At 59.6% G+C, this 113,337-nt stretch carries 103 protein-coding genes and 12 tRNA genes (2 of these 115 cut by a window edge); 47 read left to right on the top strand and 68 right to left on the bottom strand.

Annotation, left to right across the window (positions count from 1 at the left end; translation table 11 throughout):
• Together cysD and cysG are read right to left on the bottom strand one after the other, a co-directional pair.
• Positions 1–751, bottom strand: the 5' portion of a protein-coding gene (cysD, locus tag I6L34_RS07245) for a sulfate adenylyltransferase subunit CysD (protein WP_201942886.1). Its footprint begins 158 nt before the window's first position; 751 of the gene's 909 nt are visible here — the first part of the coding sequence; the start codon lies at positions 749–751; its stop codon lies beyond the left edge, outside the window.
• Positions 752–847: 96 nt separating this feature from the next.
• Positions 848–2,296, bottom strand: coding sequence for a siroheme synthase CysG (gene cysG, locus I6L34_RS07250; RefSeq protein WP_216956353.1), 1,449 nt, complete (start codon positions 2,294–2,296; stop codon positions 848–850).
• A gap of 197 nt (positions 2,297–2,493) precedes the next feature.
• On the opposite strand from cysG, the gene I6L34_RS07255 reads away from it, so the two are divergent.
• Both I6L34_RS07255 and I6L34_RS07260 read left to right on the top strand, forming a co-directional pair.
• Complete coding sequence (locus tag I6L34_RS07255) at positions 2,494–3,417, top strand: SPFH domain-containing protein (protein WP_005335703.1); 924 nt, start codon at positions 2,494–2,496, stop codon at positions 3,415–3,417.
• Complete coding sequence (locus tag I6L34_RS07260; RefSeq protein WP_005354718.1) at positions 3,414–3,869, top strand: NfeD family protein; 456 nt, start codon at positions 3,414–3,416, stop codon at positions 3,867–3,869. The genes I6L34_RS07255 and I6L34_RS07260 overlap by 4 nt, the downstream gene beginning before the upstream one ends.
• A gap of 69 nt (positions 3,870–3,938) precedes the next feature.
• Here I6L34_RS07260 and I6L34_RS07265 read toward each other — a convergent pair whose 3' ends face one another.
• Positions 3,939–6,044, bottom strand: a complete 2,106-nt coding sequence (locus tag I6L34_RS07265; RefSeq protein ID WP_216956356.1) for a methyl-accepting chemotaxis protein — start codon at positions 6,042–6,044, stop codon at positions 3,939–3,941.
• A gap of 140 nt (positions 6,045–6,184) precedes the next feature.
• Here I6L34_RS07265 and nadA point away from each other — a divergent pair, with 140 nt between their 5' ends.
• Entirely contained in the window at positions 6,185–7,258 is a 1,074-nt protein-coding gene (gene nadA, locus I6L34_RS07270; RefSeq protein ID WP_167574208.1) for a quinolinate synthase NadA, read from the top strand.
• A 70-nt stretch (positions 7,259–7,328) separates the two neighbouring features.
• Here nadA and I6L34_RS07275 read toward each other — a convergent pair whose 3' ends face one another.
• Entirely contained in the window at positions 7,329–8,195 is an 867-nt protein-coding gene (locus I6L34_RS07275; protein ID WP_216956359.1) for a D-hexose-6-phosphate mutarotase, read from the bottom strand.
• A gap of 86 nt (positions 8,196–8,281) precedes the next feature.
• On the bottom strand, positions 8,282–9,277 hold the full coding sequence (gene gap / locus I6L34_RS07280; protein ID WP_005335708.1) for a type I glyceraldehyde-3-phosphate dehydrogenase: 996 nt from the start codon (positions 9,275–9,277) through the stop codon (positions 8,282–8,284).
• A gap of 348 nt (positions 9,278–9,625) precedes the next feature.
• Between gap and malQ the strand changes: the two genes are divergently transcribed.
• The 4 genes from malQ to msrB all read left to right on the top strand — a co-directional run bounded on the left by malQ (position 9,626) and on the right by msrB (position 16,686).
• Complete coding sequence (malQ, locus tag I6L34_RS07285; RefSeq protein ID WP_075114627.1) at positions 9,626–11,815, top strand: 4-alpha-glucanotransferase; 2,190 nt, start codon at positions 9,626–9,628, stop codon at positions 11,813–11,815.
• An 82-nt stretch (positions 11,816–11,897) separates the two neighbouring features.
• Positions 11,898–14,075, top strand: a complete 2,178-nt coding sequence (gene glgB / locus I6L34_RS07290) for a 1,4-alpha-glucan branching protein GlgB (RefSeq protein ID WP_058059677.1) — start codon at positions 11,898–11,900, stop codon at positions 14,073–14,075.
• Complete coding sequence (gene glgX, locus I6L34_RS07295; RefSeq protein ID WP_058056596.1) at positions 14,075–16,231, top strand: glycogen debranching protein GlgX; 2,157 nt, start codon at positions 14,075–14,077, stop codon at positions 16,229–16,231. The genes glgB and glgX overlap by 1 nt, the downstream gene beginning before the upstream one ends.
• A gap of 68 nt (positions 16,232–16,299) precedes the next feature.
• The gene (gene msrB / locus I6L34_RS07300) at positions 16,300–16,686 is read left to right on the top strand and encodes a peptide-methionine (R)-S-oxide reductase MsrB (protein ID WP_005354730.1); all 387 of its coding nucleotides are present in this window, start codon (positions 16,300–16,302) and stop codon (positions 16,684–16,686) included.
• Positions 16,687–16,761: 75 nt separating this feature from the next.
• On the opposite strand, the gene chrA is transcribed toward msrB, so the two are convergent.
• The gene (gene chrA, locus I6L34_RS07305; protein WP_128815817.1) at positions 16,762–17,913 is read right to left on the bottom strand and encodes a chromate efflux transporter; all 1,152 of its coding nucleotides are present in this window, start codon (positions 17,911–17,913) and stop codon (positions 16,762–16,764) included.
• Positions 17,914–17,986: 73 nt separating this feature from the next.
• Positions 17,987–18,442, bottom strand: a complete 456-nt coding sequence (locus I6L34_RS07310) for an NUDIX hydrolase (RefSeq protein ID WP_216956362.1) — start codon at positions 18,440–18,442, stop codon at positions 17,987–17,989.
• A 206-nt stretch (positions 18,443–18,648) separates the two neighbouring features.
• On the opposite strand from I6L34_RS07310, the gene I6L34_RS07315 reads away from it, so the two are divergent.
• A complete protein-coding gene (locus I6L34_RS07315; RefSeq protein WP_005335715.1) occupies positions 18,649–18,876 on the top strand; it encodes a hypothetical protein in 228 nt (75 codons plus the stop codon).
• 145 nt (positions 18,877–19,021) lie between these two features.
• Positions 19,022–19,339 carry a hypothetical protein gene (locus I6L34_RS07320; protein WP_005343224.1) on the top strand — a complete coding sequence of 106 codons (318 nt, stop codon included), beginning with the start codon at positions 19,022–19,024 and terminating at the stop codon, positions 19,337–19,339.
• Between the two features lie 130 nt (positions 19,340–19,469).
• Here I6L34_RS07320 and I6L34_RS07325 read toward each other — a convergent pair whose 3' ends face one another.
• Together I6L34_RS07325 and I6L34_RS07330 are read right to left on the bottom strand one after the other, a co-directional pair.
• Entirely contained in the window at positions 19,470–19,946 is a 477-nt protein-coding gene (locus I6L34_RS07325; RefSeq protein WP_005304871.1) for an Lrp/AsnC family transcriptional regulator, read from the bottom strand.
• 318 nt (positions 19,947–20,264) lie between these two features.
• The gene (locus I6L34_RS07330) at positions 20,265–20,888 is read right to left on the bottom strand and encodes a metalloregulator ArsR/SmtB family transcription factor (RefSeq protein ID WP_041210258.1); all 624 of its coding nucleotides are present in this window, start codon (positions 20,886–20,888) and stop codon (positions 20,265–20,267) included.
• 106 nt (positions 20,889–20,994) lie between these two features.
• Between I6L34_RS07330 and I6L34_RS07335 the strand changes: the two genes are divergently transcribed.
• Complete coding sequence (locus tag I6L34_RS07335) at positions 20,995–22,224, top strand: MFS transporter (protein WP_216956365.1); 1,230 nt, start codon at positions 20,995–20,997, stop codon at positions 22,222–22,224.
• Positions 22,225–22,334: 110 nt separating this feature from the next.
• Positions 22,335–23,153, top strand: a complete 819-nt coding sequence (locus tag I6L34_RS07340; protein WP_216956369.1) for a Cof-type HAD-IIB family hydrolase — start codon at positions 22,335–22,337, stop codon at positions 23,151–23,153.
• 51 nt (positions 23,154–23,204) lie between these two features.
• On the opposite strand, the gene I6L34_RS07345 is transcribed toward I6L34_RS07340, so the two are convergent.
• Positions 23,205–23,768 carry a DUF2799 domain-containing protein gene (locus I6L34_RS07345; RefSeq protein ID WP_005362971.1) on the bottom strand — a complete coding sequence of 188 codons (564 nt, stop codon included), beginning with the start codon at positions 23,766–23,768 and terminating at the stop codon, positions 23,205–23,207.
• A 206-nt stretch (positions 23,769–23,974) separates the two neighbouring features.
• On the opposite strand from I6L34_RS07345, the gene I6L34_RS07350 reads away from it, so the two are divergent.
• Both I6L34_RS07350 and I6L34_RS07355 read left to right on the top strand, forming a co-directional pair.
• On the top strand, positions 23,975–24,814 hold the full coding sequence (locus I6L34_RS07350) for an isopenicillin N synthase family oxygenase (RefSeq protein WP_076492465.1): 840 nt from the start codon (positions 23,975–23,977) through the stop codon (positions 24,812–24,814).
• A gap of 211 nt (positions 24,815–25,025) precedes the next feature.
• Complete coding sequence (locus I6L34_RS07355) at positions 25,026–26,339, top strand: sodium-dependent transporter (RefSeq protein WP_058059680.1); 1,314 nt, start codon at positions 25,026–25,028, stop codon at positions 26,337–26,339.
• Positions 26,340–26,342: 3 nt separating this feature from the next.
• On the opposite strand, the gene I6L34_RS07360 is transcribed toward I6L34_RS07355, so the two are convergent.
• Complete coding sequence (locus I6L34_RS07360) at positions 26,343–27,062, bottom strand: ABC transporter substrate-binding protein (RefSeq protein ID WP_058059681.1); 720 nt, start codon at positions 27,060–27,062, stop codon at positions 26,343–26,345.
• Between the two features lie 432 nt (positions 27,063–27,494).
• Here I6L34_RS07360 and I6L34_RS07365 point away from each other — a divergent pair, with 432 nt between their 5' ends.
• Positions 27,495–28,808, top strand: coding sequence for a sodium-dependent transporter (locus I6L34_RS07365; protein WP_058056587.1), 1,314 nt, complete (start codon positions 27,495–27,497; stop codon positions 28,806–28,808).
• A 306-nt stretch (positions 28,809–29,114) separates the two neighbouring features.
• Here the strand turns inward: I6L34_RS07365 and I6L34_RS07370 are convergent.
• The 25 genes from I6L34_RS07370 to ruvA form a co-directional block, all read right to left on the bottom strand.
• Positions 29,115–29,190, bottom strand: a tRNA-Val gene (locus tag I6L34_RS07370).
• Between the two features lie 17 nt (positions 29,191–29,207).
• Positions 29,208–29,283: transfer RNA gene (locus I6L34_RS07375), tRNA-Lys, on the bottom strand.
• A gap of 36 nt (positions 29,284–29,319) precedes the next feature.
• Positions 29,320–29,395, bottom strand: a tRNA-Val gene (locus I6L34_RS07380).
• A gap of 17 nt (positions 29,396–29,412) precedes the next feature.
• A tRNA-Lys gene (locus I6L34_RS07385) sits at positions 29,413–29,488 on the bottom strand.
• Between the two features lie 23 nt (positions 29,489–29,511).
• Positions 29,512–29,587: transfer RNA gene (locus tag I6L34_RS07390), tRNA-Val, on the bottom strand.
• Positions 29,588–29,603: 16 nt separating this feature from the next.
• Positions 29,604–29,679: transfer RNA gene (locus tag I6L34_RS07395), tRNA-Lys, on the bottom strand.
• 24 nt (positions 29,680–29,703) lie between these two features.
• A tRNA-Val gene (locus I6L34_RS07400) sits at positions 29,704–29,779 on the bottom strand.
• 16 nt (positions 29,780–29,795) lie between these two features.
• Positions 29,796–29,871: transfer RNA gene (locus tag I6L34_RS07405), tRNA-Lys, on the bottom strand.
• Between the two features lie 25 nt (positions 29,872–29,896).
• A tRNA-Val gene (locus tag I6L34_RS07410) sits at positions 29,897–29,972 on the bottom strand.
• Between the two features lie 16 nt (positions 29,973–29,988).
• Positions 29,989–30,064 (bottom strand) — tRNA-Lys (locus I6L34_RS07415).
• 23 nt (positions 30,065–30,087) lie between these two features.
• Positions 30,088–30,163, bottom strand: a tRNA-Val gene (locus I6L34_RS07420).
• A gap of 31 nt (positions 30,164–30,194) precedes the next feature.
• A tRNA-Lys gene (locus I6L34_RS07425) sits at positions 30,195–30,270 on the bottom strand.
• A gap of 174 nt (positions 30,271–30,444) precedes the next feature.
• Positions 30,445–31,245, bottom strand: coding sequence for a tol-pal system protein YbgF (gene ybgF / locus I6L34_RS07430; RefSeq protein WP_058056440.1), 801 nt, complete (start codon positions 31,243–31,245; stop codon positions 30,445–30,447).
• 158 nt (positions 31,246–31,403) lie between these two features.
• On the bottom strand, positions 31,404–31,928 hold the full coding sequence (gene pal, locus I6L34_RS07435; RefSeq protein WP_005304908.1) for a peptidoglycan-associated lipoprotein Pal: 525 nt from the start codon (positions 31,926–31,928) through the stop codon (positions 31,404–31,406).
• Positions 31,929–31,977: 49 nt separating this feature from the next.
• Positions 31,978–33,303, bottom strand: a complete 1,326-nt coding sequence (gene tolB, locus I6L34_RS07440) for a Tol-Pal system beta propeller repeat protein TolB (protein ID WP_005335728.1) — start codon at positions 33,301–33,303, stop codon at positions 31,978–31,980.
• A gap of 95 nt (positions 33,304–33,398) precedes the next feature.
• Positions 33,399–34,532: a cell envelope integrity protein TolA gene (gene tolA, locus I6L34_RS07445; protein ID WP_216956372.1), complete on the bottom strand. Its 1,134-nt coding sequence runs from the start codon at positions 34,530–34,532 to the stop codon at positions 33,399–33,401.
• Positions 34,533–34,537: 5 nt separating this feature from the next.
• A complete protein-coding gene (gene tolR, locus I6L34_RS07450; RefSeq protein WP_005335733.1) occupies positions 34,538–34,984 on the bottom strand; it encodes a protein TolR in 447 nt (148 codons plus the stop codon).
• Positions 34,984–35,673, bottom strand: coding sequence for a protein TolQ (gene tolQ / locus I6L34_RS07455; RefSeq protein ID WP_005335735.1), 690 nt, complete (start codon positions 35,671–35,673; stop codon positions 34,984–34,986). Before tolQ ends, tolR begins: the two co-directional genes overlap by 1 nt.
• A complete protein-coding gene (gene ybgC, locus I6L34_RS07460) occupies positions 35,663–36,070 on the bottom strand; it encodes a tol-pal system-associated acyl-CoA thioesterase (protein ID WP_005335737.1) in 408 nt (135 codons plus the stop codon). The genes tolQ and ybgC overlap by 11 nt, the downstream gene beginning before the upstream one ends.
• A gap of 105 nt (positions 36,071–36,175) precedes the next feature.
• The gene (locus I6L34_RS07465; RefSeq protein WP_041202810.1) at positions 36,176–36,487 is read right to left on the bottom strand and encodes a cyd operon YbgE family protein; all 312 of its coding nucleotides are present in this window, start codon (positions 36,485–36,487) and stop codon (positions 36,176–36,178) included.
• Complete coding sequence (gene cydX, locus I6L34_RS07470) at positions 36,474–36,590, bottom strand: cytochrome bd-I oxidase subunit CydX (RefSeq protein ID WP_005304933.1); 117 nt, start codon at positions 36,588–36,590, stop codon at positions 36,474–36,476. The genes I6L34_RS07465 and cydX overlap by 14 nt, the downstream gene beginning before the upstream one ends.
• 14 nt (positions 36,591–36,604) lie before the next feature.
• Positions 36,605–37,741 carry a cytochrome d ubiquinol oxidase subunit II gene (gene cydB, locus I6L34_RS07475; RefSeq protein WP_005335741.1) on the bottom strand — a complete coding sequence of 379 codons (1,137 nt, stop codon included), beginning with the start codon at positions 37,739–37,741 and terminating at the stop codon, positions 36,605–36,607.
• Between the two features lie 11 nt (positions 37,742–37,752).
• Positions 37,753–39,309 carry a cytochrome ubiquinol oxidase subunit I gene (locus I6L34_RS07480; RefSeq protein WP_005335743.1) on the bottom strand — a complete coding sequence of 519 codons (1,557 nt, stop codon included), beginning with the start codon at positions 39,307–39,309 and terminating at the stop codon, positions 37,753–37,755.
• 934 nt (positions 39,310–40,243) lie between these two features.
• The gene (gene ruvB, locus I6L34_RS07485; protein WP_005335744.1) at positions 40,244–41,254 is read right to left on the bottom strand and encodes a Holliday junction branch migration DNA helicase RuvB; all 1,011 of its coding nucleotides are present in this window, start codon (positions 41,252–41,254) and stop codon (positions 40,244–40,246) included.
• An 8-nt stretch (positions 41,255–41,262) separates the two neighbouring features.
• Complete coding sequence (gene ruvA, locus I6L34_RS07490; RefSeq protein WP_005335746.1) at positions 41,263–41,877, bottom strand: Holliday junction branch migration protein RuvA; 615 nt, start codon at positions 41,875–41,877, stop codon at positions 41,263–41,265.
• A 260-nt stretch (positions 41,878–42,137) separates the two neighbouring features.
• Between ruvA and I6L34_RS07495 the strand changes: the two genes are divergently transcribed.
• Positions 42,138–44,147, top strand: a complete 2,010-nt coding sequence (locus I6L34_RS07495) for a methyl-accepting chemotaxis protein (protein WP_058056444.1) — start codon at positions 42,138–42,140, stop codon at positions 44,145–44,147.
• 81 nt (positions 44,148–44,228) lie between these two features.
• Here I6L34_RS07495 and lysE read toward each other — a convergent pair whose 3' ends face one another.
• On the bottom strand, positions 44,229–44,837 hold the full coding sequence (gene lysE / locus I6L34_RS07500; protein ID WP_058056519.1) for an L-lysine exporter: 609 nt from the start codon (positions 44,835–44,837) through the stop codon (positions 44,229–44,231).
• 196 nt (positions 44,838–45,033) lie between these two features.
• Entirely contained in the window at positions 45,034–45,810 is a 777-nt protein-coding gene (locus I6L34_RS07505) for a LuxR family transcriptional regulator (RefSeq protein WP_019445709.1), read from the bottom strand.
• Between the two features lie 62 nt (positions 45,811–45,872).
• Here I6L34_RS07505 and I6L34_RS07510 point away from each other — a divergent pair, with 62 nt between their 5' ends.
• The 6 genes from I6L34_RS07510 (at position 45,873) to I6L34_RS07535 (ending at position 53,415) form a co-directional block, all read left to right on the top strand.
• The gene (locus tag I6L34_RS07510) at positions 45,873–46,511 is read left to right on the top strand and encodes an acyl-homoserine-lactone synthase (RefSeq protein WP_021231751.1); all 639 of its coding nucleotides are present in this window, start codon (positions 45,873–45,875) and stop codon (positions 46,509–46,511) included.
• Between the two features lie 209 nt (positions 46,512–46,720).
• Complete coding sequence (locus I6L34_RS07515) at positions 46,721–47,620, top strand: LysR family transcriptional regulator ArgP (protein WP_216956377.1); 900 nt, start codon at positions 46,721–46,723, stop codon at positions 47,618–47,620.
• A 99-nt stretch (positions 47,621–47,719) separates the two neighbouring features.
• Entirely contained in the window at positions 47,720–49,756 is a 2,037-nt protein-coding gene (locus I6L34_RS07520; RefSeq protein WP_216956380.1) for an exoribonuclease II, read from the top strand.
• Between the two features lie 254 nt (positions 49,757–50,010).
• The gene (locus I6L34_RS07525; RefSeq protein ID WP_139733554.1) at positions 50,011–51,651 is read left to right on the top strand and encodes a sensor domain-containing diguanylate cyclase; all 1,641 of its coding nucleotides are present in this window, start codon (positions 50,011–50,013) and stop codon (positions 51,649–51,651) included.
• A gap of 4 nt (positions 51,652–51,655) precedes the next feature.
• The gene (locus tag I6L34_RS07530) at positions 51,656–52,759 is read left to right on the top strand and encodes an EAL and HDOD domain-containing protein (protein ID WP_139429741.1); all 1,104 of its coding nucleotides are present in this window, start codon (positions 51,656–51,658) and stop codon (positions 52,757–52,759) included.
• Positions 52,760–52,824: 65 nt separating this feature from the next.
• Positions 52,825–53,415 (top strand): HAD family phosphatase, encoded by a 591-nt coding sequence (locus tag I6L34_RS07535; protein ID WP_216956383.1) that lies wholly within the window; start codon positions 52,825–52,827, stop codon positions 53,413–53,415.
• 132 nt (positions 53,416–53,547) lie between these two features.
• On the opposite strand, the gene hfq is transcribed toward I6L34_RS07535, so the two are convergent.
• Complete coding sequence (hfq, locus tag I6L34_RS07540) at positions 53,548–53,907, bottom strand: RNA chaperone Hfq (protein ID WP_005335772.1); 360 nt, start codon at positions 53,905–53,907, stop codon at positions 53,548–53,550.
• Between the two features lie 176 nt (positions 53,908–54,083).
• Here hfq and I6L34_RS07545 point away from each other — a divergent pair, with 176 nt between their 5' ends.
• Genes I6L34_RS07545 through I6L34_RS07555 form a run of 3 tightly spaced genes read left to right on the top strand, consistent with a single transcriptional unit; the run spans position 54,084 to position 57,563 of the window.
• The gene (locus tag I6L34_RS07545; protein WP_040066978.1) at positions 54,084–55,355 is read left to right on the top strand and encodes a paraquat-inducible protein A; all 1,272 of its coding nucleotides are present in this window, start codon (positions 54,084–54,086) and stop codon (positions 55,353–55,355) included.
• On the top strand, positions 55,348–56,997 hold the full coding sequence (pqiB, locus tag I6L34_RS07550) for an intermembrane transport protein PqiB (protein WP_005335774.1): 1,650 nt from the start codon (positions 55,348–55,350) through the stop codon (positions 56,995–56,997). The genes I6L34_RS07545 and pqiB overlap by 8 nt, the downstream gene beginning before the upstream one ends.
• The gene (locus tag I6L34_RS07555) at positions 56,994–57,563 is read left to right on the top strand and encodes a membrane integrity-associated transporter subunit PqiC (protein ID WP_005335775.1); all 570 of its coding nucleotides are present in this window, start codon (positions 56,994–56,996) and stop codon (positions 57,561–57,563) included. The genes pqiB and I6L34_RS07555 overlap by 4 nt, the downstream gene beginning before the upstream one ends.
• Positions 57,564–57,642: 79 nt before the next feature.
• On the opposite strand, the gene rlmD is transcribed toward I6L34_RS07555, so the two are convergent.
• Positions 57,643–58,995: a 23S rRNA (uracil(1939)-C(5))-methyltransferase RlmD gene (gene rlmD, locus I6L34_RS07560; RefSeq protein WP_216956387.1), complete on the bottom strand. Its 1,353-nt coding sequence runs from the start codon at positions 58,993–58,995 to the stop codon at positions 57,643–57,645.
• 274 nt (positions 58,996–59,269) lie between these two features.
• Between rlmD and I6L34_RS07565 the strand changes: the two genes are divergently transcribed.
• Positions 59,270–60,994 (top strand): proline--tRNA ligase, encoded by a 1,725-nt coding sequence (locus I6L34_RS07565; protein WP_216956389.1) that lies wholly within the window; start codon positions 59,270–59,272, stop codon positions 60,992–60,994.
• A gap of 93 nt (positions 60,995–61,087) precedes the next feature.
• On the opposite strand, the gene I6L34_RS07570 is transcribed toward I6L34_RS07565, so the two are convergent.
• The 3 genes from I6L34_RS07570 to I6L34_RS07580 form a co-directional block, all read right to left on the bottom strand.
• On the bottom strand, positions 61,088–61,768 hold the full coding sequence (locus I6L34_RS07570; RefSeq protein ID WP_216956392.1) for an SDR family oxidoreductase: 681 nt from the start codon (positions 61,766–61,768) through the stop codon (positions 61,088–61,090).
• A 31-nt stretch (positions 61,769–61,799) separates the two neighbouring features.
• On the bottom strand, positions 61,800–62,432 hold the full coding sequence (locus I6L34_RS07575; protein ID WP_005335781.1) for a TIGR04219 family outer membrane beta-barrel protein: 633 nt from the start codon (positions 62,430–62,432) through the stop codon (positions 61,800–61,802).
• Positions 62,433–62,527: 95 nt separating this feature from the next.
• Positions 62,528–62,977 (bottom strand): copper chaperone PCu(A)C, encoded by a 450-nt coding sequence (locus tag I6L34_RS07580; protein ID WP_058059691.1) that lies wholly within the window; start codon positions 62,975–62,977, stop codon positions 62,528–62,530.
• A gap of 90 nt (positions 62,978–63,067) precedes the next feature.
• On the opposite strand from I6L34_RS07580, the gene I6L34_RS07585 reads away from it, so the two are divergent.
• Positions 63,068–63,817 carry an enoyl-CoA hydratase-related protein gene (locus tag I6L34_RS07585; protein ID WP_075116000.1) on the top strand — a complete coding sequence of 250 codons (750 nt, stop codon included), beginning with the start codon at positions 63,068–63,070 and terminating at the stop codon, positions 63,815–63,817.
• Positions 63,818–63,834: 17 nt separating this feature from the next.
• Here the strand turns inward: I6L34_RS07585 and I6L34_RS07590 are convergent, their stop codons facing one another.
• A complete protein-coding gene (locus I6L34_RS07590) occupies positions 63,835–64,263 on the bottom strand; it encodes a DUF2753 family protein (RefSeq protein ID WP_005335785.1) in 429 nt (142 codons plus the stop codon).
• Between the two features lie 284 nt (positions 64,264–64,547).
• On the opposite strand from I6L34_RS07590, the gene I6L34_RS07595 reads away from it, so the two are divergent.
• The gene (locus I6L34_RS07595; protein ID WP_216956395.1) at positions 64,548–65,207 is read left to right on the top strand and encodes a CatB-related O-acetyltransferase; all 660 of its coding nucleotides are present in this window, start codon (positions 64,548–64,550) and stop codon (positions 65,205–65,207) included.
• A gap of 94 nt (positions 65,208–65,301) precedes the next feature.
• Here the strand turns inward: I6L34_RS07595 and I6L34_RS07600 are convergent, their stop codons facing one another.
• Entirely contained in the window at positions 65,302–66,009 is a 708-nt protein-coding gene (locus I6L34_RS07600) for a ParB-like protein (RefSeq protein ID WP_139461962.1), read from the bottom strand.
• A 184-nt stretch (positions 66,010–66,193) separates the two neighbouring features.
• On the opposite strand from I6L34_RS07600, the gene I6L34_RS07605 reads away from it, so the two are divergent.
• The 3 genes from I6L34_RS07605 to I6L34_RS07615 all read left to right on the top strand — a co-directional run bounded on the left by I6L34_RS07605 (position 66,194) and on the right by I6L34_RS07615 (position 69,913).
• A complete protein-coding gene (locus tag I6L34_RS07605) occupies positions 66,194–67,798 on the top strand; it encodes an ABC transporter substrate-binding protein (RefSeq protein WP_216956398.1) in 1,605 nt (534 codons plus the stop codon).
• Between the two features lie 118 nt (positions 67,799–67,916).
• Entirely contained in the window at positions 67,917–68,216 is a 300-nt protein-coding gene (locus tag I6L34_RS07610; RefSeq protein WP_216956401.1) for a hypothetical protein, read from the top strand.
• Positions 68,217–68,353: 137 nt separating this feature from the next.
• Positions 68,354–69,913, top strand: a complete 1,560-nt coding sequence (locus tag I6L34_RS07615) for a PAS domain-containing methyl-accepting chemotaxis protein (RefSeq protein WP_216956404.1) — start codon at positions 68,354–68,356, stop codon at positions 69,911–69,913.
• A 69-nt stretch (positions 69,914–69,982) separates the two neighbouring features.
• Here the strand turns inward: I6L34_RS07615 and dusA are convergent, their stop codons facing one another.
• Complete coding sequence (gene dusA / locus I6L34_RS07620; RefSeq protein WP_058056460.1) at positions 69,983–70,969, bottom strand: tRNA dihydrouridine(20/20a) synthase DusA; 987 nt, start codon at positions 70,967–70,969, stop codon at positions 69,983–69,985.
• A gap of 137 nt (positions 70,970–71,106) precedes the next feature.
• Between dusA and zur the strand changes: the two genes are divergently transcribed.
• From zur to I6L34_RS07635, 3 genes are read left to right on the top strand one after another with little or no spacing between them, the layout of a single operon-like run.
• A complete protein-coding gene (gene zur / locus I6L34_RS07625; RefSeq protein ID WP_005335805.1) occupies positions 71,107–71,565 on the top strand; it encodes a zinc uptake transcriptional repressor Zur in 459 nt (152 codons plus the stop codon).
• Positions 71,555–72,016, top strand: a complete 462-nt coding sequence (locus I6L34_RS07630) for a chemotaxis protein CheX (RefSeq protein ID WP_005343179.1) — start codon at positions 71,555–71,557, stop codon at positions 72,014–72,016. Before zur ends, I6L34_RS07630 begins: the two co-directional genes overlap by 11 nt.
• Before the next feature lie 4 nt (positions 72,017–72,020).
• Complete coding sequence (locus I6L34_RS07635; RefSeq protein WP_005335809.1) at positions 72,021–72,251, top strand: hypothetical protein; 231 nt, start codon at positions 72,021–72,023, stop codon at positions 72,249–72,251.
• Positions 72,252–72,324: 73 nt separating this feature from the next.
• Here the strand turns inward: I6L34_RS07635 and brnQ (I6L34_RS07640) are convergent, their stop codons facing one another.
• The 3 genes from brnQ (I6L34_RS07640) to I6L34_RS07650 all read right to left on the bottom strand — a co-directional run bounded on the left by brnQ (I6L34_RS07640) (position 72,325) and on the right by I6L34_RS07650 (position 76,257).
• The gene (brnQ, locus tag I6L34_RS07640) at positions 72,325–73,602 is read right to left on the bottom strand and encodes a branched-chain amino acid transport system II carrier protein (RefSeq protein WP_058056461.1); all 1,278 of its coding nucleotides are present in this window, start codon (positions 73,600–73,602) and stop codon (positions 72,325–72,327) included.
• Positions 73,603–74,050: 448 nt separating this feature from the next.
• Positions 74,051–75,310: a branched-chain amino acid transport system II carrier protein gene (gene brnQ, locus I6L34_RS07645; protein ID WP_254202964.1), complete on the bottom strand. Its 1,260-nt coding sequence runs from the start codon at positions 75,308–75,310 to the stop codon at positions 74,051–74,053.
• 236 nt (positions 75,311–75,546) lie between these two features.
• Complete coding sequence (locus I6L34_RS07650) at positions 75,547–76,257, bottom strand: tRNA1(Val) (adenine(37)-N6)-methyltransferase (protein WP_216956410.1); 711 nt, start codon at positions 76,255–76,257, stop codon at positions 75,547–75,549.
• Positions 76,258–76,376: 119 nt separating this feature from the next.
• Between I6L34_RS07650 and srmB the strand changes: the two genes are divergently transcribed.
• Positions 76,377–77,600 (top strand): ATP-dependent RNA helicase SrmB, encoded by a 1,224-nt coding sequence (gene srmB / locus I6L34_RS07655; RefSeq protein ID WP_005335816.1) that lies wholly within the window; start codon positions 76,377–76,379, stop codon positions 77,598–77,600.
• 72 nt (positions 77,601–77,672) lie between these two features.
• Here srmB and I6L34_RS07660 read toward each other — a convergent pair whose 3' ends face one another.
• The 4 genes from I6L34_RS07660 to rnr form a co-directional block, all read right to left on the bottom strand.
• Positions 77,673–78,128, bottom strand: coding sequence for a GNAT family N-acetyltransferase (locus tag I6L34_RS07660; RefSeq protein ID WP_058056464.1), 456 nt, complete (start codon positions 78,126–78,128; stop codon positions 77,673–77,675).
• A 189-nt stretch (positions 78,129–78,317) separates the two neighbouring features.
• Positions 78,318–78,890, bottom strand: coding sequence for a Crp/Fnr family transcriptional regulator (locus I6L34_RS07665; RefSeq protein ID WP_058056465.1), 573 nt, complete (start codon positions 78,888–78,890; stop codon positions 78,318–78,320).
• Positions 78,891–78,892: 2 nt separating this feature from the next.
• Positions 78,893–79,642 carry a 23S rRNA (guanosine(2251)-2'-O)-methyltransferase RlmB gene (rlmB, locus tag I6L34_RS07670; RefSeq protein WP_042052449.1) on the bottom strand — a complete coding sequence of 250 codons (750 nt, stop codon included), beginning with the start codon at positions 79,640–79,642 and terminating at the stop codon, positions 78,893–78,895.
• The gene (rnr, locus tag I6L34_RS07675) at positions 79,639–82,032 is read right to left on the bottom strand and encodes a ribonuclease R (protein ID WP_075115992.1); all 2,394 of its coding nucleotides are present in this window, start codon (positions 82,030–82,032) and stop codon (positions 79,639–79,641) included. The genes rlmB and rnr overlap by 4 nt, the downstream gene beginning before the upstream one ends.
• Before the next feature lie 134 nt (positions 82,033–82,166).
• Between rnr and I6L34_RS07680 the strand changes: the two genes are divergently transcribed.
• Positions 82,167–83,189, top strand: coding sequence for a GGDEF domain-containing protein (locus tag I6L34_RS07680; RefSeq protein WP_019445736.1), 1,023 nt, complete (start codon positions 82,167–82,169; stop codon positions 83,187–83,189).
• A gap of 131 nt (positions 83,190–83,320) precedes the next feature.
• Here the strand turns inward: I6L34_RS07680 and ompA are convergent, their stop codons facing one another.
• Complete coding sequence (gene ompA / locus I6L34_RS07685) at positions 83,321–84,358, bottom strand: porin OmpA (RefSeq protein WP_005363030.1); 1,038 nt, start codon at positions 84,356–84,358, stop codon at positions 83,321–83,323.
• A gap of 265 nt (positions 84,359–84,623) precedes the next feature.
• Positions 84,624–85,661: an SGNH/GDSL hydrolase family protein gene (locus tag I6L34_RS07690; RefSeq protein WP_047434505.1), complete on the bottom strand. Its 1,038-nt coding sequence runs from the start codon at positions 85,659–85,661 to the stop codon at positions 84,624–84,626.
• A gap of 251 nt (positions 85,662–85,912) precedes the next feature.
• Between I6L34_RS07690 and I6L34_RS07695 the strand changes: the two genes are divergently transcribed.
• Positions 85,913–86,299 carry a YgiW/YdeI family stress tolerance OB fold protein gene (locus I6L34_RS07695; protein ID WP_005335826.1) on the top strand — a complete coding sequence of 129 codons (387 nt, stop codon included), beginning with the start codon at positions 85,913–85,915 and terminating at the stop codon, positions 86,297–86,299.
• A gap of 85 nt (positions 86,300–86,384) precedes the next feature.
• Here I6L34_RS07695 and mltC read toward each other — a convergent pair whose 3' ends face one another.
• The 3 genes from mltC to mutY all read right to left on the bottom strand — a co-directional run bounded on the left by mltC (position 86,385) and on the right by mutY (position 88,939).
• Positions 86,385–87,488, bottom strand: a complete 1,104-nt coding sequence (mltC, locus tag I6L34_RS07700) for a membrane-bound lytic murein transglycosylase MltC (protein ID WP_005354839.1) — start codon at positions 87,486–87,488, stop codon at positions 86,385–86,387.
• Between the two features lie 117 nt (positions 87,489–87,605).
• The gene (locus I6L34_RS07705) at positions 87,606–87,878 is read right to left on the bottom strand and encodes an oxidative damage protection protein (protein WP_058056466.1); all 273 of its coding nucleotides are present in this window, start codon (positions 87,876–87,878) and stop codon (positions 87,606–87,608) included.
• A gap of 8 nt (positions 87,879–87,886) precedes the next feature.
• Entirely contained in the window at positions 87,887–88,939 is a 1,053-nt protein-coding gene (gene mutY / locus I6L34_RS07710; protein WP_058059705.1) for an A/G-specific adenine glycosylase, read from the bottom strand.
• Positions 88,940–89,176: 237 nt separating this feature from the next.
• On the opposite strand from mutY, the gene I6L34_RS07715 reads away from it, so the two are divergent.
• Positions 89,177–90,415, top strand: coding sequence for a multifunctional CCA addition/repair protein (locus I6L34_RS07715; RefSeq protein ID WP_058056468.1), 1,239 nt, complete (start codon positions 89,177–89,179; stop codon positions 90,413–90,415).
• Between the two features lie 119 nt (positions 90,416–90,534).
• Here the strand turns inward: I6L34_RS07715 and I6L34_RS07720 are convergent, their stop codons facing one another.
• Positions 90,535–92,133, bottom strand: coding sequence for a BCCT family transporter (locus I6L34_RS07720; protein ID WP_005335834.1), 1,599 nt, complete (start codon positions 92,131–92,133; stop codon positions 90,535–90,537).
• A gap of 9 nt (positions 92,134–92,142) precedes the next feature.
• Positions 92,143–92,670 (bottom strand): hypothetical protein, encoded by a 528-nt coding sequence (locus I6L34_RS07725; protein WP_005335836.1) that lies wholly within the window; start codon positions 92,668–92,670, stop codon positions 92,143–92,145.
• 163 nt (positions 92,671–92,833) lie between these two features.
• Here I6L34_RS07725 and I6L34_RS07730 point away from each other — a divergent pair, with 163 nt between their 5' ends.
• Positions 92,834–93,313, top strand: coding sequence for a MarR family winged helix-turn-helix transcriptional regulator (locus tag I6L34_RS07730; protein WP_058059707.1), 480 nt, complete (start codon positions 92,834–92,836; stop codon positions 93,311–93,313).
• Positions 93,314–93,435: 122 nt separating this feature from the next.
• Here I6L34_RS07730 and I6L34_RS07735 read toward each other — a convergent pair whose 3' ends face one another.
• From I6L34_RS07735 to I6L34_RS07745, 3 genes are all read right to left on the bottom strand, one after another.
• The gene (locus tag I6L34_RS07735; RefSeq protein ID WP_058059708.1) at positions 93,436–94,569 is read right to left on the bottom strand and encodes a glycerate kinase; all 1,134 of its coding nucleotides are present in this window, start codon (positions 94,567–94,569) and stop codon (positions 93,436–93,438) included.
• Between the two features lie 9 nt (positions 94,570–94,578).
• The gene (locus I6L34_RS07740) at positions 94,579–95,841 is read right to left on the bottom strand and encodes a GntP family permease (RefSeq protein ID WP_058059709.1); all 1,263 of its coding nucleotides are present in this window, start codon (positions 95,839–95,841) and stop codon (positions 94,579–94,581) included.
• A gap of 118 nt (positions 95,842–95,959) precedes the next feature.
• Positions 95,960–97,075 carry a sugar diacid recognition domain-containing protein gene (locus I6L34_RS07745; RefSeq protein ID WP_058056473.1) on the bottom strand — a complete coding sequence of 372 codons (1,116 nt, stop codon included), beginning with the start codon at positions 97,073–97,075 and terminating at the stop codon, positions 95,960–95,962.
• Positions 97,076–97,284: 209 nt separating this feature from the next.
• On the opposite strand from I6L34_RS07745, the gene I6L34_RS07750 reads away from it, so the two are divergent.
• Together I6L34_RS07750 and I6L34_RS07755 are read left to right on the top strand one after the other, a co-directional pair.
• Positions 97,285–97,659, top strand: coding sequence for a YacL family protein (locus I6L34_RS07750; RefSeq protein WP_031227767.1), 375 nt, complete (start codon positions 97,285–97,287; stop codon positions 97,657–97,659).
• Between the two features lie 66 nt (positions 97,660–97,725).
• Positions 97,726–98,022, top strand: a complete 297-nt coding sequence (locus I6L34_RS07755; protein ID WP_005340323.1) for a hypothetical protein — start codon at positions 97,726–97,728, stop codon at positions 98,020–98,022.
• A 68-nt stretch (positions 98,023–98,090) separates the two neighbouring features.
• Here I6L34_RS07755 and I6L34_RS07760 read toward each other — a convergent pair whose 3' ends face one another.
• The gene (locus tag I6L34_RS07760) at positions 98,091–98,828 is read right to left on the bottom strand and encodes an ABC transporter substrate-binding protein (RefSeq protein WP_005357922.1); all 738 of its coding nucleotides are present in this window, start codon (positions 98,826–98,828) and stop codon (positions 98,091–98,093) included.
• A 120-nt stretch (positions 98,829–98,948) separates the two neighbouring features.
• On the opposite strand from I6L34_RS07760, the gene I6L34_RS07765 reads away from it, so the two are divergent.
• From I6L34_RS07765 to I6L34_RS07775, 3 genes are all read left to right on the top strand, one after another.
• On the top strand, positions 98,949–99,779 hold the full coding sequence (locus tag I6L34_RS07765) for a CPBP family intramembrane glutamic endopeptidase (RefSeq protein ID WP_216956412.1): 831 nt from the start codon (positions 98,949–98,951) through the stop codon (positions 99,777–99,779).
• 207 nt (positions 99,780–99,986) lie between these two features.
• Positions 99,987–101,303 carry a sphingomyelin phosphodiesterase gene (locus I6L34_RS07770; RefSeq protein WP_058056475.1) on the top strand — a complete coding sequence of 439 codons (1,317 nt, stop codon included), beginning with the start codon at positions 99,987–99,989 and terminating at the stop codon, positions 101,301–101,303.
• The gene (locus tag I6L34_RS07775; protein WP_058056476.1) at positions 101,300–102,085 is read left to right on the top strand and encodes a hypothetical protein; all 786 of its coding nucleotides are present in this window, start codon (positions 101,300–101,302) and stop codon (positions 102,083–102,085) included. Before I6L34_RS07770 ends, I6L34_RS07775 begins: the two co-directional genes overlap by 4 nt.
• Before the next feature lie 2 nt (positions 102,086–102,087).
• Here the strand turns inward: I6L34_RS07775 and I6L34_RS07780 are convergent, their stop codons facing one another.
• Entirely contained in the window at positions 102,088–103,308 is a 1,221-nt protein-coding gene (locus I6L34_RS07780; RefSeq protein ID WP_216956414.1) for a DEAD/DEAH box helicase, read from the bottom strand.
• A gap of 144 nt (positions 103,309–103,452) precedes the next feature.
• Here I6L34_RS07780 and I6L34_RS07785 point away from each other — a divergent pair, with 144 nt between their 5' ends.
• Entirely contained in the window at positions 103,453–104,280 is an 828-nt protein-coding gene (locus I6L34_RS07785; RefSeq protein ID WP_158110501.1) for a transporter substrate-binding domain-containing protein, read from the top strand.
• Positions 104,281–104,338: 58 nt separating this feature from the next.
• Here I6L34_RS07785 and tpx read toward each other — a convergent pair whose 3' ends face one another.
• Positions 104,339–104,839 carry a thiol peroxidase gene (gene tpx / locus I6L34_RS07790; RefSeq protein WP_005341463.1) on the bottom strand — a complete coding sequence of 167 codons (501 nt, stop codon included), beginning with the start codon at positions 104,837–104,839 and terminating at the stop codon, positions 104,339–104,341.
• Between the two features lie 184 nt (positions 104,840–105,023).
• On the opposite strand from tpx, the gene I6L34_RS07795 reads away from it, so the two are divergent.
• A complete protein-coding gene (locus I6L34_RS07795; RefSeq protein ID WP_058056479.1) occupies positions 105,024–107,471 on the top strand; it encodes a zinc/cadmium/mercury/lead-transporting ATPase in 2,448 nt (815 codons plus the stop codon).
• Positions 107,472–107,682: 211 nt separating this feature from the next.
• On the opposite strand, the gene pulA is transcribed toward I6L34_RS07795, so the two are convergent.
• Complete coding sequence (gene pulA, locus I6L34_RS07800; RefSeq protein ID WP_254202943.1) at positions 107,683–111,357, bottom strand: pullulanase-type alpha-1,6-glucosidase; 3,675 nt, start codon at positions 111,355–111,357, stop codon at positions 107,683–107,685.
• Positions 111,358–111,619: 262 nt separating this feature from the next.
• Between pulA and I6L34_RS07805 the strand changes: the two genes are divergently transcribed.
• Positions 111,620–112,033, top strand: a complete 414-nt coding sequence (locus tag I6L34_RS07805) for a hypothetical protein (RefSeq protein WP_216956421.1) — start codon at positions 111,620–111,622, stop codon at positions 112,031–112,033.
• Positions 112,034–112,079: 46 nt separating this feature from the next.
• Here I6L34_RS07805 and dmeF read toward each other — a convergent pair whose 3' ends face one another.
• Complete coding sequence (gene dmeF / locus I6L34_RS07810) at positions 112,080–113,045, bottom strand: CDF family Co(II)/Ni(II) efflux transporter DmeF (RefSeq protein ID WP_181269258.1); 966 nt, start codon at positions 113,043–113,045, stop codon at positions 112,080–112,082.
• Between the two features lie 71 nt (positions 113,046–113,116).
• On the opposite strand from dmeF, the gene I6L34_RS07815 reads away from it, so the two are divergent.
• Positions 113,117–113,337, top strand: the 5' portion of a protein-coding gene (locus tag I6L34_RS07815) for a metal/formaldehyde-sensitive transcriptional repressor (protein WP_216956424.1). 55 nt of this gene lie beyond the right edge of the window; the window shows 221 of its 276 coding nt (coding positions 1–221); it begins with the start codon at positions 113,117–113,119; its stop codon lies off the right edge, out of view.

Here is a 113,337-nt window from a genome sequence, read left to right on the forward strand (position 1 = left end):
AGCCGAGGGTACGGAAACGCACCAGCTCCTGCTTTACCTCATCCTCGGCGGTCAGCGGCATGCGATCGTCATCCACCATGATCTTGATGCCGTTGCGCTCCACCACCGGACGGTAAGCGGCGAAGTAGAGCGGCACTATGTCGATTTTTTCCAGATAGATGTATTGCCAGATATCCAGCTCGGTCCAGTTGGAGAGCGGGAACACCCGGATGCTCTCCCCCTTGTTGACCTGGCTGTTGTAGACCCGCCACAGCTCCGGACGCTGGTTCTTCGGATCCCAGCGGTGAGACTTGTCACGGAAGGAGTAGACCCGCTCCTTGGCGCGGGACTTCTCCTCGTCGCGACGGGCGCCACCGAAGGCGGCGTCGAAGCCGTATTTGTTGAGCGCCTGCTTGAGCCCCTCGGTCTTCATGATGTCGGTGTGCTTGCCGCTGCCGTGCACGAAGGGGTTGATGCCCATGGCGAGGCCATCCGGGTTCTTGTGGACGATCAGATCCAGCCCGTACTTTTTGGCGGTCTCGTCGCGGAACTTGATCATCTCCTTGAACTTCCAGTCGGTATCGACGTGGAGCAAGGGGAACGGGATCTTGCCCGGATAGAAGGCCTTGCGGGCCAGATGCAGCATGACGGAGGAGTCCTTGCCGATGGAGTACATCATCACCGGGTTTTCAAATTCGGCAGCCACCTCGCGGATGATATGGATGCTCTCGGCTTCCAGCTGCTGCAAGTGCGTCAATCTTTCACGGTCCATGTTGGTCCTCGGGTCATTGCTTATGCGCCTGCTCGGGGCGCTGGGTGGTTCAGTGCACGGCCGCACCAGCAGCCGCATCAAATATCTCTTTCTCGGTCAGGCCAGCTGCACCAGCTTGAGGTCGCAGCCATCGAGATCCGGGTTAGCGCGCTGCTGCTCGCCGCTTTTTTCTCCGCTCTTTTCTCCAAACCAGGCGAGCCGCTCACGCAGGGCAACCACTTCGCCGATGACGATAAGCGACGGGCTCACCGCCTGTTTGGCCAGCTCGGCCAAGTCGGCCAGCGTGCCGGTCAGCACCCGCTGACGGGATGTGGTGCCGCGCTCGATGATGGCGATGGGGGTGGCTTGGCTTCGGCCGTGTTCCACCAGCTGCTGCTGGATATGCTCGGAGCGCATCAGCCCCATGTAGATGACCAGGGTCTGACTGGTGGCGGCGAGCTGCTGCCAGTCGGGCTCCTTGCCATCGATCTGGCAGTGGCCGGTAATAAAGACGGCGCTCTGGGCGTAATCACGGTGAGTGAGCGGAATACCGGCATAGGCGGTAGCACCGGCAGCAGCCGTGATGCCGGGCACCACCGAGAAGGGGATGCCTTCATCGGCCAGCACTTCCAGCTCCTCGCCACCACGGCCAAACATGAAGGGATCGCCCCCTTTAAGTCGCACCACCCGATTGCCCGCCTTGGCGTACTCCACCAGCAGGCGATTGGTCTCCTCCTGCGGCACGCTGTGGGCGCCCGCCTTCTTGCCGACCGACACCAGAGTGGCATCGCGGCGCACCAGATCGAGGATCTCGGCGGAGACCAGCTGGTCGTAGAGCACCACTTCAGCCTGTTGAATTTGTTGCAGCGCCTTGAGGGTCAAGAGGCCCGGATCCCCGGGACCCGCGCCGACCAAGACCACTTCGCCCACTTCGCTTTTCGCCTGATCGAGGCCATCGCTCAGCCACTGCTCGGCTCCTTGCCAATCCTCTTTTTCAATCAGGCTGGCGAGGGTGTTGGAGGCAAAGGCGCGCTCCCAGAAGCGGCGGCGATCGGAAATCGAGGAGAGCACCCGCTTGGCCTTATCACGGACCCGGCCGGAGAGCTCGGTCAGCCCACCAAGATGGCGTGGCAGCAGGCTCTCCAGCCGCTCACGCAACAGGCGCACCAGCACCGGCGCCTTGCCACCGCTGGAGACCGCCACCATCAGCGGCGAGCGATCGATGATCGAGGGGAAGATAAAGCTGGAGCGTTTGGGGTCATCCACCACGTTGACGAACAGACCCTGCTGGTTGGCACTTTGATAAACGAGGGCGTTGACTTCGAGGTTGTCGGTCGCCGCCACTACCAAAATCTGGCCTGCCAGATGGGCCGGAGTGAAGCGCTCGGCCAGATGGGTGAAACGACCGGTGAATTCCGCAAATTCCGGTTCAAGCTCCGGGGAGACCAAGGTCAGCCGGGCACCGGCTGCCAGCAGCAGGCGCGCCTTGCGCAGGGCAACCTCGCCCCCGCCCACCAGCAGTACCGGGCGGCCTTCCAACTTGGCAAACATAGGTAAATAATCCATTTCGGCCCATCCCTCGGAACACGACTAATATGGGGCGACTATAGGCAGGGCAGCTTATCCCTCAAAATAATAAAAAATGCTTTTTAATGCGTTTTGGTAATTAGCAAAGCCAATTCGTGACAAAGGCGTACGAAGTCACTTGTGGTACCTGACGCCAGACCATAGGCTAGGGACTGTGTTTCATAAGGAGCTAAATGATGAATGAATCATTGATTGTGCTAGGGATTTTCGTGTTCCTGGTGCTCGCCACCCTGAGCGCGGGCATCAAGATAGTGCCCCAGGGCTACAACTGGACGGTGGAGCGCTTCGGCCGCTACACCCGAACCCTGACCCCGGGTCTCAACCTGCTGATCCCCTACGTGGATAGGGTCGGCCACAAGATCATCATGATGGAGCAAGTGCTGGATATCCCGGCACAAGAGGTGATCTCCCGCGACAACGCCAATGTCACCATCGACGCCATCAGCTTTGTGCAGGTGGTGGATGCCCGCAAAGCGGGTTATGAGGTCAACGATCTCACCAGCGCCATCCGCAATCTCACCATGACCAATATGCGCACCGTGCTCGGCGCCATGGAGCTGGACGAGATGCTCTCCCAGCGCGACACCATCAATGAGAAACTGTTGCGCACCATGGATGCCGCCACCGCCCCCTGGGGTATCAAGGTGACCCGCATCGAGATTAAAGATGTGCGCCCGCCGCTGGCACTGGTCGAGGCGATGAACGCCCAGATGAAGGCCGAGCGCCAGAAGCGGGCCGAGGTACTGGAAGCCGAAGGGGTGCGCCAGTCCAAGATCCTGAAAGCGGAAGGGGAGAAGCAGTCCCAGATCCTCAAAGCCGAGGGTGAGCGTCAGGCCGCCTTCCTCGCCGCCGAAGCGCGGGAGCGGGCTGCCGAGGCAGAAGCCAAGGCGACTCATATGGTCTCCCAGGCAATTGCGGAAGGAGACCTGCAGGCCATCAACTACTTCGTAGCTCAGAAGTACACCGAGGCACTGGCCCGCATCGGTGAAGGCCCCAACAGCAAGATCATCATGATGCCGCTGGAAGCGGGCAGCCTGATTGGCTCGGTGGCTGGCATGGCCGAGCTGTTCAACAAAGATGGCAAGGGCAGCAAGTCATGACTGCCCTGTTAGAGGGGCTGACCCACTGGCACTGGCTGGGGCTCGGCTTCATTCTGCTGGCCATCGAGGTGCTCGGCTCGGTGGGCTTTTTGCTCTGGACCGGCATCGCCGCGCTGGAAGTGGGGCTACTGCTGCTGATCTGGCCCTTTGGCTGGCAGGCGCAGTTGCTGCTGTTTGCGGTGCAATCCCTGCTCACCACTTGGGCCTGGTGGCGCTGGCAGCACCAGCGTGACAACTCGGGTCAGGATGCCGCCAGCACCATCAACGAGCGGATGCAGAGCTATATGGGCCGCGAGCTGACCCTGCTGGATGATGTCGCCCAAGGCACCAGCCGGGTACATCTGGACGACACGGTCTGGACGGTGCGCTGCGACGAGTCGCTGCCTGCGGGCAGCAAGGTCAGGGTGGTGGGGGCTGACTCACACATCCTGCTGGTTGAACCCCGCAACTGACGCAACTCTGCCATCGAGTGATAAAAAAGCCCGCGATCGCTCGCGGGCTTTTGTCTCTCTGGCAACAACTCAGGTACGCAGCCGATCGAGCTGACTGGCCAGCGCCGTGGCCGCTTGCTCCAGCGCCTCGCTCAGTTGATGGCTGGAGCTGGCCTCCTGCCCAATCACGTTGGCGGTATCACCAATCCGCATCAAATTCTTGTTGATATCGTCACTGACGGCGCTCTGCTGCTCGGCGGCGGTGGCGACCTGACTGATGTGGTCGTGGATCTGCTGGATCTGGGCCACCACCCGATTGAGCGCCTCGAACGCCTGCTCGGTGCCCTGCACCGTGGTGGTGGAGCGCTCGATGCCGGTATTCATCAGACGCTGACTGCTGCTCACCTCGGTCTGCAGGCTACCAATCAGCTGGCCGATCTCGTCGGTCGATTCACGAGTCTTGTTGGCCAGCGCCCGCACCTCGTCTGCCACCACCGCAAAGCCGCGGCCCATGTCCCCTGCCCGTGCTGCCTCGATGGCGGCGTTGAGGGCCAGCAGATTGGTCTGCTCGGCAATGGCGCGGATCACATCGAGGATCCGGCTGATATTGGTGCTGCGCTGGGCCACCAGCGCCACCGCCTTGTCCGCCTCATGCATATCGCCGACCAGAGTATGGATCTCGTTGCGGGCATTGCTGAGGGTCTGCTGGGCGGTATTGATGTGGTGGGTCGCCGCTTCCGACTCCTGCGCCGCCTGCTCGGCATAACCCGCCACGCTGACTGCCGTGGTGCTCATCTGATGCATGGCGCTTACCACGCTCTCCAGCTCCAGATTCTGCTCGTCCAGACTGTTGCGCATGGTGTCGGCGGTATGTTTCATCTCCCGCGCCTGCTGGTAGACCTGCTGGCCAATCCCCTTGCTCATTTGCACCATGCCCCGCAGCTTGCCGAGGAAGGCATTGAGCTGAGAACCCAGATCGATCAGCTCCTGATGGGTGTCGATCTCCATCTGCTGGGTCAGGTCACCCTCGTTGCTGGAGAGATGACCCACATGGCGGCTGATAAGAGAAAGCGGCGCAGTAATGGTCTGGATAAACCAGACCAGCAGCCCCAGCACCAGCAGGGTGATACCGCCCATGGCGATGATCTGCTGCCGCTGGCCATCCACCAGCAGGGCGCCCAGTTCATTGCTGATGGCGTGCGCCTTGCCGAGCGCCAGCGCCTTGGGCACCTTGATCATCAACCACCACTGGGTATTGGCTGCTTCAACCCGAATGGGCTGATGAAGAATGAAGTCACTGTCGCTGCTGACCGGCCGACCGTCAGGCAGGGTCAGGCCCACCTCCTTGAGTGGACGGCCCAGCTTGTCGGCATAGCGGTTGCTGCCCACAATCAGCCCCATCTTGCTGACCAGGGTCACATCCGCCTTGTTGTCATAGAGGCTCTTGCCAAGGTTTTCAGCCAGTTGCTGGAAGATGGGCAGGTTCATATCCACCCCGGCCAGCCCGACAAACTTGCCGTCACGCAGCACGGGCACCGTCAGACTGGTCATCAGCATCTTGTTGCCCGGGCTGATTTCGTAGAGGTAGGGCTCCATCAGGCAGGGCTGGCGGGTATCGCGACCACAGAGATACCACTCGCTGTTGCGAATGCCGAACTCGTTGAGGGAGGTATCAAACTTGGCCTCACTGGCGGCGGCGTCCACCGCTTGCTGAGCGACTGCCCCTCCCTGATCCTTGGTGAAATAGACCTCCAGACTCCCCTTTCCTGCCACCGAGTGGCTGGCTCCGCCCAGCCAGTTGCCATCTTCGCCATCATAGCCATCCGGTTCAAACTGGGCATAAATGGAGCTGATCCCGCTCGCCTGCTGCAGGCTGCTGCCGAGCAGAGACTCCACTTGGGGTCGCGACAAGCGCAGTTCCGGTTTGGTCATACCGGCTTCAATCTGGGCGGTCACGGTCAGGGGGATCTGATAGGAGTTCTGCATCAGCGAGGCAATCTGGATGGCATAGCGCTCTGCCTGATACTGCAAGCTGCGGGAGACCTCCTCTTCCAGTGCATCGCTGGTCTGGGTCATCACCATGTTGCGAAGGGAACTGAAAGAGGCCGATTGCAGCAGGGTCATGGCCAGCCCGGTCAGCAGAAACAGCCCCATGGTAAGGCACAACAACTTGAACTTGAGGGAACGTTGCTTCATGCGACAACTCCTTATGGCAGAATAACAACGAATTACTTGAGTATATTCGCCCACTTGCGCTTCACCCGATTTGTTGATGGGTTTGTGGCAGGCTTCTGGTTATAATTTTTGCCTTCCCGAGCGTTGATGGAACAGTCGCAATGAGCAATGCACTGAGCAGTGTCCCGCCGGTAGTCGCGATGGACTACCCCTTTCCGGCCAAACCTCTTCCCCTGAGTGCCGAGCAGAGAATGACCTTGACCACAGAAATCAAGGCGCTGCTCAAGGAGCGCAAAGCGGTACTGGTTGCCCACTACTACACGGATCCCGAGATCCAGGCGCTGGCCGAAGCCACCGGCGGTTTCGTCGGTGACTCGCTGGAGATGGCCCGCTTTGGCCGCGATCACGAGGCGCAAACCCTGATCGTCGCCGGGGTGCGCTTTATGGGGGAAACCTCCAAGATCCTGAGCCCCCACAAGCGGGTGCTGATGCCGACTCTGGAGGCCGAATGCTCCCTAGATCTGGGCTGTCCCATCGAACAGTTCTCCGCCTTCTGCGATGCCAATCCCGACCATACCGTGGTGGTCTATGCCAATACCTCGGCTGCGGTCAAAGCACGGGCTGACTGGGTGGTGACCTCCAGCATTGCACTGGAAATCGTCGAACACCTCGACAGTCTGGGTCACAAGATCATCTGGGGCCCGGATCGCCATCTGGGTGCCTATATCGAGAAGAAAACCGGGGCGCAGATGCTGCGCTGGCAGGGCCACTGCATCGTCCACGACGAGTTCAAGGCCCGTGCCCTGCGCGAGCTGAAAGAGCAGAATCCGGACGCCGCCGTGCTGGTTCATCCGGAATCCCCCGCCTCGGTGATCGAGCTGGCCGATGCGGTGGGATCCACCAGTCAGCTGATCAAGGCGGCCAAGGAGCTGCCCCAGCAGAAGCTGATCGTGGCGACCGATCGGGGCATCTTCTACAAGATGCAGCAGGCTTGTCCGGAGAAAGAGATGGTGGAAGCCCCGACCGGTGGCGATGGCGCTACCTGCCGCAGCTGCGCCCACTGCCCCTGGATGGCGATGAACGGTCTGGTGGCGATCAAGGAGGCCCTCACCGATGGTGCCGAACGCCACGAGATCCATGTCGATGAAGCGCTGCGGGTAAAGGCCCTCATTCCGCTCGACCGGATGCTCAATTTCGCCGCCGAACTCAAGCTCAAGACTCAGGGCAACGCCTGATTGCCGCCGTCACGAGATGCAAAGAGGGCTCCCGCGGGAGCCCTCTTTATTTATCTGAACCTAATCCAACTCAGATGATTACGGTGGAGAGGCTGTGCTCTTCATCCGGCGCAACGGTCACCCCAGCGTCGCCGGCAATGGCAGCTTCGACGCAGAGCATGGTGCGATAGCCATCGTCGCTCATGTCGGCCATGGCGGTGGCCCCTTCCAGCCATGGGGTCCAGACCACCACGCTGTCGTGGTTGCCACTGACCACCCGTGTCTCGCGCTCACCATCCTGCACTCTCACCAGCGCCTCTGGCTGCCAGTAGACCCGATCCAGCGGCCCGCTCAGGGTCAATGCCCCCTGCTGCTTGGCATCCTGTCCGGTCAGCTTGTCGGCATAGGGCTCGCCCAGGCCGGTGACACTCACAGCCTCCGGCGCACTGATTTGCAAATAGGTGTGCAGCGCACCGCTATAAGTCAGCGGCTGGCTACCGGTGTTGCGAGTGGTCAGCACCAGCGAAAGCTCTTTGCCCACCAGCACGTCCATTTCCAGCTCGAAGGCGTGATCCCACAGGGCACGGGTCGCATCGCTATCGCGCAGGGAGAGATGAACAAGCGTGCCGTCAGCGTGATCTGAGACCCCGTCCAGCATCCAGAGGGTGGTACGGGCAAAACCGTGGGAGGGCTTGCCGCTACCGACGCGGGCGGGCGCCGGACCAAACCAGGGCCAGCAGATCGGGATACCACCGCGAACAGGCTTGCTGCCATCCAGCACCGCCTTGTCGCTCAGCCAGATGGAGGCTGGCTCGCCATGACGCTGATAGCTCAGCACATGGGCGCCAAACAGGCTGATTTCTGCCTTGGCATAGTCGTTGTTGATGGTGAGAACCGGCAGACCGGCCGCATTGTTGGCAAGCTTGCAATTGGCTGTCAGGGGACGAATGGATTGCATGTGGACTCCTGTCATCAGGGGAAACCGAAAAACAAAAAGGCGGCCAATGGCCGCCTTTTTCAAGCTACGCGATTGCGCATCCCAAATTACTTGGAGATGTGAGCGATCAGGTCCAGAACTTTGCTGGAGTAGCCCATTTCGTTGTCGTACCAGGATACAACTTTAACGAATTTGTCGTTCAGCTGGATACCAGCCTTGGCGTCGAATACGGAGGTCTGACGCTCACCCAGGAAGTCGGTAGATACAACTTCGTCTTCGGTGTAGCCCAGAACGCCTTTCATAGCGCCTTCGGAAGCAGCTTTCATCGCTTCGCAGATTTCTGCGTAGGTGGCAGCTTTCTTCAGGTTAACGGTCAGGTCAACAACAGACACGTCCGGAGTCGGAACACGGAAAGCCATACCGGTCAGCAGGCCTTTCAGTTCCGGAATAACTACGCCAACAGCTTTGGCAGCACCGGTAGAGGACGGGATGATGTTCTGAGCCGCACCGCGGCCACCGCGCCAGTCTTTGGCAGACGGACCATCAACGGTCTTCTGGGTAGCAGTGGTAGCGTGAACGGTGGTCATCAGGCCAGACTCGATACCGAAGGTATCGTTCAGAACCTTGGCGATCGGTGCCAGGCAGTTGGTGGTGCAGGAAGCGTTGGAAACGATGTCCTGGCCAGCGTAGGTAGAGTCGTTAACACCCATTACGAACATCGGGGTAGCGTCTTTGGACGGGCCAGTCAGAACAACTTTCTTGGCACCAGCAGCGATGTGCTTGCGAGCAGTCTCGTCGGTCAGGAACAGACCGGTAGCTTCAGCAACAACGTCAACACCGATTTCGCCCCACTTCAGGTTGGCCGGGTCACGCTCAGCGGTAACACGTACGGTTTTGCCGTTTACAACCAGGTTGCCGTCTTTAACTTCAACGGTACCGTTGAAACGACCGTGAGTTGAATCGTACTTCAGCATGTAAGCCATGTAGTCAACATCGATCAGGTCGTTGATACCAACAACTTCGATGTCTGCACGCTCGCAAGCCAGACGGAATACGAAACGACCGATACGGCCAAAACCGTTAATACCTACTTTGATAGTCATATTTAGTTACCTAACTGTTCAGTAGTCAAAGAAAATTCCGCTTGTAAATTTACTAGAACTCTCCGGTGAGTCAACCAACATTCTGTCTGAAATTGCGCTATATCATGAAAAACTGTGAAATTAATTTTCTGTTTATGTAACTGATTACCACGTTTTGACGAAAAAAGTGCCAGATCGTGGCATCGCGCAGATATCAACAATAGTGCCTACTCGGTCACACAACCATTCACAGAGATATGTAAAAATGTGCGCGGTTTAGCATGGCCCATAGAGCCACTGTTCAAGTACCACCCCATAAAAATCAAACAAAATAGTATAGATAGAATCCACAGCGGGAATTCTCAAACTATGACCACCCTGATTGAACAGCTGGCTGCCGCAAAAGGTATCGCCAGCGAGTATGTCGATGCCTGGGGCCACCCGGCCCAGGTATCAGAAGAGAGCAAGGCCGCCATGCTGGGCGCCATGGGCTACCGCGTCGATGACGAGGCCGCACTGGTGCAGCAGCTGGAAGAGGAGCATCGCCAGCACTGGCTGCGGGCGCTGGATCCTGTGATGGTGGTTCGCACCGGCGACGCCGTTACCCTTGAGGTTCGCCTCCCCATCGAATTCGTCAACGACGCCCTCACCTGGCAGCTTCATCAGGAGCAGGGTGCTGTGCTGTCCGGTCAATTCACCCCCATCGAGGGTGAGCTGGTCGGCGTGGCCGAATTTGAAGAGATGGAGTGCCAGGCCTATCGCGTCACGCTGGAGATGGCCCCGGAGCTGGGTTATCACCAGCTGGTGTTGCTGGAAGAGGGCAATGACGAACCGCTGGCCACCATGCGCCTCATCGTCGCCCCCAAGGCCTGCTACAAACAGGCGCCGATTGCCGATGGCCGCAAGGTATGGGGTCCGAGCGTGCAGCTCTACTGCCTGCGCAGCCGCCACAACTGGGGTATCGGTGATTTCAGCGATCTGGGCCAGCTGGTCGAGAAAGCGGCCGCCTGGGGTGCCCACTTCGTCGGCCTCAACCCTATCCACGCCCTCTATCCGGCCAATCCCGAGAGCGCCAGTCCCTACAGCCCCTCTTCCCGTCGCTGGCTCAACGTGGCCTATATCAATGTGGAAGCGGTGCCCGAATTCCAGCAGAGCGATCGCCTGAAGGCGGAAGTGGCAAGCCCTGCCTTTCAGCAACATCTGGCCGATCTGCGCGCCAAGGAGAACGTCGATTACACCGGCGTGATCCAGACCAAACTCGGCATGCTGCGTCAGGTGTTCGACGAAGCCAGCCTTGGCGCCGAGCGTCAGGCCGCCTTTGATGCCTTCGTGGCCGCCGGTGGCGACAGCCTGCAACAGCAGGCAGCATTTGATGCCCTGCAGGCCCACTTCTATGCCAAAGGCGAAAATGCCTGGGGCTGGCCGGTATGGCCGCAGGAGCTGCGCGATTACCACAACCCTGCCGTTGCCGCCTGGATGGCCGCGCACCCGCAAGATGTCAACTTCTACCTCTATCTGCAGTTCCTGGCCGACGAGCAGCTGGCGCAAGCCGATGCCCGTGCCAAGGCTGCCGGCATGGTGATGGGTATCTACCGGGATCTGGCGGTGGGCGTCTCCGAAGGCTCCACCGAGATCTGGGCCAACCAGGATCTCTACTGCCCGAAAGCTTCGGTCGGTGCGCCGCCCGATATCCTCGGCCCGCTAGGTCAGAACTGGGGCCTGCCCCCGATGAACCCGAACAAGCTGTTTGAAGCGGCCTATCAGCCGATGGTGGACTTGTTCCGTGCCAACATGCGCTCCTGTGGCGCACTGCGTATCGACCACGTGATGGCCTTGCTGCGCCTGTGGTGGGTACCGCCCGGAGCGTCCGCCGCCAAGGGCGCCTACATCTACTATCCGGTCAACGATCTGCTGGGCATTCTGGCCCTCGAATCCCACCGCAATCAGTGCCTGCTGATCGGCGAGGATCTGGGCACCGTGCCGGAGGGGATCGACGTGACCCTGAAAGAGAACGGCGTCCACTCCTACAAGGTGTTCTTCTTCGAGCGCTCCAAGGAAGATGGCGGCTTTATCTCCCCGGCGCACTACACAGAGCAGGCGATGTCGGCCCTGACCACCCACGACATGCCGACCCTCAAGGGCTTCTGGCACTGCGATGATCTGGCGCTCGGCCGCCAACTGGGTCTGTATCCGGATGAAGATGTTTTGAAGACTCTGTATGCTGATCGTCACCAGGCCAAACAGCGGATCCTCGACAGCCTGCATGCCCACAAGGTCATCTCTGACAACATCAGTCATGACGTGAACTGGGTCGGCATGAACACCGAACTCAACCACGGTCTGCAGATCCACATGTCCCGCGGCAGCTGCGCCCTGTTCAGTACCCAGCTGGAAGACTGGCTGGAGATGGACAAGCCGGTCAACGTACCGGGCACCAGTTACGAATACCCCAACTGGCGCCGCAAGCTCTCCGCTGATCTGGAAGATATTTTTGCCAATGAGGCACTCAAGGCACTGGCTGGCAAGATGAGCCAAGCCCGTGATGAGGCCAGTCGTTGAGACGCTGTCTCCCACAGCGCTCTCACCTAAATCCACTCCGGCTTCGGCCGGAGTGGATGCTCTGTCATGAAAGGAAATCTCGATGCTCGTTGAACGTTTGGTTGCTGCCCGCTGTTCCGATCCCTTCTCTCACTTAGGCCTGCAGGCCAATCCGGATGGGCCCGGCCTCAAACTGACCGCCTGGTTGCCTGATGCCCTCGAAGTCCGCGTCAAGGATCTCAAGTCGGGCAAAGTCGTTGCCACCCTGGCGCCCACCGATGAATCGGGTCTTTTTGAAACTGTTTTCACCCGCCGCAAAAACTCCTTCCCCTATCAGCTGATCGCCAGCTACCAAGATGCCACCACCGAGGTCATCGACCCCTATCAGTTTCAGGATGCCGCTTGGGCAGGCCTGGCCGAACTGACCGCCCAGCCGGAAAACCTCTACCACACCCTTGGCGCCCAGTTGCGCACCGTGGAGCATCTTGGCCAGCAGGTGGAAGGGGTACGTTTTGCGGTCTATGCGCCGAGCGCCACCGCCGTGAGCCTCATCGGCGATTTCAACTTCTGGGATGGCCGCCGCCATCCGATGCAGCGCAGCCTCTGCGGTCACTGGGTGCTGTTTGTGCCGGGCCTCAAGGCCGGGGATCGCTACAAGTTTGAGCTCAAAGACCCCATGGGCAACCGGCTGCCCCACAAGAGCGATCCGGTCGGCTTTTACTGCGAGCAGTATCCGTCGTTCGCCTCCGTGGTCTATGACCACGCCCAGTACCAGTGGCAGGATGCCGAGTGGATTGCCAGCCAGCACAACGACAAACGCGAGCAGCCGCTCTCCATCTATGAGCTGCACGTCGGCTCCTGGAAACGCCACCCCAACGGCGACAGCCTGAGCTGGCGTGAACTGGCAGTGGAGCTGGTCGCCTACGTCAAGGAGATGGAGTACACCCACATCGAGCTGCTGCCTGTCTCCGAGCACCCCTTCAGCGGCTCCTGGGGCTACCAGCCGGTGGGCATGTTCTCCCCCACCAGCCGCTACGGCACCGCTGATGATTTCAAATACTTCGTCGATCAGTGCCACCAGGCCGGGATCGGCATCATTCTGGACTGGGTGCCCGCCCACTTCCCGTCCGATGCCCACGGACTGGCCCGTTTCGACGGCACCCCGCTCTACGAATATGAAGATCCGCGCCGTGGCTGGCACCCGGACTGGAACTCCTACATCTACGACTTCGGCCGCGACACAGTGCGCCAGTTCCTGGTGGCAAGCGCCCTGTTCTGGCTCGACAAGTTCCACATCGACGGCCTGCGGGTGGATGCGGTCGCCTCCATGCTCTATCTGGATTACTCCCGCAACGCCGGTGAATGGGTACCGAACGTCGATGGCGGCAACCACAACTACGAGGCGATCAGCCTGCTCAAGTGGACCAACGAGGAGGTCTACGGCAAGTATCCCCACGCCATGACCATAGCCGAAGAGTCCACCGCCTTTGCCGGTGTCTCCCGCCCCACCTTCCTCGGCGGCCTCGGATTTGGCTTCAAGTGGAATATGGGCTGGATGCACGACACTCTCACCTATATGCAGAAAGAACCGATCCATCGCCGCTACCACCACAACGACATGACCTTCTCCATGGTTTACCACTATGACGAGAACTTCATCCTGTCGCTCTCCCACGACGAGGTGGTGCACGGCAAGCACTCCATGCTCTACAAGATGCCGGGCGACGAGTGGCAGCAAGCCGCCAACCTGCGGGCCTACATGGGCTTCATGTACGCCCACCCGGGCAAGAAGCTCAATTTCATGGGCACCGAAATCGCCCAGAGCAACGAGTGGAACCACGACGCCCAACTGCCGTGGCATCTGCTGCAATATCCCAAGCATGCCGGTCAGCAGCGGCTGATCCACGATCTCAACCACCTCTACCGTCATGAGCCTGCCTTGTATCAGGCCGATTATGAGCAGACCGGCTTCCGCTGGCTGGATCACAACGATGCCGACAACAGCATCTTTGCCTGGCTGCGGGCGGACAAAGAGGGCAAGCAGACTATTGTGGTGGCTTGCAACTTCACCCCGGTGCCCCGTCTCGAATATCGGATCGGCGTCCCTGCGGCGGGCCACTATCGGGTGGTGCTCAACACCGACAGCGAGTATTACTGGGGTAGTAACTATGATGTAGGTCTGGTGTTCGCTGCCGAACCGACCCCCTGGCAGGGGATGGCACACAGCATAGTGCTGGATCTGCCGCCGCTGGCGACCTTGTTTATCAAACAGGAGTCTTGATGCTTGTAATGGAAAAAGGGGTGGGCCACCCGCTGGGGGCCCGCCTTGACGAGAACGGTTGCCACTTCTGCGTCTGGGCCCCCCAGTCGGATAAGGTGGAGATCTGCCTGTACGACGAGCAGGAGCAGGAGCTGATGCGGCTGGAGTTGCCCGGCCGCCGTGGCCAGTATCGCTTTGGCTACGTGCGCGGCGTAAAGGCCGGTCAGCGCTACGGCTATCGGGTCTATGGCACCCCGCAGGAGGGGATGCTGTTCGATCCGCAAAAACTGCTGATCGACCCCTACGCCAGGGCGCTCAGTCGTCCCACCTACTGGGATGAAGCCCTCTATCAGGGTGACAGCGCCGGGATGATTGCCAAGTCGGTGGTAGTGGATGACAGTTTTGACTGGCAAGGGGTTGGCAAACCCGGGATCAGCCCGGCCCGCACCATTATCTACGAGACCCACGTCAAGGGCTTTACCAAGCAGCACCCGGGGATCCCCAAAGCGCTGCAGGGCACCTACCTTGGCATCTGTCACCCGCTGGTTATCGAGCATATGAAGAGTCTCGGCATCACCTCGGTGCAGCTGATGCCGGTGGCCGCCTTCATGTCGGAACCGCGACTGGAGCAGCTGGGACTGACCAACTACTGGGGCTACAACCCCATCGCCTTCTTCGCCCCCGAGCCGCGCTACAGCACCAGGGCGGACGAGGCGGTGACCGAGTTCAAGACCATGGTACGCGAGCTGCACCGGGCCGGACTCGAGGTGATCCTGGATGTGGTCTACAACCACACTGCCGCCTCGGGCTTCGACGGCCCTACCCTCTCGTTCAAGGGCTTTGACAACGCCGGTTACTACGCCTTCGAAGCAGGCCCCCACGGCCCGGACTACACCCGTCACGCCAACGTGACTGGCTGCGGCAACAGCGTCAATCTGGATCATCCCAACACCCTGCGGCTGGTGCTCGATGCCCTGCGTTACTGGGTCACCGAGATGCAGGTGGATGGCTTCCGTTTCGATCTGGCGGTGACGCTGGCGCGGGAAGCGGGGGAGTTCGAGCCCATGGGCGCCTTCTTCAAAGCCGTGATGGCCGACCCAGTGCTGTCACAGGTCAAGCTCATCGCCGAACCCTGGGATATCGGCCCCTTCGGCTACCGGCTGGGTCAGTTCCCGAGCCAGTGGCAGGAGATCAATGACCGCTATCGCGACACGGTGCGCGCCTTCTGGCGCGGTGATGCGGGCAAGATGGGGGACTTTGCCACCCGCTTGGTGGGGTCGCGGGATATCTTCCCGAAGAACTGGCGAGCGCCCCACACCAGCGTCAACTACCTCTGCTATCACGACGGTTTCACTCTGGAGGATCTGGTCTCCTACAACCAGCGCCACAATCAGGCCAATGGTGAGGACAATCGCGATGGCCACGGCAACAACCTCTCCTATAACCACGGGGTAGAGGGACCAACCCTGGATCCGCGGGTCAACAGCCTGCGCCAGCAGCAGAAACGCAATCTGATTGCCACCCTGCTGCTCTCCCAAGGCACTCCCCACTTCCTCGCCGGGGACGAGATGGGCCGCAGCCAGCTTGGCAACAACAACGCCTACTGTCAGGACAACCAGATCAGCTGGGTCAACTGGCAGTGGCGACCGGAGGATGAACGGCTGTTCGCCTTCACCCAGCAGATGATGGCGCTGCGGGCGGAGTCGTGTGTCTTCTCCAACCTGCAACTGAGCGACGACAGCTGGAATGGCGCACCGTCCAGCTGCCATCAGGTCAACTGGTATCACCCGGACGGCCACCAGCTCACCGATCAGGATTGGCACGCCCCCATGGGGCAGGCGTTCGCCATGGATATCGGCATGATCAACTGTGTCGGCGAGCGCTGGTACGTGCTGTTCAACGCCAGCGACTACGATATCCAGTTCCGCCTGCCGCCGCCGGGGGAAGGGCTGGAGTGGATCCAGACCATCGACACCGCCACCAACGATGGCCTCCCCTTCCTGCCGGATGACATCAAACGGCAGGTGGCGGTCGGCCGGGCCCACTCCCTCAAACTGCTGGAACGGGTAGCGTTGGCCAGCACGGCGGAGGATGCCCAGCCACCGCAGCAGGAAATTCTCCCTGCATCCGGTGAGGAGATGGTTGCCACCTCGATCACAGATACAGGCAAAGCATAAGAGGCATGCTGGAGTCAGCTTTACGGAGCCGTTATGCTGGGCTCCGGTATGGATGGCAAGGAGTCGGTATGAGCAGTAACAATCCGGAACAGTGGCGCAGCAAACTGACCCCCGAGCAGTTTCACGTCTGCTGGGAGAAGGGCACAGAGCGCCCCTACAGCGGCGCCCTGCTCCACAATCGCAAGAGCGGCGACTACCTCTGTGTCTGCTGCAAGAGCGTGCTGTTTCACTCAGGAGCCAAGTTTGATTCCGGCTGCGGCTGGCCCTCGTTCGACAAGGCCATCGAGGGGACGGTGGAGTACACCGAGGACAACAGCCACGGCATGAAGCGGGTGGAGATCACCTGCCGCCAGTGCGGCTCTCACCTTGGTCACGTCTTCCCCGATGGACCGACCGAGACTGGCCAGCGCTACTGCGTCAACAGCCTGAGTCTGGATTTCGATCCCGACGCTTAAGCGGCTTACCCATTGCAATAAAAACGGCGCCTCCGTTATGGAGGCGCCGTTTTTTTTATCGGGATTTCAACGCATTCACGCCAGCAGGATGGCGGCCATCACCAGCAGTGCAGCGATGGCCGGCACCGGCAACTTCACCACCCGCAGCAGATAAAAGCCTATGGCCGCCAGCGCCAGATCGGTCGGCGCCAGCACCGCGTTCTGCCACACCGGCTGATAGAGGGCCGCCAGCAACAAGCCCACTACGGCGGCGTTGATACCAGTGACGGCCCCCGCCAGACGGGGCCGGGCCAGCCACTGTTGCCAGCAGGGGCCCACCGCCCAGAGCAGCAGAAAGCCGGGCGCAAAGAGCGCCAGGGTCGCCAACAGGGCCCCGATCATCGGCATCTCGGGCTGCAGCTGGGCGCCAAGATAGGTGGCAAGGGTAAACATGGGGCCCGGCACCAACTGGGCCAGGCTGTAACCGGTCAGAAACTGCTGCTCGTTGAGAGTGTGGCCCACGCTCTCTTGCAGCAGCGGCAGCACCACATGGCCACCACCAAACACCAGACTACCGGCGCGATAGAAGTCAGCAACCAGTTGACCAAGTGGACTACCGAGCAGCGGCAGGCCGATAAAAAGGATGCCAAACAGCAGCAGGGTCAGCCAATGAGGCTGACTGCTGGCGGCAGAAGGCAGCTCGGCGGAGGCTGGCACACTACCCGCCCCGCGTTGGCTGCGGGCGCAGATCAGCGCCGCTCCAGCCAGCATCAACAGTTGAGTCATCAGACCGGGCTGCCACCAGAGTGCTGCAGCGGTCACCACCATAATCCCTTGGGTCATTCCCGTGGCACAGAACTGACGACTCATGGTGAGCACCGCATCGGCCACCACGATAAGCGCCAGCAGTTTAAGGCCATGCAAGGCAGCATCGAGCCACAGATTGCTGCCCAGCTGACCGATACCGATCGCAGCCGCCAGTAGCAGAAGAAATGAGGGCAGCGTGAAGCCAACAAAAGCAGATAGCGCCCCGCCCAGACCGGCGCGATGACGACCGATGGCGAAACCAAGCTGGCTGGAGGCGGGCCCCGGCAGCAGTTGGCACAGCGCCAGCAAGCGGGCAAATTCGGCCTGTGTCAGCCAGCCGAGCCGCTGGACGAAGGTACGCTGGAAATAGCCGATATGAGCGGCCGGACCACCAAAGCTGATGCATCCCAGCCATAAAAACTGAATAAATACCTGCCCCACGATCTTCCCCCTCATCCCTCTTCTCCCGATAGAGAGGAGATATTATGACAGCGCGATGATCGTTTTATGACAATCAGGCTGATTCGGCCGACACCATGGGCACATCACCCGGCAGATAGCAGCGTCCCGCCAGCCAGCAAGCGATGGATTGGCGGCTAGCGTCGAAATGGGGCTCGGGCAACTCGCGCGGATCGCACCAGACCCAGCCTTCGCACTTCTCCGGCTCCAGCAGCTGCGGCTCACCATCGGCCCGGGCGTGCAGCGTCACCGAGACATAGTGCAGCCCGCTCTCGCGCCAGGTCTCCAGATTGTTGGTCACCGCCACCACCTCGGGCCCGTGGATCTCAAGTCCGGTCTCCTCGGCCACCTCGCGGATCGCCGCCGACTCGAAGCTCTCCCCCAACTCCAGATGACCACCCGGGATCGACCAGTAGGGGGCATGGCTCCCTTTGCGCTTGCCAAGCAGCACCTGGCCTTGGGCGTTGGTCAGGATGACGCCAACCCCGACGCGGGGATAGAGAGTGGACATGAAAACGCTCCTTCAATCAGGCAGTAAAACGGCCCCACCTTAGGCCCAAGGAGGGCACAGGGCAAGCCCCGGCTGCACGGCACCTGCGCCTGTCGGTGGCCCCTCCCCTTGCCCCTTAACCGGTTATCACTGATGCTGGGGAGTGAAGCCCGGATGGAGAGGTCATCCCAATCCTCTCGGTCCCCCATTACCCCGAGGAGTCCGCCATGAAAAAATTGCTCCCCCTGTGCGCCCTGCTGCTCACGGCTTGCCAAACCACGCCGCCCCCCAACTCGCTCGCCATCGATGATGCCGACGCCTGGCAGGCCATTTGCAAAGATGGCACCCGGGTTCGCGCCGTGGTGGCAGAGGGGATCTGTGGGGATCATCGCGGGGTAGCCATGTGGACGAATAAGCCAAGAGCGGAACGAATGGCAGAAGAAGCCGCCAAATAGTGTGATCCAGGCACCATAAAATGACACTGCCGGCCAATTGGCCGGATTTTTTCGCGATCTCGCCAGCACTTTGCCACCTTGTTCATGGTGCGCTCAGTTTTCTGTTCCCATACTGGCCCTACAGTTCCAAAAGAGGAGAGACAAGATGCAAACATCCATCGTCGGGCTCTCCATTCTGTGGGGGCTAGCCAGTTTTGGTGTTCAGGGGGATTTCATCGAGAGCCGTGATTCCGTTGCGCCATCCTGGCAAGCCGAGTCCAGAGTGGAGATGGAAGGTTATCTGATTGAATCGCTTGGCGAAGATCGCTGGCTGTTCGACAACGGCAGCGAGAGCCTGCTGGTATCCCTGCCCGAGGGGCAGTGGGTGCCGACCGGCGAGCGGCTGCGGGTCAGCGGCGAACCGCAGCAGGAGCAGAGCGGCTGGCTGCTGCAGGTGGAAGACATCAGCCAGGTCAGCGTCTGACCACCGCAGTCGCCCCGTCACCGCGACAGCTAATCCAGACCGATAACCACTACCGAATAACCAAGAGCGAATAGCACAAGAGGAGGCCACTGGCCTCCTCTTTCTGTTTCTATAAGCGGTTTGCGCAGCCTCAACCCAGATGGTTGAGCGGCAGCGCCGTCTTGTGCTTGATGCGGCGCAGCACGAAGCTGGAGCGCACACCGGTCACCCCCGGAATATGGGTCAGCTTGTCCAGCAGGAAGTGCTGGTAGTGCTCCATGTCGCGCACCACTACCTTGAGCTGGTAGTCGGCATCATTGCCGGTGATGAGGTCACACTCCAGCACTTCCGGCAGTTCGCTGATGGCACGATCGAAATTCTCGAACCGCTCGGGCGTGTGTCTGTCCATGGAAATGTGAATGTAGGCGGTGAGGGTGAGGCCAAGCTGGCGGGCGTTGAGCAGAGTAACGTGGGTGTCGATGAGGCCGGCATCCTCCAGCGCCTTGACCCGGCGTGAGCAGGGGGACGGGGAGAGCCCCACCAGCTCGGCCAGTTCGAGATTGCTGATGCGGCCATTCTCCTGCATCAGCTCCAGAATGTGTCTGTCTATGCGATCCAGTTTCAGCATTACCCCTTCCTCGTTGCAATGACTAATCCACTTTTCCTAGGTTAAGGGTGAACTATTGCAAAAACAACCGAAATAAGTGGCTACTTTGCAACCACTCACTGGCACGGGAGGGATACTATGGTTACATCTTCCGGTGGCAAGACAGATACCTGACCGGGTCTCTGTGGCGAAGGACCTTACCGGGTCAAGAGCCCCATCAGCCGTCTCACCTTATCGGGTAACGACGGGCTGGAACGAGAGCATCCACTCCCCCGAAGGCAACAAAGCAGGCATCCCGGCGCCTGCTTTGTTGTTTTTGGAGGGTTGCCAACGGCGCTATCAGAGCGCGGTCGGCGTGATGCGATAGAGGCAGCGGTGCGCGCCATCCAGCAGATACTGCTCCCGCTCCACCGTCGCCGGTGCCAGCAGCTGGCGAAACAGCGCCAGCTCGCTGCGACAAAAACCGCGGCAGCTGCGCGCCGCCGCACAGATGGGGCAGTGACTCTCCCACAGCAGCCAGCTGCCATCCTCCTCACGGCGGATCTCCGCCATATAGCCTTCGCGGCTGCGCAGCTCCCTGAGCGCCTCCAGCCGACCGGACAACCCCTTGTTGCCCAGCGTCTGCTGATAGCGCGCCAGCATCTGCTGCTCCCGCTGCAGGATCAGCCGCTCCATCCCCTCCTCGCCAAACAGCTCGCGCACGTTGTCGATCAACTGCACGGTCAGGTCGCTATGGGTATCGGGAAAGCGCTGCCAGGCCTGCTCGGTGAGCTGCCACAGCCGCACGGGACGACCGCGCCCCCGCGCCTCGTCGCTGAATGTGACCCACCCCTCCTGCTCCAGTGCGAGCAGGTGCTGGCGGGCGCCCATGGAGGTCATCTGCAACTGCTCCCCCAGCGCGGCGGCGCTCTGCGGGCCATGGCTCTTGAGCAGAAACAGGATCTTGTCGGTGCTTGCGTTCATGACCCCATTATGGGGAGCCCCCTTTATTAAATCAACAATTCACTTTACTTAATGCCGATTATCACCCAGCATAAATAAACTAATGACTTTATTTAATAGGTGCAACATGGCGAAACAACGGCACAAAAACCCCCTCTGGGTGCTGGTGATGACGGTCACGCTGGCGGTCGCCGGCTTCAGCCTCCCCTCCCCGGTATTGGCCCCCTTGCTGCTGGATCCGGCGCAGGGGATGCTGACGCCGGAAGCCTCCGACTGGAGCCGCAAGGTGTGGCTGGGGGTCATCATGGGGCTCTATCCCCTGTTCCAGCTGGTGGGCAGCCCCTGGCTCGGGCGGCTCTCCGACCGCTACGGCCGCAAGCCACTGCTGCTGCTCTCGCTGGCTGGCGTGCTGACCGGCTATGCCCTGATGGCGCTTGGCATCGCCTGGCGCTCCCTCCCCCTGCTGCTGCTCAGCCGGGTGGTGGAGGGGCTGTGCAACGGCAACATCGCCATCGTGCAGGCGATGGCGGCGGATCTCGCCGGCAAGGAGCACAAGGCGCGCAGCTTCGCCTGGATCAACATCGGCATGAACCTGGGCTGGGTAGTGGGGCCGATGATCGGAGGCTACGCCGCGGTGATCTCGGGGGATTACAGTCTGGCCGCCTGGCTGGCGGTAGGAATGACCCTGCTCAACCTGCTGCTGGTGTACTGGTTGATCCCCTATCGTCCTCCGGTGGCGGCCACCCGGCAGGCCCCGACCCTCTCCAGCCGCCAGCTGTTGTTGCAACCGGCCCTGCTCCCCTACTTCGCCCTCACCCTGATCAGCTATGGCGCCGTGCAGCTCTATTTCACCTACTTCAATATCTGGCTGGTGGAGCGGCTGTCCTGGGATCCGGCCCAGCTGGCGCAGGCGGCGGTGCTGGTGAGCCTGCCCATGATGGCGGGCTCCTGGCTCGGCTCCCGCATCGCCCGCCACTGGCGCGGCAGCTCCCTCGGCATTGTCGGCCATCTGGTGATGGCGAGCGGCATGCTGCTCTTTATCCTACCCGTGCACTGGTGGGGACTGGCACTCACCTTCGTTCCGGCTGGCATAGGCATGAGTCTGGGGGAGCTAGCCACCTCGGTGGCGATCTCCAACCGCAGTCACCCGGAGCAGCAGGGGCAGGCGATGGGGCTCTACCGCGCCCTCGCCGTAGGCAGCGAGATCCTGGCGGTGCTGCTCGGCAGTCTGGTGCTGCTGGCCGGTACCGAGTGGCCCTTCTATCTCGCCACCCTCTGCTCCCTTGCCAGTGCCGCTGGTTTCTATCTGCTACGCCGCCGTGCCGACCGTCGTCAACAGCTGGCCAGCTGCACCTGAGCCACGAAGGGATCACAGTTCGGTGCTTCGGCCGCGGGCAAGACTTGCATCGGGGCGCCGGGTCTGGGACGGTAAGGCTCTTTGCGGATTTGTTCGATGCTGGAGGAGCTATGAGTGAGTACAAGGCCATCGCGCTCGATATGGATGGCACCCTGCTGACCCGGGATCACAAGATCTCGTCGGCCACCCGGGCAGCCCTGGCGCAGGCCCGCGCCCACGGCATCAAGGTGCTGCTGGTCACGGGGCGCCACTACATGACGGCGCGTCCCTTCCACCACGAGCTGGCCCTCGACACCCCCCTCATCTGCAGCAACGGCGCCTATCTCTATGATCCGGTGCAGAACCGGATCCTACGTGGCGACCCGCTGGCGGTCGCCCCGCTTACCGAGCTGCTGGCCGCGGTCGAGGCGCAGCAGATGGGCGCCCTGTTCCACCTGAGCGAGGGCATTGGCTACATCGGCTGTGAAGAGCATGTCACCCGCATCCGCCACTGGTCGGCCAATCAGCCGGACCACCTCAAGATCGCCCTCCACCCGGTCGAGGAGCTGGCAGGCTGGCTCGACAACCCGGTCTGGAAGCTGGAGCTGTTCAATCAGGATCCGGCATGCCTGCACACCTTTATGGGCGAGGTGGTCGAGCAGATGCCCTTTACCCGTGACTGGGCGGCCCCCTATGCGGTGGAGCTGGTACAGCCCGGTTGCAGCAAGGGCAACCGGCTGGCCCAGTGGGCAGCCAGCGAAGGGATTGCGATGGAGCAGGTGGTGGCGTTTGGGGACAACAACAACGACATCAGCATGTTCGAGCAGGTGGGGCTGGCAGTGGCCATGGGCAATGCGGCCCCGCAGATCCAGAGCCATGCCCATCGGGTCACGGCCGACCACAACGAAGATGGTATCGCACTGGCGCTGCAGCGCTGGGTACTGCCCTGATCTGACAAGATGCAACATGGCCAGCACGCGGGCTGGCCATGAAGAGAGGGATTAACCGCCGAAGGAGAACTGGATCACCCGATCCGGATAGCGCAGACGGTTGTACTCCCGGCGCAGGGATTCGTAGTGGCGAATGGCCCGATCGCGCTTGGCGCGGTAATAGTCACGCTGTTCCGTGTTGGTTTCGTTGCGGATGCTGCGCTCCAGCGTATCGATATCCCGCTCGGTACGCTCCAGCTCGTCGCTGATCTCCCGCAGGCGAGCAGCCAGTTTGTACTCTTCGTAGCCACGCTGATATTGCTTGAGGAAGCTGGCGTCATTGGGGCATACCCCCAGATAAGCCTGCCCCTCCTTGCCCTTGCTGTAAGCCAGCTCGGGAATGCAGTAGAGCTCCAGCCCCTTGTCGTAGCCCCGTTTCCACTCGGCTTCATCCACTTTGAGGCCATATTCGCTGCAAGACGAAACGTAATCGCGGGTCGCCTGACGGGTTTTGCCTTCCGATCCATCCTGATAACCCAGGTTGTACCAACTCATGGTACGGCACTCATCTTCTGACAGGGCACTGCATCCCGCCAGCAATACCGGCAGGGTCAGCAACAGGATTTTGGGGGACATGAACAGACTCCGGAAAAGATAGTGACCGGCATTCTAGAGAGGATAAAAGGCCATAACAAGGGATGCGCTCCCGTGCGGTCTGGCGCGGTTTATTTGATGTTTTTGTCACTATTCAACGCCATGCCAGACGGGCGGCCAACCCGCTTTCCTTGTTATCAGGCGCAAGGTAAACTGCGCCACCTTTTAACTGGCGCGCAACAAAAACAATGAAAGTCCTGACCGTCGATTACCGCTCACCCGATGCGGCCCAACGCTTCACCGAATCCCTGCGAACCACCGGCTTTGGCGTGTTGACCAACCACCCCATTCCGAAAGAGCTGGTGCAGTCCATCTACGACAACTGGTATCGTTTCTTCATGAGCGAGCAGAAGCAGGATTTCCTGTTCAACCGCGAGACCCAGGATGGCTACTTCCCACCCTCGGTCTCCGAGGTGGCCAAGGGCCATAGCCAGAAAGACATCAAGGAGTACTTCCACATCTACCCCTGGGGCCAGATGCCGGAAGAGCTGAAGGAGCAGGCAATGGAGTACTACCGTCTCGCCAACGGTCTGGCCGCCGAGCTGCTGGGCTGGGTGGAGCAGTACACCCCGGCCGATATCGCCGCTCACTACAGCTGCCCCCTCTCCTCGATGATCGAAGAGAGCCAGAAGACCCTGCTGCGGGTGCTGCACTACCCGCCGTTCGATGGCACCGAGGAGCCGGGCGCCATCCGCGCCGCCGCCCACGAGGATATCAACCTGCTCACCATCCTGCCCGCCGCCAACGAGCCGGGGCTTCAGGTGAAGGGCTCCGACGGCGAGTGGATGGATGTGCCGTGCGACTTTGGCACCCTCATCATCAACATCGGTGACATGCTGCAGGAGGCCTCTCGCGGCTACTACCCCTCCACCACTCACCGCGTCATCAACCCGACCGGTGGCAGCGCCGCCAAGTCACGCATCTCCCTGCCGCTGTTCCTCCACCCGCGCCCGGATGTAGTGCTCTCCGAGCGCCATACCGCCCACAGCTACCTGATGGAGCGGCTGCGCGAGCTGGGCGTCATCTGACCAGCCCTGCCAGTCTGGCATCAATCCAAAACCGGAGCAAAAATGCTCCGGTTTTTATTTGTTGGCACAATCGCGCAAATAAGCGAATTTTATTAGGCAATCGTGCCAATAAATCGTATTTAAGGCTGGCAAGCTGCGTAGTGATTGCGGACCCCTTTCCGTAATATGAGCGCCATTCTGGCCCAGCCATGGGCCCTCGATTGGAGTTCAAATGATGCAGTCCCAATGGTCCTCCCGCCTCGGCTATATTCTCGCTGCCGCCGGCTCCGCCGTCGGTATCGGCGCAATCTGGAAGTTTCCCTACGTCACTGCCGTCAACGGCGGTGGTGCCTTTTTGCTGGTCTTTCTGCTGTTCAGCTTCACCCTGGGGGTTGCGGTACTGATGGGGGAAACCCTGCTCGGCAGCATGAGTCGCCGCGGGGTAGTCGGAGCCTTCTCCGATCTGCTCGGCAAACAGTGGCGCTGGGTTGGGGTAATGGGGGTGATCTCTACCCTGCTCATCTACTGCTTCTACAGCGTGGTGGGCGGCTGGACGCTCGGTTATACCGGCATGGCCATCTCCGGTCAGCTCAATCATGGGGATGCGGCGGCCCTCACCGCCCGCTTCAATGACTATGTCAGCGGCGACGTCTGGCCCATTCTCACACATCTGCTGTTTGCCGCCCTCACCTGGATGGTGGTACAAGGCGGCATTCAGAAAGGGGTGGAGCGCACCCTGCGCTGGATGATGCCAGCCCTGTTCCTGATGATCCTGATGCTGGTCGCCTTTGGCCTCACCCTGCCCAATGCGATGGCGGGAGTACGTCACTTCCTGATGCCCGACTTCAGCAAGCTGGGGATGTCTGGCGTGCTCGATGCCATGGGGCTGGCCTTCTTCTCCCTCTCCATCGGTCTGGGCATTCACACCACCTACGGCGCCTATCTGCCGACCAGCAAAGGGGTTGGTCGCTCCAGCCTCTGGGTGGTGCTGCTGGCCAGCATGGTGGCGGTACTGGCGGGGCTGATGATTTTCCCGGTGCTGGCCTCGACCGGTATCGACCCAGCCTCCGGCCCCGGTCTCACCTTTATGACCATGCCGGCGGTATTTCAGCTGCTGCCCTTCGGTCAGCTGCTTGAGGTGATCTTCTTCGCCCTGCTGGTCTTTGCGGCGCTCTCCTCGGCCATTTCCCTGCTGGAGCATTTGCAGTGCTTCCTGTGCGAGACCTGGGGTTGGTCACGCCGCACGGCCTGCAGCGCCATCACAGGATTCGTCATGGTTAGCGGTGTTCCGGTCAGCCTGTCGTTTGGCCCGCTGCAACACGCCACCCTGTTTGGCAAAACCATTTTCGAGTTGCTGGACTTTGTCACCTCCAACCTGATGATGCCGCTGTTCGGCCTGATGCTGACACTGCTGCTGGGCTGGAAACTGGGACGCAAGGCACTACCGCAGGGGATTGCCAGCCACTGGCATCACTTGCTGATGAACTGCTGGCGCTGGATTGCCCCCTTGCTGATCGGCGGGATCTTGATTCGCGGTCTGGTGTGACGGTTACTCTTCGCGGGTGGGCTCATCGGCCCGCCCCTGTGCGGCTCTGACGGCCTCCAGGGCATGCTGCCAGCGGGTGATCTCGGCATCATCCGTTCCCTTGGAGAAGACGATATAGAGACCGGCCTGATGGAGCAGCACGCCACTGCTGACGATGCTGCGCCGGGATAACCCCATCTTGTCGAGGGTGGCCTCCATCACCAGCTCCGCCATCGGCAAAGCATCGATCTTGCCCAGCATCAGCCGCTCTATCGCCTCCCCGACCGTCTTGTAGCGCACCAGATTGGTGTAGCCCTCATGGGTCAGCCGCACATCATCGGCATTGCCCAGCACGACCCCCACTCTGGGCAGATCCCGCAGCTGCGCCAGCGAGGTCAGCGGGTGGCGACTATCCGGCGCCTGATAGATAAAGACCCGATTGATAAAGAGCGGGCCAACCCATTTGAAATGGGACTCCCGTTCCGGGAGCCGCTGTACCACGAACAGTCCATAGCCGGGCTCGACCCGTGCCAGCGCCAGCGCCCGCTTGAGCGGGTAAATCCGCACCGGATAGCGGGTGCCAAGCTCCTCCTGCACCTCATCGATCAGGCGAATGGCAAATCCGTCGAGCTTGCCGTCGCGGTATTCGGTAAAGGGGGGTAAGTCGTGACTCAGCAGGGTTAATCCGGGCTGCGCCGACACACTCAGGCTGATCAGTAACCAGGGCAACACCATCCATCTCATACGACATCCTGTCTCATCGTTGTTCCCGTCAGCGCCATGTAGCAGTCACTAGTTCCAGAAGAAGCTACGTCGATTATCGCCCAGTAAATAGCCGCAAGGTAGAAAAGATACGGCCCTGCGAGGTTCTCCCCCATTGAGCTGTACGTATAGTCAGAGTGATGACAGCGGCACACATAAAAAATTTTTGATTTTATGTGTCAATTATTCTTTCCATGGTTTAGGCTGTTCCCTCATTCATTGGTCAGGTTGCCACCTCATGTCTGCCATCCTCGTGCTGTTTGGTCGATTTTTTAGCTCGCAAGAGAGGTGACCTTGCACGCACAGTTTTTCTGAATGTTCATTGCAAAGGTCGCCTCAGGCGGCCTTTTTTATGGTCTGTCGTTTATTGCTACTCAGGAGTATTGCTTCGATGTCGTGTTACCCGGAGGTTGTATGAGCCAGGTTCAGTGGTCTTCCCGTCTCGGTCATGTGCTGGCCGCAGCAGGCACTGCGATTGGCCTTGGTGCCATCTGGAAGTTTCCCTATGTGACCGCCACCAATGGCGGTGGCGCTTTTCTGCTGGTGTTTCTGCTGTTCAGCTTCACCCTGGGGGTAGCGGTACAGGTCGGCGAAACCCTGCTCGGCAGCCATAGCCAGCGCGGGGTGCTCGGCGCCTTTCGCAAACTGGTGGGGCCGAACTGGCGCTGGATGGGGTATATGGGGATCGCCTGCGGCTTCTTTATCTACAGCTTCTACAGCGTGGTAGGCGGCTGGACCGTGGGTTACGCCGCGCTGGCGATGGCTGGCAAGCTCAACCTGAGCGAAGGAAGCGCCCTCACCGCCCTGTTCAACGGCTATGTCAGCAACCCCTGGTGGCCGGTGCTGACCCATCTGATCTTCGCGGGCCTGACCTGGTGGTTCGTGCAGGGGGGTATTCAGAAAGGGGTGGAGCGGGCACTGCGCTGGATGATGCCGGCGCTGTTCATCATGATGCTGCTGCTGGTGGGGGTTGGCCTCTCCATGCCGGGCTCCATGGCGGGTGTGCGCCAGCTGCTGCTGCCGGACTTCTCCATGCTGACCGGCCAGAGCGTGCTGGACGCGCTGGGGCTGGCCTTCTTCTCCCTCTCCATCGGGCTCGGGGTACACACTACCTATGGCGCCTACCTGCCCAATAGCGAAGGGGTGCTGCGCTCCGGGGTCTGGGTGGTCACACTGGCAAGCCTTATCTCGGTGCTGGCGGGCTTGATGATCTTCCCGGCGCTGGCCTCCACCGGCATCGATCCCACCGCGGGCCCAGGGCTCACCTTTATGACCATGCCTGCCGTGTTCAGTCATCTGCCGTTCGGTCAGGGGCTGGGGGTGGTTTTCTTCCTGTTGCTGCTGGTCGCCGCTCTCTCCTCCTCCATCTCCATGCTGGAGCATCTGGTGCGCTTCACTACCGAGGAGTGGGGTTGGTCGCGTCGTGGCGCCTGCAGGGTACTGACTCTGCTCATCATGGCCTCCGGCATTCCGGTGAGCCTGTCGTTCGGCCCATGGAGCGATCTGACCCTGTTTGGCAAGACCATCTTCGAGTTGCTCGACTATCTCACCTCCAACCTGATGATGCCGCTGTTTGGTCTGGTACTGACCCTGCTGCTGGGCTGGCGCCTGGGTGATGCCATATTGCCTGCGGGCCTGTCACCCGCCCTGCGTCTGGCGCTGCTCTGGTGCTGGCGCGTGGTGGCGCCGCTGCTGATCAGCGGGATCCTGATCCGCGGGATCATGTAACACCTTGCGCATCCGTGCGGGCAGGCCTTGGCCTGCCCTTTTTATTGCTGGCGTTTGCTTTAACAGGCGTTCATATGAGCAGCATCACGATGGACAGGAGTGAAGTCAGTGGACGTCGAACAATCTCGGAAGAGCAGGATCGAAGAAGGATCGGAGTGGCAGAGTGGCACAATAAGAGGTGGTGCTTGGCTCGCCACAACGGCAACAGAAGAAGCTGGAGTACTGAATTTCAGGCAAAAAAAATCCCCATCTGAATGGGGACTTTCTCTGCAACCGCAGCTGATATCTCAGCTTCGCTTGCGAATATGGTGGTCGTTACTGGGATCGAACCAGTGACCCCCTCCTTGTAAGGGAGGTGCTCTCCCAGCTGAGCTAAACGACCTGGGATTCTTGAAATGATGGTGGGTCGTGCTGGATTCGAACCAGCGACCAATTGATTAAAAGTCAACTGCTCTACCGACTGAGCTAACGACCCATCTAAATCATTTTTTTAAACTTTTTACTGCAAATATGGTGGTCGTTACTGGGATCGAACCAGTGACCCCCTCCTTGTAAGGGAGGTGCTCTCCCAGCTGAGCTAAACGACCTGGGATTCTTGAAATGATGGTGGGTCGTGCTGGATTCGAACCAGCGACCAATTGATTAAAAGTCAACTGCTCTACCGACTGAGCTAACGACCCATCTAAATCATTTTTTTACAAACTGGTGGTCGTTACTGGGATCGAACCAGTGACCCCCTCCTTGTAAGGGAGGTGCTCTCCCAGCTGAGCTAAACGACCTGGGATTCTGAAATGATGGTGGGTCGTGCTGGATTCGAACCAGCGACCAATTGATTAAAAGTCAACTGCTCTACCGACTGAGCTAACGACCCATCTAAATCATTTTTTTTACAAACTGGTGGTCGTTACTGGGATCGAACCAGTGACCCCCTCCTTGTAAGGGAGGTGCTCTCCCAGCTGAGCTAAACGACCTGGGATTCTGAAATGATGGTGGGTCGTGCTGGATTCGAACCAGCGACCAATTGATTAAAAGTCAACTGCTCTACCGACTGAGCTAACGACCCATCTAAATCATTTTTACTTACAAACTGGTGGTCGTTACTGGGATCGAACCAGTGACCCCCTCCTTGTAAGGGAGGTGCTCTCCCAGCTGAGCTAAACGACCTGGGATTCTGAAATGATGGTGGGTCGTGCTGGATTCGAACCAGCGACCAATTGATTAAAAGTCAACTGCTCTACCGACTGAGCTAACGACCCATCTAAATCATTTTTTTTCAAACTGGTGGTCGTTACTGGGATCGAACCAGTGACCCCCTCCTTGTAAGGGAGGTGCTCTCCCAGCTGAGCTAAACGACCTGGGAATTCTGTCTCCACCGAGTGGAGAAAATGGTGGGTCGTGCTGGATTCGAACCAGCGACCAATTGATTAAAAGTCAACTGCTCTACCGACTGAGCTAACGACCCTCACCACGACCAGTTCCGACTGCATTACTGCTTCGGCTCTGACGGCGGCCTATATTACGGATTTAAATTTCCGGTGCAACAGAAAATTCGTAATTTAAATCCGTTTGCTCAATGTGCGTACAAATGCAGGCTGTTTTTACAGTAGCGTTACGAAAACAGTGACATACAGCAATGTTACAGCTTGGCCAGACTCTGTTTGGCCAACTGGGCCGGCGAGGTGTTGGGATAGCCCTTGATCACCTGCTCATAGAAGGATTTGGCTTCCGCCTTCTTGCCATCTAGCTGCGCCAGCATACCCAGCTTCAGCAGCGCATCGGCTCGCTTGGGGGATTTGCTGTATTTGTTGGCCACGGTCGAAAACTGGGCCGAGGCACCGGCTCTGTCACCCTTGTTGAACAGCAACTGGCCGAGCCAGTAGTGTGCATTGGGAACATAGCCCGAATTGGGGTACTGCTTGATAAAGCCCTGGAAAGCCGGAATGGCTTTGTCGTAGTTCTTCTCTTTGAGCACCATGTTGACCGCTGCGTCGTAGGCCTGGTTCTCATCCTGATTGGTTGAGTAATTGGCGGTAGCAGCCGGTGTGGCAGCAGCGGGGGCCGGGGCGGCTGGAGCAGCTTGCTGGCTGCTGGCAACCTTGTCGAGCTCTTGGTAGAGCTGGCGCTGGCGCTCTTGCGACTGTTCCATCTGGTAGGTCTGCTGCTCCAGCTGACCACGCAGCTCGGAGACCTCCCCTTGCAGGGAGTCGACCTGTTGCTGCAATTCAGCTTGCAGTCGCAGACGGGCATTGAGGGTGCGCTCCAGCAGGGCAACCCGATCTTCCAGGCTACCGGTGGGCACGATGGCGCCGTTGTTGCCGCTAAGGACAACCCCACCACTTGAGTCACCGCCCAGATCGCTGACCGGTGCCGCAGCTTGCGCATTCAGAGCAACCATTACGGCCAGCGCAACGACAGCTTGCTTGTACACAGATTTCATTCGGATCAAACCTTAGCGTTTAGTACAGATAAAACGGCCAGCGCCATCGTCGCTCGCATATGCAGATTTCATTCGGATCAAACCTTGGCGTTTAGTGCAAATAAAACGGCCATCGAAATGGCCGCTTGCATATAAACGAACTTCGTTCGGTTTAAACCTTAGTAAACCAGAACCGCGCGGCGGTTTTTGGCAAAGGCATCCTCGGTGTGGGACATGTCCAGCGGCTTCTCTTCGCCATAGCTGACGATGGAGAGCTGCTCGGCCTGCACACCCAGGGTTTGCAGATACTTGGCAACAGCCTTGGCACGACGCTCGCCCAGGGCGATGTTGTACTCCGGAGTACCGCGCTCATCGGCGTGACCTTCGATCAGGACTTTCACGCTCGGGCGCTCGCGCAGGTAGCTGGCGTGGGCATCCAGCAGATCAGCGTACTGACCCTGGATATCGTAACCGTCGAACGGGAAGTAGATCACGTTGTCACGCTGCAGTGCTTCGAACTTCTGACGCATCTGCTCTTCCGGGGACAACATGCCGTTGGCGCCGCCGGTTTGTACACCGCCCATGCCGTCGGTCATACCTGATTCAGCGCCAGCGGCGTCGGAATCAGAAGAAGAACTACAAGCGGCCAGGGTGAACAGTGGCAGTGCGATGGCCAAACCCTTGAGCAGTTTATTGAGTTGCATGCTATTTCCTTAAACCTTTATAACAAAACAAAAAACAATTGGATTTTTATCAATTCAAGAAGGGCGACCAAGCTGGTGCACGAATTTCACCGCTACTGGTCGGAAGCACAGCCTTGAAGCGACCATCAGTCGACACCAACGCGAGACTCTTACGACCCTGATAGATGGTGGCATAAATGATCATGCTGCCATTGGGAGCCACACTTGGCGACTCATCCAGAGCACTCTGGGTAAGGACCAACAGGGCATTGTTTTCCATGTCCTGACGGGCAATACGATACTGTCCCTGAACACGGGTCACCATCACCATGATTTTGCCATCAGGAGTGATGGATGCACCCTGGTTGGATTCACCTTCCCAAGTCATCCGGCGAGTCATACCAGTCGCCAAATTTACGCTATAAATCTGGGGTTTGCCACCACGTTCAGAGGTGAACAACAAATTTTGCCCATCCGGCATCCAGGAGGGTTCGGTGTCGATCACACGGCTGGTTGTAACCCGGGTCAGCTGCTTGCTAGCGACATCAACCACATAGAGGTTCGGTGAACCATCTTTGGAGAGAACGATAGCCAGACGACGACCATCCGGAGACCACTCCGGCGCCCCGTTGATACCGCGGAAACTGGTGATCAGGCTGCGCTGCTGGGTGTAGATATCCTGCACGTAGATTTCGGACTTCTGGTTCTCGAAGCTCACGTAAGCCAGCTTGCTGCCATCCGGCGACCAGGCTGGAGACATCAAGGGCTCGCGGGAGCGCAGCAGGGTCTTCTCGTTGTAACCGTCGTAGTCAGAAATACGCAGCTGGTACGGGAACTGGGTACCCTGCTGGACGGAGACGTAAGCCAGACGGGTCAGGAAGGCACCGCGCTCGCCAGTCAGACGCTCATAGACGATGTCGGAGATACGGTGGGCAAACTGGCGCATCTGGGCACCCGGGATGGTCGCCATACGGCTATCCAGGATGTAACCATTGCTCTCGCCACCTTGCGCCTTGGCCAGCTGGCCTTTCAGCACATCGACCAGCTCGAAGTTGACCTTGTAAGTGCCGTCACCGACTGCCGAAATGGAACCCACCACCACGGCTTCAACCCCTTGGGAGGCCCAGGGAGCGAAGTTGATCTCGCTGCTGCTGCTCGGGGTCTGCGGCATCTGGCCACGGGCCAGCGGCTTGAACTTGCCGCTGCGCATCAGGTCGTTGGAGACCACTTCCGCGATGTCCTGCGGCAACTGCCCGTTGCCTTCCCACTTGAAGGGGGCGACGGCGATGGGGCGTGCGCTATCAATACCGCCGGTGATGACGATGTCCAGGGCCGCCTGGGCACTCTGGCCCAGCAACAAACAGCCAACCAAAGCAAAAAATACTTTTCTGATCATGGCTTAAATACTCGGTTCCAATATAGATGAGAGGTTAAATTCCTTTCTCGGCGAGAGGTTGCCAACCGGAGGCAAGCAACCTCGTTTTATCACGCTTAGATACTCGGTTCTAACTTCAGGTTAAATTCCTTCAACATCTCGAATGCCGCAGGATCCTTGGGCACAGGCAGTTGATTGGCTTTCAGAACAGCCGCCTTACCGGAACGACAAACCGCCGGGTCACCCTGGCCGTTATCTACCGATATGACAAAGCCACTGCTCGCAAGACGTACGCCGATAGTACATGTTTTGCCCCGCATGGTGGGATCCAAAATCATATACCGCTCAACAGTGGCCTTGATGAGCGCCGCATATTTGTCGACTTCGCCCTGGGCTGCTGCCGATGCCGCCTGACTGCGGGCATTGGCCTCAGCCGACAGCTGCTGCTGCATCATCTCTTCCATCTCTTTTTGCAGCTTGGCCTGCTCGGCCGCTTTACGCTTGCGCTCAGCCGCGATCTTGGCCTGCTTTTCGGCCTCTGCCTTGGCTTTCTTCTCTGCGTCAGCTTTTGCCTTTTTCTCAGCCTCTTCCTTGGCCTTCTTCTCGGCCTCGGCTTTGGCTTTTTTCTCTGCTTCTGCCTTGGCTTTCTTCTCGGCTTCGGCTTTGGCCTTCTTTTCAGCTTCCGCTTTCTTGGCCTTGGCTTCTGCCGCCTTTGCCTTCTCTTCGGCCTCTTTCTTCTCTTGTTCCTTTTTCTTCTTCAACGCCAACGCCTTGCTCTCGGCTTCCGCCGCTTTACGCTCGGCTTCGGCCTTCTTGGCCTTCTGCTCTTCCAGCTTGCGGGCTTCCTCGGCTTTCTGCGCCTTCTCTTCCGCCTGCTTCTGCTCGGCAACCTTCTTCTGCTTCTCGGCCTCGGCCTTGCGAGTCGCCTCTTCGGCCTGCTTGCGCTTGGTCTCGGCGATGCGAAGCTGCTCCTGTTTCTGAGCCAGCTCGCGCTTGGCGAGATCCGTGTCTTCCTTATCCTTCTCTTTCTCTACCTTTTGAGGCTTGGGCTGAGATTTCTGCTGCTGGATCTGCTTGGCCTGTTCGTTGAGGAAGTTCTCATCGAGCATGACGGCATTGACGATCTGCCCCTTCGATTCGGGTCGTTTCGGTTTGCTGAAATCGAGCCCGACAAACAGGATGATGCCGATGATCAGGTGCAGCAGAAACGACGCGATGAGATAACCGGAAATACCACGCTTCACATCCATCTCCGTTAGTTCACCGGATCTGTCATCAGGCCAACCTGAGGCACACCCGCATTCTTGAGGGCCACCATCAACAGGATCACCTCTTCGTAGCGCACGGCCTTGTCACCCGCGACCACCACGGGGGCATTCTGGTTGATCGCCAGATAGCCCATGGCTTTTTCGGTGATGTATTGCTGCATCGCCTCTGGCGTGCCGCTTGGCACCGGCTCGTCATCGGCTTCGCCAGCCTTGATGACATACTCGCCTTCGGTATTGACGCTGACGATGAAGGGCGGCTTGGCATCTTCCGGCAACTGCTCGGACTCAGCCTGTGGCAGATCCACCTTGACCCCTTGCGTGATCACCGGCGTGACCGCCATAAAGATGATAAGCAGCACCAGCATGACGTCGATATAGGGAACCACGTTGATCTCGGCCACCTTCTTGCGCCGGATCCGCTGATAGGTTTGCATTACTGATCACCCTGCTGCTGTGCAATTTGACGGTTCAGAATGGTAGTGAACTCGTCCATGAAGTTGGCGTAGGCGTTCTCCAGCCGCTCGACCTTGTTGGAGAAACGGTTATAGAAGATAACCGCCGGGATAGCGGCAAACAGACCCATGGCGGTAGCGATCAGCGCTTCCGCGATACCCGGTGCCACCATTTGCAGGGTGGCCTGCTGCACCTGACCCAGGGCGATAAAGGCGTTCATGATCCCCCATACGGTACCGAACAGACCGATATAGGGGCTGATGGAGCCGATGGTCGCCAGCACCGGCAAGTTGGATTCCAGATCATCCACCGCGCGGGAGAGGGAGACGCGCATGGCGCGGTAGGTACCATCCATCACCGCATCCTGACCACGGGCACCGGCCTTGAGCAAGCGGGCATACTCCTTGAAGCCGGAGTAGAAGATATCTTCCATGCCTTCGATATCATCGCGGCGGGAAGAGGACTCCTGATAGAGGCGATTGAGATCGACCCCTGACCAGAAGCGATCTTCAAACTGTTCCGATGCGAGATTGGCCGCCTTGATCGCCTTTGAACGCTGGATAATCAGCGCCCACGAGACAATAGACATGCTCATCAGGGTCATCATGACCAGTTTTACCAACAGGCTGGCTTGCCAAAACAGGCCAATAAACGAAATTTCAGCGTGCACTTAACAGCACTCCCTTGATTTTTTCAGGTATAGCTACAGGTTTCATTTGCGGATGACTGACACAGGCTATCTGTACCATGGCCTGGGTGATCAGTCGTCCATCAGCCGCCAGGATCTGCTGCGAAAAGCGCAGGGATGCGCGTTTCACTTCAATCACTTGCGTTAATACATTCAATAGTTCATTAAAACGGGCCGCCGAGCGGAAATCGATCTCAGTTCGGCTCACCACGAAGGCATATCCCTCCTGCAGCCAGACGTCCTGTTCGACCCCTTTGGCACGAAGAAACTCGGTGCGAGCACGTTCCATAAACTTGAGATAATTGGCGTTGTAGACAATGCCCCCGGCGTCGGTGTCTTCGTAGTAGACACGCACCGGAAACTCAAAGACTTCCCCCATAACAATCTGTGATCCATTCGACAGTCAGATGGGGGGCTATCATAGCGCAGGGCTGAATAGGAAAGAAGCAGGGGGAGACAGGGAAATCCTGCCTCCCCCCGTTTTTTATGAAAGGAAATATGAATGTGTCAGCCAGAGGCCATACAACAAACTGGGCCAGGCGAGCCAGGGGTTGAACAGCACACGTCCGGGCAGGCTTTTCAGATGAAAGCCAAGCCCGTTAAGTACGCCACAACAGACGGCCCACATCAGCCAGGGAGCAAGCCAGAGACCATGCTCGCTGGTGTTGGCCGCGATCAGATTGGGGGCCTGTAAAATAGCGACGGCCAACAAGGCCGCCGCGAGTAACATCAACCCCTGCCACGGCTGCCGCTCCAGTGGAGCGGCCAGCCTGGCGAGTCGATCACTTGTTTTCATCGATCTGACGATCCATGTTCTCGGTGTGTTCCAGCCATAGCGCATTGATGATGCCAAATGCACAGGCCAGCAACAGTCCCAGGATCCAGGTGAAATACCACATTGTCAGCGCACCTCTTAATAGAGAGATTGTTGGTTATCTTCGATGTGCTTGTTGGTTACCCGGCCAAACATCTTGATGTAAGTCCAGATGGTGTAACCCAGCACAATCGGTACGAAGATCGCTGCAGCCACTGTCATCACCTGCAAGGTGTTGAAAGAGGCGGTAGCATCCCACATGGTCAGGCTCAGTGACGGCTCAAGGCTTGAGGGCATCACGAACGGGAACATGGAGAAACCGGCAGTGAGGATGACCCCGGCAATCGCCAACGAGGAGCTGGTAAACGCCAGCCAGCCGATGTTCATGCGGGCAAACAGCGCAGTCAGCAGGCTCATGGCCAGACCCAGTACAGGGGCGGCCACCATCCACGGATAGAGGGTGTAGTTGTTCATCCAGGCACCAGCCTGCAGGACAACTTCCTTGTTCATCGGGTTGGATACCGCGTCAGTCGCAGCAGCCTTGACGATGACATACCCTTCCATACCGCTTACCCACCAACCTGCGGCAGCAAACAGCACCAGGGTCAGCAGTGAGCAGATCATGGCGGCAGTGCGGGAACGCGCCAGCACTTCACCGTCGGTCTTCATCATCAACCAGGTTGCGCCCTGGGTGAGCAGCATGAACAGGCTCACCAGACCAGCCAGAATGCCGAACGGGTTAAGCAGGCCGAAGAAGTTGCCGTGATAGGTCAACATCATGAACTGGTTAAACTCGAACGGAACGCCTTGCAGCAGGTTGCCAAAGGCCACACCAAAGACGATGGGCGGTACTGCGCTACCGGCGAACAAGGCCCAGTCCCAGTTGCTGCGCCATTTTGCATCAGCACGCAGGGAGCGGTACTTGAAACCGACCGGACGCAGGAACAGCGCCATCAGAGTCAGGATCATGGCGATGTAGAAGCCGGAGAAGGTCGCGGCATACACCATCGGCCAGGCGGCGAACAAGGCACCACCGGCAGTGACCAGCCAAACCTGGTTACCTTCCCAGTGCGGTCCCATGGTGTTGAGCATCACGCGGCGCTCGACATCTTTCTTGCCGACGAACGGGAGCAGTGCGCCTACCCCCATGTCGAAGCCGTCAGTGATGGCAAAACCGATCAGCAGTACGCCGACCAGAGCCCACCAGATGACACGCAGAGTTTCGTAATCAAACATGGTCGCTCTCCTTATGCCTTGATCTGTTCAAAGTGATACTTGCCAGTCTTCAGGCTGCTGGGGCCAAGACGGGCATACTTGAACATCAGGTACATCTCGATAACCAGAAGTACGGTATAGAACAGGCAGATACCGATCAGAGAGAACCAGATCTCGGCTGCAGGCAAGTTGGATGCAGAGAGGGAAGTCGGCAACACCTCTGCAATGGTCCACGGTTGGCGACCATATTCAGCAACAAACCAGCCAGCTTCGATAGCTATCCACGGCAGCGGGATACCCCACAGCAGACCCTTGAGCAGCCACTTGCGCTTGCCGATCTGGTGACGGGCACTGTCATAGAAGGCCATACCAATCAGCACCAGCATCAGCATGCCGACGGCAACCATGATGCGGAAGGCGAAGAACAGCGGCAGAACCTGCGGGATGGAGTCATCCACTGCGGCCTTGATCTGCTCGTCGGTAGCATCGGTCACGTTGCTGGTGTAGCGCTTGAGCAGCAGACCGTAGCCCAGATCCTGCTTCACTTCGTCGAAGCGAGCGCGGGTCTCGTCAGACTTGTCACCGGATTGCAGCTTGGTCAGCAGGTCGTAAGCGGTCATACCGTTACGAACGCGCAGTTCGTGCTCGCTCTTCAGATCCTTCAGACCGGTTACCTGACCGTCCAGAGAACGGGTCGCGATAATGCCCAGCGCATAGGGGATCTTGATGGCGTAGTCGGTGCGCATCTCTTCCTGATTCGGAATACCGAACAGGGTAAAGGCGGCCGGAGCAGGTTCAGTCTCCCACTCAGCTTCGATAGCGGCCAGTTTCACCTTCTGCACTTCACCGGTCTCGTAACCGGATTCGTCACCGAGGATCAGCACGGACACGATGGAAGCCATACCGAACGCGGCGGCAATGGCGAAGGAGCGACGGGCGAACGCCACATCACGATTCTTCAGCAGGTAGTAGGAGGAGATACCCAGCACAAACATGGCGCCACAGGTATAACCAGCCGCCACAGTGTGGACGAACTTGACCTGAGCAACCGGATTGAGCACCACGTCAGCGAAGCTCATCATCTCCATTCGCATGGATTCGAAGTTGAACTCGGCACCGACCGGGTTCTGCATCCAGCCGTTGGCGACCAGGATCCAGAGGGCGGAGAGGTTGGTACCCAGCGCCATCAACCAGGTGGCAGCCAGATGCTGATGCTTGCTCAGACGATCCCAACCAAAGAAGAACATACCGACGAAGGTGGACTCCAGGAAGAAGGCCATCAGCCCTTCGATAGCCAGCGGGGCCCCGAAGATATCGCCGACATAATGGGAGTAGTAAGCCCAGTTCGTCCCGAACTGGAACTCCATGGCCAGACCTGTGGTGACCCCCAAGGCAAAGTTGATACCAAACAACTTACCCCAGAATTTGGTCATGTCCCGGTAGATGGTGTTGTTGGTCATCACATAGACGGATTCCATGATCGCCAGGAGAAAGGCCATTCCCAGCGTCAGGGGTACAAACAAAAAGTGATAAAGGGCCGTCGCAGCGAACTGGAACCGCGATAGGTCTACCACATGCTCAGCAATCATGATGTTTCCTCACCGATTATTGGCACGGCTATTTTAAGTTTTAAGCACAAAGCTTCCGTTGGAGGTTATCGAATGAGCCTTATTGGGACGTGTCACAACAAAACGCGTTCAGTAACCACTGGCATTAACAACAAGGCAATACGAGAACACAAATAAAGCTAATGTTTAACAATTCCAAAACAATCAGCCTGAATTTATTCTCGCCCATGATGACCGGGTTTTTATATCACCTTTATTTGATTGAAATCAATGTAAAAGGACCCGCCATACATGGCTTTGAAAGGCATTTTTAATCTATTTCACGATTATTGACGCGAGCCAGATCACAAAACACGATAAAGCGTAAAACATTGATTTAAATCAATTTAAGAATTTAACATCCCGCCACTCGGTTTAATTTGAAAAGCGTGAATGACGCGCCTTTTTCCATGTTATCCGAGTCAGGCAATCTGATTCGAAAACTCAATTTAAAATTGCAAAGAATGCATACTCATGCGAACCAATTTCATCAACAAAGACATTAGATAAACTAATTTGAAGAGTGCAATTTTTCTTGTTTGCCGGGGTCGATTCGAACTCCTACAATGCGCCTCGCAGTGAGGGCATACCCTTGGATACAGGCCGGTTAATCCGGGTTCACGGTACGTATTCGACGATCAATTTGAACCTGTCTATTGGAATCGAAGATGAAAAAGTTTGTTGCTAAAACCATCCGTTACTACAAGCTTTCCTTTGTTCAGCTCTATCAACTGAACCGACTCTGAGAGCTCGCGACGGCTCACCTGTTTATTTTCCGGTCTGTGTCCAGACGCACTCACTGTCTGTGAACATCCATCCTGAATTGTCTTTGCCCACCGCATCCGCCGTGGGCTTTTTTTTGCCCGGATAATAAAAAACCGCCTTTGACGGCGGTTTCATGTTCAAACGACTGTTTTTACTTCTCATCTGGTCGCTGAAGACCGAAATGAGCGTAGGCTCGTGTGGTCGCAATCCGTCCTCTGGGTGTACGTTGCAGATACCCTTGCTGGATCAGATAAGGCTCCAGCACATCTTCGATAGTATCTTTCTCTTCCCCGATCGCGGCGGCCAGATTATCGAGACCCACCGGCCCCCCCATAAACTTGTCTATCACAGCCAACAATAACTTGCGGTCCATGAAGTCAAAACCTTCGTTATCGACATCCAGCATGTCCATGGCGCGGGCAGCAATGGGGCCGTCGATCCGGCCATCGGATTTCACCTGGGCAAAGTCGCGCACCCGCCTTAACAAACGGTTAGCAATCCGCGGCGTGCCGCGAGAGCGACGGGCGACCTCAATGGCACCATCTTCCGTCATGTCTAGCCCCAGACAACGGGCACTGCGGGAGACGATATCGGTCAGGTCCTTGACGTTGTAGAACTCCAGCCGCTGGACGATGCCGAAGCGATCCCGCAGCGGGCTGGTCAGTGAACCTGCCCGGGTGGTAGCGCCAATCAGGGTGAAGGGAGGCAGATCCAGCTTGATGGAGCGAGCTGCGGGTCCCTCCCCGATCATGATGTCGAGCTGGTAATCCTCCATCGCTGGATAGAGCACCTCCTCCACCACAGGACTGAGGCGATGGATTTCATCGATGAACAGCACATCGTTTGGCTCGAGGTTGGTGAGCAGCGCGGCCAGATCCCCCGCTTTCTCCAGTACAGGGCCGGAGGTGGTCTTGATATTGACCCCCATCTCGTTGGCGACGATGTTGGCGAGGGTAGTCTTGCCCAGACCCGGCGGACCGAAGATCAGCAGGTGATCGAGTGCTTCACCCCGCTGACGGGCCGCTTCGATAAAGATCTCCATCTGTTCGCAGACGGTATCCTGACCGGTGTAGTCAGCCAGCTTCTTGGGGCGGATAGCCCGGTCAATAATGTCATCCTCACGGGCGGCACTGGCCGAAATGAGGCGGTCTGCTTCAATCATCAACTACCTCATACCAGGCTACGCAGGGATTCACGGATGATATCTTCCACCGACATCCCCTCTTTGGCGATCTTGCTAACAATCTGACTCGCCTGCTGCGGCTTGTAACCGAGGGCCACCAGCGCACTGGCCGCCTCTTCGGTCACATCCGGTGCCCGCAATTCGGGCTCACTGGCTGGCAGGGTGACCATGGCCGGGGAGAAGAGGTCGTGACTGACCCACCCCTTGAGGCGATCCTTCATCTCCACCACCAGCCGCTCGGCGGTCTTCTTGCCGACTCCCGGCAGTTTGACCAAAGAGCTTATCTCTTCACGTTCGACACTCAGCACAAACTGGGTAGCTGTCATGCCGGAGAGAATAGCCAGCGCCAGCTTGGGGCCGACTCCGTTGGTCTTGATCAGCTCGCGGAACAGTGCCCGCTCCTGTTTGTGGTTGAAACCATAAAGCAACTGGGCATCTTCCCGCACCACAAAGTGAGTATGGATGGTCGCTTCCTTGCCGATCTCCGGCAAATCATAGAAGCAGCTCATCGGCATCTGTACCTCATAGCCAACCCCGCCCACTTCCAGCAGGACCTCGGGGGGCTGCTTTTCAATGACAATGCCTCTCAAGCGACCAATCACGGCTCTCTCCTCACCAATACAACTATTCGTAAATTGGCTCATAGCATAAAGAATAACTGGATAAGTATCCAGCATAGGGCAGCAACCCCCTTGTGGTCAGAGAGGCTTTTTATCCACTTTTCCACCATGCTTGATCGGGTGCAGCCAGTGCACGGGATGTTTCAGCGCCGCACCGGCCCCCGAGCGGGGGATAAACCACTACACTAAACCCGTTCGGAACCGAAACTGGTGCCAATGTCGATACCAAGGAAGGCCATCACATGAAAATTGTTACCACCGCCAATCTGGGTCTTGCCATATTGCTCGGATGTACGCTGGGCATGGGGGTCGTTGGCTGGTATGGCAGCCAGCGGCTAGCCAATCTGCTCTCATACGTACTGGGTGCCGCCTGGCAGACCGCCGACGGTGCCATGGAGGGCTCCATAGAGCTGGGCAACCAACAGCTACAGATTCAGAAGATGCAAAACGGAACCCCGCTCAATCGCGCCGAACTCGATGCTGCCAAGGCGGCGACCGATGATGCGCTGGCCCGGGTCAGCCAGGGGCAGCTCATTGATGGTGCAGCCCTTGCCACCATGGAACAGCACAAGCAGGACTATCAACAGCAACAAGAGACGCTGCTGGCGCTCTATCACGCCTATACCGAGGTGGACCAGGCACTGCATCATAACGCCGATCTGATGGCTCGCCTCTCGACCCAGCTGGAGGTGATCGGCGATGGTGCAGTCGAGGCGCTGACCCAATCCCCCGACCAGACCATCAGCTGGAACAGCGGCCTCTCCACCCGCTGGGAAGCGGCCGACGGGGGTATGGAGTCCAACATAGGCTTTTTGCGCCAACTCTATGCGCTGGAGAAGATGCGCAGACAAGGAGTCACAGAGGCGATCCAAGCCGAGTTAAAAGAGGCGACCGATTTCTACCACGAAGCGGTCGACAGCATGCTCGGCACCGGGCTGTTCGATATCGAGGGAACCGGCGAATTTGCCGGCAAGACACTGTCGGCAGAGTATCGCGCTCTGTTGGCCCGGCATCAGCAACTGATGGGACAGTGGGTCGATGCGCTCGGCAGCTATCAGGCCCAGCAGTCCGCCTATGAGGTCAGTGCCGATGAGCTGCGACAACAGCTGGTTGCCATCGAGGAGAGCGGCGATGCTACCGTAGAGGATCAGGTGGCCCAGCTCAACGGCATCATCAGCCAGACCCGAACCCTGCTGCTGGGTGGCCTGCTACTGAGCCTGATCATGGTCACTCTCTGCGGCTTCTGGCTGACCCGCAAGCTGGTGACCCCGCTGCTGCAAGTGGACAAACGAATGCAGGATATCGCCGCCGGCGAGGGAGACCTCAACGCCCGCATCAACCTGCAACGGGATGACGAGATAGGCTCGCTGGCAAACAGCGTGGATCGTTTCATCGAGAAATTGCAGAAGATGATCAGCTCCACCATGGACAACAACCAGCACATCAGCGAACACGTTCACACCTCGGTCAACCGGGTGGAGGCAATCAGCCAAAGCAGCCGCCAGACCGCCGAACATGCGCTGGCCCTGCACCACGACAGTGAACAGATGGTGCAAGTCGCCACCGGTATCTCGGACAACTGCAGCATGGCGGCCCACAATGCCAATGAGGTGCGCCAGCTGACCACCGAGAGCAGCCAGTATGTCGCCTCCGCCAGCGCGGGCATGCAGCGGGTGGTACAGGAGGTGAGCGAGTGTGCCATCGCCATCAACTCCCTCAAGGAGCAGGCGGGTCAGATTGGCCAGATCATCTCCACCATCAGCGGTATCTCGGAGCAGACCAACCTGCTGGCTCTCAATGCGGCCATCGAAGCGGCCCGCGCGGGGGAGATGGGGCGTGGCTTTGCGGTGGTTGCGGACGAGGTGCGCACCCTGGCCAATCGCACCGCGACATCAAGCGCCGAGATCAGCCAGGTGATCAGCAGCATCCAGCAGCAGACCGAAACCGCCTATCTGATGATGCAGCGCAACCTCAAGACGGTAGAGTCCGGCATGCAGGACTCCGAGAACACCAAGCAGATCCTGTTCAAGGTGGAAGGCGCCATCGACCAGCTGGCCGACATGGTGCAGCAGGTGGCCGTGGCTACCGGGCAACTGTCACACACCCTGAGCCACTCCTCTGACAAGGTCTCCGGCATCAGTCTGCAAGCCAGAACCGGCGAACAGGAGGCGCAGGAGTGTCTGCAACTCGCCTCCTCGCTCCATCAAGCCAGCCTGATGCAACAGCGCCTGCTCTCCCAGTTCAGAGTCTGAGCCCCTCCAATAGCAAAGATGCCACTCATATGAGTGGCATCTTTTTGTTACCGGTCGCTCATTCCTGCCGCCTTAACTTCCTCAACGTCCTATGGCCAGTTGAACAGCCAGGCTCAGCATGATGATGCCAACCAGCAGGTCGATCCCCTGCTGCACCCGGCTGCTGGCCAGCCAGGGCGCCAGTGCCGCAGCACCCAGCGCCAGCGAGTAGAACCACACCAACGAGGCCAGCATGGCCCCCGCAGCAAAGGCCGGACGCAAGGACTCGCTCACCTGACTGCCAAGGGAGCCAAGCAGCATCAATGTATCGAGATAGACGTGAGGATTGAGCAGCGTAACTCCCAGCGTCATCGCCAGCACGCTTTTGGCACCCATCTGCTGAGCAGACTCGGCAAGCCCCTCCCCCTTGCCACGCCAGGCACTGAGCAGGGAACGGCCACCAAACCAGCCGAGAAACAGCACGCCTCCCCAGGTGAGCAACGCCATGCCGAAGGGGCTGGCGGCCAGCACATTGGCCCCGCCAAATACGCCGATAGCAATCAGGGTGAGATCGCAGAAACTGCAGAGCGTGGCCGTCAGCAGATGGTGATTGCGATGGATGCCCCGGCTCAGCACAAACGCATTCTGGGCGCCGATGGGGATGATCATGGCCAGACCGATGGTGAAGCCTTGCAGTGTCGTTGCGAGCATCATGGAGAGTACCGTTCGAAATGATGAATGAGCGGCACTATAGCGATGGCGGTTCCTTCTTAGAAATTCATTGATTTACTGATTGATTCATTTTGCTAATCAGCCGGAGTCACCAAAAGCCCCATCCGAAACCAATAGTCAATAGCAGGATCTGACAATTGAGAGTCCGCCGCTCAGCCCCGAGAATCAACAGGTTCTATTGCATCAGCTTGGGGAAGTTGGTGACAACTACATGCTCAAGATTCGGCAGCAAAATGCCACTGCTAATCCCCTTGGCTATGGCCTGATAACGATTCATGGAGCCAGTTTTGCGAGTGACCTGATTGAGGTGGTAATTCACCGTACGCTCGGTGATCCCCAAAATGCAGGCGATCTCCCCCGATGTTTTCCCCTCACTGGCCCAGAACAGGCATTCGGTCTCACGATCCGTCAGGGCGGCTTGTTGATCCGAATCCCTCAGGCGCACAACCCTGATCGCAGCCTCGAAGATGTAATTGGCCATCCAGGAGAGGATCGGCGAGGACTCCAGCAACAGATCGCTCGAGGCCCGTTCGGACGTGATAAAGGAGAGGATCCCGTTCTCCCCGGCTGCGCCGTGCAGAGGGAAGGAGATGCCATTGCGCAATCCGAACTCGGCGGCCAGTCCCATCACGTCCATGCTTCCCTCTTGCAGAAAGCGAGCCCGCTCATCGAGGCGGTTCCAGTAAATGGGCAGCGTCTGCTTGCGTGCCAACTGAATCACAGGGTCGCACGCCAGCATGTTGTTATCGGTATAGGTCTGTACCCAGGAGATAGGGCACTGATTAAACAGTACCACTTTGGGTCTTTGCATCGACATCGGAATGATCAGAGTAAAGCCGTAATAGTCATAACCCATATCGACCGTAAAGCGACCGATCAATCCGGCAAGACGGTCACCATCCGTCACCGAAGTGAAATGTTCCAGATACTCAAACAGTTGCTCTTGTTTCATATGCTAGCCCCCCTGGCCAAGCTTCTGATTATAACGGCGAACAGGCAGAGAGAGAGTTCATAATGTTGGTTTTCAAAGGAAAATTGAGAGATCACCCACGAAACGCCGTAGAGAACGAACTCTATCAATTTCGAAATCGCGTCTTTTCCGACCGGCTAGGCTGGGACGTCGAGTCTTACCACGGTTTGGAACGCGACCGCTTTGACACGCCAGACACCCATTGGGTACTGGTCGAAGATGAACAAGGAGTCTGCGCCTGTATCCGTCTGCTCAGTTGCGCCAGCGCCTATATGTTGCCCAGCATTTTTCCCACCGCCCTTGCCGGTGAAAACGCGCCCCGCACTCCCGAGATCTGGGAACTCACCCGTCTGGCTATCGATGCGACCCGCGCTCCGTGCATGACCAATGGTGTCAGCGAGCTGACCTGCGTGCTCCTTCGGGAAGCCTATGCGTTTGCTACAGCCAACGGCATCAAAGAGTTTGTTGGTGTAGCCAGCCTGCCCGCAGAACGCATTTTCCGTCGTCTCGGAATCCCTATGGCTCGTCTGGGCCACCGCCAAGCGGTAGATCTCGGTGCAGTGAAAGGTGTCGGCCTGCGCTTTTATCTGGATGAGCGATTTGCCCTGGCGGTCTCGCAGCCACTTATCGGACACTATCAAACTGCCACCTATCGCTCCCATGAGTTAGCGGCCCAGATATAAAAAATCCCGGGAAAACAGGCCCGGGATAAACGTATCGCTGTATCGCTATGACCCCGCAGGGCTGCCCCCTGCGGTCTCTAGCAGTATGCCTTCCTTACAAGACAGACCACCACTGTCAGATATCACAGCGCAACGCCCCTTCCACCGCCCATTGTTGTCCCCTGCCGAGTGACGTAGAGTCAGCCCTTGGGCAACGGAAGGGGGAGAAGATGAAAGAGCTGGACTACAAACTGCTGCGGGCACTGGATGCGGTACTGCAGGAGCAGAACTTCGATCGGGCGGCCAAGTCACTCCATATCACCCAGTCGGCCATCTCCCAGCGGATCAAGCAGTTGGAGCAACAGTTTGCCGAGCCGCTGCTCATTCGCAGCCAGCCGCTGCAGGCCACGCCACTCGGCCAGAAACTACTGGCCCACTATCGGCAGGTACACCAGCTCGAGCTCGAACTGGCGGGGGAGCTGGCCCCCGACCAGCCGCAGGGGCCAATCCGGATCAGCATCGCCGTGAACGCCGACAGCCTGGCCACCTGGTTTTTGCCCGCCATTGCCCCCTTGTTGAAACAGCACCCCATCGAACTCAACCTGCTGGTCGATGACGAGAGCCGCACCCTCGACAAGGTCCGCGAGGGTCAGGCCTTTGGTGCGGTCAGCCTGCATCCCCAGCCGCTGGCGGGTTGCTGCGTCGACGAGCTCGGTGAGATGAACTATCTGCTTACCGCCAGCCCCGCCTTCGTAGCCCGCCACTTCCCTCACGGCCTGACCCGTGAGGCGCTGGCCAAGGCACCGGCGGTGGCGTTCGATCAGCGCGATGACATGCATGTGAGCTTTATGAGAGAACACTTCGGGCTGGAGCCGGGCGGTTATCCCTGCCATACGGTCCACTCGTCAGAGGCCTTCGTCGCCATGGCCGAACAGGGGTTGGCCTACTGCCTCATTCCCGAATTGCAGATAAGAGGCCAGCTCGCAGGCGGGTCACTGCTCAACCTCAGTCCCGACCACGTCCTGACGGAACGCCTTTACTGGCACCGCTGGGTACTGGAAAAAGGGGTTCACAAGCAGCTCTCCCAGCGGCTTATCGACCATGCCAGATCGCAGTTGAAACCACGCTGAGCAGGCCATTCACCTTGGCTTTGCAGGGCTAAAAACGTATAGTGCTGGGCGATCCTTCATCAGGTCTCCACCCAGGTTTTCACTTCAGGTTCCTCACTTATGTTCCAAGACAATCCGCTGCTGGCCCAGCTCAAGCAACAAATCCGCGAAAACATCCCGAAGAAAGAGGGTGTGATCCGCGCCTCGGACCGGGGCTTCGGCTTTCTGGAAGTCGATGAGAAGACCAGCTATTTCGTGCCGCCTCCTTACATGAAGAAGGTGATGCACGGTGACCGGGTGACAGCCCTGATCCGCACTGAAAAAGAGAAGGAAGTGGCCGAGCCGGATACCCTGCTGGAGCAGTCCGTCACCCGCTTCGTGGCCCGGGTCAAGATGTTCCGTGACCGCCTCAACGTGGTTGCCGACCATCCGCTGATCAAGGATGCCATCAAGGCCCGCGTCAAGAAGGGTCTGGATGAGAAAGAGTTCAAGGAAGGTGACTGGGTGGTGGCGACCCTCAAGCGCCATGCGCTGGTGGACGGCAACTTTTCTGCCGAGATCATCCAGAAGATCGCCGCCCAGGAAGATCACAACGTGCCCTGGTGGGTGGTGCTGGCCCGCCACAACCTGGCCCAGGTCGAACCGGCTGATCTGCCGGAGTGGAAGGTGATCGAAGAGGAAGAGCTGCCCCGTCGCGATCTGACAGCAGTCCCCTTCTTCACCATCGACGGTGCCAAGACCAAGGATATGGACGATGCGCTGGCCATCACCAAGCTGGACAACGGCTGGGAGCTGCTGGTCGCCATCGCTGACCCGACCGCCTATGTGGCCGAAGGGAGCGAGCTGGACAAAGAGGCCGCCCAGCGCGCCTTTACCGTCTACATGCCGGGCCGCAACGTGCCGATGATCCCGCGCACCCTCTCCGACGAGCTTTGCTCCCTGAAAGAGGGCGAAGAGCGCAACACCCTGTGCGCCCGTCTGCTGATCGCCGAAGATGGTCTGCTACTGGAGGAGACCGAGTTCTTCGCCGCCCGCATCTGCTCCCACGCCCGTCTCAACTATGACGACGTCTCCGACTGGGCCGAGCATGGCAAAGAGCTGTCCATCGACGCAGGCGTACTGGCCCAGCTGCCGCTGATGAGGGCAATGACCGAAGCGCGCATCGCGTGGCGAACCGAGCATGCCCTGGTGTTCCCGGATCGTCCCGACTACGACTTCGAGCTGGGCGAGAATGGCGAAGTACTGGCCATCCACGTCGAGCCACGCCGCATCGCCAACCGCATGGTGGAAGAGTCGATGATCGCCGCCAACATCTGCGCTGGTCGCGTGCTGGGCAAGAGCGTCGGTTACGGCATCTTCAACGTTCACACCGGCTTTGACGAAGAGTCCCTCGACGGCGCCATCGACCTGCTGAAAAGCGCCGAAGCCCCGTTCGAGCGCGACGAGATCGCCAGCCTCTCCGGCTTCTGCGCCTTGCGCCGCTGGATCGACAACCTCGACACCCGCTGGCTGGATGGCAAGATCCGCCGCTTCCAGAGCTATGCGCTGATGTCCTCCGAACCGGGCGCCCATTACGGTCTGGGTCTGGATGCTTACGCCACCTGGACCTCCCCGATCCGTAAATACGGCGATATGGTCAACCATCGTCTGCTCAAAGCCGTCATCGCCGGCAAGACCCCGGGTGAGCGCCCGAGCACCGAGCTCACCGAGCATCTGACCGCCTGCCGCCGTCTGCACCGCATGGTGGAGCGCGACATCGGCGACTGGCTTTATGTCCGTTACCTGAAAGCCGCCGCTGGCACCGATCAGGTGTTCAATGCCGAAATCATCGACGTGATGCGTGCTGGTCTCAAGCTGCGTCTGCAGGAGAACGGCGCCGTGGTCTTCCTGCCTGCCCGCCATATTCTCGACAACAAGGATCGACTGGAGTGCAACTGGGACAACGGTCGCGTCTATCTGGACAAGACCGAAGTGGTCTACGAGCTCGGCCAGATCATCGAGGTGAAGCTGACCGAAGCAGTGGAAGAGACCCGCTCCCTTATCGCCAAACCGGCAGTGGATCTGGTGCCGGGTCCAGCACCGGAAGCCCCGGCGGCCGAGAGTGCGCCAGCCGATAGCAGTGAAACACCCGCTGAGGCTGCCCCCAAGGCAGAATAAGCCGCGCAGAATCATCTGATCTGCCCGAGAGCCCGCCATCGTGCGGGCTCTTTTTTGCCCGGCATCCCGCCCTACAAGCTGCCATAGATACCGTTATGGCACACAGTTCTATCCACGATTGGCAGAGAACGCAGTGAATGTCTCCACCAGCATGGCTGAAAGCAACCGTTATGTGCGCCGCCTCTCCTTTCTGACATATTAATCAAGGAAAAATATGTCTATACTCGCTTGGGTACAATCCAAGGGATATTGGTATGCAGGAATGGGACCCGGAACACTTCACCAACTTCGCTCAGCTATGCGAAGTGAGCCTCGCCACCATCCGTGAAAAGACCGATGCCGAACGCCTCTACCTCTGGCTGAAAGCCCCCGAACCGCAGCTCTACAGCTTTCAGCTCGATCACGGGCTGACCACGCTTGATCTCGCCCATCTAGGTCAACTGACCCTGCCCCACCACCTGATCGACAAGGCGATGGAGAAGGGACAACTGGTGATCGAGCAGCTCCCACCACCGCCTGATCCCGGCGAAAATGTGGAGCCCGCCCAGCCGCAGTTACGCGCCTGTTTCCCTCTCAAGCGTCACATGAAACTGGAAGGGGTCATCTATCTGGAGACCCGCCGCCGCATCGATCGCCTCTCCTCCCACCAGCGTCAGGGCATCCAGCTCCTTATTCACTATCTGACTGCCGAGCTCAGCAATCACCTGCTCTCCAGCCAGGTCAATCAGGAGCGGGACCAGCGGCTCCATACCCAGACCGATCTGGTACAGAGTCAGGCACTGCAGGGCTCCTTCCTTACCATGTTGCAGGCGCTGCATATGGTCAGCGTCACCCTCTCCCGCAGTCGCAGCGAGAACGATCTGCTGCGGGATGCCGTGCTGCTGGCCCGCAAGGAGCTGCAGTTCGATCGGGTTGCCATCTTCCTGATCGAACCCGATGGCAAGACCATGCGCGGCACCTGGGGCACCAGCGAAGAGGGCGAGCTGATGGATGAACACAACTTCATCAGCCCCATTCCGGATCACCCCACGGTGCAAGAGGCGCTCAGGCGCAAGGATTACGTGCTGGTGATGGAAGATACCCCCCTCTACTACGAGAAGCAGCAGGTGGGCCGTGGCTGGAACGCCATGGTATCGCTATGGGATGGCACCACCCCCATCGGCTGGATCGCCGCCGACAACCTGCTCTGGCACCGTCCGCTCAAGGCCTATCAGAGCGAGATCTTCAAACAGTACGCCGCCATTCTGTCACAACTGCTGATCCGCCAGCGTACTCAGGAGCAGCTGGAAACCCTCAACCGCCAGCTGGAGGCCCGGGTCGCCGAGCGCACCATGCAGCTGGCCGAGACCAACCGGGCGCTGGAGGAGGCCAATCACCGCCTCTCCCTGCTGTCGCTGGAAGATCCCCTCACCGGCATCGCCAACCGGCGCCAGTGGGACATCACCATGCAGCGGGAGTGGGAGTGGGCACGACGCACCCAGAACCTGCTGGCGGTATTGATGATCGACGTCGACGAGTTCAAGGCCTACAACGACCACTTCGGCCATGCCAAGGGGGATCTCTGCCTGCAACAGGTGGCACATGTGCTGCGGGATGCAGAGCGGCGCTGCACCAATCTGGTCGCCCGTTACGGCGGGGAAGAGTTCGTCATTCTGCTCTGCGCCCCCCAACCCGGTGAGGCCGAACAGCTGGCCGGACGGATCCACGATGGTCTTGCCCGCTTGAAAATGCCCCATCCCGCCTCGCGGGTTGCTGATTTCATTACGGTTAGCATAGGCTTTAGCTATCTGGTTCCCTCCCTGGACGGAGCATGGCAGACCCTGACCGAACAGGCTGACCAGGCGCTCTACCACGCCAAGTCACAAGGGAGGGCCCGCACTCTGGCCTATCGGTGATCCCATGCTGTTGCGTCGCTACCCCATCTTCAATCGTCGCCTGGCTCTGGTGGCCTACGGCATCGACTATCAGCTCAGTTCACCGGCCGAATGGCCTTCACTGGCGCAACATTGCCGCCTGCTGGCGCAGGGGCGTCAATATCTGGTGCCCTTCACCCACGAACAGCTCGATGAACAGCGTCCCATGCTGCTGGATCAGGACGCGATCCCGCTGGTTGAAGCCTCCAGTGAACGCCAGCCCAGCTCGTTTCCGGTGCTGGAGCAGTGGCGCGACAGTCGGCGCAGACTGGCGGTACATGGCGCCAACCGGGATCCACGCTGGCTCGGCGCCAGCCGCCTGCTGGTGTACTGGATGGGGGAAGAGGGGATCTGCCAGCCCACCGAACACAAGCGGATGGCGCTGAACATCGAAACCTGGGCGGATTTTCTCCCGCTGCGGGAGGCGGGGGTCGACTTCTTTGCCGGCGGCTTTCTCGCCCGTCCGGAGCTGGTCAATCAGCGGGCGAACCAGCCCGATATGGCGCTGGTACAGCAGATCCTCCAGCTCATCTGCCACGAAGAGTTCTCCTTCGCCCAGGTAGCCCGCCTGCTGGAGCAGGATGCCTGGCTGCCCGGCCTGCTGCTCACCTACGTCAACGCCCCCGGCTTCGATCATGCCGCCCCCATCACCTCGGTGCCCCGCGCCCTCTCCTATCTGGGGGAGCAGGAGATCCGCAAGTTCGTGTTGATCAACGGTTTGGCTCGGGTAAGCCAGCACATGCCGGAGGCCTGCACCCGCATGGCCATCGCCCGCGGCCGCTTCTGCGAGTTGATTGCCCTCACCGCCCTCGGTAAAGCGGAGGCAAGCTGGGCCTTTCTGGTGGGATTGGTGCTCGATGGATCCCTGCTGTCGGAACCGCTGATGGCCCACCTGCCCAAGAGCGTGCAGCGCGCCATCGAACTGCACGAAGGGCCACTCTTTCATCTATTTCAGCTGGTCAGCACCTATGAACAGGGCAACTGGGCCCTGCTGGAACAGCTTGCCCCCAAATATCAACTCGATCCGGCCCAGCTCACCCCCGTCTATTTTCAGTCACAAATGTGGGGGCAAGCGTTTCTCACCAGCTAGGTGATGGCGAGGCGGAGAGCCACTGGCTAGAATGGGCTCCCTTTTTTCAGAGACTGACCCGCACCATGACGCTTTCCGGATTCCAAGGCCTGGTCTTTGACCTTGATGGCACCCTGGTCGACTCCATGCCGCTGCACCTCGCCGCCTGGGAACATACCGCCCGTGAGTTTGGCTTTCGCTTCGATGCCGACTGGTTCTATGAACTGGGTGGCATGCCGAGCCGCAAGATAGCCCTGCTGGTCGCACAGGAGCAACAAATCCCCCTCGATCCGCTCGAAGTCACCCGCTGCAAGACCGCCCACTATGTGGCCAACCTGCACAAGGCGACCGTGTTTCCGGCCATGCAGGCGCAGGTCGAGCGCTATCATGGCGTCATCCCGATGGGGATCGGCACCGGCTCGCCGCGCATAAATGCCGAGGCGGTGCTACGCAACACAGGGCTGGATCGCTACTTCTCAGTGGTGGTCACCGCAGACGATGTGGAGCTGCACAAGCCCAATCCGGACACCTTCCTGCTGGTCGCCAGCAAGCTGGGGGTCGAGCCATCAGGCTGTCTGGTGTTTGAAGATACCGGAATCGGGGTACAGGCCGGAGAAGCGGCGGGTATGCAGACCTGCATGGTCAAAGAGGGTCAACCAGTCGGCATAACGGCGTAGTGCGGAAAAAAATATCGCCCTGCAAGGGGCGATAACCGGAACCGGCTCTCATACGGGACATGAATGAAAATGAGAGCAGGTTCCGTCAGCCGCTGACGCAGGGCGCGTCAACGGGGAGTGCGGGGCAGACGATTACTCGTTGTTGCCGCCGCCCTGATTGTCGTCATAACGACCCGGCGCACCGTGGGGGCGCGGCGCCATGGAGACACGTGGCTTGCGAGCACGCTGGATATTCACCTGCGGACGGCCGGTGTGCATGGCGATGGTGGAGATCTTGGCCTTGTAGACCAGCTGCTGGTTACCATGAGCATCGGTCAGCAGCACGCTGTACTGGTCGAACCCGCTGATGGTGCCTTCCAGCTTGATGCCGCTCACCAGAAAAATAGCGACCTGACTGCGGTTCTTGCGCAACCAGTTGAGGGCAGAATCTTGCCCGTTCCCGAGGGAGAAGGCTTGCTCAATCGTGGAGTAGCTGGGGGATTCAGTTGTCATAAATTATTGTCCCGCGGAAAAAAAGTGGCGTTTGATTGTGCTAAATGGGCACTGGCTTGTCAAAGTCATTCTCACTCCCGCCAGCAATAGCGGCCTCCGGGGGCTGGTCGCTGACCAGCACAACTGCGATAATCGCCAGCTCTGGCTCTACCACGGGCCTTATCTGGGGTTTTATCTTGCATCCGGTTTCACACCAACACCACACCACCTATGTCCATGATGCCACTGCCTGCGAAGAGTGTGACCTGCTGATACCGGCCACACCGCTCGAGGTGGGACAGGCCAGCTGCTGCCCCCGTTGCGGACACACCCTGAGTCGCCACCTGCCACAGCAGGAGTTGCGGCCGATCTCCTACGGGTTCGCGGCACTCATCATGTTCGTGCTCGCCAATGCCTTTACCTTTATGTCCTTCTCGGCCAAAGGGGTGGGTCAGGAGATGACCTTTTTGCAGAGCATCACCACCCTGGTGGATGAGGGCTATCTGTTTCTCGGCGCGGTACTGAGCCTGACCCTGATCGGCCTGCCGCTGGTCTATATGGGCTCCATCATGCTGGTGCTGTGGCGGGTCGATAAAGATCTGCACAGCAATGCCCTGCGCTCCCTCGGCCGTCTGCTCTGCCGGATCAAACCCTGGCTGATGGTGGATGTCTTTCTGGTGGGGGTGCTCATCTCGCTGGTTAAGCTGATGGGGATGGCCGACATCAAGATGGGGCTGTCATTCTGGGCTTTCGTCGGTTACACCGTGCTGCTCATCAAGATGATCTCCTCACTGGATCAGATGTGGCTGTGGCAGCGGCTGTTCGGCCCTACCGAGGCGCGGGATATCGACCCGGAGGCGGGCGCGCTGGAATCAGGTCTGGTGGGCTGCCATATCTGTGGCGCTCTGAGCGAGGTGGGCAGCCACAGCTGCTCCCGCTGCGGCGGCAAGCTGCATGCGCGCAAGCCGGGCGGCCTGAACCGTACCTGGGCGCTGCTGTTTACCTCCGCCATTCTCTACATTCCGGCCAACGTCTATCCCATCATGGATACAGTGTTCCTCGGTGATGACAGCCCCTCCACCATCCTCGGCGGTGTGGTGCTGCTCTGGGCCATGGGCTCCTACCCCATAGCGGCGGTGATCTTTTTCGCCAGCGTGGTGGTGCCGCTGGTGAAAATACTGGCGCTATTCTGGCTTTGCTATATGGTGCAGCGCGGCAATGTCACCTCCCCCCTCGGCAAGCTCAAACTCTATCGCATGACCGAATTTGTCGGACGCTGGTCGATGATCGACGTCTTCGTGGTGGCCATTCTGGCGGGCCTGATCCGGCTCGACAATCTGATGACCATCTATCCCGGCCCTGCGGCCGTCGCATTTGCAGGTGTGGTGCTGATCACCATGGTCGCCGCCATGAGTTTCGACTCCCGCCTGATCTGGGATTTACAACAAGGAGAACGCGAACGTGAGTGAGCGTAAAAAAAGGTGGAAACCGGGCTCTGACTTTCTGAGCTCTGCCGCCGCAATCTGGATGGTGCCCCTGCTGGCGCTGTTCATCGGTCTCTGGATGCTGTTCCAGCACTGGTACTCCCAGGGCCCCAGTTTCACCCTGACAGTCGCCACTGCCGAGGGCATAGTCGCTGGCAAGACGGTGATCCGCTCCCGCGAAGTGGACGTCGGCCGCATCGAGGCCGTCGAGCTGAGCGATGACTATAGCCATGCCGTGCTGAAAGGACGGCTGACCAATGCCGCCTCCGGCATGCTGCGCGGTGACAGCCAGTTCTGGGTGGTCAAGCCCAGAGTGGGCCGTGAAGGGGTATCGGGTCTGAGCACCCTGCTCTCCGGCGCCTATATCGAACTCGCCCCCGGCAAGAAAGGTCGGGCGCGGGACGAATACGCCATGCTCGACAAACCGCCGCTCGCCTCCCTCGATGCCAAGGGGCTGCGTCTCACCCTCAGCAGTCGCGACACCCGCGCGCTGGGAGAAGGCTCCCCCATCAACTATCAGGGCTTCACCATAGGTCAGGTGGAAGAGGCGAAGTTCCTGCCGGAAAAGAGCGAGATGCAGTATCAAATCTTCATCCACGCCCCCTATGACATTCTGGTGAGCAGCAACTCCCGCTTCTGGATGACCCCGGGCTTCGAGGTCTCCATGAGCAGCGAGGGGATGAAGGTGAAGATGGATTCGCTGGAGAGCCTGATCGATGGCGGCATCACCATGGGTCTGCCACCCGGCTGGGCGCCTGGCGAACCGGTCAAACAGATGGAAGGGTTCACCCTGTTCCAGGATGAGGCGAGCGTGCTGGCCGGTAGTCTGGATCAGTTCATCGACTACGTCTTCCTGTTCGATGACAACGTGGGTGGCCTGCACCCGGGCGCGGCGGTGCAGTATCGCGGCATTCGGGTCGGTACCGTCATCTCCGCCCCCTACCTCATCGAGGACAAGGGCGTGCAGATCTTCAAGAGCCGCCAGATCCCGGTGCTGGCCCGCATCGAGGTGCAGCGCCTCTCCCACCGCTATGCCAAGGCGGAGAAGGATCAGTGGCGTGCCCTGTTCGGCAAGCAGTTCAAGGAGGGGTTGCGTGCCAGCCTCAAGACCTCGAGCCTGCTGACCGGCGGCAAGATCATCGACCTCAACTTCTATCCGGACGCGCCGCGCTTCGAGCAGGCCAAGCTGGCCGGTTATCAGGTCTTCCCCACCGTGCAGGGCGGGCTGGATCAGATCGAGCGCAAGGTGAACCTCATCCTCGACAAGTTTGTCGACATGGACATGGCGACCACCCTGACCAAGGTCAACGGGTCACTCACCACTCTGGATGGCACCCTGAAGAACATCAGTGCAGTCAGCGCCAACCTGAACAAGCTCACTGCCAAGGATTCCACCCAGCAGTTGCCCGCCTCACTCAACGAGAGCCTCAAGCAGTTGCAGGAGACCTTGCAGGCCTATGATGCCCAGTCGCAGACCAATCAGGACCTGCGTCAGTCGGTGCAGACCCTCAATCAGTTGATGCGCGAACTGCAGCCGCTGGTGCACTCCCTCAACGAGCAGCCCAGCTCGCTGATCTTCGATCGCGCGCATCCATCGGACCCTGAGCCCAAGCGAGGCAAACAATGAAAAAAGAGATCCTGACGCTGGCCCTGCTGGGCCTGCTGGCGGGTTGCAGCAGCCAGCCAAGCCTGCACTACTATTCGCTCGATGCCGACAGCCAGCAACCCGTAACGGCCCCGGCCAAACCGCAGCACCAGCTGGTGCTGCGCCCGGTGGCGCTGGCCAGCCAGCTCGACCGGATCAGTCTGGTCTATCAGCTGGAAGGGCAAGAGCTGCACTTCACCGAGTACCATCGCTGGGCCGGTGCGCTGGACGATCAGCTCAACCAGCTCACCCTCAATGGCCTCTCCACCCGCCTGCCGGGCTGGGTGGTACGGCAGGATGGCGCCCGCAAGGGGCCGGTGCTGACCATTCTGGTGGAGCGCTTTCAGGGCCGTCATGACGGCAGCGCCGTGCTGAGCGGCCGCTGGCGCCTGCTGGCGGAAGATGGCACCGTGCTGCGCGATGCCCCCTTCCGTCAGGAGCGGGTGCTGCCGGCCGATGGCTATAACGCGCTGGTGAACGAGCTGGGTCAGGGCTGGCAACAGCTGCTCGACCAGATTGCCGCCGAGGTGCGCCAGAGCGCCAGCTAATCGGCCATCCGCCGATTGCAGAGATAAAAAAACGACGCCAGCTGGCGTCGTTTTTTTATGGGCAAGAGTCGGGGGCGACTTATGCCTTGGCGGGCAGGCTCAGGCGAGCAACCGCTTCCACATGCATGGAGTGCGGGAACATATCGACCGGCTGCACCTCGTCCAGCACGAAGCCTTGCTTGACCAGCCAAGCAAGATCGCGGGCCAGGGTCTGCGGGTTGCAGGAGACATAGACCAGACGACGGGGCGCCATGGCGACCAGGGTCTGCAGCACCGCCTTGTCACAGCCTTTGCGCGGCGGGTCCATCACTACCACGTCAGCGGTCACACCTTGGGCGTGCAGTTCGGGCATCAGCTGCTCGGCCTTGCCGACGTGGAATTCGGTGTGCTCGATGCCGTTGAGGGCGGCGTTGCGACGGGCATCGCTGATGGCGCTCTCCACCGACTCGATCCCGACGACCTTGGCGGCCTTGCCAGCCAGGAACAGGGAGATGGTGCCGATACCGCAATAGATGTCGAACACTGTCTCGTTACCGGTCAGCTCGGCATACTCGAGGGCGCTGGAGTAGAGCACATCGGTCTGGGTCGGGTTGTTCTGGAAGAAGGAGAGCGGCGAGATCTCGAACTCGAGCTCGTGGATCTTGTCGCGGATCACCCCTTCGCCGAGCAGCACCCGGTTGGTGGCGCCCAGAATGCGGTTGGTACGCTCGTTGTTGATGTTCTGCACCAGAGTAGTAACCGGCAGATCGCTCAGAGCTGCCAACAGTTCGGCTTCGAACGGCAGCTCCTCACCCAAAGTGACCAGCACCACCATCAGCTCACCGCTCTTGAAGCCCTTGCGGGTCATCAGGTTGCGCACGCAGCCGCTGTGGTTTACTTCGTCATAGGCGGCGATGTCGTGCTCGCGCATCCAGTTGCGCACCCGGGCGTTCAGCTCCACGTGCAGCGGATCCTGCACCGCACAGTCATCGGCGGGGATGAGATCGTGGGAGTGCTTGCGATAAAAACCAATCTCGGCACCGGCGTCACAGCCACGCACCGCATATTGCGCCTTGTTGCGATAGGCGAACGGGCTTTCCATGCCAAGGATATCCTTGACCGGGGTGTCACCCAGCCCGACCTGCTCCAGTGCGCTTTGCACCAGTGCCTGCTTGAGCTTGAGCTGGGCCGGATAGGCCAGCGGACGTACCTGACAGCCACCACACTCGGTGTTGGGGCAGAAATCGGCAACCCGATCGGCAGAGGGCTGGAGCAGCTCGGCGACCTTGCCGTGCAGATAGTTCGGCTTGACCTCGGTCAGCTCCACCAGCGCCTGCTCACCGGGCAGCAGACCTTCGACAAACAGGGGGCGATCGAACAGGCGTCCTTTGCCATCTCCTTTGTCGGTCAGTTCCAGGATCTCGATCTGGTGTTGATGTCCCACTAACGGCATGAGCGGCTCCAAAAGTACTAAAAATGGGGGGTGATGGACGCGGAAAAGCCATGCCCATCGAGAAAAGGTGGCAGAGTTTAGCGGAGATCCGGCCAAATTGCAGGCATAAAAAGCCTGCTTGTTGCAATGGTCATTACCCCAGGCTATCTGCCAGGCGTTGCCACCTTTCGGGCTGCGGCAAATTTAGCCCTTGGGCCATAACGCCCAGCCTGTTAAAATTCCGCCCTTGAAATTATCCTGGGCCCCGCGCCCGTTCTAGCTAAGGTCTACCGCGATGCGTACCAGCCAATATCTGCTTTCCACTCTCAAGGAAACCCCCTCCGACGCTGAAGTTGTCAGCCACCAGCTGATGCTGCGCGCCGGGATGATCCGTAAACTGGCCTCCGGCATGTATGCCTGGTTGCCAACCGGTCTGCGGGTACTGAAGAAAATCGAGAACATTGTTCGCGAAGAGATGAACAATGCTGGTGCCGTCGAAGTCTCCATGCCGGTGGTTCAGCCTGCCGAGCTGTGGCAGGAGTCCGGCCGCTGGGATGACTACGGTCCCGAGCTGTGCCGCCTGACCGACCGTCACAACCGTCCCTTCGTGCTGGGCCCGACCCACGAAGAGGTGATCACTGCGCTGGTACGTTACGAAGTGAACAGCTACAAGCAGCTGCCGCTCAACCTCTACCAGATCCAGACCAAGTTCCGCGACGAAGTACGCCCTCGTTTCGGCGTGATGCGCGGCCGCGAATTCCTGATGAAGGATGCCTACTCCTTCCACATCGACAAAGAGTCTCTGGTCGATACCTACGAGAAGATGCACGCCGCCTACTGCAAGGCGTTCACCCGCATGGGTCTGAACTTCCGTCCGGTACAGGCCGATACCGGCTCCATCGGTGGTACCGGTTCCCACGAATTCCAGGTGCTGGCCGAGAGCGGTGAAGACTTGATCGCCTTCTCCGACAGCTCCGATTACGCCGCCAACATCGAGATGGCCGAAGCGCTGGCACCGGCTGGTGAACGCGCTGCCGCCACCGCAACCCTGGCCAAGGTTGCCACCCCGAACGTCCACACCATCGACGAAGTGGCTGCCTTCCTGAACGTGGCTCCGACCGCCATCGCCAAGACCCTGCTGGTACTGGCAGAGGAAGATGAGCACGGCAAGCAGGCCGTCATCGCGCTGGTACTGCGTGGCGACCACGAACTGAACGAAATCAAGGCAGAGAAACTGGCTGGCGTGGCCAACCCGCTGACCTTCGCCAACGACGAGCAGATTAAAGCTGCCGCCGGTTGCGATGCAGGCTCCATCGGCCCGGTCGGCTTTGCCGGTCGCATCATCGTCGATCGCAGCGCCGCCCATCTGGCGGACTTCGTCTGCGGCGCCAACGAGACCGGCTTCCACCTGACCGGTGCCAACTGGGATCGCGACATCACCGCTTACGAAGTTGCCGACCTGCGCAACGTGGTGGAAGGCGACCCGAGCCCGTGCGGCCAGGGCAAGCTGCTGCTCAAGCGCGGTATCGAAGTGGGCCACATCTTCCAGCTGGGTACCAAATACTCCGAAGCGATGAAGGCGAGCGTGCTGAACGAAGCTGGCAAGTCCGTCACCATGGAGATGGGTTGCTACGGTATCGGGGTTTCCCGTCTGGTGGCCGCTGCCATCGAGCAGAACAACGACCAGTACGGCATCATCTGGCCGGACGCCATCGCTCCGTTCGAAGTGGCCATCGTGCCGATGAACATGCACAAGTCAGAGCGCGTGGCCGAGCAGGCACAGCAGTTCTACGCCGAGCTGAAAGCCGCTGGTGTGGACGTGCTGTTCGACGACCGTAAAGAGCGCCCGGGCGTGATGTTCGCCGACATGGAGCTGCTGGGCATCCCGCACGCCATCGTCATCGGCGATCGCGGTCTGGACAACGGCGTGGTGGAGTACAAGTGCCGCCGCACCGGCGAGAAGCAGGAAGTGGCCATCAGCGACATCATCGCCATGCTCAAGGCCAAGCTGGGCCGTTAATTCCGCCCTCTTCCCGATATAAAAAAGCGCGCCATTTGGCGCGCTTTTTGTTTCTGTGTGCTGACGACAGCAACCGGATAACAAGGCTCAGTCTCAGGAATTGCGACCGATAAAGAGGTCGGTCACGTGGCAGCTGCTTCTGGCTTCCAACGCATCGAGCATATAGGCCGCCGCGTCTTCCGGGGTCATGAAGCCGCTCGGGTCCACGTGATCCGAGTTTTCCCAGAATTCGCTGCGGATCCCGCTCGGGTAGAGGCTCACCAGCCGCAGCGGCGAGCCTTTCAGCTCGGCGCGCAAGGATTCGAGAAAGCCGCGCATCCCCCATTTGGAGGCGCAGTAGAGGCTCTCGTTGGCCTTGCCCACCTGAGCGGCGGAGGAGAGCACATTGGCCAGCACTCCGCCCTTGTCGCCGACAAGCCGTACCGTCTGCTGGGCCACCAGAATGGTGGAGATAAGGTTGCTCTCCACCACCCGGCGGATCTGCTCGGCGGTGTAGACACCGACCGGGCCAAACTCGCCCACCCCAGCGCAGTGGATCACCATGTCGGGCAGGCCACCCCACTCCACCGCAGCGGCGAAGGCGACGTCGACCTCTTCATGGTGCGCCAGATCGGCAGCGATGCCGATCACCGCGCTGCCGAGCAGTTGTTCCTGCTCCTGCAGTCGCTGATAACGGCGCCCCATCATGGAGACCTGATGGCCCCGCTCAACCAGTCCGATGGTCAGCGCCCGGCCGAGACCGGAACCGGCACCTGTCACTATGATGTGGCCCATTATCGCTCCTCGTCGTCAGTCGACGGTCAGATTAGAAAGTGAATTCGCCGCCCATGAACCAGCCATCGACAGACTGGTCGATATTGGCGAAGTCGACTTTGGCTTCACGCCAGCCGGCACGCAGCTTGATCGGCATGGAGGAGAACTTGTAGGAACCGCCCAGACGGTAGTCATAGTTGTCCGCATCGTGAGTGCGCAGATCGCCGAAGAAGGCGATGCCGGTGCCCGGGATCTTCACTTCGCTGCCGGCATAGGCCATCAGGGTATCTTCGTCATAACCCTTGCGACCGGAGTAGACCTGCTCGCCATCGTAGTGACGGCCGGTCATACCCAGATCGATCTTGAACAGATCGTTGTTGAACAGACGGTAGTAGAGGCTCAGATCGTAGGCAGTCAGATCGTTCTTGAAGTTGCCGCCGGAGGTGCTGAAATCGGAGACTTCAAACTTGGCGTTCGGCAGGAAGATGATGCCGTGTTCCAGCTGCAGATAGCCGTTCCAGTTGTAGCTGTCGTCATAGCTGCCATCAGCACTGGTGCCATAAGCCTGACCACTGCCCTTGGCGGCCCATACGTCGGCACCGGCGGCAAAACGCCAGTCGTCAGCGGCCATGGCACTCTGGCTGCACAGAGCCAGCACAAAACCGGCAATCAGCGTCTTTTTCATTACGTCACTTCCTCTTGCATACATGGAAAAGAGCACTATTTTACTCGGTGCAGCCAAAATACCCAGCGTCAATCCTGAACAAACGACGACAAATGTCAGTGCTTCATATGCTTCATCTCTGCCATCGGCTCAATCGGCTTCACCGGCAGTGACAGCTCCAGCTTCTGACCATCGTCCATGGTGAGGGTGAGCGGGAAAGGGGTCTGCTCGGAGAGCGTGCCCACCTCGAACAGCATGATGTGCAGGCTGCCCGGTTTCAGCACCGCTTCGCCCTTGGCCGGGATCTCGATATTCTCGACCTGACGCATCTTCATCACACCATTTTCGTGCAGATGAGTGTGCAGCTCGGCACGCCCCGCCGCAGCAGAAGCCGCCGCCACCAGCTTGACCGGCTGGTCGGCGTCATTCTTGAGCACCATAAAGGCGGCAGTGTTGGGGGAGCCCGGCGGCAACAGGCGCACATAGCCGTCGACAGCCTCGACCTTGGCCAGTGCAGGCGCCGTCATACCCAGAACCAGCAGAGAATAAAACGCACGTTTAAACATGGTTGAAATCCTTTTATGATGTTGTTAAACGGCGCCAAGGTTACCCCAGCAGCAACCTTTTTTGCACCTTTCAATAACAAGGATTTAGACATGGCCCCCATTCTCATTGCCGAGCAGCAGGATGGCTTGCTCACCCTGACCCTCAACCGCCCCGACAAGCGCAACGCTCTCAATACCGAGCTCTATAAGCAACTGGTGGCAGTGCTGCGAGAGGCGGCAGCCGATGAGGAGGTGCATGTCCTGCTGTTGCAGGGGCAGCAAGATTGCTTTACCGCGGGCAATGATCTGGCCGACTTTATGGGCAAGAGCTCGCTGGAGCCCGACGACCCCATACTGCAGTTCCTCCACACCCTGGCCGATTTCCCCAAACCCGTGATCGCTGCCGTTGCAGGCCCGGCTGTGGGGATTGGCACCACCATTCTGCTGCACTGCGATCTGGTCTATCTGGCGGATAACGCCCGCTTGCAGCTTCCCTTTGTCGAGCTGGGGCTGGTGCCGGAGTTCGCCTCCAGCCTGCTGCTGCCGCGTCTGGTGGGGCACCTCAAGGCGGCCGAGCTGTTGCTGCTGGCCGAGGCGATGGATGCCGAAGAGGCGCTGCGATTAGGGCTGGCCAACAAGGTGGTGGCGGCCGATGGATTGCTCTCCTTTGCCCGCGAGCAGGGGCTGAAGCTGGCGGCCAAACCGCCCAGAGCGCTGCAAAAGAGCAAGGCGCTGCTGAAACAGGAGCTCAAACAGGCGGTGCACTTTGTCATCGATCTGGAAGCGCGCGCCTTCGCCCAGGCACTGCAAGGGGAAGAGGCGCAGCAGCGCATCGCCCAGAAACTCAAACGGCGGGGCTGAGCCGCGCCCACATCCGTTCAGTTGAGGCGAAAACGGCCGATCAGCTCGCAGCCCTGCACCTTGTCCTGCAGCTGGATCAGCCGGGCAATTTCCGGATTGGGGTGGCGCTTGAGAAAGGCGAGCAGGGCACCACGACAGCAACCCAGCTCGCTGATCAGCGCCTCGCACTCCCGGTTGGGGCATTGTGGCACCAGCGCCGTCACCAGCTCGGAGGCGAGTTTCAGGTAGCGCAGCTCGTAAGTCGGCTCATCCATCGCCCGCCAGAAGTCGGCCAGCCGGTGACAGGTGGCGACTCGCATGGTGGCCAGCTCGGTCAACTCGACCTGGGTCATCTCGTAAACATCCCCCAGCGCCTGCTGATAAAAGCAGATCGCCGCCCCCAGCGAACCGGCCTGCCAGGCACGCTCCGCCTCCAGCATGTATCGTTGCCAACTTTGCGGTGTCATTTAGCTCTCCCGAGTCCGTCATGGTGGGAGTGTTATCATGGCTAATTGAGAATAAATATCAACCAGAGGGTTAGTGCAGGATCTCTGCGCAACCTTGGCAAACCCGGCGCCCGACCTTATGATCGCGCCCTTCCCTCTTCTTTGGAGCACACCACAATGCGACCTCGCCTCCCGCAGATGCTGGGCTGCTCCCTGCTCTGCGTGCCCCGCATGCTGGTCTGGATCTATTAGCTGCGCTCAAGCGAACGCAACCCATCCGATCCATTCAGCAAAGGAGTACCAGCATGAACACCTGCCAACACTGGTCGCAGGTCGAATACCTGCACCTGACGGTGACCAACCCCAATATCTGCCTCAAAGGGCAGAACAGCTACTACTCTGGTGCCTGGGATGGCCCCTTCGAAGAGGTGGCAGTGCGCTACCTCCATGGCGATCCCTTCAGCCGCAGCCCGGAAACCGGCTGGGAGCCGCTCTGGCATATCGACCGTCTCCATATCGGCGACTATGTGCAGATTGCCGCCGGGGTAAAGATCATCATGGGTGGCAACCACACCCACAACACGGCCTTCATCAGCACCTATCCGTTCGCCGATCTGGCGGCGCTCCAGCGCAGCTACCGCCCCGCAGGCGATACCCGCATCGGTAACGATGTCTGGATCGGCATGGAGGCGATGATCATGCCCGGCGTCACCATCGGCGACGGTGCCATCATCGCCGCCCGCTCGCTGGTCAATCAGGATGTGCCGCCCTATGCCATGGTGGCGGGCACCCCGGCCAGGGTGGTGCGAATGCGCTTTGGCGAGGAGGAGATTGCCCGGCTACAGGCCCTCGCCTGGTGGGATTGGCCGGATCAACAGGTCAACGATCTGCTACCGCTGATCCAGCAAGGCGAAGTCGCCCTGCTTGAGCAGGCGGCTGCCCGCTGGGCGGAGCGCCATGAGTGACCACCGCTAACCAGTAGCTGACAGCAGAAGGGCGACCCTGGGGTCGCCCTCTTTTATCTCCGGCATGCTCTGGATGCCGTCATCGCACATCCACTCATTGCGCGCTTTTGGACTGGTTGAGGCTGCACTGCTTGCCGGGATAACCGGGTAGATCCTTGGCATCGCTGCCGCAGGCGAGCCGTTTGGCCTGTTGCAGGCGGGCCGCCAGATTGGCGCTGTCCACCGGCATCCACTGCATCTGCTTGCCGAGCCAGCTGGCCCAGGCAAACTCGACGAAATAGACCTGTTTATCCTTGCGAAAGTAACCCGCGTTCTGCAGCAGTCCGGCGAGGGTGCGATAGGGGTAATCAGGCAGCTTGTCGATGCTGGTCGGCAACTGCTCCGGGGTCAGCGGCTGCCCCTTCTCATCCTTGAGCCAGGCCCAGTGGTTGTTCTGCATCTGGCTCCAGAAGTTAGCCTTGTCCTGCAGGCGGCCAATCACCTTGACCCGGGCATCCTTGACGCCCTGCTGCCACAACGCCTTGGTGAGATGGTGCCTGTCCACCAGCCAGTAACTGCCATCCGGCGCAATCACCACGGGGATCTCTTTCTTTTTCATCAACTTGTCGAGCTGCTTTGCGCTCATGCCAGCCAATGTGGCCTGGGTCTCATCGACCTGGATCTGGCCGACGCCCCCCTGAGTCGGGTGCAAGGCATCGATGCCGATCTCGCACCAGTTGCCCACCGCCGTGTCGCTCTGGCACGGGGCCAACGCCCAGGCACCCTGGCTCAACACACAGGCCAGCACTAACCATGCTTTCATCGTTTGACACTCCTCACCACATTGAACTGCACAGACGCCGGGAACGCTCTTCTACCCCGATTGGGAGTGAGAGTCGAATGCTGGCGGTCAGACCAGCAAACGGGATATCATGATTTCCCATCTGTCGGCGATATTTTCTCGCCGAGTTTTCTCCCCGCTTCACACTATTTGAAGGATCCGACCCATGAAAGGATGGACCCCCTTGCTGGCCCTGCTGGGCTGTGCTGCTGTCCAGGCTGCCGATATTCCCGCCGGAACACAACTCGCCGCCGAGCAGATTGTCGTTCGCCACCTCAAGGATGAACCTGCCAGCCTGAGCCCGCTCAAGCTGGTCGGCCTGCCAGAGTTGCAGGTACTGCGGGATCTGTTCGAGGGGCTGTTGACCCAGGGGCCGGATGGCAAACCGGTTGCCGGGGTGGCGGCCAGCTGGGAGAACAAGGGCAACCAGTTCTTTACCTTCCATCTGCGCCCGGATGCGCGCTGGTCCAACGGCGATCCGGTCAAGGCCGGCGACTTCGTCTACAGCTGGCGCAAGCTGGTCGACCCGAAAGAGGCGGCCACCTTCGCCTGGTTTGCCCAGCTGGCCCGTTTCGACAAGGTGGACGAGATAGTCGCTGGCAAATTGCCTGCCAGCGAGCTGGGGGTCAAGGCCCTCGATGACCACACCCTGCAGGTGACCCTCTCCCAGCCGGTGCCCTACTTCCTGAACCTGCTAAGCCACCCCAGCCTGTCGCCGCTCCATCAGGCCAGCATCAAGCAGTACGGCAACCAGTGGACCCAACCCGGCAAACTGGTGGGCAACGGTGCCTTTGTGCTGAATAACCGGGTAGTCAACGAGAAGCTGGAGCTGACCCCCAACCCTTATTACTGGGATCGGGCCCATACCGTATTGACCAAGGTGATCTTCATGCCTATCAATCAGGAGAGCGCGGCCACCAACCGCTATCTGGCGGGCGATCTGCATATCACCGAATCCTTCCCCAAGGAGCAGTACGACAAGCTGAAGCAGCAGATCCCGAATGAGGTCTACACCCCGGATCAGCTCGGCACCTACTACTACGCCTTCAATACCCGTCAGGCGCCACTGAACGATGTGCGGGTGCGCAAAGCGCTCTCCTACACCATCGACCGCGCCCTGATCGCCGACAAGGTGCTCGGCACTGGCGAGAAACCGGCTTATCACTTCACTCCGGATGTAACCGCCAGCTTTACCCCGGCCGCCAACTTGCTCTCCACCAGCAGCCAGCCGGCGCTGGACAGCAAGGCCAAGGCCCTGCTCAAGGAGGCCGGTTACGGCCCGGACAAGCCGCTCAAGCTGACCCTGCTCTACAACACCGCGGAAATTCACAAGAAGATGGCACTGGCGATTGCCAGCATGTGGAAGCAGAAGCTGGGCGCCGAGGTCGAGCTGACCAATCAGGAGTGGAAAACCTATCTCGACAGCCGCCAAAGCGGGCAGTTCGAGGTGATCCGCTCCTCCTGGGTCGCCGATTACAACGACCCGTCAGCGTTCCTCGGCCTGTGGGGCTCTCGTCACAGTGGCAATATGGCTGGCTTTGCCAATGCCCGTTATGACCAGCTGCTGGCAGAGGCGGCCAGCACCCAGGATGCCGCCAGCCGCAGCAAGCTGTTTGGCGAGGCAGAGGCGATCCTGCTGGATCAAGCCCCCATCGCCCCCATCTACCAGTACACCAATGCCCGACTCATCAAGCCATGGCTCAAAGGCTACCCCATCAACAACCCGGAAGATGTGGCCTACAGCCGCCAGCTCTACCTCGTCAAACACTGACACCGGCCACAACGATGCGAGGCCCCGCGGGGCCTCGCTATTGATACTGTTCACATCCCGATTTCCAGCCTAAAATGCTGCCCCTTCTGTTCAATTAATCTTCAATACCCAGTCAGACATGCGTTATTTGATACTGCTCTCATTGTTGTGGACCCTGCCTGCGCAGGCCAGTAGCGAATCCCAATGCCAGCAAGAGTTTGTCGGCTGGATGCTGCACCAGCAGCAACAGTTCAGCGATCGCAAGTCTGACAAGATGGAGCGGCGCCGGGCCGAACGGGCCATTGAGTTGGCTCGTCAGGAGTACGACAAGCAGACCAGCTTTTGCAAGACAATGGAGCTGGTGCGCAGCTACAAAGATAGCGATCCGCGCTTTAAACCGAGAAGCGGCGAAGTCCACGATTTCACACCGGCCAGCTGACCCTCACTTCATCAATTCATTGTGTTGATTAATTGACCAAAGCCAAGTTCGGGGCACTGAAGAGCCTTAGAATGATTAACTGAGAACGACAATAAAAAATATAGTTATCAGTTATTTGGCTTTTTCAGGAACGACACATGACCAAACTCCATCAGGAGGGGGAGATACACTTCCCCGACAACATCGCACTCATCTCGACCACGGATCCCGCCAGTCATATTACCTATGCCAACCAGCACTTCTGTGATGTGGCCGGGTATGGTGCGACCGAAATGGAAGGAGTACCCCACAATCTGGTGCGACACCCCGACATGCCCAAGGCGGCCTTCGCCGACATGTGGCAGCGGCTGCGGCAGGGCAAAAGCTGGATGGGGCTGGTCAAGAACCGCGCCAAAAGCGGTCAGTTCTATTGGGTAAACGCTTACGTCACCCCGATCCTCAATGCGCAGAAGGAGATCGTCGAGTTCCAGTCGGTGCGCACCAAACCCGCCGCCAGCGATGTGGCCTGGGCCGAGCAGCTCTATGGCCTGCTGCGCAGCGGCAAGGCGCTTCCCTGGCTGAGCCGGTTTCACATTGAACCGGGTCAGCTGACCCTCTGGCTCTCCGTTTCTGCCTTGCTCACTACCCTTGCTACCTTTGCCACCGGCAACCTGTTATGGCTGCTGCCCACCGCTCTGTTGCTGTTGGCACAGGCAATCCACGGCTGGCGACTGCAGCAACGGCTGGCTCATCTGCTCACCCTTGCCGATCAAGACAAGGGAACCCGCCTCTGTCAGGTGCTCTACACCCGACGGCGCGACACTCTGGCGGCCGTCGAACTGGCCCTGCGGATGAAGCAGGCCGAGCTCAAGGCCGTGGTCGGGCGCAGCGCCGACACCAACCAGCAGATCCTGCAGGCAGCCGAAGATGACCAGGGCAATATCCAGACCATCGATACCCACCTGCAGCAGCAGCGCGCCCACAGCGAGCAGCTGGCGACCGCCATCACCGAGTTGAGCCACTCCATTCGGGATGTGGCCCACAGTGCCCATGAGGCGAGCAATCTGGTTATAGAGGTACAGCAGGTCTCCGACGAGGGGCTGCAAGCATTGGCGACCACCCGTTCTGCCGTCAACCAACTCCATCAGGAGCTGGATGCCAACCACGCCGTGCTGGCCCAGCTCACCAGCGACAGCCAAAAGATCAGCGGTATTCTGGAGGTGATCAGTCAAATCGCCGACCAGACCAACCTGCTCGCCCTCAATGCGGCCATCGAGGCCGCCCGGGCGGGCGAACAGGGGCGCGGTTTTGCCGTGGTGGCGGATGAAGTGAGGGCGCTGGCCCAGAAGACCCGTGCCTCAACCAGCGAGATCCACGAGATGATCCAGGCGCTGCAACAGACTACACGACAACTGTCGGACGGGATGACGCAAGGGGCGCAGACTTCGGTGCGCTGCCAGCAGCACGCGGGCACCACCGCCGACGTGCTCACCCAGATCAACCGGATGCTGGGGCAGGTAACCCGCACCAGCGACGAGATCGCCCAGGCGGTGAGTCAGCAGGCCGACGTCACGGCGACGCTCGATGAAGGGATACACCAGATCCACCAGCTGGCCAGCCACACCGCCGACAACAGCAGGCAGGCCCTCGATGGCATCACCCTGCTGGTAGAGCGGCTGCAGGATCTCTCGCGGCTGATCAACCAGTTCAGATATTGAAGCGACAGCGATCAAAAAAGCGCGTCAACTGACGCGCTTTTGGGTTGCTCTTGCCTTGGCACAACCGGCTTATTCGGCCGTCTCGCTGGCGGCAAACTCCGGCACCTTGGCCATGGCATCCAGCACCACCTGAATACCCGCCCCCGGTTTGCAGGCGTTCTCACTCAGGTGACGGCGCCAGGCGCGAGCCCCCTGCATGTTCTGGAACAGCCCCAGCATGTGGCGAGTCATGTGGGAGAGGTAGTTGCCCTTGGCCAGCTCCTGCTCGATATAGGGCAGCATCATCCGCACCACCTCATGGCGGCTAGGCACGGCGTTATTCTGGCCGAACACCAGATTATCCACCTGCGCAAGAATGTAGGGGTTCTGATAGGCTTCACGCCCCATCATGACGCCATCGACGTGTTGCAGGTGCTCCAGAGTCTGCTCCATGGAGGTGACGCCGCCGTTGAGAGCTATGGTGAGCTCCGGGTAATCCTGCTTGACCCGATAGACGCGGGGATAATCGAGGGGCGGGATCTCGCGGTTCTCCTTGGGGCTCAGGCCACTCAGCCACGCCTTGCGGGCATGGACGATAAAGGTGTCGCAACCGGCATCGCGCACCTGTTCGATAAAGGCCTGCAGAAATTCGTAGGAGTCCTGATCGTCGATACCGATACGGGTCTTCACCGTCACCGGAATATCGACCACATCGCGCATCGCCTTGACGCAGTCAGCCACCAGCGCCGGTTCACCCATCAGGCAGGCACCAAAGCGACCGTTCTGCACCCGATCGGAGGGGCAACCGACGTTGATGTTCACCTCGTCATAGCCGCGCTCCTCAGCCAGCTTGGCACAGCGCGCCAAATCGGCGGGATTGCTGCCACCCAGCTGCAGGGAGATGGGGTGCTCCTGCTCGCTGTAACCCAGATAATCCCCCTTGCCATGGATGATGGCACCGGTGGTCACCATTTCGGTATAGAGCAAGGTCTGGCTGCTCATCAGTCGATGAAAGTAACGGCAATGCCGATCAGTCCAGTCCAGCATGGGGGCGATGGAAAAACGCTGCGCCTGCATAAAAATCATCCGGGTTGGCTAAAGAAAGGGGCGGATTTTATCACAACGTGAAGCAGCCCCAGAAAATGAATTTTGTCGCCGCGCCATGCGAGGCCCTGTGATAGTATCCGGCTAATAGAAAGGGTATCTGCGCGATCATGAATCAAGACCAACTTTTACAACGAGCCGAGCGACTCTGTATACAGCGAGGGATCCGCTTCACCCCGACCCGACGTCAGGTATTTCGCCTGCTGGCGGCACACGGCAACGCCATCAGCGCCTATGATTTGTTGGCCCAGCTGCAACAAACCGAAGCCAATGCCAAGCCGCCAACCGTCTATCGGGCACTCGATTTTTTGCTCGAACAGGGCTTTGCTCACAAGGTGGAATCTCTCAACGCGTTTATCTTCTGCTGCCACTTCGATCACGCTCACCCGATGCAGTTGCTGATCTGCGACGAGTGCGGGGATGTGGTCGAGCTTCACGATACGGCGATCGATAGCGCGTTTTCCGAGCAGGCCCACTTGCATGGTTTTACTATTACCAATAAGACGATAGAGGCACATGGCCAATGTGCCCGTTGTACGCCCACTGTAGGAAGTCATCATGAAGGCTGATTTTGTAAATCCGTTCCTGCTATCCCTGCTCAATGTGCTCTCGACCATGGCACAGCTGGAACTCAAACCGGGCAAACCGAAACGCAAGATGGATGAGCTGGCGCGCGGCGACGTCTCCGGCCTGATCGGCATGGTCGGCCCGCAGACCCGTGGCTCCCTCTCCATCAGCTTCGAGAAGGGGTTGGCGCTGGAGATCATGCGCCGCATGCTGGGGGAAGCTCCCGCCTCCATCAACGAAGAGGTGACCGACATGGTCGGTGAAATCACCAACATGGTGACCGGCGGTGCAAAGCGGATGCTGGGCGAGAAGGGCTACGAGTTTGACATGGCGACCCCCATCATCGTCTCCGGCCCCAACCACACCATTACCCACCGTGCCGATGGCACCAAGATCATGATGCCGTTCGAATCGGATTTCGGTCGCGCCACTATCGAAATCTGCTTCGAGTAACCCTATGTGGAAAGCATTGAAATGGATTTTCATCTGCTGGGCCCTGCTGTTGATCCTGTCGGACATTCAGATCAGCACCTCCCTCTACAAGTACGAAGATAACCGGGTGCTCATCAACTTCCCGCGCTGGGAAGCCAAGCAGCCCTGGGGCACCTTCGAGTGGCATGCCGGACGGGTAGAAACCCACTGGTATGGTCTGGAGGGAAAACCCAAGCCGAAAGGCCCGCAAATCTGATCCGGTAACGGATCCGGCAGAAACAGAAGAGGCCAGCAGCTGCTGGCCTCTTTGCTATCTCGTTGTTCCAGAATCAAGCCGCTTCGGCAGCCAGCTTACCGCTTGGTCGCATCAAGATGCCGACGATGCAGGCCAACAGAGTCGGCAGCAGCCAGGCAAGTCCCTTGTCGAACAGCGGCAGGAAGGCAAAGCCGTCCATCGCCATACCGGCAGCGCCCAGCCCATCGGGGCAACCAAACAGAAAGGCGACCGTCAGCACACCGCGAAACACCAGCCGTGGCTGGGCAAACCATCCCTTGAGGAAGGTCACCAGCACCAGCGCGATGGCAACCGGATAGATAGCCACCAGCACCGGAATGGAGAGGCCGATCAATTCGCTCAACCCCACATTGGCCACCAGTGCACAGAGCGCCCCCAGCAGCATCACCCAGTTGCGATAGGCCCAACCTGTCAGGCCATGGAAGTAGTCGGCACCAGCACAGAGCAGGCCGACCGCACTGGTAAAACAGGCCAGGGTAATGATGGCAGCCAGAATAAACTGACCCGGTTGACCAAACAGACTCAGGACGTAGGCATTGACGATGGCCCCACCATTGCTGATATCGCTCGCCACCCCACCGGCACTGTTGCCCAGCTGAAAGAGCGAGACATACACCGCCGACAACCCGACCGCCGAGATCAAACCTGCAATGGTGAGGTATTTGAACTGGCTGCGATAATCCTCGATCCCCTTCTGGCGCAACAACCCGATGATCAGGGCACCAAACATCAGGGAGGCCAGGGTATCCATGGTGTTGTACCCCTCCAGCATTCCTTTGGTAAGAGCCGCATCTATGTACTCACCGCTGGCATCAGGCATGGTGCCCTGCGGCGTCATAAAGACCCCGACCGCCAGAATAAGCAGCATCGCCATCAGGGCTGGGGTCAGATACTTGCCGACCGCATCAAGCAGCTTGCCCCGATCAAGCGCCACCAGGATCACCAGCGCAAAGAAACTCAGGGTGTAGATCAGCAGCCCCGCATGACCGGCATCGCCAAGCCAGGGCTTGAGGCCCATCTCGTAGGCGACCAGACCGGTGCGGGGAATGGCAAAGGCGGGTCCCATGATGATATAGATGGCGATGGCCAGCGCCGTCGCCGCCCCGGCGGGCAGATAGCGGGTCATTCCGGTCCAGCCACTCGCGCCGCCCCCCGAACTCCCCTTGGCCACCGCAATCAGGGTGATCAGCGGCAAACCCACCGCCGTCAGCAAAAAGCCACACATGGCGGCCAGCAGATGCTCACCAGCCATAAAACCGGCCAGCGGCGGAAAAATGATATTGCCAGCCCCCAGATAGAAGGCAAACGTCATAAACCCCAATCCGAATACGTCGGACAACTTCAATGATTTCGTCAAACTCAACCTCATCTGCCTTATCAGCTTGTTATTGATTGCACCCACTGCCTGGCAGATAACCGGTAACAATACCTCTCGCCCCCACACGGCCCGCGGACCGGTGAGGCGCACCACCTTTAGCATAAAGAAGAGGAGTTCGATCTCAATCACCAATTAATATCTTGAAACAATTTACTGCTGCGGAATTAATCGCCGAACAACTCGGCGCTCCATAAACAGGTGTCACACGTGGCGTATGGGAGGCAAGAAGAGGGAAACGGGTTATAGCGGCAAGATACGGCTGCTCAGATGCTATCTGCGTACGGTGACAATTACGGCAGCAAAGCGAGGTGAAATGCGAGGCTCACAGAAGACAAAAGAGCCTGCACAGGGCAGGCTCTTGGCAATATCAGATCGGGTGTGATCAGGCAGCTTCGGCAGCCATCTCGGTCGGACGCACCATCACGCCAACTACGCAGGCCAGCAGGGTCGGCATCAGCCAAGCGAGGCCCTTGTCGAACAGCGGCAGGAAGGCAAACGCATCCATCTTCATACCGGCAGCACCCAGACCATCCAGGCAACCGAACAGGAAGGCAACCATCAACACGCCACGGAACACCAGACGGGAACGGCCGAAGTAACCCTTCAGGAAGGTGACCAGCACCAGCGCCACGGCAACCGGATAGATGGCAACCAGCACCGGAATGGAGAGGCTGATCAAGTGGCTCAGGCCCACGTTGGCTACCACGGCACAGATAACGCCCAGCAGCACCACCAGCTTCTTGTAAGCCATGCCGGTCAGATTGTGGAAGAAATCGGAACAGGCAGAGATCAGGCCCACGGCAGTGGTGAAGCAAGCCAGAGTGATGATGGCCGCCAGAATGAACTGACCCGGCTGACCAAACAGGCTCAGTACGTAGGCGTTGACGATGGCGCCACCGTTGCTGACATCGGTCGCCACACCGGCCGCAGTGTTGCCCAGCTGGAACAGGGATACGTACACCACGCTCAGACCAACGGCAGAGATGAGGCCGGCAATGGCCAGATACTTGAACTGGCTCTTGTAATCGTTGATGCCTTTCTGGCGCAGCAGATCGACGATCAGGGCGCCAAACATCAGGGACGCCAAGGTGTCCATGGTGTTGTAGCCTTCCAGGATCCCTTTCACGAAGGGGCTGTTCTGATAGTCACCGGACGCATCAGGCATGGAGCCTTGCGGTGCTACGAATACACCGATCGCCAGAGTCAGCAGCAGCAGCATCAGTACCGGAGTCAGGTATTTGCCGATGGCGTCCATCAGCTTGCCCTGGTTCATGGAGACCAGAATGGCCACACCAAAGAAGATCACGGTATAGGCCGCCAGACCCGCTTGCCCCATATCACCGATGAACGGCTTGAGGCCCATCTCGTAGGCAACCAGACCGGTACGGGGCGCGGCAAAGGCCGGGCCGATGATGATGTAGATGGCAACGGCCAGCGCAGTCGCGACACCGGCAGGCAGCAGTTTGGTCATGCCAGCCCAGCCGTTACCGGCTTTCGCCACGGCCAGAATGGTCACCAGAGGCAGGCCCACGGCAGTGACCAGGAAGCCAAACATCGCCAGGGAGAGGTGCTCACCAGCCATGTAACCGGCCAACGGCGGGAAAATGATGTTACCGGCGCCCAAGTAGAAGGCGAAGGTCATAAACCCTAATCCGAGTACATCGGACAATGTGAGTGATTTCGTCAAGTTCAACCTCGTCTGTCTTGTAAATTATTGCTTGTTATAGTTTTTATCGGTCGCTGACCGGGTGTGTTCAGGGGGTATAAAAAAAGAGCCCCGCATGTTTTTTCATCGCAACCAGTGGTTTTAGCTGGTCTGGAGCGGGCGCTCGATCTGGAACCAGCATAATGGCGTGAAAAAATAGTTCAAGACGAAATTTACATCTTCAAATAGAAGGGGTTGGTCAGTTGGATATATCTGTCGGAATAGGCCCCATCAGCAGAATGGATCACAATTTCACCCCTCTCACACCTGTTTAATCCTCTGCCAAGTAGCAATAAAACACGATTTGCCTCTTTACCCTCTCTGGTGATAACAGCTGTATAACAAATGCCATGCAGATCATAATTCGCCGAAATGCATAAAATTTCATCGGCCATCGCCGTCGGCAGCACCAGCGCTACCCGCCCCTTCGGGCTCAGCAAACGATTGCAGGCCGCCAGTAATGCGTGGCTGTCGAGGGCGCCGGTATGGCGGGCCAACGCCCTCGCCGGATCGCTAAATGACTGGCCTGCCACGAAATAGGGAGGGTTGGAGACGATAAGATCGTAAGGGGCAGCCTGATAATCCTGAATGGCACTCTCTATGACGGTTACCCGATCGGCCCAGGGAGAAGCCGCCGCATTCTCCCGCGCCTGGCTGGCCGCATTAATATCCAGCTCGACCGCATCAAGACGACAGTCAGATCTGCTGCGCTGGGCCAGCATTAGGGCGATCAGGCCGCTGCCGGTGCCGATATCGAGCACTCGACGCGCCTGTTCGACCGGCGCCCAGGCACCGAGCAAAATGCCATCGGTACCCACCTTCATGGCGCAGCGATCGTGATTGATATGGAACTGTTTGAAGGTAAATCCGCGACTACGTCCCATCTGGCCCCCGTCATCTGCAAAAATGGTGGGCGATTATAGCGGCTAAGACACACTCACCAATAGGAGCCGACGAGATAATCGCCTATAATCTGCCGTTTCCTTAATGACCGAGTATTGCCATGAGCCAGTCCTTTGATGATTTCGACCTGCACCCAGCCCTCAACCGGGCCTTGGCCGAGATGGGATTCACCCGCCCCACCACCATCCAGCAGATGGTGCTGGAGCCAGCCCTGGACGGCCGCGATATTCTGGCATCCGCTCCGACCGGTACCGGCAAGACCGCCTCCTTCCTGCTGCCGGCACTCCAGCACCTGCTGGACTTCCCGCGCCGCAAACCAGGCCCCTGCCGCATGCTGATCCTGACCCCGACCCGCGAGCTGGCGCTGCAGGTGACCGCCCACGCCAAGGCGCTGGCGGCACACACCAACCTCAGTATCGAGACCATCATCGGCGGCGTCAGCCATGAAGAGCAGCTGCCTGCCCTAACCAAGACCACCGACATCGTGGTGGCCACCCCGGGCCGTCTGCTCGAGTACATCGAGAAAGAGGAGTTCGAGAGCCACGACATCGAAGTGCTGGTGCTGGATGAAGCGGACCGCATGCTGGACATGGGCTTTATCAAGGATGTGAACCGCATCGTGGAAGAGGCGCGCTACCGCAAGCACACCATGCTCTTCTCCGCCACCCTGGAAGGGGCCGGTCTTGAGAAGTTCGCCAACGAGATCCTCAAGGATCCGGTGGAGCTGCACGCCGAGCCGCCCCGCAGCGAGCGTCGCCCCATCACCCAGTGGATCCATCTGGCCGATGACGCCGCCCACAAGCTGGCGCTGCTGACCCATATCCTGAAAGATCCGGAAACCCAGAAAGCCATTATCTTCGTCAAGACTCGCGAGCGTCTGGCGGAGCTCTCCGGCCAGCTGCAGGCGGCAGGTATCTCCTGCGCCTGGATCCGTGGCGAGATGGAGCAGAGCAAGCGTATCGAGTCGATCCGCAAGTTCCACGAAGGGGAAGTACCCTTCCTGATCGCCACCGACGTCGCCGCCCGCGGCATCGACCTGCCGAACGTCAGCCACGTCATCAACTACGACATGCCCTACGGCGCTGATGTTTACGTCCACCGGATTGGCCGTACCGGCCGCGCTGGCAACCGTGGCTGTGCCATCAGCCTGGTGGAGGCCCACGACATGGCGATGGTCGCCAAGATCGAGCGCTACACCGAAGAGCGCCTCAAGCGCCGGGTGATCGACGAGCTGCGCCCGAAACACAAGGAAGCGCGGGTACCGGTGAAGAAGAAAAAGCCGGTCGACAAGAAGAAGTCCGCCAAGAAGAAAAAGAAGAAGTGATCGCCTGGCGATAAAGAGAAGGGCCATCCCGCGGGATGGCCCTTCTGCATTCTGAATCACTCTGACGAGTGGTTATGCCGCCACTCTGCGCATTCCCATATGGGGGATATCATCTTCGAGATAGCCTTCCCCTTCCGCCACAAAACCATGTTGGCCGTAGAAGCCCTGCAGATGAGCCTGAGCACCAAGCCAGATACTGTGAGTCGGCCAGCGCGCCTCACACGCCTTGACCGCCTCGCCGATCAGCTGGTGACCGAGACCACCGCCGCGCGCCTTGGGTGAGGTCACTACCCGACCGATGGCGGCACCGCTCTCGTCGCCGATGCCGGGCGCCATGATCCGCGCATAGGCGGCCAGCAGCTCGCCCTGATAGCCGAGCAGGTGCCAGACCCCTTCGCGGCGATCGAGCCCGTCCAGATCCTGAAAGGGGCAGGTCTGCTCCACCACGAACACCTCGGCCCGCAGCGCCAGCAACTCATACAACTCGTCAGTGGTCAGTTCAGACCAGTGTTTCAGGCTCCAGTTCATCGGCAACTCCTTATCAGTTCGGCCTGCCAGCATAATCGTGGCGCCAGCGCCCTGCATTAACCTTTGTTAAGTTCTTTCAGCCGTTTGCGAATGCGGCTCAGACTGACTGGCTGGCGTAATGCCGAGACGGGCTCTATGAAAGGTCTGAAATCTGGTGGCAACACAGCCCCTCATGGCGCCTCGGCGACACTATTCCTTGTTCAGCGCTCTCAACCGCTTGCGAATGCGGCTCAGGCTGATGGGAGTAATGCCGAGATAGGCGGCGATCTGGTGATCCGGCACTCTGGCATCGAGTGCGGGAAAGCTGTCGAGAAAGTGCTGATAACGCGCCTGCGGGCTGCCGGTCAGCAGCAACTGCTCCTTCTCCTCCTTGATGCGCAGCTGCACCTCCAGCAGATGCTGATACCAGCGCGGCCAACCGGGCAGCTGGCGCAAGTCGGCCAGACTGAACAGCTGCAGACGACAGGGCTCCAGCGCCTCCACGCTGTAGCGGGCAGGCTCGCCACTGAGCAGGTGGTGAAAGTCGAGAAACTCGTCCCCCTCCCAATAGAACTCCTTGATGTACTCGCGGCCATCCTCCAGCACCAGCTTGGCCCGCAGCAGCCCCTGCTCCACCCTGACCAGCAGATCCGGGCTGTCACCGGCGTGCCAGAGGCAGCTTTTCGGGCTGAGGGTCAGCGGGCGGGCAAAAGAGAGGAGGCGCGCGGCCTCCTCTTTATCTGCGACCTGCGCCCAATCGAAGGGGGGTCTGTCAGTCAGCATGATTAACCGCGACGCTGACGCACGGCTTCAAACAGGCAGACGCCGGTCGCCACCGAAACGTTGAGGCTGGATACCGCCCCCGCCATCGGGATACTCACCAGCTCGTCGCAATGTTCGCGGGTCAGACGGCGCATGCCTTTACCTTCAGCCCCCATCACCAGCGCCATCGGGCCGGTCAGTTTGGCCTGATAAAGGTCGTGATCGGCCTCGCCAGCGGTACCGACAATCCAGACGCCGCGCTCCTGCAATTCGCGCAGGGTGCGGGCCAGGTTGGTGACCTGAATGAGCGGCACCACTTCGGCCGCGCCACAGGCAACCTTGCGCACGATTGGGGTGAGACCCGTGGCCTTGTCCCGCGGCACGATGACCGCATGAGCCCCGGCAGCATCGGCGCTGCGCAGGCAGGCACCGAGGTTGTGCGGGTCAGTCACGCCATCCAGCACCAGCAGGAAGGGCTGGCTCTGTTGTGCCGCCAGTTCGTCCAGCAGGCTGGCCAGATCGTGCTCGGCCAGCTTCGGCGCCTCTTTCACCCGGGCCATGATGCCCTGGTGATTGTTGCCTTCCGCTTTATCGTCGAGTGTCTTGCGGTTCACGCTCTGCACCTTGAGGCCGAGGGATTCCAGCTCGGCGAGCAGGGGTTGCAGCCGGTCGTCATCCCGCCCCTTGAGGGCCCACACTTCGATGAAGCGCTCGGGAGTGCGCTCCAGCAGCGCGGATACAGCGTGAATGCCGTAGATCAGTTCAGTACTCATTTAGTGCTCTTGGCCTTATCGCGAGCCTTTTTGCTCGGTCGTCTGTTGCTCGGTTTGGCGCGGCCACCCTTGTCGGATTTGCCGTGATCCTTGCCCTCTTTACGTTTTTCGTGGCGCTGGGCGCTCTTGGCCTTCTCTTTCTTGATCTCGGCCTGCTTGCGCGCCATCTCTTTGGCGTTCTTGCCGGTGGCCTTGAGCGGCTCTTCCACCATCACGAAGTCGATCTTGCGATCGTCCAGGTTCACGCCCATCACCTTGACCCGCACCTTGTCGCCCAGACGGTAGCGACGGCGGAAGTTCTCGCCAATCAGCTGCATGTGCAGGGGATCAAACTGGTAGTAGTCGTTGGTGAGGGTGCTGACGTGCACCAGACCATCGATATGGATCTCCGCTAGACGGACGAAGAAGCCAAAGCCGGTAACGCTGGCGATAACGCCGTCAAACTCGTCACCTACGTGATCCAGCATGTACTCGCACTTGAGCCAGTCGGCCACGTCGCGGGTCGCATCGTCGGCACGGCGCTCGGTCATGGAGCAGTGCTCTCCCATCGGGTCCACTTCTTCCAGCTGGTAGTGATAACCACCGCTCGGGGTCCACTTGTGGCGCAGGTTGCCCTGTTGCTCCTTGGCGGTCTGATACTTGATCGCTCGGTGCAGGATCAGGTCGGGATAGCGACGGATCGGCGAAGTGAAGTGCGCATAGGACTTCAACGCCAGACCGAAGTGACCGATGTTGTCAGCCTGATAGATGGCCTGACGCATGGAGCGCAGCAGCATGGTGGAGAGCAGCTCCGCATCCGGGCGCCCTTCAAACTTGGCAGCCAGCTCGGCAAAGTCTTTCGGCTCGGGCTCGAGGCCGCCTTTGAGCTCCAGACCCAGTTCGGCCAGGAAATCGCGGAAACCGGTCAGACGCTCTTCGCCCGGACGGTCGTGGACACGGAACAGGGCAAAGGCTTCGTTCTTCTCGATATAACGGGCCGCGGCGACGTTCGCCTGGATCATGCACTCTTCGATGATCTTGTGGGCATCGTTGCGCACCAGTGGCACGATGCGGTCGATCTTGCGCTGGGCGTTGAAGATAAAGCGGGTCTCCTCGCTCTCGAACTCCACCGCGCCGCGCTGGTGACGGGCATGCTTGAGCGCCTTGTAGAGGTTGTTCAGCTCTTCGATGTGGCCCACCAGCGGATCATACTGCTGACGCAGCTTGGGATCCCCGTCGAGGATCGCCGCCACCTTGGTGTAGGTCAGACGGGCGTGAGAGTTCATTACCGCTTCGTAGAACTTGTAGCCGGACATGCGGCCAGCGGCGGAGATGGTCATCTCGCACACCATGCAGAGACGGTCAACTTGCGGGTTCAGGGAACACAAGCCGTTGGAGAGCACCTCAGGCAGCATGGGCACCACGAACTCGGGGAAGTAGACGGAGTTGCCGCGCTGATACGCTTCGGCATCCAGCGCCGTGCCGGGCTTCACGTAAGCGGAGACGTCAGCAATGGCAACCCACAGGCGCCAGCCACCACCACGCTTGGCTTCACAGAAGACGGCGTCATCGAAGTCACGGGCATCTTCCCCGTCGATGGTCACCAGCGGCAGGGCGCGCAGGTCGATGCGGCCCTCTTTGGCCTTCTCCGGCACCTGCTCGCCGAGACCGGCAACCTCTTTGATCACCTCTTCCGGCCAGGTGTGCGGGATACCGTGGGTACGCAGGGCAATTTCGATCTCCATGCCCGGCGCCATGTTCTCGCCCAGCACTTCCAGTACTGTGCCGACGGCATTGATGCGGGAGGTGGCGCGCTGATTGATCCGCACAACCACGACCTGGCTCTGACGAGCCCCTTTGTTTTCCCCTTCCGGGATGATGATGTCCTGGCCGATACGGCTGTCATCCGGCACCACGAAACCAACACCATTCTCGACGAAGTAACGGCCGACAATGTCTGCCTCACGGGACTTGAGCAGGCGCACCAGACGCGCTTCCTGACGACCCTTGCGGTCGATCTCGGTCGGCTGCACCAGCACGTAATCGCCATGCATCAGGCGTTGCATCTCTCGGTTGTTCAGATACAGATCCGGACCACCACCTTCCGGACGCAGAAAACCGAAGCCATCCTTGTGGCCGATTACATAACCTTTGACCAGATTCAGGCGATCCGGCAGGGCATAACATTGGTTGCGAGTGAATACCAGTTGTCCATCACGCTCCATGGCGCGCAGACGACGACGCAAGGCTTCCAACGGCTCTTCATCTTTCAGCTTGAGGACCTTGGCCAACTCTTCACGGGACATGGGCTTTTCATGGCCCTTGATGAGTTCCAGGATCAACTCGCGACTGGCGATGGGGTTATCGTATTTTTCGGCCTCGCGTTCGAGGAAAGGATCTTTTTGAGACATAAGCAGGCCTTAGGGTAGGTGGTAACGGTGCCATTATATCGGAGGGGGGGGCGAATGGCATCCATCGGCTGCCTTTTGGCCAATCTCTCTGTCATACTATCTTCAGTTCGCTGGCATGATGAGACACAGAACTCATGAGTAAGGACACATTTGCCCAATCCGCCGCCTATCTCAAACAGGCGGTCCCTTTGATGATCAAGTACCAGATCCCCACGACGCCGGACAATTACCACCTATGGTACAACTATGTCTCGGCCAGCATGCCCGAGCTCAACCAAGCGATTGATCAGGCAGTCAAAATGCAGGGAACCTGCTCGCTCACCACCTGCGAGCGGCTCTATCACCAGTATCTGGCCGCTCAGGACGAGAAGCAGATGGAGGCGATGAAACTGAGCCTCGCCGCCATGGCCAACGAGCTCGGCCACTCCATGCAGGACGCCATCTCCGATACCGGCATGTTTCAGGAGATGCTCGACAAGAGTTTTGACAAGCTCAGCCGCATTGATGACGAGGGCTTCAGCCTGGAAGACACCATGGGGATCCTGCGGGAGCTGGTGCGCGAATCGCGGGATGTGCGCATGTCCACCATGCACTTTCGCAACCAGCTCAGCAATGCGGAGAAAGAGATCAAGGAGCTGCGGGCGGCGCTCAACGAGACACGCAAACTGGCCAACGAGGATGCCCTCACCAACCTGCTCAACCGCCGCGCCTTCGATCTGGAGCTGGAGGGGTTGATCCGCAGCCAGCACCCCTTCTCGCTGATCCTCGCCGATATCGATCGCTTCAAGAACTTCAACGACGAATATGGGCACCTGCTCGGCGATCAGGTACTGCGCGCCTTCAGTAAACGGCTGCGCGATGCCTGCAAGGAGGGGGTCACCGCCTATCGGCTGGGTGGGGAGGAGTTCGCCATGCTGGTCCCCCATCGCTCGCTGGCGCTGGCCAGACAGATGGCGGAGAGCATGCGCCGCGCCATCGAGCGGATGTCGATTCTGGATCGCAAATCGGGCCGCCGCATCGACCACATCACAGCCTCGTTTGGCGTGGGTGAGTTCAACGGTCAGGAGAGCGCAGACTGTCTGGTCGAACGTACCGACAAGCTGCTCTACAAGGCCAAGGAGCTGGGGCGCAACCGGGTGATGCCGCTCCCTTCCTGATTTAGTCCCCTGCCCGACCGCAATGCCAATGTAAAAAGCCAGTCAGATCAACTGACTGGCTTTTTGGTCTCTCTTGCTCCGACAGGGGCTGTTCATTCCAGCCCCAGTGGAACTCTGCTCAGTGTGAAGGATTACTCCTGCACCTCGCTGACACCTTCGACTTTCACATCAACACGACGATCCGGAGCCAGACAGACGATCAGCTCACGCTTGGACTTGCTGACGCAGCTGTCGCCGGTAACGGGTGAGGATTTACCACGCCCTTCCACATTGATCTTGGCGGCCGGGATCCCTTTACCAACCAGATAGTTGGCAACGGTCTGGGCACGCTGTTCGGAGAGCTTCTGGTTGTAGGCATCGGAACCAATACGGTCGGTGTGACCAATTACGGTTGCCACGCCATCTTTGGGTCGTGCTTCTTCAATCTGGCTATAGAGGCTATCCAGTGCCTGACTGGCCTCTGGCTTGAGGGTCGCCTTGTTGAAGTCAAACAGCACATCGGAGCTCAGGGTGAACTGCTTCTCAACCATCACAGGTGCAGGAGCAGGTTCCGGAGCCGGGGCGGGCGCCACAGGGGCAACCTGACCAAAGCGATAAACCGCTGCCAGTGAGAGCAGGCCGTTATCCATTCTCAGACCGGTATCATCGCGGCTGCCATACGGGGTGGTGTACTGGTACTCCAGGCGAGCGGCCCAGTCGAGATTGAACGCATACTCGGCACCCAGTGCACCGACCATGACAAAGCGGCTGTCATCTTTGTAGACATCGCTCTTGGTATCAGCCCAGCCATAACCGCCACCGACACGACCATACAGATCAAGATTATCGGTAACCGGGAAACCCAGTTTCAGGGTCAGTTGAGCCAGCTGTGCTTTTACTTCATCACTGAAAGCGCCTGCCGCCGTAGTGGCATCGTATTTGTAATTGCCCAGATAGTCGTAACCCAGCTCCAGTCCCAGATTCTGGTTGATCTGATAACCGCCAAACACGCCTGCACCCAAGGCATCGTTGGTCTCATTGCCAAGGGTCAGGGCATTGCTTTCATCAATGCCGTAGAAGTTGGACCAACCCAGTTTGGCACCGCCATACCAGGTGTTGTCTTGACCGGCAGCCTGGGCATTGGCCGCCAGCAAGCCGGTAACCAGCAAGGTAATCAATGATTTTTTCATGTTTGAGCCTCTGCAACTTTATGTAGGAGGAGGTTGATTGATATCACCTCGTCTTATAGGTGCAACCACCCAAAAGCGATCGCAGCATATCAACGTTAGCCTATTTTCAAGTCACTGATATCAATTAACAAAAAACACTCTAACGCAACCACGTTACAAAAACAGCAACAAACGTTTGTTATTTGAACTGAATGTGACGCAAAAAGACGCACAAATGAGGGCGGATAGGAGAAAAAGGCCAGCAACATGCTGGCCCGAAGCGATATCAGTGACGAACAAACTCGTAGTGCTGATCGATAAAGTCAGCAACACGCTGGCTCAGTACCTTGTGCACCGTCTTGGTCGGATGCACCTGATCCCAGAACATATGCTCATCGCAGTTAAGAGTCGCCGCTCGCCCTTTTGCCTGCCCGCTCACCACCGCCTGCGCCAGGATCGGGTTACCGGCAATAGCCACTCTTTCGGAGACACTTAAAGCCGGGGTCGCAGCCACCTCGGCGGCGCTGCCGGAGAACGGCTTCCATGTATAGCCACCACCGTAGCAGGCGTGTTCTGTGTCACTCAGCCCGAACAGCTGAGGATCGCGCATCATCTCGTCAAACTGCTTGTCCACTTCGAACAGCTTCACGATGCCAAGGGGAGCCAGCTCGCGAGTGAGGTTCTGCAACTTCTGGTTGTGGTAACTGGCCACATGGCGCACCTTCTCCACCACCTTCATGCTGCGGGCTGACGGGGTCTGCCCCAGATCCGGGATGTTGAACAGCAGGATCTGCTGCGCGCCGTTGAGCACCAACCGGTTGGATGCCAGCCGGATGGTATCGATCACCCGATCCGCATCCCGCTCGGTGTTCCAGCCATAGGCCAGATAGTCGTTGGCACCGACCCAGATCACCACCAGATCATCGGGACGGAACTTGTCCTTTTTCAGGAACTGATCGATCTCGTAATCGAGGTTGTTGATCACCTGATATTTGGGATCCCAGGACCAGAAACCGAGCCAGCCATTCAGGGCCCCCAGATGGTTATAGGCCACCGCGGTTGCACCGCCTTCCGCCTCGTTGGCCACGACCAGACCGGGAAAACGCTCGTCACCCAACTGCTCCAGCCACACCGGGCCGTTGCTGAAGCGTCCGTTGAAGTAGGGTGGGCTGGAGGGGAGATACCCCCGCATCTTTTTGTACATCTTGCCGGTGTCGGAGAGGCTGTCACCAAACATCACGACCCGTGAAAAAGGTTGGCGTCCCTCTGCCGCTTGCGCGGTCAATGCCATTAACCCCAATAAACAAACAAGCCATTTTTTCATATTGTTATGCTCTTCGATTAAGCAGGTGAGACCTGCGGACTTGTCCTCAAGCCAATACAGCGTGGGAAGAGGCTGTAAAAGCTGACTCTTGACAAGGCGACAGCTTAACGTCGGCAATAAAGTTTCTCAGGCTTCGCGCACGATGAAATCGCTTGCGCTCACAAAACAGCCAATCACAGTGGGTTTCTCTTTCACGCTTGTTTCACGCCCCCCTCGGCACAATGCCCCCATACCAACGACAGGAGTATGAAATGAACAAGGCAAGCGCAAGCGTAATCGGACTGTTGACCCTGATGTCTGTCTCCTCTTTTGCCATGGCGGCCTATACCGGCCCGCAAGAGCAGAACAAGGTTTCCGTTGCTCAACTGAAAGATCTGGCCGATGACAGCTGGGCCACCCTGGAAGGGAAACTGGTCAAGCACCTGGGCGGCGAGAACTATCTGTTCCGCGATGCCAGCGGTGAAGTGGAGGTCGAAGTGGATCAGGATGTGTGGCGTGGCACCGAAGTGGGCCCGGATGATCAGATCCGCATCCGTGGTGAAGTGGACCACAGCTGGAACAAGACCGAAGTGGAAGTGAAAACCCTGGAGAAAGTGGGCGCGGCCCCGCAAACCAAGGGCGGCTTTATCGCCAAATAAGGCCACTTCAACGACGAACTGGCCAGACGTTAAAAGGGCGCTTGATATCAAGCGCCCTTTTGCATGGTTAACCCAGCATCACCGCTTAACCGGCCCGACTGGCAAAGGCTCTCTTGAACCCCTTCTCGGCCTGATTGACCTTGTAGAGGTAACGGCGCGCCTCCTCTTTGGGATGTTGCTCGGTCAACACCTGATAGACCGCCTCTGGGGAGAGCCGGTTGATCCGGCCCGGCGCCGCCTTGCGATCGCTGGAGAAGGTATTGAGTACCCCGCCCGCACCACCGTTATAGGCGGAGATCACCGCATAGCGACGGGAGCGCGGATCCTGAATATCCGCCAGATAGACGGTCTGCAACAGGTGCAGATAGGCGGTACCAACATCGATGTTGTAGGCCGGGTTGAACAGCTCCTCCCGGGTCGGCTGGCCGTTCTTGCCCTTGACCCGAACATAGACGTCACGACCGGCGGTAGCCGGGATCACCTGCATCAGGCCATAAGCGTTGGCATGGCTCACCGCATAGGGGTTGAAGCTGCTCTCGGTCTTGATCACCGCATAGATCAGGCTCTCCGGCACGCCGTATTTGCGCGACGCCTCCCGGATGATCCCCGCATACTTGTAGCCCCGTCGATCTTCATGGTTAGCCACCATGGGAATATCGACGAAGAAGATGGTGCGAATCCCCAGAGTGCGCTTCTTCATCGCCGTGTTGAGCAGGTAATCGGCATAACGCTCGGCGCGCCAGGAGGCGCGGATTGGCTGGCGCTGATTGTCCAGCACCTGACCGTAGAGGAAAGGCTCGCCGCCGGTCAGAATTTCCCGGTCGGAGTAAAGATCCACTTCGGCCGGATCGTCCGGCGTCAGCAGGGTCTCGATAATGGCGCGACGCAGGTGAGCACGGGGATCTATGCCCGAGACCGTCTCCACCATGATGTGACCGCTGGAGAAGTCGATGTGGGCCCGGCTCTTGTACTGATCCGTGTATTTGACGTAGTCAAACTTGCCCGCAAACAGCGCCTCCCGCCCCCATATCTCGTTCACGTTATGGGAGAGCGCGCTGATCATGTGTTCAAAACCGCGGATGTCCTTGCCGTTGACCAGATCGTCATCCTCACTCCCGCTGGGCTTGGGGGAAGATGAGCAGGCAGAGAGAAACAGCAGGGTGCACAGCAGCCAAAAAATTCGGCCCATAGGATCCTCAAACCGGGCAGCAGAGCTGCCCATCATTCATTTGCTGCGACTTCAGGAGCGGTCACGCCAGTGTGGCGCCATTCCCGCACCTGTTCACACGTACAACAGCCGGAGAGCTTACTTGGCAGGCGGGGTGTAACCTTCGATCTGCACTTCACCTGCATCAAACAGGTAGCTGACCATCTCTTTTTCCAGCAGTTGGCGATGCTCAAGATTCATCATGTTGAGCTTTTTCTCGTTGATCAGCATCACCTGTTTCTTCTGCCACTCGGCCCAGGCTTCCTTGCTGATGTTGTCAAAAATCCGCTTGCCGAGCTCGCCGGGATAGAGTTGGAAATCCAGACCCGGGCCCTCTTTTTTCAGGCGTTGGCAAAATACAGTACGGCTCATGTTGACCTCTATGGTTGTAACTCTGGATAGGCGAGCAGACGGGCCGTGGCGGCCGCCAGCCCCACCTCGGCAGGATGGCGTAAGTTATACCAGAGTCGGTTATCTGCTTCCATGAGCCGCAGCGGCTGCGCCTCATCAATGTCAATCAGCAGCGGCTGAATATCGAGATGGAAGTGGCTGAAGGTATGGCGAAAACCGGCCAGTTCACGATAACCGTGATGGCTCAGACCGAGGGATGCCAGCAGACCATCCACCTCCGCCAGCGAGGCCACCTGCGGGAAGCAGTAGAGCCCGCCCCAGATCCCCTGTGGCGGCCGCTTCTCCAGCAGCAGCTCATCGCCGTGACGGATCAGCAGCATGATGCCGTCGCGGGCCGGAATGCTCTTCTTCGGCTTGCTATTGGGATAAGCGGTAGGCTTGCCTTGCGACAGCCCCTGGCAATCGGCCCGCACCGGACAGCGATCACAGGCAGGCTTGCTGCGGGTGCAGATCGTCGCCCCAATATCCATCATCGCCTGATTGTATTGCGCCACGCCCAGTTTGGGAGTGAGCCGGATGGCGATCTCCCACAGCTCGTTCTCCACCTGTTTTTGGCCGGGCCAACCCGGCAGCGCCAGCCAGCGGGTGAGCACCCGCTTCACGTTGCCATCAAGGATGGCGTGGGGCTGACCCAGAGAGAGCGACAGCACGGCCCCGGCGGTTGATCGACCAATGCCCGGCAGCGCCATCACCTCGTCAAAGCGCTCGGGAAAGAGACCATGGTGGTGATCGCGGATCTGCTGGGCCGCCTTGTGCAGGTTGCGGGCCCGGGCGTAGTAGCCAAGCCCGGTCCAGTGGTGCAGCACCTCGTCGACAGGGGCATCGGCCAGCGCCACTACATCGGGGAAGCGCGCCATAAAACGCTGGTAATAGGGGATGACTGTGGCGACCTGAGTCTGCTGCAGCATGATCTCCGAGACCCAGACCCGGTAAGGGGTCTTCTCCTGCTGCCAGGGCAGGGTTTTGCGGCCATGAAGCTCGTACCAATCCAGAACCCGGCTTGCGAAGGTTGATTGATTCACGTTGTTCTCATGTCGTTGATATAAGGGGAACTCTGCGGTTCCTTCGGCTCATCTGGCCTGAGCGGGCATAAAGTCATCCCGCAACACAGCGCCAGCTATCTGGTGCGGCAGCGTAAGGCCTCGTCACGCCCAAGTCAAAGCCGCGCTGACTGACGCTGCGGGCAGGTGGTGGCCAGGCAGCAAAGCGGTAACAAAGACGATATACTCGGCCCCACGATTGATGACGGGAGAGACGGTTTGCAGACTTATCTGGTTGGGGGCGCAGTGCGGGATCGCCTGCTGGGATTGCCGCAGGGCGACAGGGATCATCTGGTGGTCGGCGCCACCGTGGAGCAGATGCTGGCGTTGGGTTTTACCCAGGTCGGTCGCGACTTTCCGGTATTTCTTCACCCCAAAACCCAGCAGGAGTATGCCCTCGCCCGTACCGAACGCAAACAGGGTCAGGGCTACACCGGCTTTGTCTGCCACGCCGCCCCCGATGTGACCCTGGGGCAGGATCTGCTGCGCCGGGATCTCACCATCAACGCCATCGCCGAGGATGATCAGGGCCAGCTCCACGATCCCTACGGCGGCATCGAGGATTTGGAAAAACGGCTGCTGCGCCACGTTTCCCCTGCCTTTGCCGAAGATCCGCTGCGTATCCTGCGGGTCGCCCGCTTCGCCGCCCGCTTCCACGCTCAGGGCTTTACCATAGCGCCGGAAACTCTCGCCCTGATGAGCGAGATGACGGCCGCTGGCGAGCTGGCCCACCTCACGCCGGAGCGGGTCTGGAAGGAGCTGGAAAAAGTGCTGCTGGGGCCGACCCCGCAGATCTTTATCGAGGTGCTGCGCCAGTGCGGCGCCCTCAAGGCGCTCTTCCCCGAAATCGATGCCCTGTTTGGCGTCCCCGCCCCGGCCAAGTGGCACCCGGAGATCGACACCGGCATCCACACCCTGATGGTGCTGGAGCAGGCGTGCCGGATCTCCCCCGAGCTGACCGTGCGCTTTGCCGCCCTCTGCCACGACCTTGGCAAGGGAGTAACCCCCAAGGAGTTCTGGCCAAGCCATCACGGTCATGGCCAGAAGGGGCTGCCGCTTATTCGCGCCCTGTGCGAGCGGTTCCGGGTTCCCAACGAGTGCCGGGATCTGGCGCTGCTGGTGAGCGATCTGCACACCCACATCCATATCGCCTTTGAGCTCAAGCCCGCCACCCTGCTCAAGGTGTTCGACAAGGCAGATGCCTGGCGCCGCCCCGAGCGCTTTGCCCAGTTGCTGGATGCCTGTCGCGCCGACTTCCATGGCCGTACCGGTTTCGAGGAGCGGGTCTACGCCGAGCCGGACTATGTGGCCGAAGCGCTGGCTGCCGCCCAGGCGGTGCCGGTGAAAGAGATAGTGGCGGCCGGTTTCAAAGGGGAAGAGATCAAGGAGCAGCTGGCCAAAAAGCGGACCGATGCCATCAGCCGCATCAAGGATGAGTGGACCTTTATCGAAGAGTAACCTCGGCCCCATAACAGACGGCCGCCCTGATGATGAGCTCCGCAAGGAGAGCATCGCCAGGGCGGCCGTTTTGCATCCAGATTGATATGTGAGGGGGGCGCTAACCCCTGCTGGTGCTGTTATGCCGGACCAATTCGCTCCATCAGGCTCATATGGGATGAGCCATCGTGGCGCTTGAGATTCTGGCGATATTCGAACTGGCGCTGGCTCTCCTGCTTGAGCCCCAGCATCAGCGAATAGCACATCGCCAGCATGATCACCGAGAACGGCAGCGCGGCTATGATGCTGGCCGCCTGCAAGGCCGCCAGGCCGCCAGAGACCAGCAGGATAGCGGCAACCAGCCCCTGCCCCAGACCCCATACGGCGCGGTGCAGTACCGGCGGCTCCTGATCACCGATGGAGAGCAGGGTGGTGATGACCAGCGTGCCCGAGTCACTGGAGGTGATGAAGTAGGTGCAGATGAGCAGGGTCAACACGGCCTTGGCGATCCAGCCGAAGGTATCCCAATGCAGCAGCTCGACCGTCTTGTAGAGCGCCAGCGTCACATCCTGATTGACCGCAGCGACCACGCCGCCACCGCCAAACAGCTCCAGATTCATCGCCGTACCGCCAAATACGGTGAGCCAGAACATGCCGAGCAGCGAGGGCACCAGCAACACACCAAGCACAAACTCGCGGATAGTACGCCCCTTGGAAATGCGGGCGATAAACATGCCGACAAACGGCGCCCAGGCAATCCACCAGCCCCAGTAAAACGCCGTCCAGCTCGACTGCCAGGCCGAGGTGCCGTTGGCCTCGGTGTTGGTCCAGAAGCTCAGTTTGACGATGTTCTGCAGGTAATCACCGATGTTCTGTACATAGGCGTTGAGGATATAGGTGGTCGGCCCCAGCACCAGAAAGAGTGCGAGAACGAAGACGCTCAGCCAGATATTGAGCTCGGAGAGGATCTTCACCCCACGCCCGACCCCGGAGACCGCCGAGAGGGTGGCGATCAGGCTGATGCCGCCAATCAGCCAGAGCTGGTTGGACTGCGACACCGCCATACCAAACATCTGGTTGAGGCCGGTATTCATCTGGGAGACCCCCAGTCCAAGGGAGGTCGCCACCCCGAACACGGTGCCGAACACGGCCAGCACATCGGCCGCATGGCCCCAAAAACCGTAGATCCGCTCGCCAAGGATGGGGTAAAGCACAGAGCGGATCGCCAGCGGCAACTTGCGCCGGTAGCTGAAAAAGGCAAGTGACAGGCCAACGATCACATAGATTGCCCATGGATGGAGGCCCCAGTGGAAAAAGGTGAGGCGCATGGCGATCTGGGCCGCCTCCGGGGTCATCCCTTCGGTAATAAAAGGGTTGCCCTGCAGGTGGTTCATCGGCTCGGCGATGCTCCAGAACACCAGCCCGATCCCCATGCCCGCGCTAAACAGCATGGAGAACCAGGCGAAGTAGCCGAACTCCGGTACCTGGTCGTCGTCACCCAGCCGGATGCTGCCAAAACGGCTGAACATCAAGTAGACAGCGAAGAACAGGAACAGGGCGACCACCAGAATGTAGTACCACTTGAACCCGGCAATAATCTGATCCTTGGCACCGACAAACCAGGCGGCCGCGGTATCGGGAACAAATACGCCAAACAGCAAAAACAGGGTGATCACGGTGAGGGCCGTCATGGCCATGGTGGGGTTGAGGCCTTTCAATAGCCCTTTGCTTGCTCGCATCCAGCCTCCTTAGTCGTTGTTGAAAAAGTCTTCGCCCACATGATCACCGGCACCGCCGATGGCGCGATAGACCAGTTTGCCAGCCGCCTGTTCGCGGTGATCCACCAGCGAAACCGAGGGCTGGCCATTCACGGCGTGACGCTTGCCAAGGAAGATCGCCATGGGGACGCCCAGATTGGAGATACCGCTGGTGATCCAGAGGCGGTTGAAGTCGTAAGAGCCACCGATGAACTCCAACTGGGCCAGGCCGGTATCGAGGCCAGTCAGATAGAAGTTCATGGCACTTTCGTCAGGAAAGAGGTGCACCAGCACATAGGCGTAGCGCAATTCATTCACCAACTCCTTTAGGTTGAAAGTACCTGTCTCACTGCAAGAGAGGGGTAACTCACCATCATAGTGGTGTACCTTGAGGTTGTTCGGGTCTTCATCATAGGCAGGCTGATAGCGCACAAAAGCCGAGGTATCCGGCAGTTCATAGCGCACTCTGACCACACGTAACTCGGCCACCAGAGACTTGATATCCAGCTCGTCATTCATCATTTCGCTCCTCAAATGTCAGGGTGAATTCCGTGAAATGCCCGTCAACCTAACACAAAATTAATTAGAGCAGAAATTATTACAACAAAAACCATATTGACCTTGTGACGAATTAGGCGGAAAATTTTGCGCCTCTCCATAGCCTTCCAATGACGCACACCCCATGGAAAAACATGATGAAGTGCTGGTCGCCCTGCGCCAGATTATTCGTGCCATCGACATGCACTCCAGGCGCTTGATCAAAGAAGCCGGGCTCACCTCCCCGCAACTCTTACTGCTCAAAGGGATCGACGAACTGGGACAGATCTCCATGCGCCAGCTGGCCGAGCACACCAACATGAGCCAGGCCACCGCCACCACCATCATGGACCGATTGGAGAGCCGCCAACTGGTGCAGCGCGTTCGCAGCAATACCGACAAGCGCAAGGTTCACGCGACACTGACTGACGCAGGCCGCGCCCTGCTGGCTCAGGCCCCGACCCCGCTGCAAGAGCGCTTCATCCAGCGTTTTCAGGCGCTGGAAGCGTGGGAACAGACCCTGCTGCTCTCCTCCCTGCAACGCATCTCATCCATGATGAATGCAGACGAAATCGACGCGGCCCCGGTGCTGAGCGTCAGACCCCTCACCGAAGAGCAGGCATAAAAAAGCCGACCTCGTTGGGTCGGCGAAAAGTGCTAAGGGCAACCGGATTTCTCATGAGTTGAGAAAGACCTGCATAGGGCAAGGGATGGTCGATGCCCGGATAACAGGCATCGACTCAAATATCAGCGGGGCAACCGATAGAGCGCCGCTACGTTGCGCGCAGTCAGCTGAATGTTGGTGCTGGCGCTCTCCAGCGCCTCCGGCAGAGACATGGCGCGGTTGACCACGGCGAATACCGCGTCCAGACCGTGATCATGTACCACACCGCAATCGTCGGTCAGGCAACCGGAGATGCCGATCACCGGCTTGCCGAACTGCTTGGCGCAACGTGCGACACCGATTGGCGTCTTGCCATGGATGGTCTGGCTGTCGATGCGCCCTTCGCCGGTGATGACCAGATCCGCATCGGCCACTTCCTCGGCCAGTTTCAGCGCTTCGATGACGATCTGGATTCCGGGCTTGAGCTCGGCACCGAGCAGACCGACCAGCGCGGCACCCATGCCACCGGCGGCACCCGCCCCCGGAATATCCTTCACCTGCTTGCCAAGGGCCTGCTCAATGCAGTCGGCATAACGGGAGAGGTTGGCATCGAGCTGTGCCACCATCTCCGAGGTCGCACCCTTTTGCGGGCCAAACACCGCAGAGGCGCCTTTCGGGCCGCACAGCGGGTTGTTCACATCACACGCCACCTCGATTACCAGCTCGCCCAGACGCGGATCCAGACCGCTCAGGTCGATGGTTACGAGCTCACTGAGACCTGCGCCACCCAGCTCGATGGCTGAGCCATCGGCTTTGAGCAGCTTGCCGCCGAGCGCCTGGATCATACCGGCTCCGCCGTCATTGGTGGCGCTGCCGCCGATACCGAGGATAAGGTGCTTCACCCCCATCTCCAGCGCAGCCAGGATCAGCTCACCGGTCCCGAAGCTGGAGGTGAGCAGCGGATTGCGCTGCTCGGGAGCGACCAGATGGATGCCGGAAGCGGCGGCCATCTCGATGACGGCACGCTCGCCATCACCCAGCAGACCGACGAAGCCCTGTACCTTGTTGCCAAGGGGCGCGGTCACTTCGACAGGCAGGATGCGGCCACCGGTGGCATCGACCAGCGATTGGACCGTACCTTCACCGCCATCGGCCATCGGCAATTTGACGTAGGTGGCGTTCGGCAGCACCTGCTTGAAACCGGCCTCGATGGCATCAGCCACCGCCATGGCGCTCAGACTCTCCTTGAATGAATCGGGGGCAATAACAATTTTCATATCAATTCCTTAGGCGAGGCCAAACACGCCAAACATCAGGGTGGAGACAGTGGCAATGGTCAGACCGACTGCGGTTTCGTAAGGGATAAGTTTCAGGCGCTCACCCACGCCCATGTGGACGCTGCCACCGGTGGCATGGAAGAAGGAGCCGTGGGGCATGTGGTCAAACACGGTGGCGCCGGCATGGATCATCGCCGCTCCGGCCAGACTGCTGATCCCCAGTTCAATCAGGGTGGAGCTGAATACGTTGGAGGCCACCACGGTACCGGCGGTAGTCGAGGCGGTTGCCAGCGACATCAGGGCACCGGAGATAGGCGCCAGCAGGTAAGAAGGCAGACCGGAGGCGGTCAGGCCACTGATCAGCACATCTTTCAGGCCGGAGTTGGCGATGATGCCTGCCAGGGTACCGGTACCCAGCAGCATGATGGCGACCGGCGCCATGCGGGCGAGACCGGATACCGCAAACTGGTTCACCTTGCTGAATTTACCCATCATCAGGGCGCCGACCAGACCACCGAGGGGCAGTGCAATCAGCGGATCCACCACGATACCGGCGACCGGACGCAGGGCCAGCAACAGGATGGCGACCAGCGGCGCGCTGATGGCGGCGGCAAAGCCCGGCAGTTTGGTGCCCTCGAAGCTCACTACCTCGTCGGCGGCAACCTTGCTGCCCTTGTTGTTCAGACGCTTGGCCAGCCAGTAGGCCATCACCAGACCGAACAGACCCGGGATGATGCCCGCCGCCATCACAGAGGTGAGGGGCAGATGGAAGGCATCAGCCGCGGCAATGGCGTTGGGGTTGGGGGACATGACGTTACCCGCCTTGCCGCCGCCGATCATCGCCAGCAGGATGGCCGCCTTGGAGAGGTCGGCACGGCGGGCGATGGCCAGCGCGATGGGGGCGACCGTGATAACGGCCACATCCACGAATACGCCGACCGCAGTCAGGATCAAGGTTGCCAGCGCCAGCGCAAGCAGGGCACGGGTTTCACCGAGCTTTTTGACGATGGTCTCGGCGATAGTGGTGGCGGCACCCGATTCGATCAGTACGCCCGCCAGCACACCGGCCGCCAGGATCCGCATCACCGCAGTGGTGATCCCCTGGGCACCGCCGATCATCAGGGCAACGGTCTGGGTCAGATCGGCACCGCCAATCAGGCCACCGGCCAGGGCACCCACGATCATGCCGTAAGCGGGCGGCACCTTCTTCAAAATGAGGATGATGGCGATGGAGAGCGCCGCGATGGCGCCAAGGGCTGTAACCGGGATCATGACGGACACCTTCAATGGGAGTGAATGGCCGCCATTATGGAGATCTGCAATCAGAATGCTTTGGCCAAATGGCCAAATATCACATCATTAAATAGGATTTATTTGTCTATTTTAACAATCACAAGTCGAGATTAAGACCGAGATAGAGCAAAAATTTGTCGTCTAACTTGTTGAAATTCAATCCGGTTATCTGCTCTATCCGCCCCAGCCGATAGCGCAGGGTATTGGGGTGAATGAACAAGGCTTCGGCACAGCGATGCAGATCACAATCCTGCAAGAAATAGTGGCGCAGGGTCTTCTGCAGCGCCCCCTTGCCATCTTCCCGGGCCAGTTTCTGCAGCGGTGTGCGCAGCTGATCCGCCTGCCAGGAGTCCGCCAGACTGCCCAGCAGCACCGGCAAACGGTAGTCCTCAAAGAAGTAGACCTGTTTGCGCGGCGCCTGCCGCATGCCACGGCGCAGGGTATCGCGCGCCGTCTGGTAAGAGCGCGCCAGCCCGTCGATCCCGGCGAAGTAATCGCCCACCGCGATATGCACCTTGAAGTGGGGAATTCGCGCCAGCAACTGCTTGATCCGGCTGCGCTCCTGCGCCGATTGCCAGACGCCATCACTCAATTGCGCCGGTTTGAGCACCACTATCTCGTCGAGCCCGTTGATGGCGACCAGATTGTCCCGCTCCGGGTTCTCCAACTGATGAACCAGCTCCCGCAGACGCGCCGGATCCGCTTCCTCCAGCGCCAGCACGGCCACCACCCGAGGCTGGGCCAACTCCAGCCCGAGAAAACGGGCCGCCTGCTGCAATTGATCGACTCGTCCCTCACCACGTATCAGCTGTAACACCAGCTCCTCTTTGTGGCGCTTGTCCCACTGCAACTGCTCGGTGAGCGCCGCCTGCTCCAGGATCAGCTCCGCGGTCATCCGCACCAGCTCGGCGTAAGCACGAACGATGTCCGGATCGCCGGAGATGCCGATCACCCCGATCAGCTCCCCCTGATAGGAGATGGGCAAATTGATGCCGGGTCGCACCCCTTTGAGCTGCAAGGCAGTCGCTTCGCTGATCTCCACCACCCGGTTTTCGGTCAGCGCCAGCACAGCCCCTTCGTGGCGCTGATGAATCCGCTCCGGATTGCCGGACGCAATGATGAGGCCACGTTCGTCCATCACGTTGACCGAGAACGACAGGATCTTCATCGCCCGTGCGACGATCTGGCGGGCAAGATTATCGTTTAGCTGCATAACATCTCCGGACAAGGGGCTGATCTGGCGGCGCCTCCATGGGTCGATTCAGAGCACATGGGCGCAAAGATGCCACATCATCAAGACAAGCGAGAGGGGGATCGCTAGAATAGGCCACTTTACCCGATGTGTGCCCCGCCATGGAGCAGGAATTGCGTGCTTGCACCCGCCTGCCCGTGATGGCCCATCCCTCCGATCTGGACTGTGCTATGGATTATGAATTTCGCCGCGACCCGTTTGGTGGCTATCGCGCCCGGTTCTCCATGGGCCATGAAGCCATCGGTCAGTGGCTGATCGACGAGGTTGGCAAGGATGAAGAGAAGCTCGACGAGCTCTTCTCCATCATTGATCAGCTCTCCAACCGCACCCGAGTCGAATACCGGCTCAACGGCGGTGACTACTCCCTGCTGCTGACCCATGAAGAGGCGGAGGTGAAAGCCAACGCCCTCAATATCGAGCTGGGTGAGGATCTTGACGATCTCGCCTACTACGATGATGAACAGCTGGCCATGTGCGGGCTGGAAGATTTTGCCCAGGTGCTCGGCTCCTGGCGCGCCTTTATCCGTAACGAGGATATGGGCTGATTGACCCAATGTCGGATTACTATGTCGGGCAAATGTGCCCTTTTGCCTAACTCAACAGGATTGACTATGTCTATTTACGATTTTGATGACGAACTGCCGGAAGACGAAGAACAGGAATCCACCAAGAAAGCGGCTGCACCTGCCAAGAAGAAAGGCAAGCAGGTGATGAACACTCAGGTCAACCTGAGCCCGCGCGATGCCAGCCGTCTGAACGGTATGCACGTTGAAGCGATCGCCACGCTGGACGACGTCAGCCTGCCGAAGAACGTCATCTTCAAAGCTGGCCTGATCGCCCTGGGCGAACTGGAAGCCAGCAAGCGCGCCGATATCATCGCCCGCGTGATCGCCGAATCAGGCCGCTAATCGCCCCTGAAGGCATAAAAGAAAGCCGGAGCCACTGCTCCGGCTTTTTGTTTTCCGGCCGTGCACTCTCAACGGCAATCGATCCCCTTTCCGGCTCGGGAGACCAGTTGGTCATAGCGACCATCGGCACGGGCGGCAGCCAGGGCATGATTGAAGCGCTCAAGCAGGTTCGCGGCCTCCGGGTACTGCCGTGAAATGATCAGGTAAAAGGTGTCGCTCTGGCGAAAGTGGGGCAATGCCTGCAGATGGCAGGGGTCGCCAAACAGTTGGCGGCTGGCATCCCGGGTCACCGTCTCGTTCATCGGCAGCAGGTCGATCCGTTTGCGATCCAGCAGTTGCAGACACTGTGCCAGGGTCTTGGGGCGCTGCAGATCCAGCCCGAAACGCTTGATCACCCCGTCGGCATGGCTGGTGCTCCACCCCAGCGGAATACAGACACGCAACCCTTGCCAGCGGCCAGCCTGAATGGCCTCGCTCCCCCGATAGGTGAACCAGGAGAGGCGATCTATATGAATGGGAGCGCTGTAGTGGAAGAGCTTGGCCCGCTCGGCAGTCCAGGCGTAGGGGAAGGTGGCCGCGACCAACCCATTGCGGGTCAACTGATAGCCGCGGGGCCAGGGCAGGTAGTCGACCTGGAGCTCTCGATACCCGGCCTCTTGCAGCAGGGTCGTCACCAGCCGGGTGCTCTCACCGCCTTCAGGCAGGGCCTTGCCGGTATAGGGGGTGAACTCACCGGTCACCAGCAGCAAGGGTGCCGCCTGCAGCCAGACACACCAACAACACAACAACCACAGACAGTGCTTCATCAGCTGCTCTCCCTTTACCCTGTTGATGAGTATAGAGAAGGGATCCGACCACCTCCTGCGCGGTTGTCCTGCTGACGCCCTCTTGTTAAGGTTGCCGCCTGCCTCGATCAAGGAGATCCAATGTTACCCCTTCCCGACTCATTTATCTGGGGCGCGCTGGCGCTGGCCGTGCTGCTTGCCCTCTTCCGCCAGCGTCTTCCCGCCTTGGCCCTGCTGGGACTCTCCCTGCTGCTGGCACTGTGGCTTGACCGAATAACACTACCCGCCCTGCTGGTCTCGGTCGCAGGATTACTGCTGGCGTGGCGTACGCCAACCCTCCCCGCCCGCTGGGCGATGGCGGCCAGAGTGGTGCTGATCCTCTGGGCGATTGCGCTGACCCTGCACCTCATCCCCGGCTTCAACAATCTCAAGGTGCTGGATCAGGCGCTGGCAGGCCCCGCCAGCGTGCCGTTCAACATGTACCTCAATCTGGACAAGCCGCTGCTGCTCTTTGGCTTGCTGCTGGCCTGCCCGATACTGCTGGGCAAGGGGGGCGCAATCCGCTGGCGCCCTTTGGCCCTGTTGCTGCTGCCGCTGGGAGCCCTGCTGGTCATCGCCTGGCAGTTGGGGGCACTGAAACCGGAAGTGGGTCTGCCCCACTGGTGGTGGCTGTTTGCACTCAACAATCTGCTGTTCACCTGCGTGGCGGAAGAGGCGCTGTTTCGTGGCGCGATCCAGCAGGGGCTGACCGAACGTTACCGCCCCTGGATTGGCATCGTCGGGGCCGCGCTACTGTTCGGAGCCATCCACCTGCCCAGTGGCCCACTGCTGGCGCTGTTTGCGACCCTGGCAGGCTGCTGCTACGGCTTGGCATTCCAGCTCAGTGGGCGGCTCTCCGTGGCCATCCTGATCCACTTCGCCTTCAACTTCGCCCATCTGGCGCTCTTCACCTACCCGCTGGCCCACCGCTAACTCCTGAAGGCGCCTGACACGGGCGCCTTCCCTCGCACCTCCCTCTCTCTTTAAGCGTGTTAAGCGTGCTGCCTCGCTCGCTTTACACCTCCAAAAAGCTCCAAACAAAACCAATTCATTTACTTGTAACCAAAATGTAAACAAACTGACCTCTGCATTCGCCATAACAGTCACTTTCCATTGCCCTGCAACCAAAAGGATCCTGTGATGCAGAAAACCCTCAGTTATGCCGCCCTGCTGCTGGTCAGCCAGTTCCCGCAACTGGCTCTGGCCGATACCGATGTCTATCTCACCAACAACAGTCCTGAACCGCTCCAGATCGACATCCGCCAAAGCGGCAGCGGCCAGCTGCAACCCGGCTGTCAGTGGAGCCAGCACCGCACCGAGCTGGGCCCGTGGGAGAGCGCCATGGTACTCAGCTTCAATCGCTATGAGGGGGTAAAAGCGGGCAAAAGCTATCTGTTCGAAACCCGCGTGACCACAGCGAGTGGCGACGTCTATCGGCTCAACCAGCTGATGGAGGGAACCTGGTGGAACACCACCTTGCAGCACGGTGGCGAGACGCCAACCAGTGCATCCGGCTGGCAAAACGACAGGGAGATCCATCGCGTGGCGGGGCCACAAGAGCTGGCCTTTGCCGCCAAGTTCACCGGCCGCTACGACGATCTGCACTATATGATCACGCCACCCCAAAAACGGGAGCAGCCGGAACCGACAGAAAACAGGCTCAAGGTGGCCAGCTACAACGTCTGGGCGCTGCCGGTGATCGCCTCCAGCATCGGTGAGCGGCTGGCTCTGCTGCCAGAGCATCTCAAGGGCTATGACGCCCTGCTGCTGCAAGAGGTATTCGATGGCCGCCGCGAGGGCTTTTTGCAGGCGCTGGCGAAAGAGTATCCCTATCAGACCAAGGTGCTCGACAAGCCCGAGGTCAACGTCCACGACGGCGGCGTGGTGATCGTTAGCCGCTATCCCATAGTGCGGGAGGCACAGCTGGTCTATCCCCAATGCACCGGCACCGACTGCTTCGCCGACAAGGGGGTGATGTACGCCGAGGTGATCAAGGGGGGCAAGGCGTGGCACCTGTTCGCTACCCACACCGCCAGCTTCGACACTGACGAGGCGCGCAAGCTGCGCCAGATCCAGTTCGGTCAGATCCGCTCTCTGGCAGCCAGCCTCAAGATCCCTGCCACGGACACCGTCATCTACGGCGGCGACTTCAACGTCAACAAACGCAAGTTTGCCGATGACTACGCCAACATGCTGGCCAACCTCAATGCCGATGAGCCAGCCTACGGCGGCTATACCGAAGCGACCTTCGATCCCAGGATCAACCCCTATGCCGGCGGGCCGCTCTCGGGCGGAGCCAACGTCGAGTATCTGGACTATCTGGTGGTGAGCCGGGAGTACGGCGCCGTACGCCACAACCTCAACACGGTCTGGATCCCGCGCAGCAGCGATGGCAGCCTCTGGCCCGCCAGCAACCTCTCCGATCACTTCCCGGTCAAGGGAGAGATCAGCCGATGACTCGCCGTTACGGGATACTGGCGCTGGCTATCCTGACCCTTTTGCTGGTGAATCTGGGCTGGCAGGAAGAGTCGTCTTCGATATCGCCAGAACGGTCGACGACTCCCTCTCTGGCCAATATGCAGTTGCCAGCAGAACCGGGGAGCCCGCCTCCCCGCATGCCAAACGCTGAGGGGATAGATGGCAAAAGCAAAGAAGTGCCCAGCAGCTGGCAGGCGATGCCGGATGAACTGATCAACCAGCTTGCCAGCGAGATCAGCGACAGCGAGTTGCCGCTGGGGCAGCGTGTAAGCAATCTGGAAGCAACAGAAGCCAGGTGGCTGAGCGAGGGGGAGAGCCTGATCCTGTTACAAGGGCGCTATGCCCTGGCGCTGGATCAGTTGGCACAGGAGAGCGAGCAGTTACCGCTAGCCGAGCGAATGACCGCCCTCACCCGTTTGCAGGATCGGTGGGCGGCGGATCATCCGGATCTGGCGGTGGATCTGTTCAACCCGGATGCCCGCCTGCAGCAAGCCCGTCAGCTGTGGGGAGATGAGGAGCTGGCCACCCTGGCCCGTCACTTCCTGCCCGCAGAGAAAGTCGAAGCCACGCTGGCGTTTGCCGAGGCGCGCCAGCAGCAGCTCGATCAACGCAGCCGCTACCAGCGAGAGCTGGCCGAGCTGGAGCAGCAACTGGCGGCCAGCCAACAGCAGATGGATCCTGCGCTGTGGCAACAACACAAGGAGGAGGTGTTGAGCCAGTGGCGTCGTGACTTCTTCGCGCGGGAGCAAGGCAAACCCTGAGGTCAGCGCTTGCCCTTGAACTGCTTGACGCTGCGTTTGGCCTGAGTACGGCGATTGGCCTGCTTGTCACGAGGGGGGCGCTTGCCCTCCCCGCTGGCAGGCTGGTCAGTGACCGGGAATCCCGCCAGATCGCCCAACGGCAGCTCGCGGCCGGTCAGGGTGCGGATAGCTTGCAGCATGTCACTCTCGCCATGACAAACCAGCGAGATGGCCAGCCCCTCGCGGCCAGCCCGGGCGGTACGACCGATGCGGTGTACATAGACGGGGGCGCTGGCGGGCAAGTCCAGATTGATCACCACCGGCAGCGCCTCCACATGGATGCCGCGCGCCATCAGGTCGGTGGCCACCAGCACCCGAATTTTGCCCTCTTTGAAATCACCGAGCGCCTGCTCACGTACCGCCTGCTCTTTTTCGCCATGTAGGGCAGCCACAGCGATACCTGCCTTGGCCAGTTTTCTGGCAACCCCGTCGGCATCATCCCGCGCACTGATAAAGACCAGCACCTGCGGCCATGCCTGCTCCTTGAGCAAGCTGATGAGCGCCGGGACCTTGCTGCTCTTGTTGACCAGATAGAGCCGCTCTTCGAGCTCGTTCACCACGCTGTTGAGGGGGTTGGCCTCGATGCGGGTTGGCTCGCGCAGCAAGCCGTTGGCCAGCATCTCCAGCTCGGCAGGCAAGGTGGCGGAGAAGAGCAGGGTCTGGCGATCCGCCGGAATAAAGCCGAGCAGCGCCTTGATGTCGGGAGCAAAGCCCATCTCCAGCAGGCGATCCGCCTCATCCAGCACCAAGAGTTGTAAACCATCCAGCCCCAGCACCTGTTGGGTCAGCAGATCCCGCAACCGCCCCGGCGTGGCGACCAGCAGCTGTGGCCCCTGCGCCAGTTCGGCCTGTTGCCGCTCCTGCGCAACGCCCCCACACAACGTCACGATGCACAATCCCAGCGCCTCGGCACCCTCTTTTAGCGCGGCAGAGACCTGAATCGCCAGCTCGCGGGTCGGCACCAGCACCAGACCCTGCACCTGACTGGAGGCAGGATCCAGCCGTTGCAACAGCGGCAAGCCAAACGCCAGCGTCTTGCCGCTGCCGGTCTGGGCCAGCGCCAGTAGATCCTGCCCCGCCAGCGCCGCCGGAATGGCCAGCTGCTGGATGCGGGTCGGCGTCTGCAAGGTGGCGGGCAAAGAGGCAAGCAGAGCGGGATGGAGGGCAAGTTCGCTAAAGGTCATGGCGCTACGTCAACAAAGAAGTGGGAGGCGAAGTCTAGTGAGCGGGGGCCGAGAAGTAAAACCCTATCCATGATGGTTTGGCCAAGGGGCGCTGACGACGGGCTGACTACACTTTAGCTGACCCATCACCAAGAGAGACCCGCCATGACCAGACACATCCCCCTTCTGCTGCTCGTGGTCACCCTGCTCGGCAGCGCGACTCTCGGCCTGTCGCAGACTCCGGAGAACGACGCCGCCCCCGAGCAGCCTAAACCAGTGCGCATCCTCAATGCCCACCTTGGCGAGCTGCCGGGGCTGATCAATGCCGACAAGACAGGCCCCTTTGTCGACCTGGTGCACGCCATCGATGATCTCTACCCCGATGTGACCATCAAGATCACCATCTACCCCATCGCCCGTGCCATGGCTGGGGTGATCTCCGGCAAGGCTGATCTGGGGCTGCCCGCCATCCGCAACCTCAAGGATATCGATATGCTGGCTTATCGTTTCAGTACCCGCAGTTTTGGCAAGGTTGCCCATGTCATCTACAGCAATACCAATTATCCAGTCACCACGGATATGGCCTACGGCATAGTGCCCACCAAACGGGATCTGCTGATCGAGGCCGTACCCGACTATATGCCCTTCCCGGTGCAGCGCTCGATGAGTATCGAGCAGTCACTGCGCAAGCTCTCACGCGGCCGTATCGACGCCTTTGTCTGGGCACAAGAGGAGGCCGACCTGATGCTCAAGCAGCTGGGGCTGACCAATATCAGGCGAGAATTTTTCGGGGATTTCGAGGATGTCTTCATCATCCAGAAAGGGGCAGCAGGTGATGAGATGGACGAATTTCTCCGCCAAGCCATTGATCAGCTGGCTGCCACCGGCAAACTGGCCGAAATTTACGAGAAGATCCACCGCCCCTATGTGGAGTGGCAACCCTCCCCAACCGCCAAGGCTGAACCGGCGACCACCCCGCCAGCTACGCCCTGAACGGACAATTCCCGCATAAAAAATCCCGCCGAAGCGGGATTTTTTATGGCTTGCAGCCTTACAGCACGGCCAGCGCCGCAGCGTAGTTCGGCTCGTCGGCTACTTCGGCGACCAGCTCGCTGTGCAGCACCTTGTTGTCACCATCCAGCACCACGATGGCGCGAGCGGTCAGACCGACCAGCGGGCCGGAAGAGAAGGCAACGCCGTAATCTTCCATGAAGGCTGCACCGCGCAGGGTGGAGAGGGTCACTACCTTGTCCAGACCTTCGGCGCCGCAGAAGCGGGACTGGGCGAACGGCAGATCGGCGGAGATGCACAGCACGACAGTGTTCTCCAGCGCGCTGGCCTGCTCGTTGAACTTGCGCACAGAGGTCGCGCAGGTCGGGGTATCGACGCTCGGGAAAATGTTCAGGATTTTGCGCTGACCGGCAAAGCTTGCCAAGGTCACGTCGGAGAGATCCTTGGCCACCAGGGAGAAGGGCTTGGCTTGCTCACCGGCGACCGGGAAGTGACCAGCGACGGAGACCGGGTTGCCTTGCAGAGTGACTGAGTTGCTCATGTGTTATGTCCTTTATTGGTGTAGTAAAAATCCGAGTGATCAGTATAGGGGCGGCGGGACCAGACAAACACCCGCGAAGACAAGGGATATAAAGGGGTTGACCTTGGACTTAACACCAAGGTTTAGACTCCTTCTCGGTAATCAGGGATCTCGCAGGGGCGGGATCCATCAAGAGGGACTCATCATGAGCAAATCCTGCTGCAATCATCAGCACGCCGCCCCCATCAAGGCCGTCAGCAAGGCGGCCCCCGGCCAGAGTGAACATCACCACGATAGCCACTGCTGCGACAACACCACGTCCGTCAGTTGCTGTTCAGCCCAGACGCCTCATGAGCACGCATCCCGTGACGGCAATGAATCACCCGGGGATGAAGAGCCTCCCCGAGGAAGTTGCCACGATAAAGCGTGCTGCAGCGCCCCCTTATCGCCAGCTCACGATCATAAGCATGAGCATGAGCACGATATGCCCCCTGCCGACCCGCTGGTTGCGCCGGAGCAAGGTAACAGTCGCCACAGCTGGCAGGTGTTGGGGATGGATTGCCCCAGCTGCGCCCGCAAGATCGAGACCGCCGTCAGCCGGGTGAGCGGCGTGCAACAGGCGCGCGTGCTGTTTGCCACCGAGAAGCTGGTAGTGGATCTGGCACCCGGCCTCTCCCCCGATCCCGTCACCGCCGCCGTGCTGGCCGCCGGTTTCCAGCTCAAGGGGGAAAGTGCTGACAAGCAGGCTGCTGGCCGTAAGCAAGCTTCACAACAGCCCCTGCAAGGCAATCTATTCGGTAACTTTTTGGGCAAATATTGGCAGCCCCTGTCACTGGCCGGTCTGATGCTGGTTGCCGCCCTGCTGCCGAAAGAGTTCGGTCAGCCGCTCTTTACCTTGGCGACCCTCTGGGGGCTGTGGCCTATCTCCCGCAAGGCGTGGGCGCTGACCAAAAGCGGCTCCCCCTTCGCCATCGAGACCCTGATGACGGTCGCTGCCGTGGGGGCCCTGTTCCTCGGTGAAACCGCCGAAGCGGCCATGGTGCTGCTGCTCTTTATGCTGGGTGAACATCTGGAGGCCTACGCCGCCGGACGCGCCCGTGCCGGGGTCACAGCCCTGATGGCGCTGGTGCCTGACAAGGCGCTGCGGATCCGTACCACTGCCGAGGGCGAGGTGCGGGAAGAGGTAGCTGCCGATGAGCTGCGTCCCGGCGATATCATCGAAATCGCCCCGGGTGCCCGTCTACCTGCCGATGCCCGTCTACTCGATGAGCTCGGTGCGTTTGACGAGAGCGCCCTGACCGGTGAATCCATTCCGGTGGAACGCCGTCAGGGTGACAAGGTGCCGGCCGGCAGTCTGGCTGCCGATCGAGTGCTGCGCCTTGAAGTCGTCTCCGAGCCTGGCAACAACGCCATCGACCGCATTCTGCACCTCATCGAGGAGGCCGAAAGCCAGCGCGCGCCCATCGAGCGCTTTATCGACCGCTTCAGCCGCTGGTATACCCCGGCCATGATGCTGGTCGCCCTGCTGGTGGTGCTGGTGCCGCCCCTTGCCTTCGGCCAGAGCTGGGACGAGTGGATCTATCGCGGGCTGGCACTGCTGCTCATCGGCTGCCCCTGCGCGCTGGTCATCTCCACCCCGGCAGCGGTTACCTCGGCACTGGCCGCGGCCACCCGTCAGGGGGCCCTGATCAAGGGTGGTGCCGCACTGGAGCGATTGGCCCATATCGACACCGTCGCCTTTGACAAGACAGGCACTCTGACCCTGGGCAAGCCGCAACTGACCGAACTGGTGAGCCTCAATGGCCAACCGGAGGCCGAGTTGCTGGCGCTGGCGGCTGCCATCGAGCAGGGCTCCCGCCACCCGCTAGCCCGCGCCGTGGTCGCCAACGCGACCGAACAGGGGCTGACTCTGGCGGAGGCCCGAGACTTGCGTGCCCTGCCGGGCATGGGCGTTGAGGGACGCATCAACGGTGAACTGTGGCAACTGCTGGCACCGAGCCGGGTGGCGGCCCTGAATATGGAACAGCAAACCCGGATTGCTTCGCTGGAGCGGCAGGGCAAGACCGTCGTGGTGTTCTGCCGGAGCAGCGGCGACCAGGCGCTGCCGGTCGCCCTGCTGGCGCTGCGGGATCAGATCCGTCCGGAGGCGGCGGCTGCGCTGCAAGAACTCCATCAGCTCGGGCTCAACAGCATCATGTTAACCGGGGATAACCCCCGCGCTGCCGAGGCGATCGCCACCGAGCTGGGCATGGGCTGGCGTGCCGGCCTGCTGCCGGAGAACAAGGTCGAAGAGATCGCCAAGCTCACAAGCACCCGGAAGGTTGCCATGATCGGCGATGGCATCAACGATGCCCCCGCCATGAAGCGGGCCAGTATCGGCATTGCCATGGGGGGCGGCACTGATGTGGCGCTGGAAACCGCCGATGCGGCGCTGACCCACAACCAGCTCGGCGGTATTGCCGCGATGATCCGGCTGTCGCGGGCGGCACTGGCCAATATTCACCAGAATATCGCGCTGGCGCTGGGGCTGAAGGCCATCTTTCTGGTCACCAGTCTGCTCGGCATCACCGGCCTGTGGATTGCGGTGCTGGCCGATACCGGCGCCACCGCGCTGGTGACCGCCAACGCCTTGCGGCTGCTGCGCAAGCGTTAAGCCAGCCAATGGCATCCCAGCCAAAAGCCGTCCCCCAACCGGGACGGCTTTTCTTTTTCCTCTCATTTCTCTCACGGCACCCCGTAAAAGAAAAAGCGCGCCTGCCGGTCGGCAGTCGCGCTTTGCTTACTCTCTCGGAGTTATCCCACCCTTGGCAAGGTGGAATTCAACCCGGGGACGCCGAGCCATCCCCCGGGCTCAATGGGTTTACCTAGGGTGTTGCATCCGCCACGCTGACGCTCAGGGTCGGCTTCTCCTTGTCCATGGCGGTAAAGACAAACTTGTAGTTACCCGCCTTGCTCAGGGTCATACCGACGTCACTCCCCCCTTTGCACAGGGTAAGAGGGGCTGAAATGGTCAGCACATCGCTCGGCGCACACTTGCCGTAGTTGGCGATATTCCAGCTGGCATCGGCGATCTTTAGGGTGGTCTGACCCAATTGGCCATCGGTGACCGGCATGGTCAACCCGTATATGTAGTTGCCATCAAAGCTCATCTGGTTGACCGCATCCCACTGACCCAGGAAACCACGCACAAAAATGCCCATGTTGCCAAACGGTGGCAGGGTGCTCAGGTCGGTCTTCTTGCTGACCGGCAGGCCCGCGCCCTGTGCACCAGACTGCGGCTTGACGAACACGGCGGCAGACCAGGCCCCCAGCGTCAGGGTACCGCCACTGACAGCGGCATCGCGGGCGATGCTGTTGTTGGCGTGGTGAGCAGAGCTCAGTTGCAGACCGCTCAGGTCGATCGGCTGATCGTTACCGTCACGGAAATCGCTGATGCTCTGGCTCTGGTTGCTGGCGTTGATCATCACCACCAGACCGTCGATGGCCGGATCCAGATCCGCCCCGGCACTGACGCCATCATCCACCGTCATGACGATAAGGCCGGGCACCTGATCCGGGCCGGTGTTACGGAAGTCGACCCGCTTGATCACCTCGGCGCCACTGCCCAGACGCAGCAGACGGGAAGAGTTGCGCAGCTCCGCCAGCTCCTGATAGAAGCTCACCATCTGCGCCATCTCGGCCGAGCCAGGCTTGGCATGCTTGCCGAGCACCTGCTCGATCAGCGGATAGTTGTCGCCATCCTTGTCCTTGCGCGGCAACCCCTTGTCGAAGTTGTTGTCACCCAGGGTGTAGTCGACCTTGTTGTACCAGTCGCCCGAGTCATAGCTGTCCCGCTCCATGGATTTGGAACGCAGCAGCTCGACACCGGCGTGGGTGAAGGGAATGCCCTGACCCAGCATGGCAGTCGCCAGCGAGACCCCCTGCATCCGCACCAGATCGGCTCCGGCAGGCGCCTTGTAGATCAGGTTGTCGAACAGGGTCTGGTTGTCGTGCTTGTCGACATAGTTCTGCACTTCCACCGGATCCTGGGCATAACCAGCGCTCTGACCGTTGTAGTCGATTTCGGCGCCTTTCTTCGGCATGCCATCCTTGTCGGTCAGCACGAACTCCTTGAGGTTGCCCGCCATGCCGAGCCGCACCAGATCGGACTGGTGCAAGGCCGTAGCCAGATCCACCTTGCTCATTTCGTTAGGATCGACGAAAGCACCGTTGCCAAAGCCCTGTGTCTTGCGAATGGTATCGCCGCCGTCGAACGGACTGCCGCCGCGCACCGCATCGCGCAAGCGGTCCGAGAAGGAGCCGATACCGGTACCGCCCAGATGCTTCTGGGTCGCCTGCACGAAGCGCTTGTCATCCTGCACTTCGCCGAAGTTCCACCCCTCGCCGTAGAAGTACATCTCGGGATTGACCTTCTTCACCGCGGCCAGCGCCTGCACCATCTGATCTTTCGGATGGTGGCCCATCAGGTCGAAGCGGAAGGCGTCGATCTTGTAGTCGCGCGCCCAGGTGGCCAGAGAGTCATCCATCAGCTTGGCGAACATGGCGTGTTCCGGCGCCGTGTTGGAGCAGCAGGTGGAGTTCTCCACCGAGCCAGTCTCCGGATTGAGGCGCTGATAGTACCAGGGCACTATCTTGTCGAGCACCGACTTGGGGCCGAGCCCGGATTCGTTGGTGTGGTTGTAGACCACGTCCATCACCACGTTCATGCCGATGTTCTGCTTGATGGCCTTGACCATCTCTCGGAACTCCAGAATACGTTTGGTGCCCTCGGCGTTGGTGGCGTAGGAGCCTTCCGGCGTGGTGTAGTGGTAGGGATCATAACCCCAGTTGAAGGAGTCGACGCCGCGCAGATAGCCGGAGAGCTCCTGCACCTGCGGATTATCCTTGCTGTCGCCCCCTTGCAGGTCGGCCAGCACATCTCCCACAGTCTGACCGCCACCGCAATAGCCGCCAAATCTGGATGTTTTCACATCCGGATTGACCTGACAGAGCTTGCTGAAGTCATCGCCGAGATTGGCCACCTTGGCCGGGTCCTCGTTGACGGTGGCGATATCGAACACCGGCAGCAGGTGCAGGTGGCTGACGCCGCTCTTTGCCAGGGATTTCAGATGGTTGACCGGTACAGAGTCGGGCTGGGTCAGGCCGACAAATTTGCCGCGCTTCTCTTCATCGGTGGAGGCATCGTTGCCGGTCAGGTCGCGAACATGGGCCTCATAGATGGTGATATCGGCGGGGTTCTGCTGGCTGTGTGGCGCCTTGAGGCTGTCCCATCCTTCCGGTTTCAGGGCCGGATCGTCGAGATCCACTACCTGACTGAACTCGGAGTTCATCGCCAGGCTCAAGGAGTAGGGATCGGTCACCTCGTAGTGCTCGACCTTGCGGCTCAGCGGGTGGTAAACCTCCATGTCGTAGCGGTAGAACTGGCCGATCAGCTCGCTGCCCCCTTCGTAACTCCAGCTGCCGCTGGCGCTGTCGAAAGTCATGGCCACTTCACCACTCTTCTGGTGGCTGGCGTTGTAGAGGGCCAGCTTGACCGACTTGGCGGTCGGCGCCCAGAGGCGGAAGGTCACCCGGTTGCCCTCTACCACGGCGCCATAGCTCAGCTTGGTCGCCTCGGGAGCATAGAGCGCATCGAGGGCGCCGGCGCTCTGCACCAGGGTGGCTCCTTGCAGGATACCGTCGGCATCGGTGCCGATAGCCACCAGTTCCCCCTTGAGCAGGGGCTTGAGATCTTTACCGGCAGGCAGGGCAAAGGCGGCGGCATCCTTGAGATGCGGATATTTGGCCTGCTGCTCGGCAGTGAGGCTGGTCGCGATCAGGCTGATATAGGGGAAATCGAACACCCCATCGGCATTGGCCTTGATGGTGCCCGAGTCGGTGTAATAGAGGCGAACGTGGGGCTTGTCCTTGCCCCCTTGCCAAATCAGGGTATTACCATCGATCAAATGAGCGCTGGCCCCCGCCACGCCAAAGGCGGCGGTAAAGGCTTCGGCACGGCTGCCAAACAGATCTTTCTTGCCTGCGACGATGGCCACGGTGCGATCCGGGTGCTCACTGAAGCTCACCTTCATATCGCTGCCGGTCAAGTTGGCCAGATCGCCGTTGCGAGCGATAAAGTTGATGCACCCTTCCACATTTTTGAGCGGAACGACCCAGGCCGGACCAAAGCTGTCGGCAGTGGCAGGTGTCTTGCTCTTGTCATCCCACCCGGTATTCAGGCCACTATCAGCCGTTGCCTGGCAGGCGTCGTTGTTCCAAAGGTGCAGGCTGTGGCTGTCAAATGGTGCCTTGGCGCCTTTGGCTGCCGACTGGGTATCCACCAGCGCAATGACCACCTGATTTTCGCCGGCAACCAGCAACTCTTTCGGGGGATCCATCTTGGGCAGACGAGCGACAGGCCCATCGGTGACTTCAGGTGTAGGCGGTGTAGGGGGGACGGGGTTCACACCGGAGGCATCAGAGCTGTTGTCATTACAGCCAGACAAAAGCGCGAGCAGTGAGGCTGTTACCAGCGCCACTTTGGTCTTTTTCATATCCATATTTTTGTAATTCCCGCTGTAGTTAGTCTCGATAGTCGAGCACCCGGTCATTGCCAGGCGGTGCCATATTAATCAGCGGCAATCGATTCAAATGTGAGCGGAAGGGCAAAAAAACCATCCAGTTTCAACAAGATAACGTTTTCAGACTGAAACTTCGATCCGGCTCACAGACCTCGCGGCCATTTGGCCTCATATCTGGAAAACGGCAGTCACGGGGTCAGAAAAGCAATGTCTGATCAAGTGGATAGACAAGGAGTAAACAATGAAACGGATTGAAGAGCAGGCAAGACGACTCGATCAGGAGTATCAGGCGATCGGGCAGCTGTTCGACCAGTTTTGCCAGCAGGCTGGCACCCTGGCCGAGCAGTATCACTTCTTCAACTGGCCCGATTATGAAGACTCGCCCCCGCTGAGCCGCGCCTTCACCCTGCTGGGGGAACCCCGCGAACTGCGGCTGCGCTGTCAGCCCGGCGAGCGCTCCGCCCTCAATGGCCTGATCCAGGTGGTCTCGGAGGATGGCACCATAGATGCCAGCCTCGGGTTTCGCGCCGATGGTCAGCTGCTGCTGGAGTCCGGCAAGCTGCTGGACAACCCGCCACAACTGCTGCTCAAGCTGCTGCTCGGTGCTGTGTGGCAACACAAGCCCCAGGATGAAATCACCGGGCAGCCGCACTGACATCAGAGAGCCAACGGCACTGAAACCAGGGGGCCAAGGGCCCCCGTTATTTATCCTGTTCGCTGGCGATCTCGATGGTCACATGCACCAGCTCTTCATGGATCGCCAGCCGCTCGCGGATCTGCTGCGCTGGTAGCGGATTGACCATCAGCAAAGAGAGCACGCAGGCATACTGCTGCTGCCCCACCCGCCAGACGTGCAGATCGCGGATATCGGTGCCCGGCAACTCGGCGATGACCTCGCGGATCTCCGCCACCAGCGGGGTATCCATCTCGGCATCCAGCAGCACCCGGCCGGAGTCCCGCAACAGACCCCAGGCCCATACCGCCACCAGTCCGGCGCCTACTATGCCCATCAGCGGGTCGAGCCAGTCGGCCCCCCACAACATGCCCCCGACCAGCGCCAGAATCGCCAGCACGGAAGTGGCCGCATCTGCCAGCACGTGGATATAGGCGGCACGCAGATTGAGGTCCTGATGGCCGTGGTGATCGTCATGGTCATGATGATGATCGTGGTCGTGATGTTCATGATGGTGGTCATGCCCATGGTGATGGTGGCCGTGATCATCCTTGAGCAACCAGGCACAGGCGAGGTTCACCAGCAGCCCCACCAGCGCGATAGCGATCGCCTGTTGATAGTGGATCGGGCTGGGATCCAGCAGCCGGAACACCGACTCGAACAGCATCAACCCGGCCACTCCTACCAGCAACAGGGCGCTGGTGAAGCCACCCAGCACCTCGATCTTCCAGGTGCCGAAGCTGAATCTGTGGTCACGGGCGAAATGGCGGGCGGCGCGGTAGGCCAGCACAGAGAGACCGAGCGCCAGTGCGTGGGAGCTCATGTGCCAGCCATCCGCCAACAGCGCCATGGAGTTGTAGAACCAGCCGCCGCCGATCTCTGCCACCATCATGATGACGGTCAGCAATACGGCCCAGCGGGTCTTCTGTTCGGCCAGCGGATTGCCCTCGTGGATGACGGGTTGATGGCAGTGGGATTGAGCAAGGGATGACATGGATTTCTCCTGAGAGCGATGATGCAATATACTATACCCCAGTATAGTTTTATTGATCGAGAGGATCCGTCATGTCCCACACCATTCACGACAAAAAGAAGCTGCTGGCACGGGTGCGCCGCATCAAGGGACAGGCCGGTGCGCTGGAGAGCGCGCTGGAGCAGGAGAGCGAGTGCGCCGCCATTTTGCAGCAGATCGCCGCCATCCGCGGCGCCGTCAACGGACTGATGCTGGAGGTGCTGGAGGGGCACATGCGCGAACACCTGGGCGCCGAAGAGGCGACCCACGCCGA

Origin of the sequence: Aeromonas sp. FDAARGOS 1404 (assembly GCF_019047085.1) — a bacterium.
In the GTDB taxonomy this organism is placed as follows: Bacteria; Pseudomonadota; Gammaproteobacteria; order Enterobacterales; family Aeromonadaceae; genus Aeromonas; species Aeromonas veronii.

Excerpts from the sequence above, each read along its gene's own strand:
- I6L34_RS07345 (WP_005362971.1), bottom strand. The coding sequence starts at position 23,768 with ATGTCCCCCAAAATCCTGTTGCTGACCCTGCCGGTATTGCTGGCGGGA.
- I6L34_RS07605 (WP_216956398.1), top strand. The coding sequence starts at position 66,194 with ATGAAAGGATGGACCCCCTTGCTGGCCCTGCTGGGCTGTGCTGCTGTC.
- lysE (WP_058056519.1), bottom strand. The coding sequence starts at position 44,837 with ATGCTCGCAACGACACTGCAAGGCTTCACCATCGGTCTGGCCATGATC.
- pal (WP_005304908.1), bottom strand. The coding sequence starts at position 31,928 with ATGCAACTCAATAAACTGCTCAAGGGTTTGGCCATCGCACTGCCACTG.
- ompA (WP_005363030.1), bottom strand. The coding sequence starts at position 84,358 with ATGAAAAAATCATTGATTACCTTGCTGGTTACCGGCTTGCTGGCGGCC.
- I6L34_RS07495 (WP_058056444.1), top strand. The coding sequence starts at position 42,138 with ATGAAAATTGTTACCACCGCCAATCTGGGTCTTGCCATATTGCTCGGA.
- I6L34_RS07690 (WP_047434505.1), bottom strand. The coding sequence starts at position 85,661 with ATGAAAAAATGGCTTGTTTGTTTATTGGGGTTAATGGCATTGACCGCG.
- I6L34_RS07585 (WP_075116000.1), top strand. The coding sequence starts at position 63,068 with ATGGCCCCCATTCTCATTGCCGAGCAGCAGGATGGCTTGCTCACCCTG.
- I6L34_RS07760 (WP_005357922.1), bottom strand. The coding sequence starts at position 98,828 with ATGAAGCACTGTCTGTGGTTGTTGTGTTGTTGGTGTGTCTGGCTGCAG.
- I6L34_RS07565 (WP_216956389.1), top strand. The coding sequence starts at position 59,270 with ATGCGTACCAGCCAATATCTGCTTTCCACTCTCAAGGAAACCCCCTCC.
- rlmD (WP_216956387.1), bottom strand. The coding sequence starts at position 58,995 with ATGCCGTTAGTGGGACATCAACACCAGATCGAGATCCTGGAACTGACC.
- malQ (WP_075114627.1), top strand. The coding sequence starts at position 9,626 with ATGACCACCCTGATTGAACAGCTGGCTGCCGCAAAAGGTATCGCCAGC.
- I6L34_RS07255 (WP_005335703.1), top strand. The coding sequence starts at position 2,494 with ATGAATGAATCATTGATTGTGCTAGGGATTTTCGTGTTCCTGGTGCTC.
- I6L34_RS07265 (WP_216956356.1), bottom strand. The coding sequence starts at position 6,044 with ATGAAGCAACGTTCCCTCAAGTTCAAGTTGTTGTGCCTTACCATGGGG.
- hfq (WP_005335772.1), bottom strand. The coding sequence starts at position 53,907 with ATGACAACTGAATCCCCCAGCTACTCCACGATTGAGCAAGCCTTCTCC.
- I6L34_RS07595 (WP_216956395.1), top strand. The coding sequence starts at position 64,548 with ATGAACACCTGCCAACACTGGTCGCAGGTCGAATACCTGCACCTGACG.
- ybgC (WP_005335737.1), bottom strand. The coding sequence starts at position 36,070 with ATGGGGGAAGTCTTTGAGTTTCCGGTGCGTGTCTACTACGAAGACACC.
- I6L34_RS07510 (WP_021231751.1), top strand. The coding sequence starts at position 45,873 with ATGTTGGTTTTCAAAGGAAAATTGAGAGATCACCCACGAAACGCCGTA.
- I6L34_RS07615 (WP_216956404.1), top strand. The coding sequence starts at position 68,354 with ATGACCAAACTCCATCAGGAGGGGGAGATACACTTCCCCGACAACATC.
- I6L34_RS07555 (WP_005335775.1), top strand. The coding sequence starts at position 56,994 with ATGAAAAAAGAGATCCTGACGCTGGCCCTGCTGGGCCTGCTGGCGGGT.
- I6L34_RS07350 (WP_076492465.1), top strand. The coding sequence starts at position 23,975 with ATGAAAGTCCTGACCGTCGATTACCGCTCACCCGATGCGGCCCAACGC.
- I6L34_RS07365 (WP_058056587.1), top strand. The coding sequence starts at position 27,495 with ATGAGCCAGGTTCAGTGGTCTTCCCGTCTCGGTCATGTGCTGGCCGCA.
- I6L34_RS07575 (WP_005335781.1), bottom strand. The coding sequence starts at position 62,432 with ATGAAAAAGACGCTGATTGCCGGTTTTGTGCTGGCTCTGTGCAGCCAG.
- I6L34_RS07310 (WP_216956362.1), bottom strand. The coding sequence starts at position 18,442 with ATGTCCACTCTCTATCCCCGCGTCGGGGTTGGCGTCATCCTGACCAAC.
- I6L34_RS07780 (WP_216956414.1), bottom strand. The coding sequence starts at position 103,308 with ATGACCTTTAGCGAACTTGCCCTCCATCCCGCTCTGCTTGCCTCTTTG.
- msrB (WP_005354730.1), top strand. The coding sequence starts at position 16,300 with ATGAGCAGTAACAATCCGGAACAGTGGCGCAGCAAACTGACCCCCGAG.
- I6L34_RS07635 (WP_005335809.1), top strand. The coding sequence starts at position 72,021 with ATGTGGAAAGCATTGAAATGGATTTTCATCTGCTGGGCCCTGCTGTTG.
- I6L34_RS07740 (WP_058059709.1), bottom strand. The coding sequence starts at position 95,841 with ATGATCCCGGTTACAGCCCTTGGCGCCATCGCGGCGCTCTCCATCGCC.
- tolA (WP_216956372.1), bottom strand. The coding sequence starts at position 34,532 with ATGGATGTGAAGCGTGGTATTTCCGGTTATCTCATCGCGTCGTTTCTG.
- I6L34_RS07525 (WP_139733554.1), top strand. The coding sequence starts at position 50,011 with ATGCAGGAATGGGACCCGGAACACTTCACCAACTTCGCTCAGCTATGC.
- I6L34_RS07335 (WP_216956365.1), top strand. The coding sequence starts at position 20,995 with ATGGCGAAACAACGGCACAAAAACCCCCTCTGGGTGCTGGTGATGACG.
- ruvB (WP_005335744.1), bottom strand. The coding sequence starts at position 41,254 with ATGATTGAAGCAGACCGCCTCATTTCGGCCAGTGCCGCCCGTGAGGAT.
- I6L34_RS07695 (WP_005335826.1), top strand. The coding sequence starts at position 85,913 with ATGAACAAGGCAAGCGCAAGCGTAATCGGACTGTTGACCCTGATGTCT.
- rlmB (WP_042052449.1), bottom strand. The coding sequence starts at position 79,642 with ATGAGTACTGAACTGATCTACGGCATTCACGCTGTATCCGCGCTGCTG.
- I6L34_RS07315 (WP_005335715.1), top strand. The coding sequence starts at position 18,649 with ATGAAAAAATTGCTCCCCCTGTGCGCCCTGCTGCTCACGGCTTGCCAA.
- tolB (WP_005335728.1), bottom strand. The coding sequence starts at position 33,303 with ATGATCAGAAAAGTATTTTTTGCTTTGGTTGGCTGTTTGTTGCTGGGC.
- dmeF (WP_181269258.1), bottom strand. The coding sequence starts at position 113,045 with ATGTCATCCCTTGCTCAATCCCACTGCCATCAACCCGTCATCCACGAG.
- rnr (WP_075115992.1), bottom strand. The coding sequence starts at position 82,032 with ATGTCTCAAAAAGATCCTTTCCTCGAACGCGAGGCCGAAAAATACGAT.
- srmB (WP_005335816.1), top strand. The coding sequence starts at position 76,377 with ATGAGCCAGTCCTTTGATGATTTCGACCTGCACCCAGCCCTCAACCGG.
- I6L34_RS07360 (WP_058059681.1), bottom strand. The coding sequence starts at position 27,062 with ATGAGATGGATGGTGTTGCCCTGGTTACTGATCAGCCTGAGTGTGTCG.
- I6L34_RS07630 (WP_005343179.1), top strand. The coding sequence starts at position 71,555 with ATGAAGGCTGATTTTGTAAATCCGTTCCTGCTATCCCTGCTCAATGTG.
- I6L34_RS07770 (WP_058056475.1), top strand. The coding sequence starts at position 99,987 with ATGCAGAAAACCCTCAGTTATGCCGCCCTGCTGCTGGTCAGCCAGTTC.
- I6L34_RS07355 (WP_058059680.1), top strand. The coding sequence starts at position 25,026 with ATGATGCAGTCCCAATGGTCCTCCCGCCTCGGCTATATTCTCGCTGCC.
- mltC (WP_005354839.1), bottom strand. The coding sequence starts at position 87,488 with ATGGGCCGAATTTTTTGGCTGCTGTGCACCCTGCTGTTTCTCTCTGCC.
- tolR (WP_005335733.1), bottom strand. The coding sequence starts at position 34,984 with ATGCAAACCTATCAGCGGATCCGGCGCAAGAAGGTGGCCGAGATCAAC.
- brnQ (WP_254202964.1), bottom strand. The coding sequence starts at position 75,310 with ATGACCTTCGCCTTCTACTTGGGCGCCGGTAACATCATTTTCCCGCCG.
- glgX (WP_058056596.1), top strand. The coding sequence starts at position 14,075 with ATGCTTGTAATGGAAAAAGGGGTGGGCCACCCGCTGGGGGCCCGCCTT.
- I6L34_RS07745 (WP_058056473.1), bottom strand. The coding sequence starts at position 97,075 with ATGCAGCTAAACGATAATCTTGCCCGCCAGATCGTCGCACGGGCGATG.
- I6L34_RS07680 (WP_019445736.1), top strand. The coding sequence starts at position 82,167 with ATGAGTAAGGACACATTTGCCCAATCCGCCGCCTATCTCAAACAGGCG.
- nadA (WP_167574208.1), top strand. The coding sequence starts at position 6,185 with ATGAGCAATGCACTGAGCAGTGTCCCGCCGGTAGTCGCGATGGACTAC.
- cydX (WP_005304933.1), bottom strand. The coding sequence starts at position 36,590 with ATGTGGTATTTCACCTGGATCCTGGGACTGTTGCTGGCCTGTGCATTT.
- cydB (WP_005335741.1), bottom strand. The coding sequence starts at position 37,741 with ATGTTTGATTACGAAACTCTGCGTGTCATCTGGTGGGCTCTGGTCGGC.
- I6L34_RS07735 (WP_058059708.1), bottom strand. The coding sequence starts at position 94,569 with ATGAAAATTGTTATTGCCCCCGATTCATTCAAGGAGAGTCTGAGCGCC.
- I6L34_RS07720 (WP_005335834.1), bottom strand. The coding sequence starts at position 92,133 with ATGCGAGCAAGCAAAGGGCTATTGAAAGGCCTCAACCCCACCATGGCC.
- I6L34_RS07650 (WP_216956410.1), bottom strand. The coding sequence starts at position 76,257 with ATGGGACGTAGTCGCGGATTTACCTTCAAACAGTTCCATATCAATCAC.
- ybgF (WP_058056440.1), bottom strand. The coding sequence starts at position 31,245 with ATGAAATCTGTGTACAAGCAAGCTGTCGTTGCGCTGGCCGTAATGGTT.
- I6L34_RS07705 (WP_058056466.1), bottom strand. The coding sequence starts at position 87,878 with ATGAGCCGTACTGTATTTTGCCAACGCCTGAAAAAAGAGGGCCCGGGT.
- I6L34_RS07505 (WP_019445709.1), bottom strand. The coding sequence starts at position 45,810 with ATGAAACAAGAGCAACTGTTTGAGTATCTGGAACATTTCACTTCGGTG.
- I6L34_RS07465 (WP_041202810.1), bottom strand. The coding sequence starts at position 36,487 with ATGAAAACAAGTGATCGACTCGCCAGGCTGGCCGCTCCACTGGAGCGG.
- I6L34_RS07570 (WP_216956392.1), bottom strand. The coding sequence starts at position 61,768 with ATGGGCCACATCATAGTGACAGGTGCCGGTTCCGGTCTCGGCCGGGCG.
- zur (WP_005335805.1), top strand. The coding sequence starts at position 71,107 with ATGAATCAAGACCAACTTTTACAACGAGCCGAGCGACTCTGTATACAG.
- glgB (WP_058059677.1), top strand. The coding sequence starts at position 11,898 with ATGCTCGTTGAACGTTTGGTTGCTGCCCGCTGTTCCGATCCCTTCTCT.
- I6L34_RS07520 (WP_216956380.1), top strand. The coding sequence starts at position 47,720 with ATGTTCCAAGACAATCCGCTGCTGGCCCAGCTCAAGCAACAAATCCGC.
- I6L34_RS07610 (WP_216956401.1), top strand. The coding sequence starts at position 67,917 with ATGCGTTATTTGATACTGCTCTCATTGTTGTGGACCCTGCCTGCGCAG.
- tpx (WP_005341463.1), bottom strand. The coding sequence starts at position 104,839 with ATGAGCAACTCAGTCACTCTGCAAGGCAACCCGGTCTCCGTCGCTGGT.
- I6L34_RS07665 (WP_058056465.1), bottom strand. The coding sequence starts at position 78,890 with ATGCTGACTGACAGACCCCCCTTCGATTGGGCGCAGGTCGCAGATAAA.
- I6L34_RS07535 (WP_216956383.1), top strand. The coding sequence starts at position 52,825 with ATGACGCTTTCCGGATTCCAAGGCCTGGTCTTTGACCTTGATGGCACC.
- pulA (WP_254202943.1), bottom strand. The coding sequence starts at position 111,357 with ATGGATATGAAAAAGACCAAAGTGGCGCTGGTAACAGCCTCACTGCTC.
- I6L34_RS07330 (WP_041210258.1), bottom strand. The coding sequence starts at position 20,888 with ATGAACGCAAGCACCGACAAGATCCTGTTTCTGCTCAAGAGCCATGGC.
- I6L34_RS07530 (WP_139429741.1), top strand. The coding sequence starts at position 51,656 with ATGCTGTTGCGTCGCTACCCCATCTTCAATCGTCGCCTGGCTCTGGTG.
- dusA (WP_058056460.1), bottom strand. The coding sequence starts at position 70,969 with ATGCAGGCGCAGCGTTTTTCCATCGCCCCCATGCTGGACTGGACTGAT.
- I6L34_RS07750 (WP_031227767.1), top strand. The coding sequence starts at position 97,285 with ATGGATTATGAATTTCGCCGCGACCCGTTTGGTGGCTATCGCGCCCGG.
- I6L34_RS07660 (WP_058056464.1), bottom strand. The coding sequence starts at position 78,128 with ATGAACTGGAGCCTGAAACACTGGTCTGAACTGACCACTGACGAGTTG.
- I6L34_RS07320 (WP_005343224.1), top strand. The coding sequence starts at position 19,022 with ATGCAAACATCCATCGTCGGGCTCTCCATTCTGTGGGGGCTAGCCAGT.
- I6L34_RS07275 (WP_216956359.1), bottom strand. The coding sequence starts at position 8,195 with ATGCAATCCATTCGTCCCCTGACAGCCAATTGCAAGCTTGCCAACAAT.
- I6L34_RS07775 (WP_058056476.1), top strand. The coding sequence starts at position 101,300 with ATGACTCGCCGTTACGGGATACTGGCGCTGGCTATCCTGACCCTTTTG.
- I6L34_RS07515 (WP_216956377.1), top strand. The coding sequence starts at position 46,721 with ATGAAAGAGCTGGACTACAAACTGCTGCGGGCACTGGATGCGGTACTG.
- I6L34_RS07755 (WP_005340323.1), top strand. The coding sequence starts at position 97,726 with ATGTCTATTTACGATTTTGATGACGAACTGCCGGAAGACGAAGAACAG.
- I6L34_RS07805 (WP_216956421.1), top strand. The coding sequence starts at position 111,620 with ATGAAACGGATTGAAGAGCAGGCAAGACGACTCGATCAGGAGTATCAG.
- I6L34_RS07580 (WP_058059691.1), bottom strand. The coding sequence starts at position 62,977 with ATGTTTAAACGTGCGTTTTATTCTCTGCTGGTTCTGGGTATGACGGCG.
- I6L34_RS07795 (WP_058056479.1), top strand. The coding sequence starts at position 105,024 with ATGAGCAAATCCTGCTGCAATCATCAGCACGCCGCCCCCATCAAGGCC.
- I6L34_RS07325 (WP_005304871.1), bottom strand. The coding sequence starts at position 19,946 with ATGCTGAAACTGGATCGCATAGACAGACACATTCTGGAGCTGATGCAG.
- I6L34_RS07725 (WP_005335836.1), bottom strand. The coding sequence starts at position 92,670 with ATGAATGACGAGCTGGATATCAAGTCTCTGGTGGCCGAGTTACGTGTG.
- I6L34_RS07480 (WP_005335743.1), bottom strand. The coding sequence starts at position 39,309 with ATGATTGCTGAGCATGTGGTAGACCTATCGCGGTTCCAGTTCGCTGCG.
- I6L34_RS07590 (WP_005335785.1), bottom strand. The coding sequence starts at position 64,263 with ATGACACCGCAAAGTTGGCAACGATACATGCTGGAGGCGGAGCGTGCC.
- I6L34_RS07785 (WP_158110501.1), top strand. The coding sequence starts at position 103,453 with ATGACCAGACACATCCCCCTTCTGCTGCTCGTGGTCACCCTGCTCGGC.
- gap (WP_005335708.1), bottom strand. The coding sequence starts at position 9,277 with ATGACTATCAAAGTAGGTATTAACGGTTTTGGCCGTATCGGTCGTTTC.
- brnQ (WP_058056461.1), bottom strand. The coding sequence starts at position 73,602 with ATGACGTTTGCCTTCTATCTGGGGGCTGGCAATATCATTTTTCCGCCG.
- cysG (WP_216956353.1), bottom strand. The coding sequence starts at position 2,296 with ATGGATTATTTACCTATGTTTGCCAAGTTGGAAGGCCGCCCGGTACTG.
- I6L34_RS07600 (WP_139461962.1), bottom strand. The coding sequence starts at position 66,009 with ATGAAAGCATGGTTAGTGCTGGCCTGTGTGTTGAGCCAGGGTGCCTGG.
- I6L34_RS07730 (WP_058059707.1), top strand. The coding sequence starts at position 92,834 with ATGGAAAAACATGATGAAGTGCTGGTCGCCCTGCGCCAGATTATTCGT.
- I6L34_RS07260 (WP_005354718.1), top strand. The coding sequence starts at position 3,414 with ATGACTGCCCTGTTAGAGGGGCTGACCCACTGGCACTGGCTGGGGCTC.
- I6L34_RS07340 (WP_216956369.1), top strand. The coding sequence starts at position 22,335 with ATGAGTGAGTACAAGGCCATCGCGCTCGATATGGATGGCACCCTGCTG.
- I6L34_RS07765 (WP_216956412.1), top strand. The coding sequence starts at position 98,949 with ATGTTACCCCTTCCCGACTCATTTATCTGGGGCGCGCTGGCGCTGGCC.